The 115,343-nt window shown below is 64.5% G+C and carries 94 protein-coding genes and 1 pseudogene (1 of these 95 running past the window's edge); 53 read left to right on the top strand and 42 right to left on the bottom strand.

The window, feature by feature from the left end:
- On the top strand, window positions 1–1,982 hold the 3' portion of the coding sequence (locus FHS48_RS20400) for a pseudouridine synthase (RefSeq protein ID WP_184262211.1). It extends 79 nt beyond the left edge of the window; the window shows 1,982 of its 2,061 coding nt (coding positions 80–2,061); its start codon lies off the left edge, out of view; the stop codon is at window positions 1,980–1,982.
- Between the two features lie 12 nt (window positions 1,983–1,994).
- The gene (gene rsmD / locus FHS48_RS05540) at window positions 1,995–2,579 is read left to right on the top strand and encodes a 16S rRNA (guanine(966)-N(2))-methyltransferase RsmD (protein ID WP_184262209.1); all 585 of its coding nucleotides are present in this window, start codon (window positions 1,995–1,997) and stop codon (window positions 2,577–2,579) included.
- 19 nt (window positions 2,580–2,598) lie between these two features.
- On the opposite strand, the gene FHS48_RS05535 is transcribed toward rsmD, so the two are convergent.
- Entirely contained in the window at window positions 2,599–3,270 is a 672-nt protein-coding gene (locus FHS48_RS05535) for a response regulator transcription factor (protein ID WP_311769088.1), read from the bottom strand.
- Window positions 3,271–3,359: 89 nt separating this feature from the next.
- Window positions 3,360–6,158 (bottom strand): hybrid sensor histidine kinase/response regulator, encoded by a 2,799-nt coding sequence (locus FHS48_RS05530; RefSeq protein WP_184262207.1) that lies wholly within the window; start codon window positions 6,156–6,158, stop codon window positions 3,360–3,362.
- Window positions 6,159–6,527: 369 nt separating this feature from the next.
- Between FHS48_RS05530 and FHS48_RS05525 the strand changes: the two genes are divergently transcribed.
- The 10 genes and pseudogenes from FHS48_RS05525 (at window position 6,528) to FHS48_RS05480 (ending at window position 16,853) form a co-directional block, all read left to right on the top strand.
- Complete coding sequence (locus tag FHS48_RS05525) at window positions 6,528–7,364, top strand: hypothetical protein (RefSeq protein WP_184262205.1); 837 nt, start codon at window positions 6,528–6,530, stop codon at window positions 7,362–7,364.
- A 165-nt stretch (window positions 7,365–7,529) separates the two neighbouring features.
- A complete protein-coding gene (locus FHS48_RS05520; protein ID WP_311769087.1) occupies window positions 7,530–8,522 on the top strand; it encodes a LysM peptidoglycan-binding domain-containing protein in 993 nt (330 codons plus the stop codon).
- Window positions 8,523–8,873: 351 nt separating this feature from the next.
- Window positions 8,874–10,586: a hypothetical protein gene (locus FHS48_RS05515; RefSeq protein WP_184262203.1), complete on the top strand. Its 1,713-nt coding sequence runs from the start codon at window positions 8,874–8,876 to the stop codon at window positions 10,584–10,586.
- Window positions 10,532–10,732, top strand: a pseudogene (locus FHS48_RS20395) (putative 2OG-Fe(II) oxygenase); the annotation flags it as partial. The gene FHS48_RS05515 and the pseudogene FHS48_RS20395, both read left to right, overlap by 55 nt.
- Before the next feature lie 60 nt (window positions 10,733–10,792).
- Entirely contained in the window at window positions 10,793–10,957 is a 165-nt protein-coding gene (locus FHS48_RS20390) for a hypothetical protein (protein WP_184262642.1), read from the top strand.
- A gap of 93 nt (window positions 10,958–11,050) precedes the next feature.
- Window positions 11,051–12,898 (top strand): ABC transporter ATP-binding protein, encoded by a 1,848-nt coding sequence (locus tag FHS48_RS05500; protein ID WP_184262201.1) that lies wholly within the window; start codon window positions 11,051–11,053, stop codon window positions 12,896–12,898.
- 28 nt (window positions 12,899–12,926) lie between these two features.
- Window positions 12,927–13,655: a lysophospholipid acyltransferase family protein gene (locus tag FHS48_RS05495; protein ID WP_184262199.1), complete on the top strand. Its 729-nt coding sequence runs from the start codon at window positions 12,927–12,929 to the stop codon at window positions 13,653–13,655.
- The gene (locus FHS48_RS05490; protein WP_184262197.1) at window positions 13,652–14,944 is read left to right on the top strand and encodes a 3-deoxy-D-manno-octulosonic acid transferase; all 1,293 of its coding nucleotides are present in this window, start codon (window positions 13,652–13,654) and stop codon (window positions 14,942–14,944) included. The genes FHS48_RS05495 and FHS48_RS05490 overlap by 4 nt, the downstream gene beginning before the upstream one ends.
- Entirely contained in the window at window positions 14,941–15,915 is a 975-nt protein-coding gene (lpxK, locus tag FHS48_RS05485) for a tetraacyldisaccharide 4'-kinase (RefSeq protein ID WP_184262195.1), read from the top strand. Before FHS48_RS05490 ends, lpxK begins: the two co-directional genes overlap by 4 nt.
- Window positions 15,916–15,968: 53 nt before the next feature.
- Complete coding sequence (locus tag FHS48_RS05480) at window positions 15,969–16,853, top strand: LpxL/LpxP family acyltransferase (protein WP_184262193.1); 885 nt, start codon at window positions 15,969–15,971, stop codon at window positions 16,851–16,853.
- 72 nt (window positions 16,854–16,925) lie between these two features.
- Here FHS48_RS05480 and FHS48_RS05475 read toward each other — a convergent pair whose 3' ends face one another.
- Window positions 16,926–17,360, bottom strand: coding sequence for a MaoC family dehydratase (locus tag FHS48_RS05475; protein WP_184262191.1), 435 nt, complete (start codon window positions 17,358–17,360; stop codon window positions 16,926–16,928).
- 205 nt (window positions 17,361–17,565) lie between these two features.
- Between FHS48_RS05475 and FHS48_RS05470 the strand changes: the two genes are divergently transcribed.
- Window positions 17,566–17,862, top strand: a complete 297-nt coding sequence (locus tag FHS48_RS05470) for a hypothetical protein (protein WP_184262189.1) — start codon at window positions 17,566–17,568, stop codon at window positions 17,860–17,862.
- A gap of 41 nt (window positions 17,863–17,903) precedes the next feature.
- Here the strand turns inward: FHS48_RS05470 and FHS48_RS05465 are convergent, their stop codons facing one another.
- Window positions 17,904–19,928 (bottom strand): methylmalonyl-CoA mutase family protein, encoded by a 2,025-nt coding sequence (locus FHS48_RS05465; RefSeq protein ID WP_416046504.1) that lies wholly within the window; start codon window positions 19,926–19,928, stop codon window positions 17,904–17,906.
- Between the two features lie 291 nt (window positions 19,929–20,219).
- Here FHS48_RS05465 and ccrA point away from each other — a divergent pair, with 291 nt between their 5' ends.
- The 4 genes from ccrA to FHS48_RS05445 all read left to right on the top strand — a co-directional run bounded on the left by ccrA (window position 20,220) and on the right by FHS48_RS05445 (window position 25,655).
- Window positions 20,220–21,500, top strand: a complete 1,281-nt coding sequence (gene ccrA / locus FHS48_RS05460) for a crotonyl-CoA carboxylase/reductase (RefSeq protein ID WP_184262185.1) — start codon at window positions 20,220–20,222, stop codon at window positions 21,498–21,500.
- Between the two features lie 94 nt (window positions 21,501–21,594).
- Window positions 21,595–23,256 (top strand): acyl-CoA dehydrogenase family protein, encoded by a 1,662-nt coding sequence (locus tag FHS48_RS05455; RefSeq protein WP_184262183.1) that lies wholly within the window; start codon window positions 21,595–21,597, stop codon window positions 23,254–23,256.
- Window positions 23,257–23,505: 249 nt separating this feature from the next.
- Window positions 23,506–24,657, top strand: a complete 1,152-nt coding sequence (nhaA, locus tag FHS48_RS05450) for a Na+/H+ antiporter NhaA (protein WP_184262181.1) — start codon at window positions 23,506–23,508, stop codon at window positions 24,655–24,657.
- 41 nt (window positions 24,658–24,698) lie between these two features.
- Window positions 24,699–25,655, top strand: a complete 957-nt coding sequence (locus FHS48_RS05445) for a calcium/sodium antiporter (RefSeq protein WP_260402357.1) — start codon at window positions 24,699–24,701, stop codon at window positions 25,653–25,655.
- A gap of 14 nt (window positions 25,656–25,669) precedes the next feature.
- Here FHS48_RS05445 and ybaK read toward each other — a convergent pair whose 3' ends face one another.
- From ybaK to cobT, 3 genes are read right to left on the bottom strand one after another with little or no spacing between them, the layout of a single operon-like run.
- Window positions 25,670–26,149: a Cys-tRNA(Pro) deacylase gene (ybaK, locus tag FHS48_RS05440; protein ID WP_184262179.1), complete on the bottom strand. Its 480-nt coding sequence runs from the start codon at window positions 26,147–26,149 to the stop codon at window positions 25,670–25,672.
- 14 nt (window positions 26,150–26,163) lie between these two features.
- Window positions 26,164–26,589: an alternative ribosome rescue aminoacyl-tRNA hydrolase ArfB gene (gene arfB, locus FHS48_RS05435; RefSeq protein ID WP_184262177.1), complete on the bottom strand. Its 426-nt coding sequence runs from the start codon at window positions 26,587–26,589 to the stop codon at window positions 26,164–26,166.
- On the bottom strand, window positions 26,589–27,641 hold the full coding sequence (gene cobT / locus FHS48_RS05430; RefSeq protein WP_184262175.1) for a nicotinate-nucleotide--dimethylbenzimidazole phosphoribosyltransferase: 1,053 nt from the start codon (window positions 27,639–27,641) through the stop codon (window positions 26,589–26,591). The genes arfB and cobT overlap by 1 nt, the downstream gene beginning before the upstream one ends.
- Window positions 27,642–27,761: 120 nt before the next feature.
- Here cobT and cobS point away from each other — a divergent pair, with 120 nt between their 5' ends.
- The 8 genes from cobS (at window position 27,762) to FHS48_RS05390 (ending at window position 37,833) form a co-directional block, all read left to right on the top strand.
- Entirely contained in the window at window positions 27,762–28,511 is a 750-nt protein-coding gene (cobS, locus tag FHS48_RS05425) for an adenosylcobinamide-GDP ribazoletransferase (protein WP_184262173.1), read from the top strand.
- A gap of 40 nt (window positions 28,512–28,551) precedes the next feature.
- Complete coding sequence (locus FHS48_RS05420; protein ID WP_184262171.1) at window positions 28,552–29,154, top strand: histidine phosphatase family protein; 603 nt, start codon at window positions 28,552–28,554, stop codon at window positions 29,152–29,154.
- 8 nt (window positions 29,155–29,162) lie between these two features.
- Complete coding sequence (gene cobU, locus FHS48_RS05415) at window positions 29,163–29,711, top strand: bifunctional adenosylcobinamide kinase/adenosylcobinamide-phosphate guanylyltransferase (RefSeq protein WP_184262169.1); 549 nt, start codon at window positions 29,163–29,165, stop codon at window positions 29,709–29,711.
- A 63-nt stretch (window positions 29,712–29,774) separates the two neighbouring features.
- Entirely contained in the window at window positions 29,775–30,818 is a 1,044-nt protein-coding gene (gene cobW / locus FHS48_RS05410; RefSeq protein ID WP_184262167.1) for a cobalamin biosynthesis protein CobW, read from the top strand.
- Entirely contained in the window at window positions 30,818–34,552 is a 3,735-nt protein-coding gene (gene cobN, locus FHS48_RS05405; RefSeq protein WP_184262165.1) for a cobaltochelatase subunit CobN, read from the top strand. The genes cobW and cobN overlap by 1 nt, the downstream gene beginning before the upstream one ends.
- On the top strand, window positions 34,549–35,205 hold the full coding sequence (gene cobO / locus FHS48_RS05400) for a cob(I)yrinic acid a,c-diamide adenosyltransferase (RefSeq protein WP_184262163.1): 657 nt from the start codon (window positions 34,549–34,551) through the stop codon (window positions 35,203–35,205). The genes cobN and cobO overlap by 4 nt, the downstream gene beginning before the upstream one ends.
- A 95-nt stretch (window positions 35,206–35,300) precedes the next feature.
- A complete protein-coding gene (locus FHS48_RS05395; protein WP_184262161.1) occupies window positions 35,301–36,287 on the top strand; it encodes a lipid-binding SYLF domain-containing protein in 987 nt (328 codons plus the stop codon).
- A gap of 7 nt (window positions 36,288–36,294) precedes the next feature.
- The gene (locus FHS48_RS05390; protein WP_184262599.1) at window positions 36,295–37,833 is read left to right on the top strand and encodes a cobyric acid synthase; all 1,539 of its coding nucleotides are present in this window, start codon (window positions 36,295–36,297) and stop codon (window positions 37,831–37,833) included.
- Here FHS48_RS05390 and FHS48_RS05385 read toward each other — a convergent pair.
- The 9 genes from FHS48_RS05385 to FHS48_RS05345 form a co-directional block, all read right to left on the bottom strand.
- Entirely contained in the window at window positions 37,822–38,457 is a 636-nt protein-coding gene (locus FHS48_RS05385) for a bacteriohemerythrin (protein ID WP_184262159.1), read from the bottom strand. The genes FHS48_RS05390 and FHS48_RS05385 overlap by 12 nt on opposite strands.
- Window positions 38,458–38,708: 251 nt before the next feature.
- On the bottom strand, window positions 38,709–39,803 hold the full coding sequence (locus FHS48_RS05380) for a sn-glycerol-3-phosphate import ATP-binding protein UgpC (RefSeq protein ID WP_184262157.1): 1,095 nt from the start codon (window positions 39,801–39,803) through the stop codon (window positions 38,709–38,711).
- Window positions 39,804–39,873: 70 nt separating this feature from the next.
- On the bottom strand, window positions 39,874–40,722 hold the full coding sequence (gene ugpE, locus FHS48_RS05375) for a sn-glycerol-3-phosphate ABC transporter permease UgpE (RefSeq protein ID WP_184262155.1): 849 nt from the start codon (window positions 40,720–40,722) through the stop codon (window positions 39,874–39,876).
- A complete protein-coding gene (ugpA, locus tag FHS48_RS05370; protein ID WP_184262153.1) occupies window positions 40,722–41,603 on the bottom strand; it encodes a sn-glycerol-3-phosphate ABC transporter permease UgpA in 882 nt (293 codons plus the stop codon). The genes ugpE and ugpA overlap by 1 nt, the downstream gene beginning before the upstream one ends.
- A 190-nt stretch (window positions 41,604–41,793) precedes the next feature.
- A complete protein-coding gene (gene ugpB, locus FHS48_RS05365) occupies window positions 41,794–43,116 on the bottom strand; it encodes a sn-glycerol-3-phosphate ABC transporter substrate-binding protein UgpB (RefSeq protein ID WP_184262151.1) in 1,323 nt (440 codons plus the stop codon).
- Window positions 43,117–43,371: 255 nt separating this feature from the next.
- The gene (rlmN, locus tag FHS48_RS05360; protein WP_184262149.1) at window positions 43,372–44,586 is read right to left on the bottom strand and encodes a dual-specificity RNA methyltransferase RlmN; all 1,215 of its coding nucleotides are present in this window, start codon (window positions 44,584–44,586) and stop codon (window positions 43,372–43,374) included.
- Between the two features lie 129 nt (window positions 44,587–44,715).
- Window positions 44,716–45,267, bottom strand: a complete 552-nt coding sequence (locus FHS48_RS05355) for an invasion associated locus B family protein (RefSeq protein ID WP_184262147.1) — start codon at window positions 45,265–45,267, stop codon at window positions 44,716–44,718.
- Window positions 45,268–45,275: 8 nt separating this feature from the next.
- On the bottom strand, window positions 45,276–46,328 hold the full coding sequence (cbiB, locus tag FHS48_RS05350; protein WP_184262145.1) for an adenosylcobinamide-phosphate synthase CbiB: 1,053 nt from the start codon (window positions 46,326–46,328) through the stop codon (window positions 45,276–45,278).
- On the bottom strand, window positions 46,309–47,121 hold the full coding sequence (locus FHS48_RS05345) for an undecaprenyl-diphosphate phosphatase (protein WP_184262143.1): 813 nt from the start codon (window positions 47,119–47,121) through the stop codon (window positions 46,309–46,311). Before FHS48_RS05345 ends, cbiB begins: the two co-directional genes overlap by 20 nt.
- A gap of 393 nt (window positions 47,122–47,514) precedes the next feature.
- On the opposite strand from FHS48_RS05345, the gene FHS48_RS05340 reads away from it, so the two are divergent.
- Both FHS48_RS05340 and gltB read left to right on the top strand, forming a co-directional pair.
- A complete protein-coding gene (locus FHS48_RS05340; protein WP_184262141.1) occupies window positions 47,515–48,966 on the top strand; it encodes an NAD(P)-dependent oxidoreductase in 1,452 nt (483 codons plus the stop codon).
- Window positions 48,967–49,040: 74 nt separating this feature from the next.
- Window positions 49,041–53,576 (top strand): glutamate synthase large subunit, encoded by a 4,536-nt coding sequence (gene gltB / locus FHS48_RS05335; protein WP_184262597.1) that lies wholly within the window; start codon window positions 49,041–49,043, stop codon window positions 53,574–53,576.
- 125 nt (window positions 53,577–53,701) lie between these two features.
- Here gltB and FHS48_RS05330 read toward each other — a convergent pair whose 3' ends face one another.
- Together FHS48_RS05330 and FHS48_RS05325 are read right to left on the bottom strand one after the other, a co-directional pair.
- Window positions 53,702–54,007, bottom strand: a complete 306-nt coding sequence (locus tag FHS48_RS05330; RefSeq protein ID WP_184262139.1) for a cupin domain-containing protein — start codon at window positions 54,005–54,007, stop codon at window positions 53,702–53,704.
- Between the two features lie 122 nt (window positions 54,008–54,129).
- The gene (locus tag FHS48_RS05325) at window positions 54,130–55,074 is read right to left on the bottom strand and encodes a DMT family transporter (RefSeq protein ID WP_221443384.1); all 945 of its coding nucleotides are present in this window, start codon (window positions 55,072–55,074) and stop codon (window positions 54,130–54,132) included.
- Between the two features lie 184 nt (window positions 55,075–55,258).
- On the opposite strand from FHS48_RS05325, the gene FHS48_RS05320 reads away from it, so the two are divergent.
- Both FHS48_RS05320 and FHS48_RS05315 read left to right on the top strand, forming a co-directional pair.
- Complete coding sequence (locus FHS48_RS05320; RefSeq protein WP_184262136.1) at window positions 55,259–56,089, top strand: ferritin-like domain-containing protein; 831 nt, start codon at window positions 55,259–55,261, stop codon at window positions 56,087–56,089.
- 1 nt (window position 56,090) lies between these two features.
- A complete protein-coding gene (locus FHS48_RS05315; protein WP_184262134.1) occupies window positions 56,091–56,639 on the top strand; it encodes a hypothetical protein in 549 nt (182 codons plus the stop codon).
- A gap of 93 nt (window positions 56,640–56,732) precedes the next feature.
- Here FHS48_RS05315 and prfB read toward each other — a convergent pair.
- From prfB to FHS48_RS05300, 3 genes are all read right to left on the bottom strand, one after another.
- Window positions 56,733–57,858 (bottom strand): peptide chain release factor 2 gene (gene prfB, locus FHS48_RS05310; RefSeq protein WP_184262132.1). Its coding sequence is split into 2 segments (ribosomal slippage): window positions 56,733–57,788 and window positions 57,790–57,858, totalling 1,125 coding nucleotides; the frame shifts between segments, so codons are not numbered across the junction.
- A gap of 111 nt (window positions 57,859–57,969) precedes the next feature.
- Window positions 57,970–60,516, bottom strand: coding sequence for a penicillin-binding protein 1A (locus tag FHS48_RS05305; RefSeq protein ID WP_184262130.1), 2,547 nt, complete (start codon window positions 60,514–60,516; stop codon window positions 57,970–57,972).
- 123 nt (window positions 60,517–60,639) lie between these two features.
- Window positions 60,640–62,121, bottom strand: coding sequence for an N-acetylmuramoyl-L-alanine amidase (locus FHS48_RS05300; RefSeq protein WP_260402356.1), 1,482 nt, complete (start codon window positions 62,119–62,121; stop codon window positions 60,640–60,642).
- A gap of 759 nt (window positions 62,122–62,880) precedes the next feature.
- On the opposite strand from FHS48_RS05300, the gene FHS48_RS05295 reads away from it, so the two are divergent.
- Window positions 62,881–65,523 (top strand): Rne/Rng family ribonuclease, encoded by a 2,643-nt coding sequence (locus FHS48_RS05295; RefSeq protein WP_184262128.1) that lies wholly within the window; start codon window positions 62,881–62,883, stop codon window positions 65,521–65,523.
- A 75-nt stretch (window positions 65,524–65,598) separates the two neighbouring features.
- Here FHS48_RS05295 and FHS48_RS05290 read toward each other — a convergent pair whose 3' ends face one another.
- Window positions 65,599–66,336 carry a GntR family transcriptional regulator gene (locus FHS48_RS05290; protein WP_184262126.1) on the bottom strand — a complete coding sequence of 246 codons (738 nt, stop codon included), beginning with the start codon at window positions 66,334–66,336 and terminating at the stop codon, window positions 65,599–65,601.
- A 141-nt stretch (window positions 66,337–66,477) separates the two neighbouring features.
- On the opposite strand from FHS48_RS05290, the gene FHS48_RS05285 reads away from it, so the two are divergent.
- Window positions 66,478–67,695, top strand: a complete 1,218-nt coding sequence (locus FHS48_RS05285) for a benzoate/H(+) symporter BenE family transporter (RefSeq protein ID WP_221443383.1) — start codon at window positions 66,478–66,480, stop codon at window positions 67,693–67,695.
- Window positions 67,696–68,112: 417 nt separating this feature from the next.
- Here the strand turns inward: FHS48_RS05285 and FHS48_RS05280 are convergent, their stop codons facing one another.
- The 4 genes from FHS48_RS05280 to FHS48_RS05265 all read right to left on the bottom strand — a co-directional run bounded on the left by FHS48_RS05280 (window position 68,113) and on the right by FHS48_RS05265 (window position 72,186).
- A complete protein-coding gene (locus tag FHS48_RS05280; protein ID WP_184262124.1) occupies window positions 68,113–69,309 on the bottom strand; it encodes an O-antigen ligase family protein in 1,197 nt (398 codons plus the stop codon).
- 87 nt (window positions 69,310–69,396) lie between these two features.
- Window positions 69,397–69,726, bottom strand: coding sequence for a heat shock protein HspQ (gene hspQ, locus FHS48_RS05275; protein ID WP_184262122.1), 330 nt, complete (start codon window positions 69,724–69,726; stop codon window positions 69,397–69,399).
- A gap of 186 nt (window positions 69,727–69,912) precedes the next feature.
- Complete coding sequence (locus FHS48_RS05270; RefSeq protein WP_260402355.1) at window positions 69,913–70,674, bottom strand: DsbA family protein; 762 nt, start codon at window positions 70,672–70,674, stop codon at window positions 69,913–69,915.
- A 123-nt stretch (window positions 70,675–70,797) separates the two neighbouring features.
- On the bottom strand, window positions 70,798–72,186 hold the full coding sequence (locus tag FHS48_RS05265; RefSeq protein ID WP_221443382.1) for a M48 family metalloprotease: 1,389 nt from the start codon (window positions 72,184–72,186) through the stop codon (window positions 70,798–70,800).
- A 31-nt stretch (window positions 72,187–72,217) separates the two neighbouring features.
- On the opposite strand from FHS48_RS05265, the gene FHS48_RS05260 reads away from it, so the two are divergent.
- Together FHS48_RS05260 and FHS48_RS05255 are read left to right on the top strand one after the other, a co-directional pair.
- Window positions 72,218–73,576, top strand: coding sequence for a gamma-glutamyltransferase (locus tag FHS48_RS05260; protein WP_184262120.1), 1,359 nt, complete (start codon window positions 72,218–72,220; stop codon window positions 73,574–73,576).
- A 51-nt stretch (window positions 73,577–73,627) separates the two neighbouring features.
- Window positions 73,628–74,770, top strand: coding sequence for a pyridoxal phosphate-dependent aminotransferase (locus FHS48_RS05255; RefSeq protein ID WP_184262118.1), 1,143 nt, complete (start codon window positions 73,628–73,630; stop codon window positions 74,768–74,770).
- Window positions 74,771–74,850: 80 nt separating this feature from the next.
- Here FHS48_RS05255 and FHS48_RS05250 read toward each other — a convergent pair whose 3' ends face one another.
- Window positions 74,851–75,396 (bottom strand): hypothetical protein, encoded by a 546-nt coding sequence (locus FHS48_RS05250; protein ID WP_184262116.1) that lies wholly within the window; start codon window positions 75,394–75,396, stop codon window positions 74,851–74,853.
- Between the two features lie 188 nt (window positions 75,397–75,584).
- Between FHS48_RS05250 and FHS48_RS05245 the strand changes: the two genes are divergently transcribed.
- A complete protein-coding gene (locus FHS48_RS05245) occupies window positions 75,585–75,929 on the top strand; it encodes a hypothetical protein (protein WP_184262114.1) in 345 nt (114 codons plus the stop codon).
- A 143-nt stretch (window positions 75,930–76,072) separates the two neighbouring features.
- Here the strand turns inward: FHS48_RS05245 and typA are convergent, their stop codons facing one another.
- Window positions 76,073–77,893: a translational GTPase TypA gene (gene typA, locus FHS48_RS05240; protein ID WP_184262112.1), complete on the bottom strand. Its 1,821-nt coding sequence runs from the start codon at window positions 77,891–77,893 to the stop codon at window positions 76,073–76,075.
- 121 nt (window positions 77,894–78,014) lie between these two features.
- Window positions 78,015–79,007 (bottom strand): adenosine kinase, encoded by a 993-nt coding sequence (locus FHS48_RS05235; RefSeq protein WP_184262111.1) that lies wholly within the window; start codon window positions 79,005–79,007, stop codon window positions 78,015–78,017.
- A gap of 388 nt (window positions 79,008–79,395) precedes the next feature.
- Between FHS48_RS05235 and FHS48_RS05230 the strand changes: the two genes are divergently transcribed.
- The 4 genes from FHS48_RS05230 (at window position 79,396) to groL (ending at window position 82,721) form a co-directional block, all read left to right on the top strand.
- Entirely contained in the window at window positions 79,396–80,049 is a 654-nt protein-coding gene (locus FHS48_RS05230; RefSeq protein ID WP_184262585.1) for an EI24 domain-containing protein, read from the top strand.
- Between the two features lie 51 nt (window positions 80,050–80,100).
- Window positions 80,101–80,553 carry a hypothetical protein gene (locus FHS48_RS05225; protein WP_184262109.1) on the top strand — a complete coding sequence of 151 codons (453 nt, stop codon included), beginning with the start codon at window positions 80,101–80,103 and terminating at the stop codon, window positions 80,551–80,553.
- Window positions 80,554–80,727: 174 nt separating this feature from the next.
- On the top strand, window positions 80,728–81,018 hold the full coding sequence (gene groES, locus FHS48_RS05220; protein ID WP_019646755.1) for a co-chaperone GroES: 291 nt from the start codon (window positions 80,728–80,730) through the stop codon (window positions 81,016–81,018).
- Between the two features lie 56 nt (window positions 81,019–81,074).
- Window positions 81,075–82,721, top strand: coding sequence for a chaperonin GroEL (groL, locus tag FHS48_RS05215; protein WP_184262107.1), 1,647 nt, complete (start codon window positions 81,075–81,077; stop codon window positions 82,719–82,721).
- Window positions 82,722–82,847: 126 nt separating this feature from the next.
- Here groL and FHS48_RS05210 read toward each other — a convergent pair whose 3' ends face one another.
- On the bottom strand, window positions 82,848–83,678 hold the full coding sequence (locus tag FHS48_RS05210; RefSeq protein WP_184262105.1) for a substrate-binding periplasmic protein: 831 nt from the start codon (window positions 83,676–83,678) through the stop codon (window positions 82,848–82,850).
- A 125-nt stretch (window positions 83,679–83,803) separates the two neighbouring features.
- The gene (locus tag FHS48_RS05205; RefSeq protein ID WP_184262103.1) at window positions 83,804–84,613 is read right to left on the bottom strand and encodes an AraC family transcriptional regulator; all 810 of its coding nucleotides are present in this window, start codon (window positions 84,611–84,613) and stop codon (window positions 83,804–83,806) included.
- A 145-nt stretch (window positions 84,614–84,758) separates the two neighbouring features.
- On the opposite strand from FHS48_RS05205, the gene FHS48_RS05200 reads away from it, so the two are divergent.
- Window positions 84,759–85,994, top strand: coding sequence for an MFS transporter (locus tag FHS48_RS05200; protein ID WP_184262101.1), 1,236 nt, complete (start codon window positions 84,759–84,761; stop codon window positions 85,992–85,994).
- On the opposite strand, the gene FHS48_RS05195 is transcribed toward FHS48_RS05200, so the two are convergent.
- Window positions 85,995–86,762 (bottom strand): hypothetical protein, encoded by a 768-nt coding sequence (locus tag FHS48_RS05195; RefSeq protein WP_184262099.1) that lies wholly within the window; start codon window positions 86,760–86,762, stop codon window positions 85,995–85,997. It abuts the gene before it with no gap.
- 162 nt (window positions 86,763–86,924) lie between these two features.
- Here FHS48_RS05195 and FHS48_RS05190 point away from each other — a divergent pair, with 162 nt between their 5' ends.
- The 4 genes from FHS48_RS05190 (at window position 86,925) to FHS48_RS05175 (ending at window position 91,576) form a co-directional block, all read left to right on the top strand.
- Entirely contained in the window at window positions 86,925–88,133 is a 1,209-nt protein-coding gene (locus FHS48_RS05190; RefSeq protein WP_184262097.1) for a YbfB/YjiJ family MFS transporter, read from the top strand.
- A gap of 62 nt (window positions 88,134–88,195) precedes the next feature.
- Entirely contained in the window at window positions 88,196–88,786 is a 591-nt protein-coding gene (locus tag FHS48_RS05185) for a glutathione S-transferase N-terminal domain-containing protein (protein WP_184262096.1), read from the top strand.
- A gap of 77 nt (window positions 88,787–88,863) precedes the next feature.
- The gene (locus FHS48_RS05180) at window positions 88,864–89,466 is read left to right on the top strand and encodes a TetR/AcrR family transcriptional regulator (protein WP_184262094.1); all 603 of its coding nucleotides are present in this window, start codon (window positions 88,864–88,866) and stop codon (window positions 89,464–89,466) included.
- 157 nt (window positions 89,467–89,623) lie between these two features.
- The gene (locus FHS48_RS05175) at window positions 89,624–91,576 is read left to right on the top strand and encodes an acetoacetate--CoA ligase (protein WP_184262092.1); all 1,953 of its coding nucleotides are present in this window, start codon (window positions 89,624–89,626) and stop codon (window positions 91,574–91,576) included.
- 151 nt (window positions 91,577–91,727) lie between these two features.
- Here FHS48_RS05175 and FHS48_RS05170 read toward each other — a convergent pair whose 3' ends face one another.
- The 3 genes from FHS48_RS05170 to FHS48_RS05160 form a co-directional block, all read right to left on the bottom strand.
- The gene (locus FHS48_RS05170; protein ID WP_184262090.1) at window positions 91,728–94,037 is read right to left on the bottom strand and encodes a methyl-accepting chemotaxis protein; all 2,310 of its coding nucleotides are present in this window, start codon (window positions 94,035–94,037) and stop codon (window positions 91,728–91,730) included.
- A 167-nt stretch (window positions 94,038–94,204) separates the two neighbouring features.
- The gene (locus FHS48_RS05165; protein ID WP_184262088.1) at window positions 94,205–96,409 is read right to left on the bottom strand and encodes a SulP family inorganic anion transporter; all 2,205 of its coding nucleotides are present in this window, start codon (window positions 96,407–96,409) and stop codon (window positions 94,205–94,207) included.
- A gap of 160 nt (window positions 96,410–96,569) precedes the next feature.
- Window positions 96,570–97,409: a ferritin-like domain-containing protein gene (locus FHS48_RS05160; RefSeq protein ID WP_184262086.1), complete on the bottom strand. Its 840-nt coding sequence runs from the start codon at window positions 97,407–97,409 to the stop codon at window positions 96,570–96,572.
- 190 nt (window positions 97,410–97,599) lie between these two features.
- On the opposite strand from FHS48_RS05160, the gene FHS48_RS05155 reads away from it, so the two are divergent.
- The 4 genes from FHS48_RS05155 (at window position 97,600) to folE (ending at window position 100,197) form a co-directional block, all read left to right on the top strand.
- On the top strand, window positions 97,600–98,112 hold the full coding sequence (locus FHS48_RS05155) for a hypothetical protein (protein ID WP_184262084.1): 513 nt from the start codon (window positions 97,600–97,602) through the stop codon (window positions 98,110–98,112).
- A gap of 99 nt (window positions 98,113–98,211) precedes the next feature.
- A complete protein-coding gene (gene proC, locus FHS48_RS05150; protein ID WP_184262083.1) occupies window positions 98,212–99,033 on the top strand; it encodes a pyrroline-5-carboxylate reductase in 822 nt (273 codons plus the stop codon).
- Between the two features lie 22 nt (window positions 99,034–99,055).
- Window positions 99,056–99,448, top strand: a complete 393-nt coding sequence (gene apaG / locus FHS48_RS05145; protein ID WP_184262081.1) for a Co2+/Mg2+ efflux protein ApaG — start codon at window positions 99,056–99,058, stop codon at window positions 99,446–99,448.
- Window positions 99,449–99,585: 137 nt separating this feature from the next.
- Window positions 99,586–100,197, top strand: a complete 612-nt coding sequence (gene folE / locus FHS48_RS05140) for a GTP cyclohydrolase I FolE (protein ID WP_184262079.1) — start codon at window positions 99,586–99,588, stop codon at window positions 100,195–100,197.
- 168 nt (window positions 100,198–100,365) lie between these two features.
- Here folE and FHS48_RS05135 read toward each other — a convergent pair whose 3' ends face one another.
- The 4 genes from FHS48_RS05135 to FHS48_RS05120 all read right to left on the bottom strand — a co-directional run bounded on the left by FHS48_RS05135 (window position 100,366) and on the right by FHS48_RS05120 (window position 103,797).
- The gene (locus tag FHS48_RS05135; protein WP_184262077.1) at window positions 100,366–101,235 is read right to left on the bottom strand and encodes a 3-hydroxybutyryl-CoA dehydrogenase; all 870 of its coding nucleotides are present in this window, start codon (window positions 101,233–101,235) and stop codon (window positions 100,366–100,368) included.
- A gap of 113 nt (window positions 101,236–101,348) precedes the next feature.
- Complete coding sequence (locus FHS48_RS05130) at window positions 101,349–102,278, bottom strand: electron transfer flavoprotein subunit alpha/FixB family protein (protein ID WP_184262075.1); 930 nt, start codon at window positions 102,276–102,278, stop codon at window positions 101,349–101,351.
- A gap of 2 nt (window positions 102,279–102,280) precedes the next feature.
- The gene (locus tag FHS48_RS05125; RefSeq protein ID WP_184262073.1) at window positions 102,281–103,030 is read right to left on the bottom strand and encodes an electron transfer flavoprotein subunit beta/FixA family protein; all 750 of its coding nucleotides are present in this window, start codon (window positions 103,028–103,030) and stop codon (window positions 102,281–102,283) included.
- 191 nt (window positions 103,031–103,221) lie between these two features.
- On the bottom strand, window positions 103,222–103,797 hold the full coding sequence (locus FHS48_RS05120; RefSeq protein WP_184262071.1) for a cob(I)yrinic acid a,c-diamide adenosyltransferase: 576 nt from the start codon (window positions 103,795–103,797) through the stop codon (window positions 103,222–103,224).
- 189 nt (window positions 103,798–103,986) lie between these two features.
- Between FHS48_RS05120 and lptG the strand changes: the two genes are divergently transcribed.
- From lptG to FHS48_RS05105, 3 genes are read left to right on the top strand one after another with little or no spacing between them, the layout of a single operon-like run.
- Window positions 103,987–105,096 (top strand): LPS export ABC transporter permease LptG, encoded by a 1,110-nt coding sequence (lptG, locus tag FHS48_RS05115; RefSeq protein WP_184262069.1) that lies wholly within the window; start codon window positions 103,987–103,989, stop codon window positions 105,094–105,096.
- A gap of 10 nt (window positions 105,097–105,106) precedes the next feature.
- On the top strand, window positions 105,107–106,642 hold the full coding sequence (locus FHS48_RS05110; RefSeq protein WP_184262067.1) for an ArnT family glycosyltransferase: 1,536 nt from the start codon (window positions 105,107–105,109) through the stop codon (window positions 106,640–106,642).
- Window positions 106,639–107,340, top strand: a complete 702-nt coding sequence (locus FHS48_RS05105; RefSeq protein WP_184262065.1) for a phosphatase PAP2 family protein — start codon at window positions 106,639–106,641, stop codon at window positions 107,338–107,340. The genes FHS48_RS05110 and FHS48_RS05105 overlap by 4 nt, the downstream gene beginning before the upstream one ends.
- 35 nt (window positions 107,341–107,375) lie before the next feature.
- Here FHS48_RS05105 and FHS48_RS05100 read toward each other — a convergent pair whose 3' ends face one another.
- Together FHS48_RS05100 and FHS48_RS05095 are read right to left on the bottom strand one after the other, a co-directional pair.
- A complete protein-coding gene (locus FHS48_RS05100) occupies window positions 107,376–107,831 on the bottom strand; it encodes an acyl-CoA thioesterase (RefSeq protein WP_184262063.1) in 456 nt (151 codons plus the stop codon).
- On the bottom strand, window positions 107,812–108,876 hold the full coding sequence (locus FHS48_RS05095; RefSeq protein ID WP_184262061.1) for a glycosyltransferase family 4 protein: 1,065 nt from the start codon (window positions 108,874–108,876) through the stop codon (window positions 107,812–107,814). Before FHS48_RS05095 ends, FHS48_RS05100 begins: the two co-directional genes overlap by 20 nt.
- A 176-nt stretch (window positions 108,877–109,052) precedes the next feature.
- On the opposite strand from FHS48_RS05095, the gene arsC reads away from it, so the two are divergent.
- Window positions 109,053–109,397 carry an arsenate reductase (glutaredoxin) gene (arsC, locus tag FHS48_RS05090; protein ID WP_184262059.1) on the top strand — a complete coding sequence of 115 codons (345 nt, stop codon included), beginning with the start codon at window positions 109,053–109,055 and terminating at the stop codon, window positions 109,395–109,397.
- A gap of 81 nt (window positions 109,398–109,478) precedes the next feature.
- Here the strand turns inward: arsC and FHS48_RS05085 are convergent, their stop codons facing one another.
- The gene (locus FHS48_RS05085) at window positions 109,479–111,923 is read right to left on the bottom strand and encodes a hybrid sensor histidine kinase/response regulator (protein WP_184262057.1); all 2,445 of its coding nucleotides are present in this window, start codon (window positions 111,921–111,923) and stop codon (window positions 109,479–109,481) included.
- A 460-nt stretch (window positions 111,924–112,383) separates the two neighbouring features.
- Between FHS48_RS05085 and FHS48_RS05080 the strand changes: the two genes are divergently transcribed.
- Together FHS48_RS05080 and recQ are read left to right on the top strand one after the other, a co-directional pair.
- The gene (locus tag FHS48_RS05080; protein ID WP_184262055.1) at window positions 112,384–113,178 is read left to right on the top strand and encodes a substrate-binding periplasmic protein; all 795 of its coding nucleotides are present in this window, start codon (window positions 112,384–112,386) and stop codon (window positions 113,176–113,178) included.
- Window positions 113,179–113,230: 52 nt separating this feature from the next.
- Window positions 113,231–115,039: a DNA helicase RecQ gene (gene recQ, locus FHS48_RS05075; protein WP_184262053.1), complete on the top strand. Its 1,809-nt coding sequence runs from the start codon at window positions 113,231–113,233 to the stop codon at window positions 115,037–115,039.
- Window positions 115,040–115,343 lie beyond the last annotated feature (304 nt).

Here is a 115,343-nt window from a genome sequence, read left to right as displayed (position 1 = left end):
CCGAAGCCGAGGCGGCGTCGGGGCCGGATGAGGATGGCGAGCGGATTGCCAAGGCGTTGGCCCGGGCCGGTGTCTGCTCCCGCCGTGATGCTGAAAAGCTGATCGCCGAGCGGCGGGTGAAGGTTAATGGTCAGGTGGTGGAAACCCCGGCAACGCTGGTGACGGTGCAGGATGTCCTGACCGTTGACGGCAAGCCGGTGGCCAAACCGCAGACCACCCGCGTCTGGCGCTATCACAAGCCGCCGGGTCTGGTCACCACCCATCACGACCCGCAGGGCCGCCCGACGGTGTTTGATGCCATGCCGTCCACCATGCCACGGGTGATTTCGGTCGGTCGCCTTGACCTGAATTCGGAAGGTCTGCTGCTGCTGACCAACGATGGCGCTCTGGCCCGTCAGTTTGAGCATCCGTCGAACGGTTGGACCCGGCGCTACCGGGTCCGGGTGTTTGGGGCGGTTGATCCGGCCCGGTTGGCGCTGCTGACCAAAGGGGTGACGGTTGATGGTGTGACCTACGGGTCGATTCAGGCCATTCTGGAGCGTCAGTCCGGGGCCAACAGCTGGCTGACCGTCACCCTGACCGAAGGCAAGAACCGGGAAATCCGTCGGGTGATGGATTATCTGGGTTACCGCGTCAACCGTCTGGTCCGGGTCTCCTACGGTCCGTTCTATATCGGGCGGCTGGAGCGCGGTGAGCTGGAAGAGATTCCGCCGAAGATGCTGGCCGAGCTGCTCGACAATGTCGCCAAGGCCGGGTCGGCTGAGGACGTGAAGCCGGTGCGGCTGGACCGGACCGGTTGGGCCCGGGCCAAGCCGAAGCCGGTGCGTCCGGGGTCCCGGCGGCTTGACTTTGCCGCGAAGGCAGAGGATCGCCGCACAGAAGACGGACCCCGGCGCGATCGCCCGCAAGGGGATCGGTCCCGTGAAGACCGTCCCCGGTCTGACCGCCCGTATGGTAACCGCCCGCAGGGAGACCGTCCGTTCGGCGATCGTCCGCCGCGCGACCGCGCTGAGGGGGATAAGCCCTATGGCAGCCGTCCGCAGGGGGATCGGTCCCGTGAGGACCGTCCCCGTGAGGATCGTCCCCGGTCTGACCGCCCGTATGGTAACCGCCCGCAGGGAGACCGTCCGTTCGGCGACCGTCCGCCGCGTGACCGCGCTGAGGGGGATAAGCCCTATGGTGGCCGTCCGCAGGGGGACCGTCCCCGTGAGGACCGTCCCCGGTCTGACCGCCCGTATGGTAACCGCCCGCAGGGAGACCGTCCGTTCGGCGACCGTCCGCCGCGCGACCGCGCCGAGGGGGATAAGCCCTATGGTGGCCGTCCGCAGGGGGATCGTCCCCGTGAGGATCGTCCGTACGGCAATCGTCCGCAGGAAGATCGTCCGTACGGTGACCGTCCGCCGCGTGACCGCGCTGAGGGGGATAAGCCCTATGGCAGCCGTCCGCAAGGGGATCGTCCCCGGTCTGACCGCCCGTACGGCAATCGTCCGCAGGGAGACCGTCCGTTCGGCGACCGTCCGCCGCGTGACCGCGCTGAGGGGGATAAGCCCTATGGTGGCCGTCCGCAGGGGGATCGGTCCCGTGAGGACCGTCCCCGCTCTGACCGCCCGTACGGCAATCGCCCGCAGGGAGACCGTCCGTTCGGCGACCGTCCGCCGCGTGACCGTGCTGAAGGGGATAAGCCCTATGGTGGCCGTCCGCAGGGGGATCGGTCCCGTGAGGACCGTCCCCGGTCTGACCGTCCGCACGGCAACCGCCCGCAGGGAGACCGCCCGTTCGGTGACCGTCCGCCGCGCGACCGCGCTGAGGGGGATAAGCCCCATGGTGGGCGTCCGCAGGGGGATCGGTCCCGTGAGGATCGTCCCCGGTCTGACCGTCCGCACGGCAACCGCCCGCAAGGGGACCGGCCGGGCGCAGACCGTGGCAAAGGTCGTCCCGGTGGGGGTCGTCCCGGTGGGCCGCGTCCGCGGTCCGGCCGTTAAAGGGGGCCGGGGATGCGGATTGTCGGCGGCCGCTTTCGCGGCAAGCTGCTGACCGCGCCGGAGGGGCGGGACGAAGTTCGTCCCACCTCCGACCGGGCGCGGGAGGCGGTTTTTAACGTCCTGCTCCATCGGTTTCAGGGGCGGAACGGTTTTATGCTGTCGGAAAGCCGGGTTTTGGATGTGTTTGCCGGAACCGGCGCGCTGGGGCTGGAAGCCCTGTCGCGCGGGGCACGGCATGTCACCTTTCTGGAGCGGGGACCGCAGGCCTTACAGGCCCTTAAGGCGAATATCCGCTCCATGCGGGCTGATGCGGAGTGCGCGGTGATTGCCGGGGATGCCCTGAAGCCGCCGCAGGCCAGGCAGCCAGTGTCTCTGGTGTTTCTTGATCCGCCCTATGCTCAGCCCCTGTGCAGTCCGGTTCTGACGGCTTTGGCTGAAAAGGGCTGGTTGGCACCCGGGGCTGTCGCGGTCGCGGAGACGGCCCGGGATGCGGAGGCGGTTGTTCCGCCCGGTTTTACGGTGGTGGATACCCGCGACTATGGGAAGGCGCGGGTGACGTTTCTGGTGTGGCAGGGCAGCGGTATCAGCCCGGCCTGATGGCGGCGCGGCTGGCGGATCAGGTCTGCCAGCCGTTCTCCATGGCAATCCGCACCGCCTGACTGCGGTTGGCGGCCCCCAGTTTGCGGTAAATATTCCGGGTCTGCACCTTAATGGTCACTTCCTGAAGATCCAGCGCGCGGGCAATTTCCTTGTTGGTTGCCCCGTCCACGACCATTCCCAGAATGACCCGTTCACGGGCTTCCAGCCGTTCCAGCAGCGGGCTGGGGGTGGAAGGGGCTGTGCTCTCCCGTTCCATCTCGGCAGCAGACCGGGCCGGAGCCCCCATGGCGAAAGACGGAAAATACTTTTCTCCGGACAGAACCAGCCGCAGGGCATTCAGCATGGCGGTGGAACTGAGGGTCTTGGGCAGATAGCCATTGGCCCCGGCTTCGGCACAGGCAACCACGTCGCCGGCATCAATCGATCCCGACAGAATCACCACCGGCACACCGGGCTGCTGTTCAATCATCCGGGAAATGCCGGTGGTGCCGCGCATGCCGGGCATTCTCAGGTCCAGCAGGATCAGGGACAGCGGGGTGCCGGAGGTTTTTTCCGCTGCGGCTTTGGCGAGGGCCTCATCAAAATCAGAGGCTTCCAGCACCTCGACAGCCGTATCGAGCGTGGCCAGAAACGGCAGAAGCCCTTGCCGCACCAATGTATGATCGTCTGCCAGAATCAGTCGCAGCACCCTGAGCCTCCCTAACGCCCCTCATCCGGCCCTCACTTCAACAACTTTGACGCAAAATGTCAAAACATCCCCAAGCCGTGTGCCTGTGATCAGGATGTGGGCAAGGGGGGGCTCAGGTCTTCTGGCAGATGCGCCCTGACCAGCGTGGTCAGATCCGTCAGTCGGATCGGCTTGCGCAGGACGGCTGCGGCTTCAGCTTCGATATCTTCCGGGCTGAGGTCGGATTGCCCCATGTGTCCGGTCATCAGGATGACGGGAAGATCGGGGATGTGGTGATGCAGGCGGGCCATCAGCTCCAGTCCGCCAACCCGTGGCATCCGCAGGTCGGTGATCAGCAGATCGGGTGGATCTTCCAGAAACAGATCATAGGCCTTGGCGCCATCATGGGCCATGGTGACGCGGTAGCCCATGGCCCGCAGATGGTCCCGGATCAGGGTGGCGGCGTTCGGTTCATCATCCACCACCAGAATATGGCCGATCAGGGCGGACGGTTCGTCTTCCTCGCCGTCTGCCTCAACCGGGTCCATCAGCACCTGTGGTGCCGTCAGCGCTGAGCGCGGACGGTCTGCGGAGGGGGGAGACAGCGGCAGCGCTCTTTCGTCTGCCGGGGCCAGCGGTAGTGTGATGGTGAAGACGGCCCCACCGGTTTCACAGTTCCGGGCGGTGATGCTGCCGCCCATGGCGGAAATCAGCCCGAAGCTGACGGACAGGCCGAGTCCGGTGCCGCTGCCGACTTCTTTGGTGGTGTAAAAAGGCTCAAAAATCCGGTCCAGCGCATCGGCGGGGATGCCGGTGCCGTTGTCGGCGACCTCAATCCCCAACATTTCTCCGGTGGGGTCGATGCTGGTGCGGATGTCGATATGGGCGTTCCAACCGGTTTCCGGGCCGTTTTCCCGGTTGCGGCTGCGCAGGCTGTCACGGGCATTGGTCAGCAGATTCAGCAGCACCTGCTCCAGATGGACCGGTTGCCCCAGCACACGGGTTTTCTGGTTGGGATAGCGGACAGCCATGGTGATGGTCTCGGCGTAAAACTGGGCCTCGACCATATTGATGGCTTCCCGCAGGCAGCGCTGGGGGTCAAACAGGTCGGCGCTGGGGGCCTGTTTGCGGCTGAAGACCCGCATATGGTCGATAATGTCGCCCATCCGTCCGGCCTGCCCGGCGATCACGTCCAGCCCTTTACGGATCCGTTCCGGCAGGGTGGCACCATCGGTCAGCAGGGCTCCCTCCGCCGCCATCCGGATGATGTTCATCGGCTGGCTCAGTTCGTGGGCCATCCCGGCGGCCATTTCGCCCAATGTGGCCAGTTTGGCGGTCTGGATCAGCTGGGTCTGTACCGTTTTGCGGGTGGTGATGTCCCGCAGCAGGGTGAGGATGGCCGGGGAACCGTCATGGGTGATCGGGGCAGATCCCACTTCGGCCTCAAATGGCGTTCCGTCGAGTCGCTTCAGGCGGATTTCCCGCCGCTCCGACATCATCTGGCTGCTCAGGATCTGGTCAAACTGTTCCTGTAGCTGCTCAAGGCTGCTGTCGGGAACGAAATCAATGACCGGTCGGCCGATCAGATCCTGATCACTGCCTGCGCGGGTGATGGTGACGGCGCGGTGATTGACGAAGACGATCCGTCCGTCCAGATGCACGATCAGGGCATCAAGGGACAGATCGGCGACGGACCGGTAGCGGTCCTCGCTTTCCACCAGCGCTTTCATGGCGCGGTACTGGTCGGTGATGTCCGTTCCGCTGCCCCGGTATCCCGAGAACGTTCCGTTGCCGTCAAAGACCGGGGTTCCGGAAATGGAATGAATCCGCTCCTGCCCGGCGGTGTCGAGAATCCGGTAGGTAAAGTTCCGGAACGGGCGGCGGGCCCGCAGGGTGGCCAGATAGGTCTCCCAGCGTTTGGTCTCATCATAGGGGATGGCCTGAAGCTCGCTGCGGGTTTTTCCGATGATCTGATCGGGGTCCATTCCCAGCAGGCGGCGGATGCCGTCAGAGACATAGGTGAAGCGGTTCTGGGTATCGGTCTCCCACAGCCAGTCGCTGGAAGACATGGCAAAATCGCGGAACCGTCCCTCACTGTCCCGCAGGCGCCGGGTCCGCTGGGCAATGGTCTGTTCCATCATGTCCTGCAGGCGGCGGCGGGCCTGATCCGTTTCGGCATGGGCGCTCAGTCTGGCATCGAGACGGTCCCGCATGATTCTGGCCCGGCGGGCGAGAATGGCCAGTGCGGTTACGGTCAACCCCAGAAAGACCATGCTGCCTCCGGCCCCGATCAGTGCATGGGGCAGACTGGTGGCAGGGGAGGACAGCCGGAACGTCATCACGATGATCAGCGGCGAGGCCCGGCCAGAGCCGAGGGTCAGGATCTGCTGACTGATATTCTGCCCGGAAAACACCTGCTCAAACAGGCGGAAGGACTGCCGGACGGTCGGCAGGGGCTGCGGGTCAGGGGTCAGCGGGCGGGTCAGGGCCTTCAGATCGGTCAGAAGAGGGGATGGATCCGCCTGCAAGGCGGGATTGGTGGAAAACAGCGGAGTTTCCGCTGCGTCCAGCACGGATAGCTCCAGAAGGCCGGACCACAGGGCGATTTCCTGTAACTGTTTGCTCAGGCGGGTGGACAGCGGATCCCGGCGGCTTTCTGAGGGCGGCTCATCGGGGGGGGAGGGCGAGAAGACAGACAGATAGGGCCGGATGGACCCGGCAACCCGGCTGGCGGCCTGTCGGCTTTCCTCAGCCTGTTGCTGATCCGAAATGGCTTTGTGGAGATAAAAGGACAGCCCGGCAAGGCAGAGGCCCGCCGCAATCAACAGGCTGGCCCACAGCCGGAACGGCGGGGCAGGACAGTCTGGCTCCGGCGGAGGCGGGGCAACGGCTGAAACGACATCACGCATGGGCAGACCCGGACCCTCTTTTAGAGCATTTTCCGATTCAGTGGACTCCGGCTCATCGAAGCAGACGCTGTGTTCTTAACGTGCCAGAGCGGTCACGATCGGCAAGCCGGTGTCCACGTTTGCTGAAAACGCTCGGGATTTCCAAAGTGTACCTTTAAAAGGCCCTGTGCGACAATCGCGCTGCGGCAGAGCCGGTGCCTGCTTCCGGTCCGTTTCTGATCCGGTTTAATATTGTGCCGGGTCTGTCAGGCGGCAGGTCTGGTCAGGCTCAGGTCGGGTCAGGGAAGACTCAGGAAAGGAGACGCAGGTGTCAGACAGGGGCCAACGCTCTCGGGTGTGGGGAAACGGTCTGAAGACGGGGCAGGCAGGATGACCGGGCCGGATGATATTCTGGCTTTGGTGCTCGCGTTTGGGGTTGCCGTGCTGTCGACAGCGGTCCTGCGCCTGACCGGTGGCCCGGCAACCGGAGCCCGCATCGCCGGAGTCGGTCTGCCGATCGGTTTTCTGGCGGCGTGGAGCTGGTTTGCCGGATTCAGTTTCCCCCCGGAAGGCACCTTTGGCCTGACATCTTACATCGCTCTGGCCGGATTGCTGCTCGGGACCCTGCTGGACGCCATGGAGGCGCGGCGGTGGTCCCGGCTGATTGCCACGCTGGGGTTTGTCGGTCTGTGTGTCTGGCTGGCGCTTGGCAGTCCGGACCGGATGCCGGTGGCACCGGTGGCCCGGATTGAGCTGGTTCTGGCCGCCGTGATCCTGACCGTGATGTGGGTGGGGCTGTTGACCCGCCTGAAGGCGGACCGGGTGCCGGGCCGTGGCGCGGACGGTGTGATGATGATCTTTCTGTTGGGGGTCGGGCTGGGACTGGTGGCCCTACAGGCGGAGGCACAGGCGGTGGCCGGGCCCTGTCTGGCGCTGGCGATGGCGGCGGTGGGGACCCTGCTGGTGGTGTGGCCGATGCGCCTGCCGCTGCCGCTGTCAGCGGTTTATGGTGGTGGCGGGGCGGTGCTGGGGCTGGCCCAGTCTCTGGCCGGGTCGCGTCCGGGGACGGTGGTGCCGGTGCTGGTGCTGTCATTGATTCTGTTTGTCGGCCCGACGGCGCGGCGTCTGCCCCGGGCCGCCGGGCTGTCCCCGCTGTGGTTCCTGCTGCTGGGGGCGATCCCGGTCGGGCTGGCAACACTGCTGGCCTATGCCGCCCGCAGCGTCTGATTGGGGGTCTGCGGACGCAAGCGGGTTTTCAGGCTGGGGGAAATCAACTAGGCTGACGGCTTCCTGATCCCGCCGGACAGCGGGTCAGGCGCAGTCTGGATCAGGCGGTGTGACAGCGCGGTACAGCAAGGAGGTCTTCCTTTGGCGGATCAAGAGAAGTCAGACGTGAAACGACCGGTGGTGGCGGTGGTCCTTGGGATCGCGGTCTTGGCGGCGGCTGGTGTGGCGGCTCTTCTGACGCTTGAAGGGGATAAACCCCCGCAGGACCCGCCTGCCCCTGCTTCAGCCCCGTCGGCGGCCTCTGCCCCTGCAAAGCCTGCGGCCCCTCCGGCCCAGAAAGAACCGGCCAAGCCCAAGGCTGCGGCTGTCGGGCCGGGGTTTGATGTGGTCCGGATTGATCCGGATGGGAACACGGTGATTGCCGGGCGTGCCGTGCCGGGCACCGATGTGGTGATTCTGGATGCCGGAAAAGAAATCGGTCATGCCAAGGCTGACGAGCGGGGGGAATGGGTGTTCCTGCCCGACCGGGCCCTGCCGCCGGGCAGCCGGGAACTGAGCCTGCGCGGCGTGGATGAGAAGGGCGGCCCGGTCGACTCCCGCGATGTGGTTGTTCTGGTGGTGCCGGAGCAGAAGGGGGGCAAGACGCTGGCGGTGCGGACGGACCGGGAGACCGGGACCAGCACCATCCTGCAAGGCACCTCGCCGATTCCGGCAGGCAGCGTGATTGTTCTCGACAGTGTTGATTATGATGAAACCGGGGCGCTGTCCCTGCGGGGCCGGACCACGGTGCCGGGGACGGTGCAGGTCTATCTCGATAACGCGCCGGTCGGATCGGTGAAGACGGCTGACGGCAATACATGGTCCCTGAAGCCGGAACCCAAGGCGGCGAAAGGCGACCATACCCTGCGGGCGGACCTGCTGGACGAAAAAGGCAAGGTTGTCGGCCGGATTGAGTTGCCGTTCTCCCGGATTGAGATTGCCGGAATGCCCAACGGTTTGCGGGTGGTGGTGCAGGAAGGCAACAGCCTGTGGCGGATGGCCCGGCGGGCTTATGGCGACGGTCTGGCCTATACCGTTATTTATGATGCCAATAAGGGGCAGATCCGCGACCCTAACCTGATTTATCCGGGGCAGGTTTTTGTTGTGCCCCGCCAGTAACGGGCTGGTGCAGGATCGGAACAGACTCAGAAAGCAGGGGCTTGCCCCGCTCAGAGATGGTGACAGGCCCCGTTGTTTTGCGACGGGGCTTGTTTTTTGAGTCATGCTGAGGTGAGGGGGCTGTTCTGAAGAAAAGGGACAGGGCCTTTGAGGCCGGACTTCAGGAAGTAGAAATGACCCTTATGAGGATCGGTTGATCTGACGGACAACGGAAAGGGCCACCAAGGCCGGAAACATCCGCTGCCAATGTGCGGGCGCAGGGGCATTGCGGCGGACCTAGCCCGGAGATAGTCACTCAGGCAGTTATCGATTATAGAGACTGTCTTACAGAGCGTTTGATTTGAGGGTGGGATGAGACGTCACGAGAATAAGATTTTTCTTATCAAACCCGAATGGATGGCAGCATTTTTCTGCTTTATCGTCGTTCTCTCCAAGCTTGTTTTTGATAATATACCCATTCTGACGCAAGAATTAATACCGGTTGGCGATGCATCTGCGGATATTATTGCAACGCATCGCGTCTATAGCGATTATTTGCTGATCGGTCATTACAACACCAAGGGCGTCAATCACTTCGGGCCCTTCTTTCTTTATGTCCGGTGGCTGACGGAGCTGCTGGTTGGCCCATGGCTTGGGTCGGTGTTTGGCGCGCATCTCCTGGCGACGATGCTGACCAATGCGGCTTCCTTTGCACTGTTGGCGGCGCTGCTGACCCGTCTGGCGGGCGGGGGGGCCCGTGGGGCGGTTGCCGGGCTGACGGCGACCTTCATCGTGCTGCTGCAATTCGCCGGACGCGAATGGTCGGCGTCAACATTCATGTCTTACGTGATCATTGCCCCTTTCTGGGCGTTTCTGGCGGCGGCCGTGCTGCTGCTTTCCGGCTCGGTGTTTGGGTTGGTCACCGCGGCCTTCATCGGGCTCACCCTGATCCACGCTTATATTCCCTTGGCTTTCATCACCTTGTTTCTTTTTCTTTTTTGCTTTGTCTGCGGACGCCGGGAAAGAATGCGCACAACCGGCCGGGATTTCCCTGCTGCGGCCTATCTAACGATTGGCACACTCGCACTCCTCTTCGCCGCGCCAATCATTCTTGATGTCCTCATCAATCCGCCGGGAAACATCGTCAAGGTCTTCATGCTTGCGACCGACCCGGCGCAACCGCGTGAGACATCCTTCAAGATGTTTACCGTCTTTCTCATCCGCACATTCCTGCTGGTTCCGGTCCCCCTGCTGCTATTCGTTGTCCTTGGCGCGATAATCGCGATCCGGACCGGACGGCATGGTGTTCTGATCCGTCGCCTGGCTGTCGTGAGTGCTCTCGTTCTGGCCGCCGCCATCGTGATTTATGCGCCGGTTCCCGGATATCCCCGTGAATATCAGGGCGTTTTTCTGAATGGGCCTTTGATTCTCGCTGTTGCCATCGGCTGCATGTCCGGCGTTCTGGCGCTGTGGCGGATCAACCCGAAGCTTGCCGTCACCGCCATGGTCGGCAGCCTGCTGTTTCCCGTCCTGCTGCTGTCGTTCTCATCCCCGAACACACGGTGGCTGGAGCCTGAACTGAAACAGATCGCCCGGTTCATTGCCGCAGAAAATCCGCGGGATGCCGGGCCGGAGATGGTGTCAATCCGCGGCGGAAAAAGAATCGTCTCCGGCCTTTTGGTGGAACTGGAAAAAGACCATCTGAAAGTCTGTTATCCTGATAAAAAGGCTGAGTATTATTTTACTCCCAGCCATATCTGTCCGCCGGACTCAAAGGGCAATATTCCTTCTTATAAGGTTATCCCTGCGCCTCCCTGCATCAACCGCACGAGGACGAAGCCGGATCTGCGCAGCAAACTTTCGCCACTCGGGCAGGCTGTGTTGGATGTGATTGATCAGCCCTTCTTTCGGCCGATCGGCCTGAAGGCCATGGCGTTTCTTCGATCCCCTGTTCCGGAAAAGCTGACAAATAACCCGGCAGACGACTGTCAGGAGATCGAGCCGCCGCCCGGTAACACCCTGATCACGGTATGCGGATTTTCCCGGGGGTGTCATGCCCTGTTGCGGGAGACGGAAATTCCGTAGGGTCGCGGTTTCTTGGGGACCGCTGGCCGGCGGCAGGGGATGCGGCGGCGTGCTGGATCCAGCCCGAGCCGGGCAAGATCGTTCTGATGCCCAGCTATTTCCATCATCGCACGGTGCCGCTGGGGGTGGAGCAACGCCGTATCTGTGTCGCTTTTGAGATCTATCCCGAGGATTCTCCGGTCCTGAAAAATTCAGAATCTGGGATCGTGTCTGATCGTGAAAGCGTCTCTCAACGCCTTGCCGGCGACGTTACCGGCCCCGGGGACTGTCTGTTCGGACTGGCCGGAATGTCGCACCGCTTTGTTGATATTGGCCCGGACTTTGTGACGTGGGTGGTGTTCCGGGGGCCGAAAGGCGGCGAGGCGGCCTGATCCCGCCGTCCCTCCGGGTGGGCGGACTTGGCCTTTTGGCGGGGGGCATGGTAGGGTGCGGCCAGTCTTTACTCTGCGGATATGACGACGCCTGTGACTGACGTTTCTTCCCCGGCCCCCGCTTCTGCCCCTGCTGTTCCCGGCGAGCCTGCCGCTGCGGCGCAGCCGCCGGGCAAGCGGTCCACCGCCACCCTGACCCGCCGCCTGTATGATGAAGCAATGCGCCCCTATCTGGGGCGGATCATTCTGGCACTGATCCTGATGGGGATCACGGCGGCGGCACAGGGGGCGACGGCGTGGTTGATGGAGCCGGTGGTGGACTGGGTGTTCGCCCAGAAATCCTCCGCCCTGCTGTGGCCGGTGGCGCTGGCGGTGCTGTCGACCTTCGCCGTGAAAGGCACGGCGGAATACTTCCAGTCCTCGGTGATGTCCGATGTGGGCCTGCGGATCATTGCGGATCTGCAACAGCGTCTGTTCGCCCATCTGCTGACGCTGGATGCCGCCTTCTTCGGGCGGATCAGCTCGGGCAATCTGGTGTCGCGCTTTCTGGTCGATATCAACCAGATGCGCAACGGGGTTTCCAATGCCATCACCGGCATGGGGAAGGATACCCTGACGGTGGTGGCGCTGGTCGGGGTGATGTTCTATCAGGACTGGCTGCTGGCCCTGCTGGCGTTTTTCGTGTTCCCGGTGGCGATTTATCCGATTGTCCGGCTGGGGCGGCGGATGCGCAAGGTGACCGTCAACACGCAGGAACAGATGGGGGCTCTTAATACGGTTCTGGAACAATCCTTTCAGGGGATCCGGATGGTGAAATCCTATGGGTTGCAGGCCCATGAGGAAGCCAAGGTCCAGACCCTGTCGGAAGAGATTTACCGCCTGACCCTGAAGGGATCCAACACCCGCGCCCTGTCCAGCCCGATCATGGAAACGCTGGGCGGCGCGGCGGTGACGGTGGTGATCATTTACGGCGGATACCGGGTGATTGCCGATACCACCACCACCGGGGCCTTTTTCAGCTTTATCACCGCGCTGCTGATGGCCTATCAGCCGATGAAGAATCTGGCCCGCCTGAACACCAACCTTCAGGAAGGTCTGGCCGGGGCGCAGCGCCTGTTTGACCTGCTGGATACCCGCACCCGGATTGTTGAAGCCCCGGAGGCCCGGCCGCTGGCGGTATCCGGCGGTGCGGTGCGGTTCCGCGATGTCCGCTTTTCTTACGATGACGGCACCGAGGCCCTGTCCGGGGTGACTCTGGATATCAAGGCCGGACAGACGGTGGCGCTGGTCGGCCCGTCCGGGGCCGGTAAGACAACCATCCTGAACATGATCCCCCGCTTTCATGATGTGTCTGCCGGGGAGATCACCATTGACGGTCAGGATATCCGGACGGTGACGCTGAAGTCCCTGCGGGCGGCGACGGCGCTGGTCAGTCAGGAAGTGGTGCTGTTTGACGATACGGTCCGCGCCAACATCGGCTTCGGCAACCCGGGGGCCGGGCAGGACGAAATTGAGACGGCGGCCCGGATGGCGGCGGCGCATGAATTCATCATGGCTCTGCCGCAGGGCTATGACACCGTGGTCGGTCAGCGTGGCATGAAGCTGTCCGGCGGCCAGCGGCAACGTCTGGCCATTGCCCGGGCCCTGTTAAAGAATGCGCCGATCCTGCTGCTGGACGAAGCGACCAGTGCGCTGGATACCGAGAGTGAACGGCAGGTGCAGGCGGCGCTGGAAACCCTGATGACCGGGCGGACCACGCTGGTGATCGCGCACCGCCTCTCGACGGTGGTGCATGCCGATGTGATTCATGTCATCGACGGTGGCCGGGTGATTGAAAGCGGATCCCACGATCAGCTTCTGGCGCTGGATGGGGCTTATGCCCATCTCTATGCCCTACAGTTTGCTGCTGAAAAGGCGGCGGTGCAGGACGGACAGGGATAACCGGAAGCCAGAGGACCGGGACGGGGCAATGATCAAACGGCTGCTGAGAAGTGATGGACTGCGCGCTTTCGCCTGCTGGCTGGGGGCCCAGTATGTGCGTCTGGTGTGGCACACCGGGCGGTGGACGGTGGAAAACGATGCCCTGCCGCGCCGGATGTGGGCGGAGGGCAAGCCGTTCATCCTGTCGTTCTGGCATGGGCATCTGTTGATGATGCCCTATTGCTGGGACCGTTCGAAGAAAATGCACATGCTGATTTCCCAGCATCGTGACGGGCAGATCATTGCCCGGCTGATCAGCCATTTGGGTCTGGGGGCGGCGGCGGGAAGCTCCAGCCGGGGCGGTTCGGGGGCCCTGCGGCAGATGCTGAAAGCCCTGAAATCCGGGGAGTATGTCGGGATTACTCCGGACGGGCCGCGCGGCCCCCGGATGCGGGCCAGCGACGGGGTGATTGCCATGGCCCGGCTGGCCGGGGTGCCGATCATTCCCTGTGCCTATTCCTGCCGGGGCCGCAGACAACTCCGGTCGTGGGACCGCTTTCAGGTCGCGTTGCCTTTCACCGAGGGTCTGATCCTGTGGGGGGACCCGATTACGGTGGAGGCCGGTCTGGATGCTGCCGGTCTGGAGGCCAGACGGCTGGAGATTGAAACCGCGATGACGGCGCTGGCCCGTCAGGCGGAGGTCCGGATGGGGCATACCCCGACGGAGCCGGAGCCGCCGGGGCCGCCGCGCACCAAAAGCAAAAAGGCCGCGCCATGATCGGTGCCGCCTATCGCGGGCTGGTTCTGGCCGGAACGCCGCTGCTGGATCTATGGTTGCGGCGGCGGCAGGCGCGGGGGAAAGAAGATCATCTGCGCTGGCGGGAGCGGCGGGGGCTGGCGGGGCTGCCCCGCCCGGCGGGCCGGGTGCTGTGGGTGCACGGGGCCAGCGTCGGCGAGTCCCTGTCCGTCCTGCCGCTCCTGACGCGCCTCGGGCAGGCGTGCCCCGGCTGGTCGGTGCTGCTGACCACCGGAACGGTGACCTCCGCCGCCCTGCTGGCGGACCGGCTGACGGCGGATCCGGCCCTGTCCCATGTCTGCCATCAGTATGTGCCGGTGGATCATCCGCTGTGGGTGCGGCGGTTTCTTGATCATTGGAAACCCGATGCCGCCCTGTGGCTGGAAAGCGAACTGTGGCCGACCCTGATCCACGCCCTTGGCCGCCGCCGGGTGCCCTTGGTGCTGATCAACGGCCGGATGTCGGAGCGGTCGTTCCGGCGTTGGCAGAACCTGCCCGGCTTTGCCCGCTCCCTGCTGGCCCCGTTCACCCTGTGTCTGGGCCAGACGGAGGGGGATGCCGACCGCCTGCGGGCACTGGGGGCCCGGCAAAGCCGCTGTGTCGGTAACATCAAGATGGCGACTCCGCCGCTGCCGGTGGATCCGGCGACGCAGGCGGTCTTGCGGGCCGCGGTCGGGGATCGTCCCTGCTGGCTGGCGGCCTCGACCCATGCCGGGGAAGAGGCGGTGGCGGCAGCGGTCCACCGGGCTCTGGCGGCAGAAATACCCGGGCTGCTGACCCTGATCGCCCCGCGCCATCCGCTGCGGGCGGAGGAGATTATGGCAGGCCTGCCGGGGATGCGGCTGACCCGTCGTCAGCAGGCGGGGGCAGGGGCGGTGTTGCCGGATGCGGAGACAGAGATCTATCTGGCCGATACCATGGGGGAAATGGGGCTGCTGTACCGTCAGGCCCCGGTGTCCTTCATCGGTAAATCCCTGATCGGGCAGGGCGGGCAGAATCCGGTGGAGGCGGCCCGGCTGGGGACGGCGGTGGTCTTCGGGCCGCATATGCAGAATTTCCCGGAGCTGGCGCCGCGCCTGCTGGCCTGTGGCGGGGCGGTGGCGGTGTCGGATGGGGAGTCTCTGGCCGCCACCGTGCGGATTCTGCTGACCGATCCGGCCCGACGGGCTGCCGTTGCCGGGGCCGGGCAGGGCTTTGCCACGGCGGAAGCCGATGTTCTGGACCGGGTGGTGGCTGAGCTGATGCCAATCCTGCGGGGAGGGGAGTCATGAAGACACCGTTCTGGTGGGGCAGTGATGGGCCGATTCCCCGCCTTCTGGATCCGCTGGGGATGATCTACGGGGCCGCCACCGGCTGGCGGCTGGCCCGGGGGACCCCGTGGAAGGCTCCGGTGCCGGTCCTCTGTGTTGGCAATGTCACGGCAGGTGGGGCCGGAAAGACCCCGGTCTGTCTGGATCTGTTGCGGCGTCTGCCGGGGGTGCAGGGCCTGCTGCGGGGGTACGGCGGTGACGAGCCGGGGCCGCTGCGGGTGGATCCGTCCGTGCATGGCTATCAGCAGGTCGGGGATGAATCCCTGCTGCTGGCGCAGGTGGCCCCGACATGGATTGCCCGCGACCGCGCTGCCGGGGCCAAAGCCATGGCCGCGGCGGGGGCGCAGGGCATTATCATGGACGATGGTCTCCAGAACCCGTCCCTGCATAAGGACCTGTCCCTGCTGGTGGTCGATGGTGGTTTCGGGTTCGGCAACCGGCGGGTCATTCCGGCCGGACCGCTGCGGGAGCCGTTGCGGCAGGTGTGGGACCGGGTCTCTGCCGTGGTGATCGTCGGCGAGGACACCGCCGGGGTGGCCCGCCGGATTCCGTCGGCGATACCGGTTCTGCGGGCGCGGGTGGTTCCGTCAGCGTCGGCGCTGGCTTTGCGGGGGCAGACGGTGGTGGCCTTTGCCGGGATCGGCCGTCCGGAAAAATTCTTTGCCACCCTGCGCCATCTGGGGGCCAAGGTGGTGGCACTTCATCCCTTTGCCGATCACTATCCCTATGCGCAGGCCGATGTGCAGCCGATTCTGGATGAGGCCTATCAACTGGGGGCGATTCCGGTGACGACCGCCAAGGATGCGGTGCGCCTGCCGCCGGATCAGCGCGGACAGGTCAATGTCCTGTCGATTGATCTGGTGTGGGAAGATGAGGTGGCGCTGAGGGCCGTTCTGTCCGGTGCCTTTGCATCGGCCTTGCCGTCGTGTTAGACGCTGCTGATCTATCCTCTGTCTCTTTGTGCTGACAACCAGTCCGGAGTCCCATGACCGATACCCCGACCCTGCCGTTCCGCTATCGTCTTGAGGCGTTTTTCGTCAATGGCCTGTGGCGTCTGTTTGCAGCGCTGCCGGTGGATACCGCGTCCAACATCGGGGCCGCGTTGATAACCCGGATCGGCCCGATGCTGAAACAGCACCGGCTGGCCCGGCGCAATCTGGAAAAAGCCTTTCCGGAGAAGACCCCGGAGCAGATCGGGGCGATTCTGCATGACATGTGGGATAACCTGGGCCGGTCAGCGGCAGAAATGCCAAGCATGGACCGGATCCTTGACCCGGCCAGTGGTCGGGTCACCGTGACCGGGCAGGAACATCTGGACATGCTGCGGGATGATGGTCTGCCGGGAATCATGGTTTCCGGCCATCTCGCCAACTGGGAAATCTCCCCGCTGGCGGTGGCCCGGCAGGGGGTGCCGCTGCACCTGTTTTTCCGGGCCCCCAACAATCCGCTGATTGCCCCGCTGTATGACAAGATCCGGGCCCTCGCCAAGGGCGAGCTGTTGCCGAAGGGCCGTGACGGAGCCCGCCGGGCCCTGAAACTGCTGAAAGATGGCGGCCATCTCGGCATGCTGGTCGATCAGAAGATGAACGACGGGATTCCGGTGCCGTTTTTCGGTCGCCCGGCGATGACCGCCCCCGCCGCCGCTGCGCTGGCGCTGCGGTTCAAATGCCCGATTGTGCCGACTCAGGTGGTGCGGACCGGTCCGGGCCGGTTCGCGGTGACCGTTCATGCCCCGCTGAAGCCGGATGATCTGCTGGGCAGCCATGACTCCCAGCTGGAGATCATGACCCGCATCAATACTCTGCTGGAAGACTGGATCCGCCAGAATCCGGCACAGTGGCTGTGGGTGCACCGCCGCTGGCCGGATTAAGAGGGGGCCGGTCCGGCTGTTTCCCGTGAAACATTTTTGGGGAACAGTTTCGGGAAAACAGCCGTATTGGACTCAGCCGCGCGACGGCACCATCACGGTGGCTTCGCCGTCGATCACCACCTTGCCCTTGACCAGACACTGGGTGCGGAACAGGCAGAACTTCTTTTCCGGGACCGTGCCGATGCATTCCACCCGGGCGGTGACGGTATCGCCGATCCGCACCGGGGCCTTGAATTTCAGGCTCTGGCTGACGTAGATGCAGCCCGGCCCCGGCAGCTTGGTGCCAAACACGGTGGAAATGAACCCGGCTGACAGCATGCCGTGGGCAATACGGCTCTTGAACAGGGTGGTTTCGGCGAACTCTTCGTTCAGGTGCACCGGGTTGGTGTCGCCCGACACGCCGGAGAACAGGATGATGTCCGTCTCGGTGACAGTTTTGGCGTAGGTGGCGCTCATCCCTTCGGCGATGTCTTCGAAATAAAACAGGATCGGGCTGTCGGTGGTCATCGGAGGGTCTCCGCTGGAGTTAGGGCCGTATGTGCCGGGGCATCGTCAGAAAAAAGACACCGGTTCTGCGGTTAAAAACCGGATGCAGATCAGGAGTATAGAAACCTGTGATGCATCGCGGTAGGGAAGAAAGCGTGACCACAGGCCGGGACCGCCGTATGGTTTGCCGTCACGACAGCCTGTTTGTCAGAAAGGGTCTCAACGGATGCGTAAATCGGGGTCTGCTGTGCTGGCCGGGGCCATTGTCGGCGTGCTTCTGATGTCTGGCTGCGCTGCCAGGCCGGACTGGAGCAAGCCGGGGGTGCCGACCAAAAAAGTGACGGAAGACTGGAATTACTGCCGGGCCGATGCCAACGAAGACGCCGGTGTCCGCATTTACGATGGGGATGGCGGCGGGGCGCTCCAGATGGGCACCATCGAGGCGAAGCAGCGCAAGGAGGCCTATAGCCGGTCTCTGGAAGCCTGTATGACCAATCTGGGCTACCGCCGGACCCCGCGCTGAAGGGCGGGGGCGGAGCGGGGGAGACCCCCGCTCCGGTCCGGTCAGGCGGCGACCTTCTGCTCATCCAGCAGGGTGACGATATCGGCCATGATGCCGGTCAGGTCATAGTCTTTCGGAGTGTAGACCCGGGCGACTCCGGCTTCCAGCAGCAGGCGTTCATCTTCCGGCGGGATGATGCCGCCGACAATCACCGGAATATCCTCCAGCCCATTGGCCTTCATCCGCTCCAGCACTTCCGTCACCAGCGGCACATGCGATCCGGACAGAATCGACAGGCCGACGACGTGGACGCTTTCTTCCAGCGCGGCGTTGACGATCTGCGCCGGGGTCAGGCGGATGCCTTCGTACACCACTTCCATCCCGGCATCGCGGGCGCGGACCGCGACCTGTTCCGCCCCGTTGGAATGGCCGTCAAGGCCCGGCTTGCCGACCAGCATCTTGATCCGGCGGCCCAGACGGGCCGACACCGCATCAACATGGGTGCGGACATCGGCGAGCCGTCCGGTCTTTTCTTCGTTGGCGGCGCGGCCGACTCCGGTCGGGGCGCGGTATTCGCCGAACACCTGACGCAGCACGTCTGACCATTCGCCGGTGGTGACCCCGGCATGGGCACAGGCGATGGACGGTTCCATCACATTGCGGCCTTCCTGGAGGGCGGAGCGCAGACCGGCCAGCGCCGAGTCGACCGCCTTGGAGTCGCGGCTGGCCCGCCACGCCTTCAGGGCTTCGATCTGTTCACTCTCCACCTTCGGATCGACGGTCATGATCGCGCCGTCCCCGGCGGTCAGCGGGCTGGGGGCGCCTTCGGTGAACTTGTTGACGCCGACCACGATCTGCTCGCCCGATTCGATCGCCTTCAGGCGGCGGGTGTTCGATTCGACCAGCTTCTGCTTCATGTAGCTGGAGTCGATGGCGGCCACCGCGCCGCCCATGGCATCAATCCGCGCCAGCTCTTCGCGGGCCTGCGCCTTCAGGGCCTCCACCTTGTCGGTGATGGCGTGCGAGCCGTCGAAGATATCGGCGTATTCCAGCAGATCGGTCTCATAGGCGACGATCTGTTGCAGGCGCAGGGACCACTGCTGATCCCACGGGCGCGGCAGGCCAAGCGCCTCGTTCCAGGCCGGAAGCTGCACGGCGCGGGCGCGGGCATTTTTCGACAGGGTGACGGCCAGCATTTCCAGCAGGATGCGGTAGACGTTGTTTTCCGGCTGCGGCTCGGTCAGGCCAAGGCTGTTGACCTGCACCCCATAGCGGAAGCGGCGGAATTTTTCGTCGGCGACGCCGTAGCGGTCGCGGGTGATCTCATCCCACAGCTCGGTGAACGCCCGCATCTTGCACAGCTCGGTAACAAAGCGGATGCCGGCGTTGACGAAGAAGCTGATGCGGCCGACCACCTGCCCGAAGTCAGCGTCCGGCACCTGCCCGCCAGCCTTGACGGTATCCAGCACGGCGATCGAGGTGGCCAGCGCGAAGGCCAGTTCCTGTTCCGGCGTCGCTCCGGCTTCCTGAAGGTGATAGGAACAGACGTTCATCGGGTTCCACTTGGGAACTTCCTTGTAGGTGAAGGCGATGACGTCGTTGATCAGCCGCAGGCTCGGCTGCGGCGGGAAGATGTAGGTCCCGCGCGACAGGTATTCCTTGATGATGTCGTTCTGGGTGGTGCCGGACAGGGTATCCCGCGCCGCGCCCTGCCGTTCCGCCGCCGCGATGTACAGCGACAGCAGCCACGCCGCCGGGGCGTTGATGGTCATCGAGGTGTTCATCTTGTCGAGGGGGATCCCCTCGAACAGGGCCATCATGTCCCCCAGATGTCCGACCGGCACCCCGACCTTGCCGACCTCGCCCCGGGCGAGGACATGGTCGGAGTCATACCCGGTCTGGGTCGGCAGGTCGAAGGCCACCGACAGGCCGGTCTGGCCCCGCGAAAGATTCGTTCGGAAGAGATGGTTGGTCTCCCGGGCCGAGGAATGCCCCGAATAAGTGCGGAAAAGCCAGGGTTTGTCCCGGTTTTGCGCTGCGGAAGAGGCGGCGGAAACGGGCTTCTCGGACATCGGTTTCTCCATCATCACGCGTTTTTCAGACGGGGAACAGCCTCTGAGTGGCGGAAAACGCGAACGTTTATTACTTTTGGGAACATCCCTAAGAAAGAAACTATCATTTTGTGCATTGCGAAGGAAGCCACAAAACGGTAGAAGCGAAGAAAGGGCGCACCAAAAACCCCCCGGAACCGACCGCTCCAACCGGCCGTGTCTCCGGGTCCTGAACGCAGACGCCAGACCGAATCGAAACCGTTTCCGCCCGCCGTGCGGCGCCATCAGCGCCCGGCCGCGACTCGAGAGAAAAGGGAGTTCCACGTCATGACCGAAGCCGCTCAGGTGATCGAGCTGTTCCCCGGCCAGCAGAAGAAAGATCTGTACGAACTGGGCGAGCTGCCGCCCCTCGGCCATGTGCCGAAAACCATGTACGCCTGGGCGATCCGCCGCGAACGCCACGGCGACCCGGAGCAGTCCTTCCTGGTGGAAGTGGTTGAAACCCCGCCGCTGGATTCGCACGAAGTGCTGATCATGGTGATGGCGGCGGGCGTCAATTACAACGGCGTCTGGGCCGGTCTCGGCAAGCCGATCAGCCCGTTTGACGTCCACAAGGCCGATTACCACATTGCCGGGTCCGATGCCTCGGGCATCGTCTGGGCGGTCGGCTCCAAGGTGAAGCGCTGGAAGGTCGGCGACGAAGTGGTGGTTCACTGCAACCAGACCGACGGCGAAGACGACGAATGTAACGGCGGCGACCCGATGTTCTCGCCCAGCCAGCGGATCTGGGGCTACGAGACCCCCGATGGCTCCTTTGCGCAGTTCACCCGCGTGCAGGCGCAGCAGGTGATGCCGAAGCCGAAGCACCTGACCTGGGAAGAGGCGGCCTGCTACACCCTGACGCTGGCCACCGCCTACCGCATGCTGTTCGGCCACCGTCCGCACATCATCCGCCCCGGCCACAATGTGCTGGTGTGGGGGGCGTCCGGCGGTCTGGGGTCGATGGCGGTGCAGCTGTGCGCCACCGTCGGGGCCAATGCCATCGGCATCATCTCCGACGAGACCAAGCGTGACTTCGTCATGAGCCTTGGGGCCAAGGCGGTGCTGAACCGCAATGACTTCAAGTGCTGGGGTCAGCTGCCGAAGGTCAACGGGGAAGGCTTCTCTGAATACATGGGCGAAGTCCGCAAGTTCGGGAAAGCGATCTGGGACATCACCGGCAAGGGCAAAGACGTCGATATCGTCTTTGAACATCCGGGCGAACAGACCTTCCCGGTGTCATGCAACGTGGTGAAGCGCGGCGGCATGGTGGTGTTCTGCGCCGGGACCACCGGCTTCAACCTGACCTTCGATGCCCGCTTCGTGTGGATGCGCCAGAAGCGCATTCAGGGCAGCCACTTCGCCCATGCCAAGGAAGCCAATCAGGCCAACCAGCTGGTGATCGAACGCCGGATTGACCCCTGCATGTCGGAAGTCTTCTCGTGGGATGATATTCCGAAGGCCCACACCAAGATGCTGCGCAACCAGCACAAGCCGGGCAACATGGCGGTGATGGTGCAGGCTGTGAAGCCGGGCCGCCGCACCCTTGAGGACAGCCTCGACGCCTGAGGTCCCCCCTAAATCCCTGCGGGCCGGGGGAAATTCCTCCGGCCCGCAGGGTCCGTCTCCTGCTTATTCCAGTGTCTCCGGGGAGTTGCCGATCATGTCCGCCATGGGCAAGCCGCTGATTATTTCCGACCTTCTGTACACCTGCGAACGGGCCTGTGAACTGGCCCGCGACGTCCGCAAGACCCTGCATGACGCCGTGCTGAAACTGGTGGCCCCGGAAGGAAAAATTGACAGCCTGCTGTTTGAGCAGAACCAGCATGCCGCCCACGGCTATGCCTGGTACACCACCTATGTGGCGGCGCTGGAACAGATGCTGGCGTGGGGCCGCCGTCTGGAGGCTTCCGGCCGCTTCGGCGAGCTGGAACAGCTGATCCTTCAGGCCGCGTTCTCGGAATATCTCCAGCAGATTTACGGCGGTCTGCCGATGAGTCAGGGCGAGTTCGTCCGGCTGGCGGATTTTGGGATCGAGGTGCGCCAGCGCCAGCTGATGCAGTCGCCCTATACCACCCTGCTGCGCGAACACGGCTTCACCGCTGCCTGTAAGAAGCGCATTGCCGAACTGGTGCGCGATGGTCACTTCGGTGATCCGGCGCTGGATGACGAAACCCTGCAGGTGATCCGTGATCAGTTCCGCCGCTTTGTCGAAGAGCAGGTGGTGCCGCATTGCCATGACTGGCATCTGAAGGACGAGCTGATCCCGCTGGAGATCGTCGAGCAGATGGCCGAGATGGGCGTCTTTGGCCTGACCATCCCCGAAGAGTTCGGCGGGCTGGGCATGGGCAAGATGGCGATGTGTCTGGTGACGGAAGAACTGTCGCGCGGCTACATCGGCGTCGGTTCCCTCGGCACCCGGTCGGAAATCGCCGGGGAGCTGATCCGTCTGGGCGGCACCGAAGCCCAGAAGCAGAAGTATCTGCCGAAGATCGCCAGTGGCGAGATCCTGCCGACGGCGGTGTTCACCGAACCCAACACCGGGTCTGACCTTGCCAGCCTGCGCACCCGCGCCGTCCGGCAGGGCGATGACTATGTGGTCACCGGCAACAAGACGTGGATCACCCATGCCAGCCGGTCAGACCTGATGACCCTGCTGACCCGGACCAATCCGGACGAAAGCGGTTACAAGGGTCTGTCGATGCTGCTGGCCGAAAAGCCGCGTGGCACGGAAGACACTCCGTTCCCGGCCGAGGGCATGACCGGCGGCGAGATCAAGGTTCTCGGCTACAGGGGCATGAAGGAATACGAACTGTCTTTCGACGGCTTCACCGTTCCGGCCGAAAACCTGCTGGGCGGCGTCGAGGGTCAGGGCTTCAAGCAGCTGATGGAAACCTTCGAGTCGGCCCGCATTCAGACGGCGGCCCGCGCCGTCGGGGTGGCCCAGAATGCGTTGGAAATCGGCCTGCGCTATGCACAGGACCGTGTCCAGTTCGGTAAGCCGCTGTTTGACTTCCCCCGGGTGCATCAGAAGATCGCCTGGGCGGTGGTGGAAACCATGGTGGCCCGTCAGCTGACGTGGTTCGCCGGGCGCGAGAAGGACGCCGATATCCGCTGCGATATCGAAGCCGGGATGGCCAAGCTGCTGGCGGCCCGTGTCGCGTGGTCCAACGCCGATAACGCCCTGCAGATTCACGGCGGCAATGGCTATGCCGAGGAATACCAGATCAGCCGGGTGCTGTGTGATTCCCGCATCCTCAACATCTTTGAAGGGGCGGCGGAAATTCAGGCTCAGGTGGTGGCGCGTGGTCTGCTGACCCGCTGATCCACCGGACCGGGACTGTTCCCGGTGGCGTTCTGCCCGGGGGGGTGACTCTGGGGCAGGGCGCGACGCACCACCGGGAACATTGGGGGCACCGCTGATTGGCCGCAGCGGTGCCCCTTGTTTTTTGACGGGGGTCCGTATTCGCGAAAACTTTTCTTGATCCGGGCCGGGACAGACCCCACCTTGAGGGGAAGGGGATTGCCGCCACCCCGGGACCGGCGGCACAGACCGTAAGGAAACTGCCTGCCAATGCGTCGTTCCGTCCTGACCTTCCTGAAGACCGAAGCCGGGGGTGGGGCCCTGCTGGCCCTTGCCGCCATGGCGGCCCTGATCGTCGCCAATTCGGCCGCCGGGCCTTTGTATGCCGCGATCCTGAAAACGCCGCTGACGCTGGACCTTGGTGTCTGGACGGTGGAGTCGACGGTCAAGGACTGGGTGAAGGACGGCCTGATGGCGGTGTTCTTCTACGTGGTCGGTCTGGAACTGAAGCGGGAACTGACGCTGGGGGAACTGTCTGACCCGAAGACGGTCCTGCTGCCGGTGGCGGCGGCCTTCGGTGGGGTGGTGATGCCGGTGGTGGTTTACAGCCTGCTGGCGGGATCGGTGGATCCGCGCGGCTGGCCGGTGCCGGTGGCGACGGACATCGCCTTTGCTCTGGCGGCGCTGGCGGTGCTGGCCCCGGGGATTGATACCCGGGTCCGGCTGTTTCTGCTGACGCTGGCGGTGGTGGATGACCTGATGGCGATTGTGCTGATCGGGGTGCTGTTCACCCATGGGCTGGCGGTGTTGCCGTTGCTGATTGCTGTGGCGTTGCTGGCGGTCACTTTCATCCTCAGCCGCCGGACTCCGCTGCCGGTGTGGGTCTATCCGCTGGTCGGCGTAGTGACGTGGGGGCTGGCGAAAGAGGCCGGGGTTCATACCTCGGTGATGGCGGTGGCGGCGGCGATGGTGGTGCCGTCCACGGCGGTCGGGCGCTCAACCCGGCTGGAGCAGCTGGAACATGCCCTGCATCCGCTGTCAGCCTATGCTGTTTTGCCGGTGTTTGCCTTCTGCGCCGCCGGGGTGTCCTTCGCCGGGCTTGATCCGGCGCAGATGTTGGGCGGGGTTTCCGCCGGGGTCGCGCTCGGGCTGGCGCTGGGCAAGCCGGTCGGGGTCGGGCTGACCACCCTGCTGGTGGCCCGTCTGGCCCGCACACCGCTGCCATTTTCGGTCGGCCATCTGGTCAGCGTCGGTTGCCTGTGCGGAATCGGCTTTACCATGAGCCTGTTTATCGGCGGGCTGGCCTTTTCCGGGGATGAGGCCGCCGAGTCGGCGGCCCGTCTGGGGGTGCTGGGCGGCTCGGTGCTGTCGCTGCTGCTGGCGGCGGTGGCCTTCCGGATCGGGCGGCGGTCCGTGCGATAGTCGTCCCAGTTCCGGCCCCGGTCATTTAATGGGGATCATTGATGATGGAAGCGGTGTTGTTCTGTGCAGTCGGGCTTGCCCTTCTGGCCGTCGGCGGGGAAGGGCTGGTGCGTGGGGCGGTGGGGATTGCCCGCTGGGCCGGGCTGTCAGAGCTGATGATCGGCCTGACATTGGTCGGTTTCGGGACCTCGATGCCGGAACTGGTGACCAGTCTCAACGCCGCTGCCGCCGGGGCACCCGGTATTGCACTGGGCAATGTTCTTGGCTCCAACATCGGCAATATCCTGCTGGTGTTTGCGCTGGTGGTGCTGATCCGTCCGGTGGCGGTTGACCGGGCCGCCACCGGGCGCGATGGCATTCTGATGGTTGCGGTTTCGGCGATCCTGACCGTTCTGTGTCTGATAACCGGGGAAATCAGCCGCCTGTCCGGTGCCCTGCTGGTGGCCGGGCTGCTGGGATATCTGGTGATGGTCTGGCGTCAGGAACGGGCGGGCGGGCCCGCCGCCGATCTTCATAAGGAAGAGGCCCATACCCATGACCCAGTGCCGCAGGCGCTGTGGATTTCCCTGCTGTTTTCCGCCGGGGGACTGGCGATGCTGGTTCTTGGGGCTGATCTGCTGGTGCAGGGGGCGGTAAGCATTGCCCGCACTGCCGGAGTGTCGGAGACGGTGATCGGCCTGACGATTGTGGCGATCGGCACGTCGCTGCCGGAACTGGTGGCAACACTGGTGGCTGCCCTGAAGGGCCGGGCTGATGTGGCCTTTGGCAGTATCGTCGGATCCAATCTCTATAATATTCTCGGTATCCTTGGGATCACCGCGCTTTTCCAGCCGATCCCCATTCCGGCTGATCTGGCGATGACCGACTGGCTGGCCTTGGTCGGCAGTGCCGTGCTGCTGGCGGTGTTCGCCTGGACGGGATCCCGGCTCAGCCGTCGTGAGGCGGCGGTGATGCTGGCCCTTTATGGTTGCTATCTGTGGACGCTGTTCGGCGTCTGAGGACGGGCCTCTGTTCAGGCTCCGGCGGCCAACCCGGCGGGGACGGCGCCGGTGGCTTCCAGCAGATCCTGCGGCGTGGCCTTGATCTGAAGGCCGCGCTGCCCGCCGTTGACGACGATGAACGGGAAGGTCAGGGCGGAGGCGTCCAGAAAGGTCCGCAGCCGCTTCTTCTGCCCCAGCGGGGAGATGCCGCCGATCTTATAGCCGGACAGCCGTTCTGCCTCCGGTCCCTTCATCATGCTGACCGCCTTCTTGCCTGCGGCCTGCGCCAGCGCTTTCAGGTTCAGTTCGCGGTCGGACGGCACCACGGCAATCAGGGCTTCGTCCCCCGCCGTGGTCATCAGGGTCTTGAACACCTGCGACGGCGGCAGGCCCATGCACTCCGCCGCGTGCAACCCGATGGAGGCGGCATCGGGATCGTAGGCGTATTCCAGCAGCTCATACGGCTTTTTGGCCCGGTCCATGGCCATGGTGGCAGGGGTTTTCTTCGCCATCGTCCGCTCTCTTCTCAGTCCCAGCCGGATTTGTTCTGGCGCAGGGATTTGACTGCCCCGCGTTTGCCCTTGGAGGTCAGCCGCCGTTCCTGCGATCCCTTGGTCGGTTTGGTCGGGCGGCGTTTCGGCGGTGGCGGTTTGGCGGCCTCGCGGATCAGCTCCAGCAGTTTTTCCAGTGCGGCGGCACGGTTGCGTTCCTGACTGCGGAATTCCTGCGCGGTGATGATCAGCACCCCGTCCAGCGTCATCCGCCGTCCGGCCAACTGTATCAGCCGGGCCCGCACCGGCTCCGGCAGGTTGGGGGAGGCCAGCACGTTGAACCGCAGCTGGACGGCGGTTTCCACCTTGTTGACGTTCTGCCCGCCGGGGCCGGAGGAGCGGGCAAAGGTCTCCTCCAGCTCATCCTCGTGCAGGCTGATGGTGCGGGTGACGGGGATCATCAGGCGTCGCTGACCCCGGCTTCGGCGAAGGTCGCCATGCCGGCATGGCAGGCGGCGGCGGCACGCAGGATCGGCACGGCGGTGACAGCACCGGAGGCCTCGCCCAGCCGCAGGTCCAGATCCAGCAGCGCCTGCTGCCCAAGCGTGTCCAGCACCCGGCGGTGCCCCGGCTCCTGCGAGGCATGGCCGACCACGCAGTGGTCCAGCGCGCCGGGCACAAGGGCATGCAGGGCGGCGGCGGCGGCGGTGCAGATGAACCCATCCAGCACCACCGGCACCCGGTTCAGGCGGGCCCCCACAACCGCCCCGGCGATGGCGGCCAGTTCCCGTCCGCCCAAACGGCGCAGCAGATCCAGTGCATCGCTGGCCTCGGGCACATGGCGGGCGGCCCCGGCGGCCACCACCTCGGCCTTGCGGCTGAGGGCGGCCCCATGGACTCCGGTGCCCGGGCCGGTCCAGTCTTCTGCCGTCCCACCGAACAGCGCCAGCGCCAGCGCGGCGGCGGAGGTGGTGTTGGCAATCCCCATTTCCCCCAGACACAGCAGGTCAGCCGGGCGCAGGCCCTGTTCGACCCCGGCCCGGAAGGCGGCGAGGAACTCGGCTTCCTCCAGTGCCGGGGCCTGCGTGAAATCGGCGGTCGGGGTGTCGAGATCCAGCGCCACCACCTCCAGCGCCACGCCATTGGCACGACAGAGCTGGTTGATGGCGGCCCCGCCGCGCTCAAAGTTCAGCACCATCTGCACGGTGACGGCCGCCGGAAAGGCCGAAACCCCCAGTGCCGCCACCCCGTGGTTCCCGGCAAACACCACGCAGCGCGGCGTTTCCACCTGCGGCGGATGCCGCCCCTGCCAGCCTGCCAGCCACAGGGCCAGCGACTCCAGACGGCCCAGCGCGCCGGGCGGCTTGGTCAGGGTCGGTTCGCGGGCGGCGGCGGCGGCCTGCGCCGCCTGATCCGGGCCGGGCAGGGTCCGCAGCAGGGTGCGGATGGCATCCAGAGAGGTCAGGCCGGACAGAACGGCGGCGGAGGAAACGGGCGCGGTCAGCGTCGTCATGCTTGCACCTGCGGCAGGGACGGGAAAGGATATGCCCGCCTGTTTACACCCCCGGCGCGGCGGGCGCCATTGCCGCCGGGGAAAAAACACCGGAAACCGTCGGTGAGGGGAACCCTGTCCATGAAATCCTTTGTCCGGTCGGTGGCAGACACCCTGCATCTGGCCTTTGTCTTCCTGACCCGCCTGCCGCTGCCGCGCCTGCGGGAGCCGGTGGCCCCGGTGGGCCGGGCGCTGTGGGCCGCTCCGGTGGTCGGTCTGGCGGTCGGGGCGGGGATGGCAGTGGTCTGGGCCGGGGCGCAGGCGCTGGGGCTGGCGGCTCCGGTGGTGGCGGGACTGGCGATCGGGACCGGGCTTCTGCTGACCGGGGGATTGCATGAAGACGGTCTGGCCGATGTGGCCGATGGGTTCTGGGGCAGCCACCGGCGGGAGCGGCGGCTGGAGATTCTGCGGGATTCCCGGCTGGGCACCTATGGGGCGCTGGCGCTGGTGATGGTGCTGGGGCTGCGCTGGGCGGCGCTGTCCGGGGCGTCTCTTCCGGTCGGGGGGCTGGCGCTGCTGGTTGCCCCGGCGCTGGGGCGGGCGACCCTGCCGCTGACTCTGGCGTTGCTGCCCCCGGCCCGGTCGGATGGTCTGGGGGCGGGGGCCGGCCGGATGCCCGGCTGGGGCGTGATCGTGGCGTGGATGCTGGCCGGGGGGCTGGCGGCGGCCATCGCCGGGGCCGCCGGAGTGCAGGCGGCGACGCTGGCAGCCCTGCTGGTGCTGGGCTGGTGCTGGCTGGCATGGCGCAAGATCGGCGGGCAGACCGGGGATGTGCTGGGGGCCGGGGCGGCGCTGGCGGAAACCCTGTGCCTGATCTGGCTGACGGCCTGAGATTTGATGCCTGAGATTTTTTATAAAGGAACTGCGCCTGATGAGTTCAGATGCTTTTGTGGGAACCCGGTTCTGGTGGATCCGTCATGCGCCGGTGCCGGTGCCGCGTGGAACGCTGGTCGGGCGGGCGGACCGCCCCTGCACCCTGACCGATACCGACCGTCTGGCAGCCCTGCGCAGGCGGGTGCCGGAGGGGGTGGTCCTGATCGCCAGCCCGCTGCTGCGGGCCCGCTCGACGGCGGAAGCGATCTGGGGGCGGGTACCGGACCGGCTGGTTGACGGCCTGATGGAACAGGATTTCGGCGACTGGGACGGCAAACGCTGGGACGAAATCACCGAGCAGGCCGATACGCTGGGGTTCTGGCGGGATGCCGCCGCCACGGCACCGCCGGGCGGGGAAAGCTTTGTCGATCAGTGCCGCCGGGTACGGCAGGCGATTGCGATGCTGTGTCAGGTGTATCCTGATACCGATCTGGCGGTGGTGGCCCATGCCGGAACCATCCGCGCCGCGCTGGCGCTGGCGCTGGGCGTCGGCGATGCCCCCGGCCCGGCCTTCAGCTTCGGCATGGATAATCTGACCCTGACCCGGATTGATGTCGGCCCCGGCGGCAGCCGGATTGTCTGCGCCAACAGCCTGCCCTGAGAGAGACCATGTCTGCACTTCCCCCCCTGACCCTGATTCTCGGCGGTGCCCGGTCCGGCAAGTCCCGCCGGGCCGAAACCCTGATTGCGGCGGTGGCCTCCGGTGCGGCGGTGCCCCCGGTTTATATCGCCACCAGCCAGTGCTTTGATGCCGAGATGGCGGAGCGGATCGCCCTGCATCAGCAGCAGCGCGGGGCCGGGTGGGAGACGGTCGAGGAGCCGCTGGATCTGGCCGGGGTGCTGGGCCGTGATTTCGGCGGCCGCCCGGTTCTGGTGGACTGCCTGACCCTGTGGCTGACCAATCACCTGCTGGCAGACCATGATCTGGAGGCCGAATCGACGGCGCTGATTGCGGCGTTGCAGCGGTGCGGCGGGCCGGTGATCTGCGTCAGTAACGAGGTCGGGCTGGGGATTGTGCCGGATAATGCGCTGGCCCGCCGCTTCCGCGATGCGGCCGGGCGGCTGAATCAGGCCGTGGCAGCGGTGTCACAGCGGGTGGAATTTGTCGCTGCCGGGTTGCCAATGGTTCTTAAATCACCCACTTTGGTGTCGCTCTGAGGTGCCTGCTGCACCGCAGCACCTGATGGCCGCTGTTCTCCCCGTGAAGGAAGTCCCCCTCCGATGAAGTCGCTGCACAAGATTCCCGCCACCGTCATCACCGGTTTTCTCGGGGCCGGCAAAACCACGCTGGTCCGCCACCTGATGGAAAACGCCGGGGGCAAACGGATCGCGCTGGTGATCAACGAGTTCGGTGATCTGGGGATCGACCGCGATATTCTGGCCGCCTGCGGCGTGCCGGGCTGCGAGGAAGACAATATCATCGAGCTGCCGAACGGCTGCATCTGCTGCACCGTCGCCGATGAATTCCTGCCGACCATGCAGGCCCTGCTCAACCGGGCCGATCCGCCGGATCATATCGTGATCGAAACGTCGGGTCTGGCTCTGCCGAAGCCGCTGGTCAAGGCCTTCCATTGGCCGGAAATCCGCTCCCGCGTCACCGTTGATGGCGTGGTGGCGGTTCTCGATGTCCCGGCGGTGGCGGAAGGCCGCTTCGCCGATGATCCCGATGCGGTGCAGGCCCAGCGCGAATCCGATGACTCGCTGGATCATGAAAATCCGCTGGAAGAGGTCTACACCGACCAGATTCTGTGTGCCGACATGGTGCTGCTGAACAAGGCCGACCTGATCGACGAGCCGGGCCTTGAGGCGGTGCTGAAGACGGTGGGCGGACAGGTCCGCGCCGGGGTGAAGGTGGTGCCGACCCATCGCGGGCAGATGGATCCGCTTGTGCTGCTGGGTATGGGCGCGGCGGCGGAGGACGATCTGGACAACCGGCCGTCGCATCACGAGACCGAAGAAGACCACGATCACGACGACTTCGAGTCGTTCCATGTCGATCTGGGCAGCGTCGGCGATCTGGATGGGCTGGAAGCCCGGCTGCACACGGCGATTGCCGAACACAACATCCTGCGGATCAAGGGCTTCATCGATGTGCCGGGCAAGCCGATGCGCCATCTGGTGCAGGCGGTCGGTCCGCGCCTTGACCGGTACTATGACCGGGCGTGGAAGGCCGGGGAAGACCGCTCCAGCCGTCTGGTGGTGATCGGCCTGCACGGCCTTGACCGTGCGGCCATCACCGCCCGGATCCTCGGCACCGCCGCCTGATGCATCTGCTTGCTGCCACCCCCGGTGCCATCACCGACGGCACCGACGCCATCGATCTGGGGCAGACCCCCGGCGATGTGATCGTGCTGTCGGCGGCGGACAGTGACCTTGCCTGTCTGGCGCAGGCGCAGGCCCGCCGTCTGGGGGAAGACCCCGGCGCGCCGGTGCTGCGCCTCGCCAGCCTGCTGGCGCTGGGCCACAACCTGTCGGTGGATCTGTATGTCGATCAGATCATCCGTCAGGCCCGGCTGGTGGTGGTGCGGGTGATCGGCGGGCGCGGGTACTGGTCCTATGGGGTGGAGCAGGTCAGTCAGGAATGCCGCCGCCGGGGGATTCCGGTGGCGTTCGTTCCGGGCGATGATCAGCCGGATGCCGATCTGGCCGCCGCCGGATCGTTGCCGCCCGCCGTGACGCACCGGCTGTGGCAATATCTGGTACAGGGCGGGGTGGAGAATGCCCACCGCTTCCTGTGTTATGCCGCCAGTCTGATCGGGCAGGCCGTGGAGTGGACCGAACCGGCCCCGTTGCCCCCGGCCGGGGTGTTTCCCGATGACATCCGGGGCCGCTGGACCGCCGGGGCCCCGGTGGTGCCGCTGGTGTTTTACCGGGCGCTGGTCCATGCCGGGAACACCGCGCCGGTTCTGGCCCTGGCCGGGGCCCTGCTGGAGCGGGGCCTGAACCCGCTGCCGGTCTTTGTCACCAGCCTGAAGGATTCGCTGGCGGCGGGGGTGTTGGAAAGCCTGCTGGCGGAGGATCCGCCGTCGGTGATTCTCAACGGCACCGCCTTTGCCGTTGCCGCCCCGGGCGAGGCACGGGACACGCCGTTTTCGGCGGCCGACTGTCCGGTGCTTCAGGTGATCTTTTCCGGCGGCAGCGAAGCGGTGTGGCGCGGCAACAGCAATGGCCTGATTGCCCGCGATATCGCCATGAACGTCGCCCTGCCGGAGGTCGATGGCCGGATTCTCAGCCGCGCGGTGTCGTTCAAGGCGGCTTCCCGCCGGGATGAGGCAACGCAGTGTGATCTGCTGACCTATGCCCCGGTGGCGGACCGGATCGCCTTTGTTGCCGACCTGACCGCCAACTGGGCGCGACTCCGTCACACGGCCCCGGCCAGCCGCCGGGTGGCGCTGGTGCTGGCCAATTATCCCAACCGCGACGGGCGGATCGGCAACGGCGTCGGGCTGGATACCCCGGCAGCGGTGGCGGGGATTCTGGCGGCCCTGCTGCGGGAGGGTTACTGCCTGCGCGATGTGCCCCCGACCGGGGCGGAGCTGCTCGACCGCCTGCTGGCCGGGCCGACCAACGGCCAGCGTCAGGCCGGAGGGGGCGTCGAGCTGGCGTTGCCGGACTATATGATGGCCTTTTCCGCCCTGCCGGAGGCCACCCGGCAGGCGATGCTGGACCGCTGGGGGCCGCCGGAACGGGATCCGTGGTTCCGTCCCGGGGCGGTGTCCTGCGGGTCTTTTACCCTGCCGCTGCTGGATCTGGGCGGGGTGATGGTCGGGATCCAGCCGTCGCGCGGGGCGGATGTGGATCCGGTTGCCAGCTATCATGATCCGGCCCTGCCGCCGCCGCATGGCTATCTGGCCTTTTATGTGTTCCTGCGGGAGCAGTTCCGGGCGCAGGCGCTGGTGCATGTCGGCAAGCATGGCACGCTGGAATGGTTGCCGGGCAAGGCGGTGGCGCTGTCATCCGGCTGTTTCCCTGAAGCGGTTCTGGGGCCGCTGCCGCATCTGTACCCGTTCATTGTCAACGATCCCGGCGAAGGCACGCAGGCCAAGCGCCGCAGCAGTGCCGTGATCATTGACCATCTGACGCCGCCGTTGACCCGGGCGGAAAGCTACGGCCCGCTGAAGGATCTGGAAGCGCTGGTTGATGAATATTACGAGGCTGCCGGGGTGGATCCCCGCCGTCTCGCCATTCTGCGGGAAGAGATCCTCAGCCTGTCGCGGGTGCTGGGACTCGACCGTGACCTTGGTTTTGACGGGGTGGAGGACGAGACCGAGGCGCTGGCCCGACTCGACAATCATCTCTGTGACCTGAAGGAATTGCAGATCCGCGACGGGCTGCACATTTTCGGCCAGTCGCCGCAGGGCGAGGCCCTGACCGATCTGCTGGTGGCCTTGGCACGGGTTCCCGGCCAGAGCCCGGTGGGAGAAGCCCACCGTCCGGGCCAGCAAAGCCTGCTGCGGGCACTGGCCGCCGATCTTCAGCTGGAGTTCGATCCGCTGGCGGCACCGCTGGCGGACCCGTGGACCGGGCCGCGCCTGACGGCACTTCAGGCGGTCAGCGACGATCTGTGGCGCAGTGCCGGGGATACGGTGGAGCGGCTGGAACTGCTGGCGCGGCTGGTGGTTTCCGGCGCGCAGACGGCCCCCGGCCCGCAGTCGGCGGTGGCGGTGGACTGGATCAACCGGACCCTGCGCCCGATGGTGGCCGGGTGCGGTCCGGCGGAAATGGCCGGGCTGCTGCGGGGGCTGGACGGGCGCTTTGTGCCGCCGGGGCCGTCCGGGGCCCCGACCCGGGGCCGCCCGGATGTGCTGCCGACCGGCCGCAATTTCTTTTCCGTCGATACCCGCACGGTGCCGACCCCGGCGGCGTGGACGCTGGGCTGGAAGTCGGCGACCCTGCTGCTGGAACGCCATGCGCAGGATCACGGCGAATGGCCGCAGGTGCTGGCGGTGACGGCCTGGGGCACCGCCAACATGCGGTCCGGCGGTGATGATCTGGCGCAGGCGCTGGCGCTGCTGGGGGTCAAGCCGACGTGGGAGGCCGCCAGCCGCCGGGTCACCGGGTTCGAGATCCTGCCGGTCAGCATTCTCGACCGCCCCCGGGTTGATGTGACGCTGCGGGTGTCCGGCTTTTTCCGCGATGCTTTCCCGGCGCTGATCGACCTGTTCGACAGTGCGGTGCGGGCGGTGGCAGCACTGGACGAACCGGCGGAGGATAATCCGCTGGCCGCCCGCTACCGGGCGGATCTGGCCCGGTTGCAGGCGGATGGGATGCCGGAGGATCAGGCCGCCCGGCAGGCGGGGTTCCGGGTGTTCGGGGCCGCGCCGGGGGCCTATGGCGCCGGATTGCAGACGCTGGTTGATGAAAGCCTGTGGGAAGACAGCGCCGATCTGGGCCGGGCCTATGTGCAGTGGGGCGGCTATGCCTATGGCAACGGCAGCCGGGGCGAGGCGGCGCATGGCCTGTTCCGCGACCGTCTGCGGCAGGTGCAGGCGGTGGTCCACAATCAGGATAACCGCGAGCATGATCTGCTCGACTCCGATGAGTACTATCAGTTTGAAGGCGGTCTGGCGGCGGCGGTGGAAGAGCTGAGCGGTCAGATGCCGGAAATATATCATCCGGATCACTCCCGCCCCGATACGCCCCGGATCGGCACCCTGCGCGAGGAAATCGCCCGGATCGTCCGGGGCCGGGCCGCCAATCCCAAGTGGATTGCCGGGGCGATGCGCCATGGCTACAAGGGCGCGGCGGAAATGGCGGCGACGGTGGATTACCTGTTTGGCTTCGCCGCCACCGCCCGCTGTGTCGGCAACCACCATTTTGATGCCATTTTTGACGCTTATCTCGGGGATGAGGCCGTCCGGGCCTTTCTGGCCGATGCCAATCCCCATGCCCTGCGGGAGATGGCGGCGCGGTTTGACGAGGCGATCCGCCGGTCGCTGTGGACGCCGCGCCGCAACAGCACGCTCTCCGTACTCGACAGCCTGAGGACCGCCGCATGACCGATCTGGATGTGACCGCCGCCCCCGTCTCCGCTCCTGTCCCTGAGGCGGATGAGTCCGACGATGACCGCCACAAGCGCAAGATGGCCAAGAAGAAGGCGGTGCGCGACCGGATCATGACCGAAAAGCAGGTCGAAAAGGGCCTGATCATCGTCAACACCGGGGCCGGGAAGGGGAAATCCTCCGCAGCCTTCGGCATGGCGCTGCGCTGCGTCGGCCATGGGTTCCGGGTTGGGGTGGTGCAGTTCATCAAAGGGGCGATGCACACCGCAGAGCGCGATGTGCTGGCCCGGTTTGAGGATCTGGTGGACTTCCGGACCATGGGCGAAGGCTTTACGTGGGAAACGCAGGACCGCGCCCGCGATATCGCCACCGCTGAACGGGCCTGGGCCGAGGCCGAGGCAATGCTGACCAATCCTGATTTCCGGATGGTCATTCTTGACGAAATCAATATTGTCCTGCGCTACGAATACCTGACGCTGGAGCGTGTGATGACCGCGCTTGCCAACCGTCCGCCGATGCAGCATGTGGTGCTGACCGGGCGCAATGCCCTGCCGCCGCTGATCGAGGCGGCCGATCTGGTGACGGAAATGACGCTGGTGAAGCATCCGTTCCGCAGTGGCGTCAAAGCCCAGCCGGGCGTCGAGTTCTGATCCGGGCGGGATGATCCCCGCCAGTCCTGTCTCTGCCGGGTTCCACCCCCCTGTGGGATCCGGGTGAAAAAGCCCATGAAGGAGGGTGTATGCCGATGTTTGGTCTTGCCGGGCACCACAAGAAAACCCTGTTGCAGGGGCTTCGGACACAAGGCACCCGCCTGTTTGCCGCCGTACTGCTGACGGTGGCGGCCAGCCTGACACCGGCCCTGACCGGCCCGGCCCGCGCCGATGACCTCTCTGATGCCCGGGCGGAAATCGCCAACGCGGTGGCGGTGGTCGAATCCGTGCGCAATGACGCCAACTTCACCAAGGATCTGGAGCCGTACCTTCAGCGCGCCCGGGGGGTGATGGTGATCCCGTCCTATTACAAGGGCGGTTTCATCATCGGGGGCTCCTACGGTGTTGGTCTGCTGATGGTCCGCGATGATCAGGGCAAACTGACTCCTCCGGCCTTCTATTCTGTCGTCGGCGGCAGCGTCGGTTTGCAGATCGGCGGTCAGCGGGTGCAGATGATCCTGATGATCATGACCGAAAACGGCCTGAACTCCGTGCTGTCCGATAACTTCAAGATGGGGGCCTCCGCCGGGGTGTCCTTCGCCACCGTCGGTGCCAATATCGAGGCGGCGACCACCGCCAACCTTGATGCCGATATCATCGCCTTTGCCCATTCGCAGGGGGCCTATGGCGGCGGTGTGTTTGAAGGGGCGGGGCTGGTGTTCCGCGACTCGTGGAACCGGGCGGTTTACGGCCCCAATGCCAGCGCCAAGGCCATTCTGTTTGACCGGCGCTGGGTGCTGCCGGATGCCGATAACCTGCACCGGTCTCTGGGGGTGAAATACAGCCCGCCGCAGCGCAGCAACGCGCTGAACCCGGATGCGCCGCCGGTACAGGAAGAAGCGCCCGGATCCTCGACCCGCCCGTCGTCGTCGTCCTCTTCTTCTTCGTGGTCTTCGGGGTCGTCCGGTTCCTCGGGCTCTTCCGGGGCTTCCAGCTCCTCCGGGTCTTCGGCTCCGGCGGCGTCGTCCCGGCCCTCGGCACCGGTCAAGCTGACGCCGGTGCAGAAGCAGGATCTGAACTGACCTGATGATGACCGGACCGGCTTCCCTGCGGTTTCCATCGTCGCGTCCGGCCCGGGCCCTGATGTTTCAGGGCACCGGGTCGGATGTCGGCAAAAGTCTGCTGGTTGCCGGTCTGTGCCGTGCCTTTGCCCGTCAGGGGCTGACGGTGCGGCCGTTCAAACCACAGAACATGTCCAACAACGCGGCGGTGGCGGCGTTGCGGGACGGGGCCGGAACCGGGGAAATCGGCCGGGCACAGGCGCTTCAGGCCCGGGCCTGCGGGGTTGCCCCCAGCGTCGATATGAATCCGGTGCTGCTGAAGCCGACCACCGATATCGGCAGTCAGGTGGTGGTGCAGGGGCGGGTGCTGACCAATGCCAGTGCCCGCGACTATATGCGGCTGAAACCGTCCCTGCTGCCGCAGGTCCTCGACAGCTTTTCCCACCTCTGCGCCGGGGCCGATCTGGTGCTGATCGAGGGGGCTGGCAGTGCGGCGGAAGTGAACCTGCGGGCCGCCGATATTGCCAATATGGGTTTTGCCGAAGCGGCGGATGTGCCGGTTCTGCTGATCGGGGATATCGACCGGGGCGGGGTTCTGGCCTCGGTGGTCGGCACCCACGCCCTGATCAGCGGCAGCGAGCGGGCGCGGACCAAGGGGTATCTGATCAACAAGTTCCGGGGCGACCCCCGGCTGTTTGATCCGGCGCTGGAGATCATCGCCGCCCATACCGGCGGTCTGCCCTGTCTGGGGGTGGTGCCGTGGTTTATGCAAGCCGGGGCCTTGCCCGCCGAGGATGCGGTGGCCCTCGACCGGCAGGGAACCGTGCAGGGGGACGGCCTGCACATTGTGGTTCCACGTCTGCCACGGATTTCCAATTTTGATGATCTTGATCCGCTGCGGGCGGAACCGGGGGTCCGGGTCAGCCTGATTACGGCCGGGCATCCGCTGCCTGCCGATGCCGATGTGGTGTTGCTGCCCGGATCCAAGGCCACCTGTGCCGATCTGGCGGCGCTGCGGCAGGCAGGCTGGGATATTGACCTGCTGGCCCATGTCCGCCGGGGCGGGCGGGTGATTGGCCTGTGCGCCGGATTCCAGATGCTGGGCCGCTGGGTCCATGACCCGGAGGGCCGGGAGGGGACCCCCGGATCAACGCCCGGTCTTGGTCTGCTGGATGTGGAGACCACCATCACCGCCGATAAGGCGCTGGTGGAGATTGCCGCCCGGGATCACCGCAGCGGCTGCGATCTGCGGGGTTATGAAATGCACATGGGGCGGACGCAGGGGCCTGACCTTGACCGCCCGTGGTTTCTGCTGGATGGCCGCCCGGAAGGGGCGGTCAGTGCTGATGGTCTGGTCCGGGGGTCTTATCTGCACGGGGTGTTTGCCGCCGATGGGGTCCGTCAGGCCCTGCTGCGCGATCTTGGGGTCCGGCTGTCCGGGCAGGTTGCCTATGAGCGGCAGGTTGAGGAAACCCTGGAGGCTCTGGCCGATCATCTGGAAAGCCATCTGGATCTCCAGGCCCTGTGGCGGCTGGCCGCTGTTCCGGGGTGCCTGTCAGCAGGATAGCGGCGTCTGTTCCACCCAATAAGGCAGGAAATCAGCGGCAACCTGTTCCGGTTTCAGTCCTCCGCCTGCCATTTCACGCGTCAGCCGGGTCAGGGCGTGGGTGGCCTGCGGGGTCAGGGCCGGGGCGTCGGCGGCATGCAGGACGGGCTGAGGGGCTGTTTTCAGCTGGGTCGCTTCCTCAACCAGCGGGGACAGCCGCTGTCGGATCACGTCCTCGGGGACGTCCGGCAGCACGGTAAGAGCCGGAATATAGGAACTGTCTTCCACCAGCTCGTGGGCATAGAGCAGATCGGATAGCCGGGATGCAATGTCAAAACCATGCAGCGGGCGGCCGTCTTCCGGGTGATTTCCCTCGGCCAGAGCTTTCCGGAAGGTCGCAACTTCACCGAGAAAGGCCCGGTGCTGGCCCTTGTGATGGGCAAGGCCGGGATAGCCGCAGCCACCGAGGATGGCTTCCTCAATCGCAAAATGGGCGCACAGCGCATCCTCAAACCGGATCAGGCCAGCCAGCAGGGCCCGCAGGCCGCAGCGGTTGATCCACAGGGCATGCAGATCCTCCAGCAGGCAGGACAACTCTGCATGATCGTGGTCAAGGATACTGTTGCCGACCCGGACAGGAATCATGGTGGACAGTCCGCCTGTTACCGGGGCCATTGGGCCCCGCCGCTTCCCGGTATTGTGCGGCGGCTTTGACGGGACTGCAATCATATGATGCAGAAATTCAACCGGGGGTATTATGGCACCGCAGGATATGCGGGAGAAATCCGGGGGCAGACACAGAAACGGCGGACCGGGGGAGGAGACCGGTCCGCCGTCTGCGGAGACAACCGTGAAAGCACCGTCCGCCTGAGCGGAAAGTGCCTTCTGCGGAACAATCAGTCTTCGAGCCGCAGCCCGGTTGCCTCGTCAAACAGGTGCAGGTGGGCCGGATCGAAGCCCACGGTCAGCACATCGGTATCGCCCGACGGATGGGTGCCGGGCAGGCGGACGGTCAGGGACTGACCGCAGCCGGGCAGGGTGGTGTACTTGATGGTATCGGCCCCGAGCGGTTCGGTCAGCACCGAGCGGACTTCGATGGTTTCCCCCTGCTGCGGGTTGATCAGCAGGTGTTCCGGGCGGATGCCCAGCACCACCGGGCGGCCGGTTTCGCCGGGGCGGGCCACCGGCAGCGCAATGCTGCGGCCCATCGCCCCGTTCTTGCCCAGCACCACGGCGGACCCGTCGGCGGAGATGACGCCTTCCAGCAGGTTCATGCCCGGGCTGCCGATGAAGGCGGCGACATAGGTGGTGCGCGGCTTGGCGTAAACATCCAGCGGACGGCCGATCTGCTGGGCCACACCGTCGCGCATCACCACCAGACGGTCGGCCATGGTCATGGCCTCGACCTGATCATGGGTGACGTAGATGGCGGTGGTGTTCAGTTCCCGCTGGAGGCGGCGGATTTCCACACGCATCTGCACGCGCAGCTTGGCATCAAGGTTGGACAGCGGCTCGTCAAACAGGAAGGCCTTGGGTTCGCGCACGATGGCCCGGCCCATGGCCACGCGCTGGCGCTGGCCGCCGGACAGCTGCTTCGGCTTGCGGTCGAGCATCCCTTCCAGCCCCAGAACCTTGGCGGCCTCGGCGACGCGCTTTTCGATCACGTCCATCGGGGTTTTGCGGTTGCGCAGGCCATAGGCCATATTTTCCCGCACGCTCATGTGCGGATACAGCGCGTAGTTCTGGAACACCATGGCGATGTCGCGGTCCGCCGGTTCCAGCCGGTTGATGACCTTGCCGTCAATGCGGATCTCACCGCCGGTGACGGTTTCCAGACCGGCCAGCATCCGCAGCAGGGTGGACTTGCCGCAGCCCGACGGGCCGACCAGCACCACAAATTCCCCGTCCGCGATATTCAGATCAATGCCATGGATGGCCTTGTGGCCATTGGGATAGGTCTTTTCGACCCCGATAAAGTCTACGGTCGCCATGGGGCGGCTCTCCAGAAACAAAGGTTGACGGTCCGGCGGCAGGGGGGGGCCGGAGCCGGGCGTCATCAGGTTATTTCTCGGTCTCGACCAGACCGCGCACGAACAGCTTCTGCATCACCACCACCACCAGAATCGGCGGCAGCATGGCCAGCATCGACATCGCCATCAGCAGATGCCACTGCGGTTCGGAGTCGGGGACCCGGACCAGTGCGTTGATGCCGGTCATGATGGTGGTCAGCGACGGGTCAGTGGTGACCACCAGTGGCCACAGGTACTGGTTCCAGCCATAGATGAACAGAATCACGAACAGGGCGGCGATGTTGGTGCGCGACAGCGGCAGCAGGATATCGCGGAAGAAACGGATCGGACCGGCACCGTCCAGACGGGCCGCCTCCACCAGTTCCACCGGGATGGTCAGGAAGAACTGGCGGAACAGGAAGGTGGCGGTGGCGCTGGCGATCAGCGGAATGATCAGGCCGCCGTAGGTGTTCAGCAGGCCGATGCTGGCGGTGATCTCAAAGGTCGGCATGATGCGCACTTCCACCGGCAGCATCAGCGTCATGAAGATCATCCAGAAGAAGGTCTGGCGCAGCGGAAAGCGGAAATAGACGATGGCGTAGGCGGCGATGATCGAGATGGCGATCTTGCCGACGGCAATCCCCAGCGCCACGATCAGCGAGTTGGCCAGCATCAGCAGAACCGGCTGCCCGCCGGCGGCCTTGGCACCGCTGAACAGGATGGTGCCGTAGTTTTCCAGCAGATTGCGGCCCGGCCACAGGGGCATCGGGAACTGGGTCAGGGCGGTGCCTTCGTGGGTGGAGGCGACAAAGGTCAGCCAGACCGGAAAGGCGGTGACGAGCAGGCCGAGCAGCAGCACCACATGGGCGATGACGGTCAGCCAGGGACGATTTTCGACCATCAGTACTGTACCTTCCGTTCAATGAAGCGGAACTGAATCACCGTCAGCCCCATCACCATCACCATCAGCACCACCGACTGGGCGGAGGAGCCGCCGAGATCAAGGCCGACGAAGCCGTCCATGAACACTTTCAGCACCAGCGTTTCGGTCGATCCGGCCGGACCGCCCGAGGTGGTGGCATGGATCAGGGCGAAGGTGTCGAAGAAGGCATAGATGATGTTGACGACCAGCAGGAAGAAGGTGGTCGGCGACAGCAGCGGGAAAATCACGGTCCAGAAACGGCGGAACGGGCTGGCACCGTCAAGGGCGGCGGCTTCGATCAGCGACCGCGGAATGGCCTGTAGACCGGCAAGGAAGAACAGGAAATTGTAGCTGATCTGCTTCCAGGCGGCGGCGAAGATCACCAGCATCATCGCATCCTTGGCCTTGATCAGGTGGTTCCAGTCATAGCCGAGAATGTTGATGTAATAGGCCACCACCCCGATGGAGGGATTGAACGCCAGCCACCAGATCACCCCGGCGACGGCGGGGGCGACGGCATAGGGCCAGATCAGCAGGGTTTTATAGACCATCGCACCGCGCACGACCCGGTCCGCCATCACCGCCAGCAGCAGGGCCAGCGCCAGCGAAACCACGGTCACACCGGTGCTGAACACGGCGGTGTTGACGAGGGCGCGGGTGTAGGTGGCGTCATGGAAAATGGCGATGTAATGCTCCAGCCCGACAAACTCGCTGCTGAGGCCGAAGGCGTCCTCCCGCCGGGTGGACAGCCAGACCGCATTCAGGGCAGGCCAGATGAAGAAGGCCAGCGTGACTGCGATCTGTGGCAGAACCAACAGATAGGGCAGCAGCCGGTGATTGAAGGGGGAGCTCTGGTGCATTGCGCCAACCCGAAGACGTTATGCGTTGCAGGACAGGGCCGGTCCGGTCGGACGCTGGCCCGGTGAAGCAAAGATGCAGATGAGGAGGGTGAGACGGGGCGACGCCCCGGATGGCAGACCCGGTGGGTCCTGCCGAAAACGGAAAGGCGGGGATGCGTTGCCGCACCCCCGCACAGTCCTGAAACCGGTTTTAGCCGTTGGTCTTCTCAAACTTGCGCAGCAGGTCGTTGCCGCGGCTCACGATGCCGTCAAGGGCTTCCTTCGGGGACTTCTGGCCCGACCACACGCCTTCCAGTTCCTCGTCGATCACGTCGCGGATCTGGGCATAGTTGCCGAAGCGCAGGCCCTTGGAATTCTCGGTCGGCGGGTTCAGGTTGATCTGGCGGACCGACATGTCGGTGCCCGGGTTCTTGTCATAGAAGCCCTGAGACTTGCTGAGTTCGTAGGCAGCGGTGGTGATCGGCAGATAGCCGGTCACCTGATGCCAGTCAGCCTGAATTTCCGGCTTGGAGATGAAGTTGAAGAACTGGCCGACGCCCTTATAGTCTTCAGCCTTGTGGCCCTTCAGAACCCACAGTGCGGCCCCGCCGATGATGGAGTTCTGCGGCGCGCCCTTCACGTCATCGTAGTACGGCAGCATGCCGACGCCGAATTCGAAGGTCTTGGCATTGGCCTTCACCCCGGCGTAACCGCCCGAGCTGTTCATGTACATGGTGCATTCTTCGTTATAGAACGACGGTGCCCCGTCCGACCGGCGGCCGGTGTACTTGAAGATGCCTTTCTTGGCCCATTCCGCCATGTTGGTGATGTGGCGCAGTTCCAGCGGGCTGTTGACGGTCAGCTCGGTATTCAGGCCGCCGAAGCCGTTGGCCTTGGTGCCGATCGGCTGGTTGTGCAGGGCCAGCAGGTTTTCCATCTGCACCCACGGCATCCAGCCGGTGGAGAAGCCGCACTTATACCCGGCGGCCAGCAGCTTTTCGCTGTAGGTCTCAACGTCCTTCCAGGTCTTCGGCGGGGTATTCGGATCAAGCCCGGCCTTGGCGAAGGCGGTCTTGTTGTAATACAGCACCGGGGTCGAGCTGTTGAACGGCATCGACAGCATATTGCCCTTGGTGTCGGTGTAATAACCGGTCACCGCCTGCAAATAGGCCTTCGGATCAAACGGCAGCTTGGCATCGGCCATCAGCTGGTACACCGGGTACACCGCGCCCTGCGCCGCCATCATGGTGGCGGTGCCAACTTCGAACACCTGCACGATATGCGGCTGCTGCTTGGCCCGGAACGCCGTGATCGCACCGGTCATGGTCTCGGTGTAGGTGCCCTTGAAAACCGGGACAACCTTGTAGTCCGACTGGCTGGCGTTGAACTTGTCGGCGATTTCCTGGACCTTGGCGCCCAGTTCGCCGCCCATGGCATGCCAGAACTGGATCTCGGTAGCGGCATTGGCACCGGTGCCCATCGCCAGCGTGGCGGCCACTGAGACGGTGGCCAGAGACAGAGAGCGGAATTTCATTGCGGCGTTTCCTCGCGGTTGGTCCGACGGCGGACCCGTTGCAAACGTATGCCTTCGGGGGCCCCGGTTTTATAGACCGCGAACGTTACAGAAAAATTTCAGTTTTGTGAACTTTCAAATGCAATCAAACGCACATGCGAACTGTGCAAAAGCGAAATAAACGACGATGGAGTCAACAGGACCGAACATTCCTGAAAACGAAAAACCCCTGTCCGGTCAAAGACAGGGGTTTTCAGGAGTAAAGAAAACAGGGGCTTACTGCGCTGCGGCATCCCCGTGACCATCATCCTCGATCCCGGCGGCGCGGCGGGCTTTCAGCTGACTGAGGCGTTCGCGCTGGCTCTCGCTTTTCAGCTGTCCGCAGGCGGCAAGGATATCGCGGCCACGCGGCTTGCGCACCGGGGCGGAATAGCCCTGCTCGGCCAGAATGTCGGAGAACCGTTCAATCCGCGACCAGTCAGAACATTCAAAGTCTGACCCCGGCCACTTGTTGAACGGGATCAGGTTGAACTTGCAGGGGATCCCCTTCACCAGACGGGCCAGCTGGCGGGCGTCGGCGTCGGAATCGTTGATCCCCTTCAGCATGATGTATTCGAAGGTGATGCGGCGGGCGTTGCTGGCGCTGGGATAATCCCGGCAGGCCTGCATCAGCTCCTTCAGCGGCCACTTCTTGTTGATCGGCATGATCACATCGCGCACGTCATCGGTGGCGGCATGCAGGCTGACCGCCAGATTGACGCCGACGTCGTTGCCCAGATCATACATGCGCGGCACCACGCCGGAGGTCGACAGGGTGATGCGCCGCTTCGACAGGGCCAGCCCTTCCGGGTCGGACAGAATGCGCAGGGCCGTCACCGTGGCGTCGTAGTTGAACAGGGGTTCCCCCATGCCCATCACCACCACGTTGGACAGCAGCCGCCCGGTCTCGTTCGGGGTCGGCCATTCGCCATAGGAATCGCGGGCAACCATGAACTGGCCGACGATTTCCCCGGCCGACAGGTTGCGCACCAGCATCTGGGTGCCGGTATGGCAGAAGCGGCAGGTCAGGGTACAGCCGACCTGCGTCGAGACGCAGACCGCGCCCCGGTCATCATCGGGGATGTAGACTGTTTCCGCTTCCTGCCCGTCGCGGTATTTCAGCAGCCATTTGCGGGTGGAGTCGGCAGACGTCAGCTCCCGGCTCACCTGCGGGCGGCTGATATGGAACCGCTCCCGCATTTTGGCGCGGGTTTCCTTCGAGATGTTGCTCATCCCGTCGATATCGCGGATGCCGCGGTTATACAGCCACGCCCACACCTGCCCTGCCCGGAAAGACTTCTCGCCCATGGCGGTCAGGCGTCCGGCAAGCTGTTCGCGCGACAACCCGATGAGATCCTCGCGGCCCTCTGCATCGGGATTGTTCAGCGCCGCAGCGTCACCCGGAGCCGGATCCGGCGTGACGGCGGTTTTCATGATGGTGGTGTCAGTCATGGCCGGGGTTATAGGCGCATTCAGCACCCGGCGAAAGACCTTTTATTCGTGGTGATTTGCCGGTTTTTACCGGTGTGGAATAAAAGGTCTGCCTGTGCTTGCCGGAGGCAGAATAACCCCCGGCAGGTGTTACGATCCGCCGGGTTTAACGCCGCAGGCGGAATCAATGGCTTCCAGTGCCTTTGCCGCGCCGGTCAGGGCGTAGGTGTCGGTGGTCTCGGCATTGCGGACCGATTTGCCACGCACCACCATCTCGGCCCCGCCTTTACGGATCGCCTCGGTCAGGGCCAGATCGGTCTTGTCGTCATGGGTCCACGCCCGTTCCCCCTGGGTGAACAGCTTGAAATTCCGTTTACCGATGGAGACCTGCACCTGCTCCTCGCTGTCGGTGGAATAGGCGTATCCGGCAACGATGGAAAAGACATTGAAGGATTTCTGGCCGGGCCGGTGGGTGATCAGGGCATAGATATCCCCCCGGCTGGCGAAGTTGCCTTCAGCCTTCACCGGGCGGGCGGCCATATAGCAGACCTGTTTGCCGTTTTCGGTGAAGGAATAGGCGCTCCACGGACCAAACGACCCGAGCGTCTTGGTGTCAGCCGCCCGACCCGGGGAGGGGATGGTGGTGGCCATCAGGGTGGACAGGGCGGTAAAACACAGCAGCAGACGGAACTTGCGGGGCATGCGGAACCTCAGGTCGGGGGCGCGCCCCAGAATAGGGCCGTCATCCGGTGGACGGCAAGCGTCAGGATGATGGCGGCGATGCCATTCAGCAGGCAGGAGAGAACCATCAGCCGCAGGGCGCGGCGGATGTCGGCGGCGGAGGCTGCGGCGGTGCCGTCGCCGATGAAGGGATCATCGACCCGGTATCCCGGATACAGCCGGGGCCCGGCCAGTTTCAGGCCGAGGGCACCGGCCATGGCGGATTCGGGCCATCCGGCATTGGGGCTGCGGTGTTTTCCGGCATCTCGCAGCATCACGCGCAGGGCCGTTCCGGCCCGGGCCCCGGGGATCAGGGCGGCGGACAGGCACAGCAGCAGACCCGAGAACCGGGCCGGAATCAGGTTAACCAGATCATCAAAGCGGGCGGAGGCCCAGCCAAACTCCCGGTAGCGCTCTGACCGGTGCCCGACCATCGAATCCAGCGTGTTGACGGCTTTATAGGCGAGAAGGCCGGGCAGACCGGCCACCGCCAGCCAGAACACCGGGGCGGTGACGCCGTCGGAAAAATTCTCGGCAGCGCTTTCGATGGCGGCGCGGCTGACGCCGGCGGTGTCGAGCTGGGTGACATCGCGCCCGACAATCATCGACACCGCCGTCCGCCCGGCGTTGAGGCCCCCGTGATCCAGCGCATCGGCAACGGCGACGACGTGCTGGTACAGGCTCTTCTGGGCAATCAGGGTCATGGCGATCAGGGCGTTGACGGCATGCAGGGCGGGCCAGTGTCCGGCGGCCCATGTCAGGGCCAGCCCAAGGCCCGCGCTGATCGTCAGCAGGATCAGCAGCAGCAGGATGCCAAGCCCCCGCCGCCGGATGGAGCTGAGTGTGCTCCGGTTCAGGCGGGCCTCAAGGGCGGAAATCAGGTGGCCGTAAAGAACCACGGGGTGGGGGACCCGGCGGTACAGGGCCGGGGGATCGCCGATCAGGGCATCAAGGATCAGCGCGGCTGCCACCCCTGCGCCTGCGAGCAGCGCCGGTTCGGTCATCGACAGCAGGGAGGCTGTCTCAGAACTGGAAAATGCCATAGCCGAAGCCAAGCAGGATCAGACCGAGAATCATCCGGTACAGCACAAAGGGGCCGAAGGAATGGCGGCGCAGCCAGCTCATCAGGAAGGCGATGGTCAGGAAGCTGACGGCGAAGGCCAGCCCCATGGCGATCAGCGAGCTGTTGCCGAAGTGAAACCCCTGATGCAGCCACAGGTCATAGCCGACCAGCATGGTGGTGCCGATGATGGTGGGAACCGACAGCAGCATGGCGAGGCGGGCGGAATCCCGGCGTTCATAGCCGTACATGCGGGCGGTGGTCAGCGCCAGCCCGACGCGGGAGGCCCCGGGCAGGAAGGCAATGGCCTGCGCCACACCGATGACCAGAGAGTCCAGGAAGGTCAGGTGTTCCAGCCGTTTGATCGTCAGGCACAGGCGGTCCACCACCCACAGCAGGACCCCGAAGCCCAGGGTACACCAGCCGACCACGGTCAGGCTGCGCAGGGTCTCCAGCGGCAGCCACAGCTTCAGGGCGGCCCCGGCGGCGATCACCGGCACGGTGGCGGTGACCAGCTGCCAGAACAGCCGGGCCCGCCGGTCGCGCTTGCCCTTCAGGACCCGGAACAGCCCGGCGGTCATGCCGCCGATGTCCCGCCACAGGTACAGGCAGACCGCAGCCAGCGTGCCGATCCGGACCGCGATATCCAGCTCAAGGTCGGTCGGCGGCCACTGGGTGACCAGCGGAATCAGCATCAGATGGGCTGTCGCGCTCACCGGCAGGAATTCGGTGAGACCATGAATGAGCGCAAACACCAGAATTTGTAGAAGCGTCACCGCCCGCTCCCATCATGTGGATCGTGGCGAATTTTTATCATCTTGTTGAAAAAGCACAAAGGGGCGATATGGTTCGCAAATGTTTACTAATTTTTGGCGGCGCGCGGGCCGTTCGGGCGGTGCGTTGCGGTGCGTTCGCAAGTATGGCGTCTTAATGGTAATCAAATGTGAACTATCTCGGTTTTTTCCCTTGATCGGGGCTTTCGATGGGGGTATACGAAACATGCACCGCAGACCCTGCGATTTTAATCCGGGTTTGCGACTTAAGATTACGCTTCTGACTGTCCTAGGGAATTTTTATTTCCTGCCGGGGTGTGTGCCCCATCGGGCGCAGTCCGGGCTAAAATCCCTGCCTCGAAGCAGGGCAGCCCCCCAGAGAGAGGATGCCGATCGATGTCGCCGAAGATGATGCAGTTCACCCGTCTGGATCAGCAGATGCCGGAGAAGCGGTCAGCGACCGATCGCAAACAGGATTTCAATGAAATCTACACCGGCTTCCAGCCCGACCGGGCCGGGGAGCAGGCCTCGCGCTGTGAGCAGTGCGGCATTCCGTTCTGTCAGATCCACTGTCCGCTGGGGAACAATATTCCCGACTGGCTGATGCTGACCACGGCAGGCCGCCTGAAGGAAGCCTACGAGCTGTCGTCGGCCACCAACTCGATGCCGGAAATCTGTGGCCGCATCTGTCCGCAGGACCGTCTCTGTGAAGGGTCGTGCGTGCTGGAGCAGTCGACCCACCGGGCGGTGACCATCGGGGCGGTGGAAAAGTACATCACCGACACCGCCTGGGCCGAAGGCTGGGTGGAACCGATTGTACCGCAGGCCGAGCGCGGGGAGTCCGTGGGAATCATCGGCTCCGGCCCGGCCGGTCTGGCGGCGGCGGAAGAACTGCGCAAGCAGGGCTTTTCCGTGCATGTCTATGACCGCTACGACCGCATGGGCGGCCTGCTGATGTATGGCATCCCCGGCTTCAAGCTGGAAAAGGATGTGGTGCAGCGCCGGGTTGACCGGCTGGAGCAGGCCGGTGTGGTGTTCCACCCCAACACCACTGTCGGCAAGACCGTTTCCTTCGCCACCCTGCGGGCCCGCCATGATGCCCTGCTGATCGCCACCGGCGTTTATAAGGCGCGGGGTCTGGCCATTCCGGGCTCCGGCCTGAAGGGTGTCGCCAAGGCGCTGGATTACCTGACCGCCTCCAACAAGGTCAGCCTTGGTGACAGTGTCGCCGCCTTCACCTCCGGCGAGCTGAATGCCGCCGGGAAGGATGTGGTGGTGATCGGCGGCGGTGACACCGCCATGGACTGTGTGCGCACCGCCATCCGTCAGGGCGCGAAGAGCGTTAAGTGCGTCTACCGCCGTGACCGCGAGAATATGCCCGGCTCCCAGCGTGAAGTGGCCAATGCCGAGGAAGAAGGTGTCGAGTTTGTCTGGCTGGCAGCGCCGGAAGCGCTGCTGAACGAAGGCACCAGCGATACCGTTTCCGGCGTCCGCGCCGTGCGGATGCATCTGGGGGTCGCCGACGCCTCGGGCCGCCAGTCGCCGCAGCCGCTGGAAGGCTCTCAGTTCATCATGCCTGCCGATCTGGTGATCGAGGCGCTGGGGTTCGAGCCGGAAGACCTGCCGCAGATGTTCGCGCAGGAAGAACTGACCGTCACCAGGTGGGGCACCCTGAAGGTCAATCCGCGCAGCACCATGACCACGCTGGACGGTGTGTTCGCCGCCGGGGATATCGTGCGCGGGGCTTCGCTGGTGGTGTGGGCCATCCGGGATGGCCGGGACTCCGCCGCCGCCATTTCCGCCTATCTGAACCAGAAGTCGCTCAGCGACCGCGCTGCCGCCGAGTAAGAGGGATACCGACCATGACCAAGATCGACTCCATTCTGCCGCAGGCGGTGTCCGCCCATGCCCTTCAGCACGGAATGACCGACGGGGAACGCTTTGTTGCCGACTGGCAGGCCAATGCCGCAAAGCTGGAGGCCGCCCATCTGTATTCCCCGGCGCAGGAACTGGACTCCTGCGGCGTCGGCCTGATCGCTGCCATTGATGGCAAGCCGCGCCGTCAGGTGGTGGAAGCCGGGATCAACGCCCTGAAGGTGCTGTTCCACCGCGGTGCCATTGATGCCGACGGCAAGACCGGCGACGGGGCCGGCATCCATGTGGAAGTGCCGCAGGAATTCTTCAAGGAACACATCCGCCGTGGCGGCAGCGAGCCGGGCCAGCGCCGTCTGGCCGTTGGCATGGTGTTCCTGCCGAAGAACGATATGGAAGCGCAGGAACGCTGCCGCATCATCGTCGAGTCCGAAATCCTGCACTACGGCTACAGCATCCTTGGCTGGCGTCAGGTGCCGGTGGATATCTCGGTGATCGGGGAAAAGGCCAACGCCACCCGCCCCGAGATCGAGCAGATCATGATCGCCAACACCCGCGGGGTGTCGGATGAGCAGTTTGAAACCGATCTCTATGTCCTGCGCCGCCGCATGGAAAAGCAGGCGCAGAGCGAGAACCTGACCGAGTTCTATATCTGCTCCCTGTCGTCGCGCTCGATCATTTACAAGGGCATGTTCCTCGCCGAGCATGTCGATGTGTTCTATCCCGACCTTCAGGATGAGCGCTTCGTCTCGGCCTTCGTGATCTATCACCAGCGTTATTCCACCAACACCTTCCCGACCTGGCGTCTGGCCCAGCCGTTCCGCATGCTGGCGCATAACGGGGAAATCAACACCCTGTCCGGCAATGCCAACTGGATGAAGGCGCACGAAACCCGCCTGTCCAGCCCGGTGTTCGGCGAACGGATTGAAGATCTGAAGCCGATCATCCAGCCGGGCGGGTCGGATTCCGCCGCCCTCGATAACGTGTTCGAGCTGCTGGTCCGCGCCGGTCGTCCGGCCCCGGTGGTCAAGGCAATGCTGGTGCCGGAAAGCATCATCCAGAACGCGGTGATGTCGGAAAAGCACCGCGCCTTCTTCTCCTACTGCAACTGCGTGATGGAGCCGTGGGATGGCCCGGCCGCCCTGTGTGCCACCGATGGCCGCTGGGTGGTGGCCGGTCTGGACCGCAATGGTCTGCGCCCGCTGCGCTACACCATCACCGGCGACGGCCTGCTGATCGTCGGGTCGGAAACCGGCATGGTCCGCGTTGACGAAACCGCCGTGGTCGAAAAGGGCCGGGTCGGCCCCGGTCAGGTGCTGGGCATTGATCTGCTGGAAGGCAAGTTCTTCCGCGACAACGACCTGAAGGACGAACTGGGCAGCCGCGCCAGCTTCGGGGACTGGACCAACCGCATCACCCATCTCGACAGCCTGATCAAGGGCTCCGGCGTTGCCGATGCCCGTCTGGATGGCGATACCCTGCGTCGCCGCCAGCTCGGCCATGGCATGACGCTGGAAGACATGGAACTGATCCTGACCCCGATGGTGGAAGAGGGGAAGGAAGCGGTCGGCTCCATGGGCGATGACACCGCGCTGGCGGTGCTGTCGGAAAACTACCGGGGTCTGCACTGCTTCTTCCGCCAGAACTTCTCGCAGGTCACCAACCCGCCGATTGACCCGCTGCGCGAAACCCGGGTGATGAGCCTGAACACCCGCCTCGGCAACCTCGGCAACATTCTCGATGAAGATCCCAGCCAGTGCGACCTGTTGCAGCTGGAAAGTCCGGTGCTGACCACGGCGGAATTCTTCGCCATGCGGGACTACATGGGCGAAACCGCTGCGGTGGTGGACTGTACCTTTGATGTCAACGGCGGCGAAAATGCCCTGCGTGACGCCATCACCTACATCCAGCGCGAGGCGGAAGACGCCGTGCGCGGCGGCTGTACCCACGTCATCCTGACCGACGAGAAGGCCAGCGCCATCCGGGCGCCGCTGCCGATGATCCTCGCCGCCGGGGCGGTGCATACCCACCTGATCCGCCAGCAGCTGCGCACCTTCACCAGCCTGAACGTGCGCTCCGGTGAATGTCTGGACACCCATTACTTCGCGGTTCTGATCGGCGTCGGCGCCACCACCGTCAATGCCTATGTTGCCGAAGAGGCGATCAAGGACCGGCATCGCCGGGGCCTGTTTGTTGACCTGCCGGTTGACAAGGCGCTGAAGAACTTCAAGAAGGCCATCGACGACGGTCTGCGCAAGATCATGTCAAAGATGGGGATCTCGGTGATCTCCTCCTACCGTGGCGGCCTGAACTTCGAAGCCATCGGTCTGTCGCGCTCTCTGGTGGCGGAATTCTTCCCGGGCATGCCGTCGCGCATTTCCGGGATCGGGATGGCCGGGATCCAGAAGAAGGTGCTGGAACAGCACAACAAGGCGTTCGGCACTTCGGCGGCGGTGCTGCCGGTCGGCGGGTTCTACCGCTACCGTCGCAACGCCGGGGAAGCCCATGCCTTTGAAGGCACGCTGATCCACACCCTCCAGTCGGCGGTCTCCACCGACAGCTTCATGCTGTATAAGAAGTATTCGGAAGGCCTGCGCAGGCTGCCGCCGATCAGCGTCCGCGATCTGCTGGATTTCCGTCCGGCCACCCATGCGGTGTCGATTGACGAAGTCGAGTCGGTGACCCAGCTGCGCAAGCGCTTCATCACTCCGGCGATGTCGCTGGGCGCGCTGTCGGCGGAAGCGCACGGCACCCTGAACATTGCCATGAACCGCATCGGTGCCAAGTCCGACAGCGGGGAAGGCGGCGAAGACCCGAGCCGGTACCGGCCGCGCCCGAATGGCGACAACGCCAATTCGGCGATCAAGCAGGTGGCTTCCGGCCGTTTCGGGGTGACGGCGGAATACCTGAACCAGTGCCGTGAAATCGAGATCAAGGTGGCGCAGGGGGCCAAGCCCGGCGAAGGCGGGCAGCTGCCCGGCTTCAAGGTGACGGTGGAAATTGCCAAGCTGCGGCATTCCACCCCCGGCGTGATGCTGATTTCGCCGCCGCCGCACCATGACATCTATTCGATCGAAGATCTGGCCCAGCTGATCTATGACCTGAAGCAGATCAACCCCTCGGCCCGCGTGGTGGTCAAGCTGGTGTCCCGCTCCGGCATCGGCACCATCGCCGCCGGGGTGGCCAAGGCCAAGGCGGACGTGATCCACATCTCCGGTCACGTCGGCGGCACCGGGGCCAGCCCGCAGACCTCGATCAAGTATGCCGGTCTGCCGTGGGAAATGGGCCTGTCGGAAGCGCATCAGGTGCTGACGCTGAACCGCCTGCGCCACAAGGTGCAGCTGCGGACCGACGGCGGCATCAAGACCGGCCGCGATGTGGTGATTGCGGCGATGCTGGGGGCGGAAGAATTCGCCGTCGGCACCACCAGCCTGATCGCCATGGGCTGCATCATGGTCCGGCAGTGCCATTCCAACACCTGCCCGGTCGGGGTCTGTACTCAGGACACGGCGCTGCGGGCCAAGTTCACCGGCACCCCGGAGAAGGTGGTGAACCTGTTCACCTTCATCGCCGAGGAAGTCCGCCAGATTCTGGCCGAACTGGGCTTCAAGCATCTGAATGAGGTGGTTGGCCGCACCGACCTGCTCTATCAGGTCTCCCGTGGGGCGTCGCACCTTGACGACCTCGACCTGAACTCGCTGCTGGTGCAGGCCGACTCCGGCGGGCTGCCGACCGTCAACACCGTTGAAGGCCGCAACGAAGTCGCCGAAACGCTGGACGCCCAGATCATCGAGGATGCCCGCCCGGCCCTTGAGGACGGCGAAAAGATGCAGCTGGCCTACAACGTGCGCAATACCGACCGTGCCGTCGGCACCAAGCTGTCGCACAAGATCGTCAAGAAGTACGGCATGACCGGCCTTCAGCCGGGCCATATCACCGTGCGTCTGCGCGGGTCTGCCGGTCAGTCTCTGGGGGCCTTCGCCGTACAGGGCCTGAAGCTGGAAGTGTTCGGCGACTCCAACGACTATGTCGGCAAGGGGCTGTCGGGGGGCACCATCGTGGTCCGTCCGCCGGTGTCGAGCCCGTTGCAGTCAAATCACAACACCATCATCGGCAACACTGTGCTGTACGGGGCAACGTCTGGTAAACTGTTTGCCGCCGGTCAGGCCGGGGAGCGCTTTGCGGTGCGCAATTCCGGGGCCCTGACGGTGATCGAAGGCTGCGGCTCCAACGGCTGCGAATACATGACCAACGGAACGGTGGTCGTGCTGGGCGATGTCGGTGCCAACTTCGGTGCCGGGATGACCGGGGGCATGGCTTTCGTGTACGATGACTCCAACCTGTTTGACATCCGGGTCAACCCCGACTCGGTCGAATGGGTCCGGATGGAGGTTCCGCATTACCAGTCCATGCTCAAGTCGCTGATCGAAGAGCATGTGCGTGAAACCAATTCCCGCTTCGCCGAGCGTCTGCTGGTGAACTGGGAGCGTGAGATCGGCAAGTTCTGGCATGTCGTGCCTAAAGAAATGGTCGACAAGCTGGAGGTGCCGGTGTCGGCCCAATCCACCGCGCAAGCCCGTGCCTGACATCAGGTGGACCGGATACTGGCCACCCTTGTCCGGTCCGGTGAGCAAGACGGATTGAGTCTCTGAGCAAAACTTGAGGCCCATCGGGTTTTCCCGATGGGCCCTTTTTTTGTCTGCCGGAGAGATCAGGCCGGTTCGTTGTCGAGGATCATCAGCACCCCCCGGCTGCCCGCCAGAACGCTGTGCGGGGTTGAGGGGGGAATGTGCCGCATGTCTCCGGCGCGCAGGGTTTCCGTCTCGCCGTTGACCACCAGATGCATTTCGCCTTCAAGGACGATGAAAATCTCGGTGTAATCGGGGTGGCATTCCTCGGGCAGGGCGGTGCCCTCCATGCGGAACAGCTTCAGGGCGGTTCCTTCAAGGCTGCCTGCCCGGTGGCCCTGCCATTCTTTGGGCAGGGTATGGGCAAGGCTGATCAGGTTGATGGCCATGGGGGAGTCTTCCTTTCTGGGGGGCTGGGGTGTCCGGAGGGGCAGAATAGGGCAGGGGAACGCGCCTCCTCCAGCCGGATCATGTCCGGTAGGACGCAATTGTTCCTCTCCTCTGACCGGGCTCAGCCGTTGGTCGCCGGGGTCGGTTTCAGCCAGCGCAGCGGGCGGCCATCAAGGGCGGCAAGGCCGGATCCGATCAGGGCCATCCCGACCAGATGGCGGGTTTCCAGAGTTTCCCCCAGAACCAGTGCGCCCAGCAGGATGGCGCTGACCGGGATCAGGAAGGTGACCAGCGACAGGTTGGAGGCTCCGGCCCGGCCAAGAAGCCGGTAGAACAGGGCATAGGCCAGCGCGGTGGACAGCAGGGCCAGACCCAGCACCGCCCCCCAGACATCCAGCCCCGCCGGGGGCAGGGCCCACGGTGCTTCAAAGGCCAGTGACAGCGGTACCAGCAGCAGGCTGGCCCCCATCAGAGCTCCGGCGGCGGTGGTCAGCGGCGGCAGCTGGTACTGCACGAAGCGCCGCCCATAAACCCCGGCCAGACCATAGGAGAAGGTGGCAATCAGGATTGCTCCCTGTGCCAGCAGGTTGGTGCCGAGTCCGGCCATGGCATCCGGCCCCATCATCGCCACCACACCGGCAAACCCGATGCCGACCCCGGCCAGCTTGGCCGGAGTCAGGCGTTCATCGCGGGTGAAGGCGTGGGCGATCAGCACCGTAAACAGCGGAGTGGTGGCATTGAGGATGGAGGCCGCGCCACTGGCAATATGGGTCTGGCTCCAGACGATCAGGGTCTGGGGGATCGCATTGTTCAGCAGGCCCATGGTCAGGAACAGCCCGAGGGTCCGCCGTTCGAACGGCAGGGGCATCCCCCGCGCCCACAGCACCAGACACAGCGTGGCGGAGGCGATCACCACCCGCAGGGCGACAATGGTGAACGGCGGCAGGCCTTTGACCGCCACACCGACAAAAAAGAAGGACCCTCCCCACAGGACCGACAGAAACAGCAGAATACCCCAGTCCCGACCATCCATGGTCAGGGGGGATGCGGCAGGGGACGGTCCCATGATGGCCTCGCAGGGAAAGGGGGGAACAATTGGGAAACATAATCTCTTCACCGGGGTCTGGCAGCCCGGAACTTGCTAAGGCTGATCCTTAGAAAAAATTATGAATGGGGTAAAACAGGAACGCGGATTGACGGGGTGGGGCGCTTCAGGGTACGGCCATGTCGAGACTGACAGGAGATCCGCGATGACTGACCTGACGCCCCTGCCCGGAACCCTTGCCGCTGCTGCCGTTCTGGTGCTGACCACGGCGGACCCGGCGGAAAAAGGCCATCTCACCCGCCGGATCGCCGCCGCCTGGACGACCGGGGAGATTGCGGAGATTGGCACCGCTTTGCCGCCGGACCGACCGGCCCGGCCGGAGGCTCCGCTGCTTCTGCCGCCGCGCGAAATGCCCAAGCGTTCGACCGGTCCCGGCAAGGGACGGGCCGGTCTGCTGCACGCGCTGGCGCATATCGAGCTGAATGCCGTTGATCTGGCGTGGGACATCATCGCCCGGTTTACCGATCAGGCTCTGCCCCGGGCCTTTTATGACGACTGGGTGCAGGTGGCGGTGGAGGAGGCCGAGCATTTCGACCTGCTGGAGGCCACCCTGCGCCGCTATGACAGTTTTTACGGTGCCATGCCAGCCCATGACGGGCTGTGGCAGGCGGCGGAAAAGACCGCCCATGATCTCGCCGCCCGTCTGGCCGTGGTGCCGATGACGCTGGAGGCCCGGGGGCTGGACACCACGCCGTCGACGGTTGAGCGCCTGCGGGCGCAGGGCGAAGAGGTGGTTGTGGCGGCGCTGGAGGTGATCTATGCCGATGAAATCAAGCATGTCGCCGCCGGGGTCCGCTGGATGCGCCATGTGGCGGCGGAGCGGGGGACCGATCCGGCGGCGCTGTATGCGGCGATGCTGACCGCCCATTTCCCCGGCGGTCTGAAGGCCCCGTTCAATGAACCGGCGCGGGATCAGGCGGGATTTCCGGCGGCGTGGTACACTCCGCTGGTGAAAACCGTACAGGAGAGCGCGTGAGATGGCGGGACCGGGATTTCTGAAGCGTCTGGTACAGGCGGCGCTGGCCGTGGCGGTGACCGGGGTTGCGGCCTGTGATGATCTGCCGCAGACGGTGGTGACCTTCATGCGTCCGGGCGGGACCTGGGCCTTTTTTGATTATGCCTCCAGCCGCGGGCCGGTGCTGGTGCAGGTGCTGACCGCCCCGTCCGGGTTCACCCCGGCCACGGTGTCGGCGCAGGCCGGGGCGGCGGTGTCGCGGGCGATCCAGCGGAAGGTGATCACCACCACCGCCGATCCGGCGCAGGCGGCGGCACCGGAGTACCGGCTGGTGTTTGCCTTTGATCTGCCGACCTCCACCGCGCCGGAGCGGCTGTGTGACGGCACCCGCCTTGAACCGCAGGGCGACCCGGCGACCATCCGGTTGATCGGGGCGTTCTGTCATAAGACGGAGGTTCACGCCTCCGCCACCGGCACCCTGCCGCGCCGGGGCGGGGACGATGGGGCGGCGCTGGGCGAGATCCTCGCCCAGATGACCCGGGGCCTGATCGTTGAGGATAATTCCCGGTAATCACCGGGCCTGCTGACGGGGCGCTCTGCCGCACACAGAAAAACGCCCCGGAACCGGTCCGGGGCGTTTTTACATCAGGCAGGATGCAGGGTGTCAGGGGTTGTCGAGGGTATCGGCATAACCCTGAATTTTCTGCGCCAGTGAGGCGGCCATAAACGGGTCGAGATCGCCGTCCAGAACGCCCTGACTGTCGGAGGTTTCCACCCCGGTGCGCAGATCCTTCACCATCTGGTAAGGTTGCAGCACGTAGGACCGGATCTGGTGACCCCAGCCGATATCGGTCTTGGCTTCCTGTTCGGCCTGCGAGGCGGCTTCGCGCTTTTGCAGTTCCAGCTCGTACAGGCGGGCCCGCAGCATCTTCCAGCAGGAGTCGCGGTTCTGATGCTGCGACCGCTGGGTCTGACAGGCCACCACCACCCCGGTCGGGAGATGGGTGATACGCACCGCCGACTCGGTCCGGTTAACGTGCTGACCACCGGCCCCGGAGGCGCGGTAGGTGTCGATGCGGCAGTCGCTTTCGTTGATCTCGATCTCGATGTTGTCATCGACCACCGGATAGACCCACACCGAGGAGAACGAGGTGTGGCGGCGGGCGGCGCTGTCAAACGGCGAGATCCGGACCAGACGGTGCACGCCGCTTTCGGTCTTCAGCCAGCCATAGGCGTTCAGGCCGGTCACCTGAAGGGTGACAGATTTGATCCCGGCTTCTTCACCATCGGACTCTTCCAGCACTTCCACCTTGTAGTTGTGCTGTTCGCACCAGCGGGTGTACATGCGCAGCAGGATGCTGGCCCAGTCCTGAGCCTCGGTCCCGCCGGCCCCGGCGTTGATTTCGATATAGCAGTCGTTGCCGTCGGCTTCGCCGGACAGCAGGCTTTCCAGCTGTCGCTTGGCAGTGTCGGCCTGTAGGATCCGCAGGGCGGCCAGCCCTTCCTCGACGGTCGGCTCATCGCCTTCCATCTCGCCCAGCTCGACCAGCGTCACCGCGTCGTCAAGGTCCTTTTCCAGCTTACGGAAGCCGGTGATGGCGTTTTCCAGCTGGGTGCGTTCCCGCATCACTTTCTGGGCATTGGCGGCGTTGTTCCAGAGATTGGGATCTTCGGCCAGCGCGTTTACTTCGTCGAGACGGAGGAGGGCGTTATCCCAGTCAAAGATGCCTCCTCAGCAGGGCCATCGCCTGCTTGATCTCATCGACCAACTGTTGAGCTTCAGCGCGCATCAGGTCCTCTTGGCGTGCAGGGGCAAAAAACGAACCCCGGTTTTAGGCCGGATCCCTGCCGCTGGCAACAGCCAAGGGCAGGGACCGCGTCCGGTCAGCGGGGCAGGATAATCAGTACAGGCCCCCGGCCTGCGGCGTCGCGGACGGGGTGGCCGCCGGTGGCTGTGACAGCCCGGTGGCGAACGGGTTGGGGGCCGGGGCCGCGGTGTTGCCCGCCGGATCACGGTAGACATCTGCCGGGCCGAGGCCGTCTTCTTCGGTCATGATGTCACCGCTGCCGTCGGTGCCGAGAGCGCCATCAATCGGGGCGGAACCGTCAATCACCGGCGACGGGGTAAACCCGGCGGTGTTGCCAACCTTGAAGGCCTCGTAGACCACATCACTGTCCCCGGCCTGCGCGATCCGCCCGGTGCGGTGGTCCACCCGGATGAATTGGATGCCGCGCGGCACCGCGAACGGACGCACCGGCTTGCCTTTCAGGGCATCGGTCATGAAGGCCTGAAACACCGGCAGCGCCGTGGAGGTACCGGTTTCCTTGCGGCCGAGGGAGCGCGGTTCGTCAAAGCCGACGAACACGCCGACCACCAGATCAGGGGTAAAGCCCATGAACCAGGTGTCAACGCTGTCATTGGTGGTCCCGGTTTTCCCGGCCATCGGCACGTTCAGGACTTTCAGGCGGGTGGCTGTCCCGTACTGCACCACCCCTTCCATGATATGGACGATCTGGTAGATGCTGCGCGGATCAAGGATCTGTTCGCGGCTGTCCGGGATTTCCGGCATCCCCTGCCCGGTCCAGAAGGTGTTGTTGCAGGCTTCGCACTGGCGGGCGTCATGCTTGTAGACGGTCTTGCCGGTGCGGTCCTGAATGCGGTCGATCAGGGTCGGGGTGATGCGGCGGCCGCCGTTTGCCAGCATGGAATAGGCGGTGCTCATCCGCATGACGGTGGTTTCCCCGGCCCCCAGCGAGGCGGCGAGGAAGCGCGGGAAGTTCTTGTCGATGCCAAACAGTTCCGCCATCTGCGCCACCCGGTTCATGCCGATGGCCTGTGCCAGACGGGCGGTCATCAGGTTACGGGACTTTTCGATCCCGACCCGCAGGGTGGTCGGGCCAAGGTAGTCCCCGGAATAGTTCTTCGGCTTCCATGGCGGCAGGCCGGGACCCTGATCGTAGACAAACGGGGCGTCCATCACCAGCGTTGACGGGGTGAACCCGGAGTCCAGCGCGGCCAGATAGACGAACGGCTTGAACGACGAGCCGGGCTGACGCAGGGCCTGTGTGGCACGGTTGAATTCCGACCGTTCCGCCGAGAAGCCACCGGCCATGGCCAGAACGCGGCCGGTGTGCGGATCCATCGCCACCATTGCCCCGTCAACGTCGGGCATCTGTTCCAGCGCGTACTGGCCCGGCTTGCCGGTGTCGGAGACCAGCACCACATCCCCGGCCTTCAGGACATCGGCGGCGGATTTCGGTTCTGCCCCGGTCCGCTGGTCCGGCAGATGCGGGCGGGCCCATTTCAGGTGTTCATAGGGGATGGTGGCGGTGCTGCCATTGACGAAACCGATCGAGGCATCCTTGCCGGTCTTCAGGACCACGGCAAGGCCCCAGCGCTCCGGGGTGCCTTTGGGGGCGGCGATGGAGCCCAGCATGGCCTTCCACGAGGACAGATCCCCCATGGTCGCCACCGGGCCGCGCCAGCCGTGGCGGCGGTCGTATTCGATCAGGCCCTTTTGCAGGGCTTTTTCGGCATAGCCCTGATAGGTCGGGTCAAGGGTGGTGCGGACGGTCAGGCCGCCCTTGTACAGCGATGCCTCGCCGTATCCGGCGACCACCTGACGGCGGACTTCTTCCGAGAAGAATTCTCCGCCGTGGACGTATTCGGTCTCATCCCGCTCGCGGACCTGCAACGGCTCGTTGCGGGCCGCATCGGCATCGGCGACGGAGATGTAGCCGTTTTCCAGCATCCGGTCGACGACCCAGTTGCGGCGTTCCACCGCGGCGTCATGCTTGCGCACCGGGTGGTAGTTGTTCGGCGCTTTGGGGACGGCGGCCAGATAGGCGGCCTCGGCGACGGTCAGCTGATCGAGCGATTTGTTGAAATAGTTCAGGGCGGCGGAGGCAACGCCGTAGGACCCGAAGCCGAGGTAGATTTCGTTCAGATACAGCTCAAGGATATGGTCCTTGCTGAAGGACTGCTCAATCCGCAGGGCGAGGATCGCTTCCTTGATCTTGCGCTCGATCGACACTTCGTTGGTCAGCAGGAAGTTCTTGGCGACCTGCTGGGTGATGGTCGATGCCCCGACCGGGCGGCGGTCAGAGCCCATGTTGCGGGCATTGACGGCGATGGCGCGGATCAGGCCGGTCGGATCCAGCCCCTGATGCTGATAGAAGTTTTTGTCTTCTGCTGACAGGAAGGCGTCAAGGATCCGGCGCGGAATGGCATCAATCGGCACAAAGACGCGCTTTTCCACGGCGTATTCGGTCATCAGGCGGCCGTCGCCCGCATACAGGCGGGTGGTGACCGGGGGCTGATAATCTGCCAGCTGCCGGTAATCGGGCAGGCTGCGGCCATAATGCCAGAACACGCCGCCGATGACGGCGACGGCGGCAACGATGCCCAGAAACAGCAGGCTGAGCAGAACGGCGAAACCCCTGAGCATCCGAGTATCCTTACCCTCAGGCTGTGACCAAAGCAGAGAAGGCCACCGCATCCGCCCGGCAGGGGTGATGAACGGGCAGCCGGTCATGAAGACGAAAGAACACGCCGCGTCAGCGGCGGGGCATCAGGTCCGACTGGCCTTTTGCCCGTTTGTAAAGTGCCGGTCAATGGCCCGCAGCAGCGACCGCCCGAGTTTGGCGCGGTAGGCGGCGGTCTGAAGCAGCTTTTCCTCTTCCGGATTGGACAGATAGCCCATTTCGACCAGAACCGAGGGCACATCCGGCGCCTTCAGCACCGCAAATCCGGCAAAACGGTGGGAGCGCGGCAGCAGGGTCACTTCCCGGCGCAGTTCGTCGATGATCGTATCGGCGATCCGTGACGAGATGTTCATGGTTTCCCGCTGCGCCAGCTCGATCAGAATGTTGGTGACCTCAGCACTTTCGTGACTGAGGTCGATCCCGGCGATGATGTCAGCCTTGTTTTCCTTGTCGGCGAGGGCGGCGGCCTCGGCGTCGGAAGACTTTTCAGACAGGGTGTAGATTGACAGACCCTTCACGTTGGGGCGGGCCCCGGTGTCGGCATGGATCGACACGAACAGCGAGGCCCCATACTTCCGGCCAATCGCCATCCGTTCCCGCAGCTGAAGGAAGGTGTCGGTGTCGCGGGTCAGGCGGACGTCATAGCGCCCGGAAGCGGCGATGATATCGCGGAATTCCTTGGCGGCGGCCAGCGTGATGTTCTTTTCAAACACGCCGGAGACGCCGATGGCACCGGGGTCGATCCCGCCATGGCCGGGGTCCAGCACGATCACCGGCTTGGCGCCGGGGCGCGGCTTGCCTTTCGGCGGGGTCTTGTCGGCGGCGGCGGCATCGGCGCGGGGATCAGGGGACCGCAGAGAGGCTTCCTGCTGCGGGGTGTCCTTGCCCTTGGCCGGGGGTTTGCCGCTGTGTCCGTCCGGTTGAGAGACCGGGGTCGGTTCCGTCACGGTCTGGGCGGCCGGGCGGAAGCTGCCGATCCGGTGTTCCGGTCCGGCGGTGGTGGCAAACAGTTCCGGCGTCGTGGCCTGGAGGTCGATCACCAGCCGCCAGCCGCCGCCTTCGTTGGGGGGCAACATGAAGGCCTGCTTGATCTGGGCCGGGCTGGCGAGATCCAGAACCATGCGGGAATTTCCGCTCTGGAACAGCCCGTAGCGCATGGCGCGGACAATCCCGCTGCCGCCGAACACGCCGTCACGGCTCAGTTTCCAGTCCACTTCCGGCAGGTCGACGATGATGCGGTTGGGGTCGGCCAGAGTATACAGGCTGAACCGCATGTCCTCTGACACATCGACCACCACGCGGGTGACATCCGGGGTCGGCTTGCCCAGACGGACATCCATCGCCTGCGGCACGGCAAAGCCGGTCCGGGGCAAGGCTATCAGGCTGCCCAGTCCGGCCAGCCCGGCCAGAACCGCCCGGCGTGACACGCCGGTCAGCGCCGCCAGCCGGGGGCGTACCGGGGGCTCCGTCGGGCAGGATGGCATATCCGGTCCGGTCCGCAGGGCGGACGGAAGGCGACGCAGCATCCGGCGGCGGGTCCGGGTGTCGGGAAAGCGGTGATCAGCCATGGGCAAGCGGGTTCTTCAGGACAAGGTCTGCCGGTGTGTCTTCAAGGTGTGTCTTCAATCTGTCGGACGGAGGCCCGTCGGGCTGTCGGACGGCGGTCCGTCGGGGGACGGGAATGGCCGGTGCCCCGCAACGGGGCCGGCATCCGGACCGGATCATCCCAACAGCCCGGCCAACATCCCGGTGGCAGACCAGAGGTCCGGTGCCGGGGCTGACTGCCGCCAAATCAGGGCCAATCTGGACCAAAGCGTCCGCCGTTTCAACCGCGAAGGGGGGCGGAGCGGGGTGAAAAGACTCAGCTTTTGACGGCAATGCAAAAAAAGACGGCGATTAAGGCCATGCGGTCGATTTGCGGGCAACAAACTGTTGTGCCGATGGCCCCCGACCGTTATGGTTATAAAGCGAATTCCCGTCGCCACCCACCGTTGGTGTCTCCCTGTACAGTCTGTCCGGAAACCCTTTGTTTCTGAATGACTCTTTTTCGGAGATCCGGCGGTTCTCCCTGTCTCGGCCCCTGTGTGCCCGGTGGGGGAGATCGGTTGGAGACCTATTCGGCAACCCTGTGAAATTTGAGGCCCACGTGCAGCCGCTGTCCCTTTCTGTCGCGCCGAAGACCGGACCTGAAGTCGCATTTTGCGGCGTGTCCGGCGCTTTCCGGCGGCCGACGGGCGGGAAGCCTGGCGCCATGGGCCTTTCTGTCATGACCTGCCCCCGGCGCCGAGGCCTGTCCCGGCCGGGGATGCAATGGAGTCTCAAGGCTTATGGCCAAGCGCATGCTTATGGATGCTACCCACCCGGAAGAAACCCGGGTCGTGGTGGTCAATGGAACCCGTCTCGAACAGTTTGATGTTGAAACCTCGACCAAGAAACAGCTGAAGGGCAATGTCTACCTCGCCAAGGTTGTCCGGGTCGAGCCGTCGCTTCAGGCGGCCTTTGTAGAGTATGGCGGCAACCGCCACGGGTTCCTCGCGTTCAGCGAAATTCACCCCGATTATTACCAGATCCCGATGGCTGACCGTCAGGCCCTGCTACAGGCGGAAGCGGACAGTCATGCCGATGACGGCGATGACGACGGCGACGACGTCGAGACCCTGGGCGGTGATGATCCCGAGGAAATGGCCCCGCGGTCCCGCGGGAAGTCCTATATCTCCCGCAATTACAAGATTCAGGAAGTCATCAAGCGCCGCCAGATCATGCTGGTGCAGGTGGTGAAGGAAGAGCGTGGCAACAAGGGCGCGGCTCTGACCACCTATCTGTCCCTCGCCGGGCGCTATTGCGTGCTGATGCCCAACACCGCCAAGGGCGGCGGGGTGTCGCGCAAGATCACCAATGCCGCCGACCGCAAGCGCCTGAAGCAGGTGATGCACGAACTGGATGTGCCGTCGCAGATGGCGGTCATCCTGCGCACTGCCGGTCAGGAACGGTCCAAGGCCGAGATCAAGCGTGACTATGAATACCTGATCCGCACCTGGACCCAGATCCGGGAAACCACGATGGAGTCGCGGGCCCCGGCCCTGATCCACGAGGAAGGCAACCTGATCAAGCGGGCGATCCGCGACATCTACACCTCTGATATTGAAGAGGTGCTGGTGGATGGGGATGAGGGCTACCGGACCGCCAAGGATTTCATGAAGATCCTGACGCCGAGCCACGCCAAGAAGGTGCAGCCGTACCGCGATCCGACCATGCCGCTGTACCACCGCTATCAGGTGGACAATCAGCTGGATGCGATGCACAGCCCGACGGTGCAGCTGAAGTCCGGCGGCTATATCGTCATCAACCAGACCGAAGCGCTGGTGGCGATTGACGTCAATTCCGGCCGGTCCACCAAAGAACGCCACATCGAGGAAACCGCCCTCAAGACCAATCTTGAGGCGGCCGAGGAAATCGCCCGCCAGCTGCGCCTGCGCGATCTGGCCGGGCTGATTGTCATCGACTTCATCGATATGGAAGAGTCGAAGAACAATGCGGCGGTGGAACGGCGTCTGAAGGATGCCCTGAAGCAGGACCGGGCCCGGATCCAGCTGGGCCGGATCAGCCACTTCGGCCTGCTGGAACTGTCGCGTCAGCGCCTGCGTCCGTCGCTGATGGAAACCAGCTTCCACACCTGCCCGCACTGCGCCGGGACCGGCATGGTCCGCTCGGTGGAAAGCGCGGCGGTGCAGATCCTGCGTGTGATCGAGGAAGAAGGCGTGCGGCGCCGCTCCTCGGAAATCACCGTGCATGTCGCCACCCCGGTGGCGCTGTATGTGCTGAACAACAAGCGCAAGACGCTGGATGAGATTGAGGCCCGCTATGGCCTTCAGGCCTTCCTGCGTGGCGATGACAGCCTGATTGCCCCGGATTACCGGATGGACCGCGTCAAGGCGGACAATCCGCTGCCGGTGCCGGAAATGCCGGCTCCGCTGCCGTATGATCCCGATGATGACTTTGTCGAAGAGGATCCGGTTGACGAGGTTGAAGTCCTTGAAGCCGTTGAGGTGGAAGAGACCTCGGAGGCCCGTTCCGATAACGAAAACGGCAGCCGTGACGGGGACGGCAAGCGCCGCCGCAAGCGCCGTAAGCGTCGGCGTCGGGGTGAGAACGACGAGGCTGGCAGCGATGGCATCCGCGCTGACGGGGAAGAAGGCGATGAGGCCGACGACTCCGAAGGGGCTGAGCTGGCCGATGGAGAAGGCGATGACAGCGATGCTGTCGAGGCCTCTGAGGGTGGGTCTGAGGACTTTGCCTCTGAGGATGGCCGTGAGGGTGGCCGCCGTCGCCGGTCCCGCCGCGGTGGCCGCCGTCGCCGCCGTAACGGAAACGGTGAAGCCGGTTTCGCCGGGGATGAGGCTGCCGGTGACGACGTTGCCGCTGCGACCGAAGACGCTGAGGAGCAGCCGTCGGATGTTGGGGCCGCTGACCGCGATGTGACGGTGGAAACGGAGGAGCCCGGGGTGGCTTCGAAGCTTTCTGACCGTCCGGCCCGTCGCCGGGTGCGGCGTGTGCGTGCGGCGGATGCTGCAACTGAAGCGGCTGTTTCTGAGGCCGTTCTGGCTGAGGAGGACGGTGCTCCGCAGCAGAGTGCAGACGCTGAAGACACGGTTCCGGTTGCGGAAAAGGCTCCGGCCAAGCGTCGCCCCAGCCGGAAGAAGGCGGAGGCCGAGGCCGATGAGGCTGAGAAGCCCGTCCGCAGGAGCCGCAGCCGTCGCAAGGCCGATGAGCCTGCCGGGGAGACCGGTGCTGTGGTTGACGGTGATGCAGACGCCGCTGCGGTTCCGGCCCCGATCGCCGATGACGTGGTCATTGAGACGGCCGGGGAGCCTGAGCCGGTTGCCGAAACCGCTCCGACCGCGACTCCGGTGCCGGTGACGGAACCGGAAGATCCGGATGCCCCGCCCCGTCGTGGCTGGTGGCGCCGGTAAGCAAATCTGGACAAAAAGAAAGGGGCTCCCGCGACAGGGGGCCCCTTTTTTGTGTCTGCCTGCCCTGAGATCCGTTCAGGGGATCTGCCCGTCCCGCTTGGCGAAAAATGTCCGCAGCGCCTGATCCGCATAGCGGAGATGGTCGGTCAGGATCGTTTCGGCGCGGGGGATGTCCTTATCGTGGCAGGCGTCCAGCAGGGCGCGGTGGTCATCCTGCTTCAGATGATCCCAGCCAAGGGCAGCCAGTTCAAACCGCAGATAGCGGTCAAACACGGCCATATGCTGTTCCACCAGCGCCAGAAGGCGGGGGCTGTTGGCCCGGAAGTACAGGGTCATATGGAACTGGCGGTTCAGATCGCCCATCCGGTTCAGATCCCGTTCCCCATCCATATCCGCGATGCTGTCGGCTGCCCGCAGCAGGTCTTCCGGGGTCAGATGTGGCAGCGACAGGCGCAGGGCTGCCGGTTCCAGCGCCAGACGGACCGCAAACAGATCGGCGGCATCGGCGGCGGAAATGGTTGTGACCACGGCCCCCTTATGTGGGGCGAAATCAATCAGCGCCTGGGCTTCCAGCTGGCGCAGGGCTTCCCGCACCGGCATACGGCTGACGCCGAACTGGTGGGCCAGATCTTCCTGCCGCAGCGGTGTCCCCCCGGGAATCTGTCCCGATAGGATGCCATCCCGCAGGGTGGCTTCCACGAATTCGGTTGCGGTCCGGTATCGCGGTTTGCCTTTGGCAATCAGTGTTTCCAGCGCAGGCGCTGCGGTTCCCGCCGTCATGGCGGCCGGGGAGTCCGGTAAAAGGGTTGCCATGATGCTCCAAAAGTGTTCAATTGGATCCAATTGAACAATAACAGATCCCGCTGTTCTGGCAAGACGGACGTCTGGGGAGTGCCTTTTTGCAAAAGGGCACCCGTCGCCGGAGCGGGGCTGTTTCACCGATGGATTATCCGGATGACCCCCGCTGCCCATACGCCTTCTGCGCTGTCTCTCCGTCAGGCCCTGTCGTTTCAGGGGATCACCACCGGTCTGATTGCCGGTCTGGTCGGGTTCGGCAGTTCTTTCGCAGTGGTGGTGCAGGGGCTTCTGGCGGTCGGGGCAACTCCGGCTCAGGCGGCCTCCGGGCTGACCGCCACCTGCCTGATGATGGGGGTGGCCGGGGTCTACTTCAGCCTGCGGCTGCGTCAGCCGATCAGTGTGGCGTGGACCACGCCGGGGGCGGCCCTGCTGGCGGCAACCGGGGTGGCGGAGGGTGGTTTCGCGGCGGCTGTCGGGGCCTTTCTGCTGGTTGGGGCCCTGATCATTCTGTGCGGTCTGTGGCGTCCGCTGGGCACGCTGATCCAGCGGATTCCGGGTTCCATCGCCAATGCGATGCTGGCGGGAATTCTGTTGCCGCTGTGTCTGGCCCCTTTTACCGCCCTGAAGGCCATTCCACTGCTGGCGGTGCCGGTGGTGGTGACATGGGCAATGATCAGTGTGTTTTCCCGCCTGTATGCGGTCCCGGCGGCGGTGCTGGTGGCGTTGCTTCTGATGCTGTTTCCGGAACTGACCGGCGGCGTGGCGGCGGCGACGCCATCCCTCAGCCCGGCGCTGTCGTTTGTGACCCCGACCCTGACCGGCAGCGCGGTGATCGGTATCGCCCTGCCGCTGTTTCTGGTGACGATGGCGTCGCAGAATGTGCCGGGGCTGGCGATTTTGGCGGCCAACGGATATCGCCCGGAGGCCCGCCCGCTGTTTATCGGCACCGGGGCCGGGTCCATGCTGTCCGCCCTTGGGGGCGGTCTGTCGATTAACCTTGCTGCAATCACCGCTGCGCTGTGCGCCGGGCCGGAGGCCTCCTCTTCGCCGGACCGTCGTTATATCGCCGCGCTGATGGCCGGTCTGACGTATATCGGGCTGGCCGTGCTTTCGGCAGCGGCGGCGGCTTTGGTCTCCCAGTCGCCGCCCCTGCTGATTCAGGCTGTGGCCGGTCTGGCGCTGATGAATGCCTTCGCCGGGGCGGCGGTGGCAGGGTTTCAGGAGATGGAGGACCGGCTTCCGGCGGTCCTGACGTTCCTGATCACCGCTTCCGGCCTGTCTTTGTGGGGAATTGGACCGGCCTTCTGGGGGCTGATCTGTGGTCTGCTGTTCCGGGCGCTGCTGCGGGCCGTGGCCGGAAAAAAGGCGGGCTGAACAGCCCGGCCTGATGAGACGCGGGACGGGAAATTCCCGCAGGATTGACAATTCGCAATGCCCTGAATTCCGCTATGGGATTAACTGCTCCTTAGAACAACCGGCCGCGCCACGGGGCGCGGTCTGGCCGGATCCGGCGGCGGGGGCCGCAGCTCCGGCGGCTTAAGGGGAGTACAGGCGATGACCTTCGAAGAAATGTTCTTCTACGGGATGTCGGGGATTGGCCTGATCATTCTGGTGACGCTCGGCCTTGGCGCTTTCGTGATCTGGAAAGCGACTCATCCGCGCGGCTGATTGCAGGACACCGTCCGGTTCCTGCCTCTCGGGGACGGATGGCGGCGCATGGGGACGGCAGCCCCATGCGCCTTTTTTCTTATGTGCTGTCAGGAACTGTCCGCTATCAGGGACTGTCCGGTATCAGGGAGTGGCCTGAAACCGTCGCCCGGTCAGGCTGGCGGCCAGCCACAGCGTCGCCAGAAGCCAGCTCTGCCAGAAACCGTACCCCATCGAGATCACCACAAAGCCGGGGATCAGGCAGGCAGTTAACAGGGCAGAGGCCCCCCGGTTGCCCCGGGTCCGCTCAATGATCGACGACAGAGCCCAGCCGAGGGTGGCGGCCGCCAGCGCGGCACCCAGCAGGCCAAAATTAATCCAGATCTGCAACGGGCCGTTATGGGGATGCAGGGGCAGGGACTCGCCGACGCTCCACACCTGTCCGGTGTGGCAACTGGCCAGAGTCACCGGGGTATGCCCGCCCGGCATGATGCGGTCAGCATCCAGCCCCCAGCCCAGCAGCGGTTTCTCCAGCACGCGTTCCGCGCCAAAGGTCCAGATCTGCATCCGGTGCATCAGGCTGGGGATGGTGTCGACCATGCAATAGACCGTGCTGTTGGCTTTGGGAGCCATCCACGGCATGGCGAGAAAGCCAAAGGCCAGAACCACCGGCAGCAGCGGCAGCAGCCGGGGCAGGGCAAACACCACACCGGCGGCGAGGAGTCCGAGCAGAATGCCGCCCATCGACGTTTCACTGGTGTGCAGAAAAACGGTGATCAGCGCGACGGCAGCCAGACCCACGATTGCCCCCCGCATCCGTGCGGGAGCAACCCGGAGCAGCAGCCCGGCCAGTGGAGCAAGAAGGATGGTCTGGAAGGCGATGCCCCGGCTGTACGGAACGCCGTTGCTGACGCTGTTGCCATGGCGGGCCCAGCCACTGAGCAGCCCGTCGGTCTTGATGTCGATCAGGGTCAGGACGGCCATGCCGACCGTTGCGGCTAACAGGGTCAGGGCGGGGCGATACAGTTCGTCATCCGATGCGGTGCGCAGCCTGAGGAAGACGGACAGACCGGCCAGCACCTCAAGACACAGAACAAGCCCCCGCTGAAACGAAGCCATCGGATCCAGCGCCCACAGTGCGCTGGACACCGCCAGCAGCAGAAACACCGGCAGCACCGGGTTGGTGCGCAGGATCCATGGAAACACCCGGCCCCGCAGCAAAATCAGGGACCATAGGCCGGCAATCGCCACCGGAATCCACACCCCTTGCGGAGCCAGCCAGGCCAGCGGGGCACACAGGGGCAGCAGCCATTCCGGGCGCAGCACGTTTTTAACAGTCATTCGGGGGCCACCCAGTAAGCAGTCAGGGCGGCAGAATGCCCGTTCACGGTGCTGCCGTCATCCGGGAAAAGGGGCGGAGGTGCCGGATCAGTTCAGGGCCTGTGGGCGGGGGTGATACCCCCCCTCTGCATCGACGACGAAATGCTTGTCAATGTCGGGATGGTCAACGGGGGAGCCGGAATCATCCAGCAGCAGGTTCTGCTCCGACACATAGGCGATGTAGGGGCCCTGCTCGTTCTCCGCCAGCAGGTGGTAGAAGGGCTGGTCCTTGCGCGGGCGGATCGCCTCCGGGATCGCCTGCCACCAGTCTTCGCTGTTGGCGAACTCGGGGTCGACGTCAAACACCACGCCCCGGAACGCGAAGACCCGGTGCCTGACCACCTGACCAATCTCGAACAGGGCTTTTCTCACCTGCATGACGACTCCGCTTGATAGGGCATGGTTTGAAGGAATGATCTTTCTGTTACATGGGCCGGAATGGTTCCTGCGCAAGGGGATACTGTCCCTCTGGCCCGGGTTTTCCCGGGTGGTCCCTGCGCTCCGGCTGGTGCTCCGGCTGGTGCTCCGGGGGGTAAGAACCGCTCCCGGAGCATCCTGACCGGTTTATCCCTTGCGGGCCTCGTCAATCGCCTTCTTCAGCACCGGGGCTTCGACCGCGCCGGGGATCAGGGTGTCACCGATCACAAAGGCCGGAGTCCCGGAAATGCCGAGGGCGGAGGCCAGTTCCATATTGGCCCGGAGCTGCTGTTCGATTTCCGGGCGCTTGGCGTCAGTCGCCAGTCTGGTGGTATCAAGCCCGGCGGTGCGGGCGGCGCTCATGATGCTGTCTTCGGTCACCGGGCCGCGGGCCGCCATCAGGGTGTTGTGGAAGGCATCATATTTGGCCTGCCCCTGCATCTTGGCGGCAAGGGCATGACGGGCGGCAACGATGGAGGCCGGGCCGAGCACCGGCAGTTCCTTCATCACCACGCGGACCTTCCCGTCCGCCTTGATGGTGTCCATCAGGCTCGGGAACACCCGCTTGCAGTAGCCGCACTGGTAATCAAAAAATTCGACAACCGTCACGTCGCCCTTGGGGTTGCCCATCACCGGATCATCGGGGTTGGACAGCAGGGCGCGGCGGTTATCCTTCAGGGCGGCCTGCTGCTGGGCCTTCTCTTCCTTTTCCTGCCGGGCCTGTAGTTCCTGCATGGCCTGCAAAACCACTTCCGGGTGTTTGATCAGGTAGTCGCGGACCACCGTCTCGATTTCCGTCTTCTGGGCATCGGAGAAGCTCTCCGCCGCCGAGGCGGTGGCGGGCAGGGCGGCACCGGCAATCAGAAAGGCGGCCGCCAGCGGGCGGAAGGAGCGGAGCATCGGGATCATCAGGCGGGGTTCTCCAGAGTGTTCCCGGAGATCCGGAAACGGGACAGGGTGAGCGGGGCATAGGATACCGCGTCCGGGGGGACGGGTCTGTTCACGGTCACGCGAACGCGGTGGCGGAAGGGGTTATTGCTTGGCGTCGTCCGGCTTGGCCTGCGTCTTGATGTCCTGTAGGCGCAGCCACAGCGGGTCACTCTGCTTCAGGCCCTTCTCGGCCTTGGCGGCCTGAAACCGGGCCTGACTGCGGTCACCGGTCAGCAGGGCATATTCGGCCATGGCATAGGCGGCCTTGGCTTCATCCCCGGCCTTGCCATAGGCGGTGCCCAGCATCCGCCAGCCAAAGGCATGGTCGGGTTCCTGCGCCAGCGCATTGCGCAGAATCGACTGGGCTTCCGTCCAGTCCGCCGGACTGTCGCTTTCCACCAGCGCATGGCCGTAGCTGATGCCGATCAGCGGCGCATTGGGGGCCAGACTGACCGCCTTGCGGTAGGATGGCAGGCCTTCGGCAATGCGGGTACTTTCGACCAGAATCTGGCCGCGCAGTTCGTAGAAATAGGGGTCCTTCGGGTATTCGCGGATCAGGCTGTCGATTTCCGGCAGGGCCTTATCCAGCTCTCCCCGCCGGTAATAGGCGATGCTGCGGGCATAACGGGCGGCGACCCCCTGATCCGACGGCGGATACTTCTGGAGGGTCCGGGCCTGAGAGTTGAGGAAGGCAAACAGTTTGGCCACCATCCGGTCATGCAGCGCCTGCTGCTGCGACGGGATGCGGATCGGGATATTTTTTTCCTCGACGTGATGTTCGATGGCGATAATGCGGTCTTCGGTCAGCGGGTGGGTGCGCACATAGGGGTCCTGCCGGGCGGCCACCAGCAGTTCCTGCCCGCGCAGGGTCTCGAAGAATTCCAGCAGGCCCTGCGCCGACAGGTTGGTGGAATCCAGCACCTTCATCGCAAAGGCATCCGCCGAGGATTCCTGAGTGCGGGAAAAGGCAAAGAAGGTCCGTTCGGCGACGCTGCCGCCCAGCGACATGGCGGCCAGACCGGCATCGGCCCGCCCGGCGGCAACCCCGGCAACCACCCCCAGTGCGGTGGCCAGCAGCGAGGTCATCATCGCCTTTTCCAGTTCCGGCCCCATGCGGGCGATATGCCCCCCGGCGATATGGCCGGTTTCGTGGGCAATGACGCCGATCAGCTGGAGCGGGGTTTCCGTCTTAATCAGCAGACCGGAATGGATGAACATCCGGTTGCCGGTGGTGACAAAGGCGTTCAGCGATGGATCATCCAGAATCCGGATCCGCACCGACTCCGGTGGAATGCCGGATGCTCGGAACAGTGGATCGGCGTAAGAGCGGATGATAGTTTCGATTTCCGCGTCGCGCAGGACCGAGGCCCCGGCAGCCTGAGCCACGCCCGGCGCGAGGATCAGGGATACCCCTGTCAGCACCGTTACCGCCAACCGCAGGACGTTGAACCGGAAGATGCGAAACGTTGAACTGAAAGTGCGCACAGCCATGACCCTCAAGGTTTCCTCTGAAAGTAGGGGCATGTTCCGTCACCGTCAACGGATGGCCCTGTCGATGGCCGGTCTGGTGATGGCGGCGATGACCCTGACCGCCTGCGGCGATCCGGCGCGGGACCTTCAGGTTGGCACCGTCGGCACCGTCAAAGGGTTCGCCGGGGGCATCGCCGCCGAGGAGCCGCGGGCGGCGCTGGTCGGCCGCAACGTGCTGTCCGCCGGGGGCAGTGCGGCGGATGCGGCGGTGGCGATGGGCTTCACGCTGGCGGTGACCCTGCCGTCCTCGGCGGGGCTTGGCGGTGGCGGGGTCTGCGTGGTGCATGACCGGACCGCCAAGGTGACGGAAGTTCTGGATTTCATGCCGCCGCCGCTGTCGGCCTCGGTGGTTGGGCTTCCGGCCGGGGCGCAGGGTACACCGGTGGCCCTTCCGGCCCTGCCGCGTGGCCTGTTTGCCCTGCACGCCAAATATGGCCGGATGCGGTGGGAAGAGGTGGTGACCCCATCGGAAACCATCGCCCGGTTTGGCGAGCCGATGTCGCGGGCTCTGGCGATGGAACTTCAGGAAGCCGGACGGGCAATTTCCCGCGATCCGCTGGCGGCCCGGGTGTTCGGAACGCCGCAGGGGGCGCTGCTGAAGGAAGGCGATAAGGTTGTTCAGACCGATCTGGCGGCGGTCCTCGGGCGGCTGCGTCAGGGCGGGCCGGGCGATCTCTACGGCGGCGTGCTGGGGCGGAATTATGTCGAAGCGGTCCGCGCTGTCGGCGGGCTGATCACGCTCCAGGCCCTGCGGGACTGGACCCCGTCGTGGGTGAAGCCGCAGACCCGTGAGATCGGCAACGAAACGCTCTATACCCCACCGGGGCCTGCTGAGAACGGTAACTTTGCGGCGCTGTGGGATGCCGCCGCCTCCGGTTCGGTTCCGGCGGCCAAGGGGCCGATTCCGACCAAGGCCGGCAGCACCGGTTTTGTGGTGGCGGACCGGAGCGGCAGTTCGGTGGCCTGCGCCCTGACCATGGTGGCCCCTTTCGGGGCCGGGCGGACCGTGCCGGGCTTCGGCATGTTCCTGACCCTGCCGGCGGATGGGGATATGATGACCCCGCTGGCCGCCGGGCTGCTGATCAACGATAAGGTCAATGAATTCCGCTATGGGCTGGCCGGGGGTGGCCTCGGGGCGCCGGAACAGGCGGCCCGGGTTGCCGTCACGCTGGAAGGGCGTGAGGCCTCCATCGAGGCGGCGCTGCCGCCGGTGGTCAATGCGCCCTCCGGTCCGGGGCGGATTGTCGGCCTGACCTGTCCGCTCGGCCTGCCGCCCTATCCGGCCTCCTGCCGGGTGGCGGTGGATTCCCGGGGGGCCGGGTACGGCCTGCTGATCGGAAAAGAAAAGTAATCCCCTCCGCCGGTGGCGGAAGGGCATAAATAACCTGTGAGGAACGTTGAGATGTCGGGGATGTCCCGCCGCGGCACGGTGCCGCCGTTTATTGTGATGGATGTTGTACGTGCCGCCACCGACCGCGAGGCGCAGGGCCTGCCGGTGTGGCATATGGAAGTCGGCCAGCCGTCTCTGGGGGTCCCTAAGGGGGTGACGGAGTCCCTGAAAGGGGTGCTGGACAGTGACGCGCTGGGCTACACCGTGGCGCTGGGCCTGCCGGAACTGCGCCGCCGCATTGCGGCCCATTACCAGCGTACGCAGGGGGTGGAGATCGACCCGCAGCGGGTGGTGGTGACCACCGGTTCCTCCACCGGCTTTATCCTTGCCTTTGCTGCCTGTTTCGAGGTCGGGGCCCGGGTCGGTCTGGCCCAGCCGGGATATCCGGCCTATCCCAGCATCCTGCGTTCTCTGGGGATTGAACCGGTCTCGATTCCGGTCGGCCCGGACAGCCGCTATCAGCCGACGGTGGAGGTGCTGGAGCGCTTCGGCCAGAAACTGGACGGCCTGATTGTCGCCAGTCCGTCGAACCCGACCGGCACCATCATGGCGCCGGAGGAATTACAGCGGCTGACCGCTTATTGCGATGCGAACGGCATCCGTCTGATTTCCGACGAGATCTATCACGGCATTGCTTTCGGCCAGCAGGCAGCGACGGCGGCCCGCTTCACCGATCAGGCGGTGCTGATCAACAGCTTCTCCAAGTATTTCTGCATGACCGGCTGGCGTCTGGGCTGGCTGGTGGTGCCGGAGCCGATGGTGCGCGGCGTTGAATGTCTGGCCCAGAACCTGTTCATCTCGGCCCCGGCCCTGTCGCAGCATGCCGGGATCCATGTCTTCGATCATATCGACGAGCTGGAGGAGCGGGTGGCGGCCTATGGCCGCAGCCGGGCCATGCTGCTGGAAGAACTGCCGAAGGCCGGGTTCAGCCGGTTCGCGCCGCCCGACGGGGCTTTCTATCTGTATGCCGATGTGGCGGACCGCACCAATGACAGCCTTGAGTTCTGTCGGCGGATGCTGGCGGAAACCGGCGTGGCTGCGACGCCGGGGGTCGATTTCGACCCGCTGGGCGGCAGTCATTTTGTGCGGTTTTCGTTCGCCCGGGACGAGGCCTCGTTGCGCGAGGCGGTGGAACAGCTGAAAGGCTGGTCCTGAGACAGGCAAACCCGAAACAGACAAAGGGGGATCCCATCGGGGTCCCCCTTTTTGGTCTGACAGAGTGCCGGAGGACGGGCTTAGCCCTGACCGGCGCGGTCCCGCAGGTCTTCCAGCCAGGTCAGGCGGTGCTCGGCGCGGGCGATTTCCTCGTCCAGCCAGTCCCCCATGTAGCCCGGTTCCCCGGTGACAGCCTTGCGCAGGTCGGCCAGACGGTTCAGGCCGGTTTCCTGGGTGTCGATCAGCAGGTCAATCTGTTCGGCCTGAATGGCCGGAGGCAGCAGATGCAGGAAGCGGAACTTCAGGGCGGTGATCAGCTTCGACAGATCGCTGGCCGGGCGCAGCGGCGCGGTCATCAGATCATGGAAGGCCTCTTCCCCGGCCGGGCTGATGCGCAGCAGGGCGTCATCTTCCATGCCTTCGCCTTCCACCGGCTCAACCAGCCCTTCATAGCGCAGCAGCTCAATCGAGCTGCCCAGAAGGTCCAGCGACGGGCCGGACAGCCGGGTGATGAACAGACGGACCGACGAGGCCAGCTGCGAATAGTGCAGGGGACCGGCGGCGATAGTCCCGAGAGTGCACAGACGCACCGCTTCACGCGGGGTCAGGGTGTTGTCGGCGAACATGGGGATCGTTTCCGTCGAAGGGGAGCTTGATCCTAATATAGGATGGATTCGCAGGACTGTCCACAGAAGATAATAAGAAGCATTATCATTTATGGTCGGATTGAACCGCCCGGGATGGGATGCCGCTTTGCCAGCCGGGACGGGTGCAGTATACCTGCCGCTACAAAAAGCCCTACAGGAGGCCGCAGGTGACCGCCGCAGAGATGTATCGCCAAATCGGACGTCGGATCGCAGGCCGGGGAACCCGGCGTCTGCCTATCATCGTTGCCACCCTGTCGCTGGCCGGAATCCTTGCCGGATGTGCTGATCCGTGGGTTGACCGCCGCCGCGAGGCCGGAAAGCCCAATACCTTTGTCGGGACGTCCACCGACAACCGCGCCATGATCTGTCATGCCGGGGCCGTGACCCCAGAAGTGCAGCGGCTGGCGGCGCAGGAATGTGCCCGGACCAAGCGGTCCCCGGTTTTCCTTGGGACCATGGCCTATCAGTGCAGTCTGACCGCGCCGAACCTGTCGGCTTTTGACTGCCGCTGACGGCGGCCCGCTGCCCGGCGATCTCTGAAACACTCAGGACTTAAAACCAGACGGGCGGCCCCGGCAGGGACCGCCCGTCTGTTCTGTCGGATGCTCTGTCATCAGGGATCCTGCCCCCGGAAGCCGGGGGCAGGGCCGTCTGATTACTCGAACTCGCCCTTCTTGGCGGCGCGCTTGCGCTCGTTCGGGTCGAGGTAACGCTTGCGCAGGCGGATCGACTTCGGGGTCACTTCCACCAGCTCATCGTCCTGAATGTAGGACAGCGCTTCTTCCAGCGACATCTTCTTCGGCGGCGGCAGCTTAACGGCCTCGTCCTTGCCGGAGGCACGGATGTTGGTCAGCTGCTTGCCCTTCAGGACGTTCACTTCCAGATCGTTGGACCGGGTGTGTTCGCCGACGATCATGCCTTCGTATACCCGGTCGTTATGGACCACGAACTGCGGGCCACGGTCGAGCAGGTTGAACAGGGCATAGGCGACGGCGTCACCCTGAGCGTTGGAGATCAGAACCCCGGTCCGGCGCCCTTCAATCGCACCCTTATAGGGGGCGTAGCTGTGGAACAGGCGGTTCATCAGGCCGGTGCCACGGGTATCGGTCAGGAATTCCGAATGGTAGCCGATCAGGCCACGCGACGGGGCGAGGAAGGTGATGCGGGTCTTGCCGCCGCCCGACGGACGCATGTCGGTCATTTCAGCCTTACGCAGGCTCATCTTCTCGACCACGGTGCCGGAGAATTCTTCATCGACGTCGACGACGACTTCTTCGATCGGCTCCATGCGGACGCCGTTTTCTTCCCGGAACAGCACGCGCGGGCGGGAGATCGACAGCTCGAACCCTTCGCGGCGCATGGTTTCGATCAGCACGCCCAGCTGGAGTTCGCCACGGCCCGCCACTTCGAAGCTGTCCTTGTCGGCGCTTTCGGTGATGCGGATGGCGACGTTGCCTTCGGCTTCGCGTTCCAGACGGCCCTTGATGACGCGGCTGGTCAGCTTGTCGCCTTCGGTCCCGGCCAGCGGGCTGTCGTTGACGGTGAAGGTCATCGCCAGGGTCGGCGGATCGATCGGCTGGGCTTCCAGCGCTTCGGTCACATCCGGGGCGCAGATGGTGTCCGACACGTTGGCCTTGGTCAGACCGGCGATGGAGATGATGTCCCCGGCTTCGGCTTCGTCCAGCGGCACGCGCTGAAGGCCACGGAAGGCGAGGATCTTGGAGGCGCGGCCCTGTTCGATCAGGCTGCCGTCACGGCCAAGGGCCTTGATCGCCATGTTGACCTTGGCACGCCCGGTGGCGATGCGGCCGGTCAGGATGCGGCCCAGATACGGGTCGGCTTCCAGGGTGGTGGCCAGCATGGAGAACGGCGCTTCCAGATCCCGCTTCGGCGGCGGCACATGGCGCAGCACCAGATTGAACAGCGGGGTCAGGTCCGTACGCTCGTCGGTGTCGAGATTCTCCACCGCCCAGCCTTCGCGGCCGACCGCGAACAGGGTCGGGAAGTCCAGCTGCTCATCGCTGGCGTCGAGGCTGGCGAACAGGTCGAAGATTTCGTCATGCACTTCGTGCGGACGGGCGTCCTGACGGTCAACCTTGTTGATCAGCACGATCGGGCGCAGGCCGAGCTTCAGGGCCTTGCCCAGCACGAACTTGGTCTGCGGCAGCGGACCTTCGGCGGAGTCGCACAGCAGAACCACGCCATCAACCATCGACAGGATGCGTTCCACTTCGCCGCCGAAGTCGGCGTGGCCCGGGGTGTCGACGATGTTGATGCGGTGCCCGTTCCAGTCAACGGAGGTGCACTTGGCCAGAATGGTAATGCCGCGCTCACGCTCCAGATCGTTGGAGTCCATGGCGCGCTCGGCCACTTTCTGGTTTTCGCGGAAGGTTCCGCTCTGCTTCAGCATGGCGTCAACGAGGGTGGTCTTCCCGTGGTCGACGTGGGCAATGATCGCGATATTGCGAAGGTCCATGAGGGTTCCAATTGGTTAAATGCGGGCCGCTGATGCGGCCCCGGGGACGCGGGCGGGCCGGTTCGGCCCGGAGAAGAGGTATCCTGAACGGCTGAACAGGCCGGAAGGGGATCCGGACAGATCAGCCAAGATGCCGTTTAACGAGGTCCGCCAGCGACACCTGCGGACGGGGACCGACGTGACTGATGCATTCGGCGGCACAGAGGCCGCCCAGACGGGCGCAGTCGGTCAGCGGTCGCCCGGTGGTCAGGCCGTGAAGGAAACCGGCGGCATACAGATCGCCGGCCCCGGTGGTATCCACCACCGCATCCGGAACATGGGCGACAACCTCGACCGTCTGGTCTGCCGTCACCACCACCGAACCGGCGGCCCCGCGGGTCAACGCCGCAAGCCCCACCTGACCGCGCACCTTTTCCACTGCTTCGTCGAAAGATGCAACCCCATAAAGATGACAAATCTCCTGTTCGTTGGCGAACAGGATGTCAACGCTGGTGGCGATCAGGTCGAGAAACTCGGCCCGGTGACGGTCCACACAAAAGGCATCAGACAGGGACAGCGCCACCTTGCGTCCGGCGGCGCGGGCGGCTTTGGCGGCTTTCAGGATCGCCTGCTTGGCGTCCGGCTGGTCCCACAGATAGCCCTCCACATAGGTGACGGCGGCATCAGCGATGACGGTTTCGTCAATATCGTCCGGGGTCATCCGGGTGCAGGCGCCCAGATAGGTGTTCATGGTCCGCTCGGCATCGGGGGTGATCAGCACCATGCAGCGGGCGGTGGCCGGGCCGTCGGTCAGGGCCGGGGTGTCAAAATGCACGCCGATGGCGCGGATATCGTGGGTGAACACCTTGCCCAGCAGGTCACCGTTGACCTTGCCGACATAGGCCACCGCCCCGCCGAGGGAGGCAATGCCCGCCGCCGTGTTGGCGGCGGATCCGCCCGAGGCCTCGATCGCCGGGCCCATGGCCTCGTACAGCGAGTCGGCGGTGGGCCCGTCAATCAGCATCATGCCGCCCTTGGCCATGCCGCGGCCGGCGAGGAAGGCGTCATCGGCATGGGCCAGAATATCGACAATGGCGTTCCCGATGGCGGCAACGGCAAAACGGGGCGTGGTCATGGCGGCGGGGTCCTGTTCATTCAAGTCTCTGAACCGCCCCACCCGGGGCCTGTGCCGGTGACGGTTCTGTCGGTCATCTGCGGGACAGGATGGCGGTGCATCGCGTGGGGCGGGACCGCTCTCTCTTCCGTCCGGCATCTTGCGGATGGCGGGGTCGCAATGCCAAATGAAGGCAGCCGGTGCAGAAGACCTGTTCAGCGGCGGCGGAGTATACAGACGGTCTAAGGTTGAACAAGGCCTGAAACAGAGACAGCAAGACCTTTTGGTCTGCTTTTTGGTTGTTTTTTTGATCTTCACCGCCAATGTGGCCGCACCGGGCGGCGCCGGGGTGATCCTGAGGCCACAAAAGACGGGCCTGAGACAAGAGGAGTGCGACAGCGTGATTGCGATGTTCTGGAAGGCTCTGTCCGACCTTGGGGATCCGGCGATCCGCAAGATGCTGGCCCTGTCGGTGGTGGCGGCGATTGTCATCTTTGCCGCCCTGTTCGGGGTGACGGTCTGGGCGCTGTCAACGGCGGCGCTGACGGCAATGCCGTGGGTGGATATGACGATTGATGTGCTGGGTGGTCTGGCGGCGGTGATGGTGGCGTGGCTGCTGTTTCCGGGGACGGTCTCGGCGTTTCTCAGTCTGTTTCTGGATACGGTGGCGACAGCGGTGGAGCGGCGGGATTACCCCGGCCTGCCTCCGGCCCGGCAGACCCCGGTCCTGACCGCCGTTTTGGACGGCCTGCGCCTGTTGGGGCTGACTGTCGGGCTTAACCTGCTGGTGCTGCCGCTGTATCTGGTGCCGGTGGTCAATCTGGCGGTCTTTGCCGTCCTCAACGGCTATCTGCTCAGCCGGGAATATTTTGAACTGGCGGCGCTGCGGCGGATGGCGAAGACCGAGGTGGCGGCCCTGCGCCGCACCCACCGGCTGCGGATCTGGGGCACCGGGATGGTGCTGGCCGGTCTGCTGGTGATCCCCGGGGTGAATCTGCTGGCTCCGATCATCGGGGTTGCGGTGATGGTGCATATGGTGCAGCGTCTGCGCCCGGCGGCCTGACCGCCTGGCCCCGTGCCTTATCAGACCCGCCCCATGTCCGGAGAGTCCGCCATGTCCCTCGCCCTGATGCCGTTTCCGCTGCTGTCCCGGCCCGAGTCGCTGCGTCCGGTTCTCCGCCGGGCGGCTGTTCTGGCGCTGTGTCTGCTGCCGGTGGCCTGTGGCGGCCCGCAGACGGCGCAGGGGCCGGATCAGCAGAATGCCTACATCATGCCGGGGGTGCCGCACCGGGCCCCGATCAAGGTGGTGCCGAAGGAAGAAGAGCTGAAAAGCCGTCCGCCTGCCACCATCAGTTCCCTGCTGGGGGAGCCGACCTATATCCGGCGGGAACAGCCTGCCGAGGTCTGGCAGTTCGTGACCGGGCGCTGTGTGCTGGATATCACCTTCTATCCTGACCGCACCGCCCCGGAAAACCGGCTGTCGAGCTGGATTGAGAGCCGTGATATGAGCGGGCGGCGGATGGCGGTGCCGGACTGTCTGAAAAGCTTTGCCGCCTCGGCGATCTGAGGCCTGTGCAGAAAAGCGGAGAGAGGGGCGGCCTGACTGTGGGCTGCCCCTCTTGACTTCGGGCAGCGGGCAGACTACCTCTTTGGCACTCGACTGTGGGGAGTGCTAAGCTGTTTAGGCTCTCCGTCGGAGTCATACTTTCAAACTGGGCAACGCTCAATTGGAGGACCCATTATGAAGTTTCGTCCGCTGCACGATCGCGTGCTGGTGAAGCGCGTTGAATCTGAAGAAAAGACCGCTGGCGGGATCATTATCCCGGACACCGCCAAGGAAAAGCCGATGCAGGGCACCGTGGTGGCTGTCGGCGCCGGCGCTCGCGGCGAAGATGGCAAGCTGATTGCTCTGGACGTCAAGGCCGGTGACACCGTGCTGTTCGGCAAGTGGTCCGGCACCGAAGTGAAGATCGACGGCGCGGATCTCCTGATCATGAAGGAATCCGACATCATGGGGATTCTGGAAGCCTAAGGCTTCCGGTCGCCTGATCGCCTCTCAACACATCGTTTTTTCAGAGGAATACTCACATGGCTGCCAAGGACGTTAAGTTCTCCACCGACGCCCGCGACCGTCTGCTGCGCGGCGTCGATCTGCTCGCCAACGCCGTTAAGGTGACCCTGGGCCCGAAGGGCCGCAACGTCGTGATCGACAAGTCCTTCGGTGCCCCGCGCATCACCAAGGACGGTGTCTCCGTCGCCAAGGAAATCGAACTGAAGGACAAGTTCGAGAACATGGGCGCCCAGATGGTCAAGGAAGTCGCTTCCAAGACCGCCGATCTGGCCGGTGATGGCACCACCACCGCCACCGTGCTGGCGCAGGCCATTGTCCGCGAAGGCGTCAAGGCCGTCGCCGCCGGGATGAACCCGATGGACCTGAAGCGCGGCATCGACATGGCGGTTGCCGCCGTCGTCGAAGACGTGAAGTCCCGCACCAACAAGATCAAGACCTCGGGCGAAGTCGCTCAGGTCGGCACCATTTCCGCCAACGGCGAAAAAGAAATCGGTGACATGATCGCTCAGGCGATGGAACGCGTCGGCAACGAAGGCGTGATCACCGTCGAAGAAGCCAAGGGCCTGACCACCGAACTCGACGTCGTCGAAGGCATGCAGTTCGACCGTGGCTACCTGTCCCCGTACTTCGTCACCAACGCCGACAAGATGATCGCGGATCTGGAATCCCCGTTCATCCTGCTGAACGAAAAGAAGCTGTCCACCCTGCAGCCGCTGCTGCCGGTGCTGGAAGCGGTCGTGCAGTCCGGCAAGCCGCTGCTGATCATCGCTGAAGACGTCGAAGGCGAAGCGCTGGCCACCCTGGTGGTCAACAAGCTGCGTGGCGGCCTGAAGGTTGCTGCCGTGAAGGCCCCGGGCTTCGGTGACCGCCGCAAGGCGATGCTGGAAGACATGGCCATCCTGACCGGTGGGACCGTGATCTCCGAAGATCTGGGCATTAAGCTGGAAAGCGTCACCATCGACATGCTTGGCACTGCCAAGAAGGTGACCATCTCCAAGGAAGAAACCACCGTCGTTGACGGTGCCGGTTCCAAGGCTGACATCGAAGCCCGCTGCAACCAGATCCGCGCTCAGATCGAAGAAACCTCTTCGGACTACGACCGTGAAAAGCTTCAGGAACGTCTGGCCAAGCTGGCCGGTGGCGTTGCGGTGATCAAGGTCGGCGGTGCTTCGGAAGTCGAAGTGAAGGAACGCAAGGACCGCGTTGACGACGCCCTGCACGCCACCCGCGCTGCGGTGGAAGAAGGCATCGTCGCCGGTGGTGGCGTCGCCCTGCTGTACTCCGTCCGCGCCCTGACCAACCTGAAGGGTGCCAACAACGATCAGGACGTCGGTATCGAAATCGTCCGTCGTGCTCTTCAGGCTCCGGTCCGTCAGATCGCTGAAAACGCCGGTACCGATGGTGCCGTCGTCGCTGGCAAGCTGCTGGAACAGAGCGACGTCAACTTCGGCTTCAACGCCCAGTCCGGTCAGTATGTCGATATGATCGCCTCCGGCATCATCGACCCGACCAAGGTCGTGCGTACTGCCCTGCAGGACGCCGCTTCGGTCGCCGGTCTGCTGATCACCACCGAAGCCATGATCTCCGAACTGCCGGAGAAGAAGGATGCTCCGATGCCGGGCGGCATGGGCGGCATGGGTGGTATGGGCGACATGGGCTTCTAATCGGCTGCGGGCTCCGGCATCAGCCGGGGCCCACCCCGATCAGGGCCGTGACGCATTCCGCGTTACCCCAAAGTACAGAGAAGGGTCATCCCGATGGGATGGCCCTTTTTTGTGTCCGGGCCGGGCCTATCGGGTTGGCTGAGAGAACGGAGACATGTGCAGGGTCTTCAGGCCGGCATTGAAGCGGTCGCGCAACCGCTCGCCTTCCGCCGTCGGGCGGAAACAGACGTGCAGTGTCTTCATCTCCAGACTCTGCGGGGATGCCACCAGAAGATCCGCCGAGGGACGGAGATCGGCCTCGGACTGGATCAGGAAGTGAAAGACCGCCAGATCAATAACGGCGGCATCAATGCGGCGGCCGAGCACCTTGCGCAGGTTGGTGGCATCATCCATGGCGGTTTCCGCCTGCAACTCCCCGAGGCGCAGCAGGGCGTCCAGCGCATCCGTATTGATGTAATCCTGCACCACCCCCAGCCGGACCCCTTTCAGGTCGTGCAGGGTTGACCAGCGGACCGGGGTGTCCACCCGGTGGACCAATCCCAGCGGTCCCTGACCGATCGGGTCACTCAGCAGGCACAGGCCGTTCATCTGGGGGGAGGCATATTCCGGGAAGTAGCCATGGAAGCCCGGATCTTTCAGGCCGACCCGGATCGCCCGCCGCCACGGCAGGACGGTGGAGGACAGGGTGATGCCGCTGGCCGACAGGGCGGACCGGACCACCGTCTGCAGGCTGCCCGGCTGCGGGCGGGCGCTGGTGTAGGGCGGCCAGTCCAGTGTTGCCAGCCGGATGCTCTCCGGTGCTTCCGGCGTGTCCGGTGCCGGGAGAGGCCCGGCCGCAACCGCAGGAGTGCCGCCCAGCAGGCCCGTCAGTGACAGGGCCAGCAACGCCCGGCGGATCCGGCGACGGTGGCCGGACCGTGAGACGGGAAGAGAAGCCGCAGATGGCGCCGCAGCCATGGTGATGCCCCCTGCTGTGGCCCGACCGTGAAGGATGCTGGACCTTTTCTGACAGTGTCAGAGTAAACCATTTCTCCGTCCACCGGGTTTATAAGCGTGTGACGATGTGCGGGCCGGACCGTCCGTCAGGGGGAATGCGCAGGGGGATCATCCGAAGAGATCTGACGGTAGAAATCAGACGGAGACAGGCCGAAGTGGCGGCGGAACATCGCCGAAAAGGCGCTTTGGCTGGAATATCCACAGTTCAGGGCAATCTCGATGCCTTTTTTACCGGCGGCGATATCCCGCAGGGCCGACAGCAGCCGGGCCTGCTCCCGCCATTGGGCGAAGGTCATGCCGGTTTCCTGCGAAAACAGCCGGTGCAGGGTCCGTTCGGCCACCCCGATCCGTGCCGACCATTCCTGCGCACCGGACCGGTCAGAGGGGTGATCGATCAGGGATTGGCAGAGCCGCTGCAGATGCGGGTGCCCCGGCATGGGCAGGTGCAGGCCAACGGTGCCGGAGGCCCGCAGCTCATCGACGATCAGCCAGACCAGCCGCTGGTTTCTGGCGGTCGGGGGCTGATTGCGGGGCACCCGCACCGCTTCCACCAGAAGCTCCCGCAGCAGGGGGGAAACGTTGATGACGCAGGGGTGCCCCGGCAGGTCTGGGAAGATCTGCGTGTCAATATAGGCGGTCCGCATATCCACGGCCCCGGACATTTTCACGGTATGGCGCAGTCCGGCCGCCATCCACAGGGCGCGGTTGGACGGCACGACCCATGTCCCGGCCTCTGCCTGAATGACCATCACCCCCCGGATCGCATACAGCAGCTGCCCCCACGAGTGAGAATGCCAGCCGGTGGACGATCCGCCGGGCCAGGCACTTTCGATGGCCACCAGAGGCAGGGGCTGATCCTGAAAAATCTCGTGCGGGTCTGTGGGGGCTGTCGACATGGCAGAAACTCTACAACAGTTGGCAGAAGGGAGCGAGACGGCCATTTCTGCCTTTTCTATACTGCTGCCCATTAGAGTGGTTCCAGTCACGGCGGAGTCTCCCGGTTCTGACTGGTTCCCGTTCCTTGTCGTCCGGACGTATCCCATGACAGCGAAAGCAGCGGTTCTCGAGTCCACGGATGTCCTGTCGGTTCCGGCGCAGGCCGGGCCGGAGAAGGGCACCTTCTATGTGCGTATTGTCGGCGCGGCGGCGGTGGCGCATCTGCTGAATGACATGATTCAGGCGATGCTGCCGTCGATCTTCCCGATGCTGAAAATGCAGTTTGCCCTCAGCTTCAGCGAGATCGGCCTGATTGCCCTGACCTATCAGATTACGGCCTCGCTGCTCCAGCCGTGGGTCGGGCTGTATACCGACAAACATCCGATGCCGTATCTGCTGCCGTCGGGCATGCTGATGACCCTGCTGGGGATCGTGCTGCTGGCGACGGCGGACAGTTATACCATGCTGCTGGTAGCCTCAGCGGTGGTGGGTGTCGGCTCAGCGACCTTCCATCCGGAGGCTTCGCGGGTTGCCCGGATGGCGTCCGGCGGGCGGTTCGGGACCGCGCAGTCGACCTTTCAGGTCGGCGGGAATACCGGGTCGGCGATTGGTCCGCTGTTGACGGCCATCATCGTGATTCCATACGGGCAGCATGCGGTGGCGTGGTTCTCCGTCGCCGCCGTGGCAGCGATCTGGGTGCTGTTCCGCCTGACCGGCTGGACGCTGACCCACGGTCAGGCCCAGCTGAAGGGACTGGCCGGGAAGAAAGGGGAAGGATTGGGCCGCCGTCAGGTCATTCAGGCGATTGTGGTGATCTGCGCGCTGGTCTTCGCCAAGTTTGTCTATATCGCGTCGCTGACCAACTACTTCACCTTCTACCTGATTCAGCGCTTTGGCCTGAGCACACAGGAAAGTCAGATCCTGCTGTTTGTCTTTCTGGCGTCTGTGGCGGTCGGCACCTTTGTCGGCGGACCGGTGGGGGACCGGATCGGGCGCCGGGCGGTGATCTGGATTTCGTTCCTCGGCGTTGCTCCGTTCGCGCTGGCGCTGCCCTATGCCAATCTGTTCTGGACAGCGGTGCTGGCCAGTACGGTGGGGCTGATCATGTCATCGGCTTTTGCGGCGCTGGTGGTCTATGCGCAGGAAGCGGTGCCGGGCCGGGTCGGGTTGGTGTCCGGGCTGATGTTTGGCCTGATGTTCGGCATCGGCGGCCTTGGGGCGGCCGGGCTGGGGCAACTGGCCGATCAGTACGGCATTGTCTGGGTCTATACGCTGACCTCGTTCCTGCCGCTGCTGGGGCTGGTGACGGTGTTCCTGCCCAAAACCGGGGCAGGGCGCTGATCATGCCGGAACAGTCAGGCCAAACAGGTCGTTGACGCCGGGACCGGACAGAAAGCGGATGCCTGCCTGTCGGGCGGCATCCGCCAGCTCTGCGCTACCGATGCCATGGCAGTAGGCTTTCAGGCGGTGCTGTTCGCTGCGGCTGACCAGATCCTCGAAGTAGCCGCCGACCGCTTTCATCGGCCACGGCTTGCCTTTCAGGTCCAGCGCAATGCCACTGTAATTGCAGGAGGCGTAAAGCCGCAGGTCCTGCGTCTTCGGGGCGATCCGGGCGGAATAGGTCAGGCAGAACGGATAGAGCAGAAGGGCGATTTCATCGAGGTGACTCATGGCCTGATCCCCGGTGATGTTCACCACTTCAAAAATCAGGGCTGAGGTCAGATGCCGGGCGTGAGACCGGCAGAAGGTGGTGAACAGCGAGGCGGTCTCCCGGTGATGCAGCAGGGCGGCATTGACCGGGATGATGCACTTCACGTCCGGGGCCAGCTTGAGAAAACCGGGAATCTTCTCGACGGCGGTTTCCAGTGTCAGCAGCATGGTCCGGGCAATCGGATCCCGGCCGCTGAGGTCATAGGTCCCGACCGCCAGAAGCTCCTCGTCCTCGACCGGTCGGACGGTGCGGTCAACGCCGGTCGGGCGGAAGTAGAGGGTGTTCACCACATCATGGCGGGTGTCGAAAACCGGGATCGGCTTCAGGTCAAATCCTTTGCGGGCCGCATCGTCATACAGAGTGCCGATCTGCTGGGCGAGGGTCTCTAACTCGGGCATCCGCTGCGTTCCGGTCTTGGGATGGTTTCTTTACTTCTTTCTCATATCCCGAGTTGCTGATCAGACCAAGATCATATCTGTTCCGGTGATACGGAAGCGCTGGACATTGGCGGGCGGGGCCGTCATGCTGCCACTATACCAACTGGTAGGTATGGTGACAGCATGACTCAGTCGCTCCCCCGGCATTCCGGCGCCCTTGTCCTGTGGCTGACCGCTTTGCCCCGTGCTTTGCCGGGGTTTGCCGCCACCTTTGTCGGGATCGGGATGGGGCGGTTCTCCCTGACGCCTCTTGCCCCCCTTCTGGTGGCGGAACAGTGGCTGGGGCCACAGGACGCCGCCCATGCTGCGGCCCTGATGCTGGCCGGATATGCGGTGGGGGCCCTGACTGCCGCTCCGCTGGCCCGTCTGTTTGGCACGGACCGCTGTCTGTGGACCGGTCTGATGGTGACCGTTCTGGCCCTGATGGCGACGGCTCTCAGCCCGGATGCCACCGGACAGGCGCTTGGCCGGGGCATCACCGGCATCACCGGGGGCCTGCTGATGGTGCTGGGGCCGAGTTCCATCCTGCGCGCCACAGCGGCGGCGGAACGGCCAGCCGTCAGCGCCATCATCTATGCCGGAATCGGTCTGGGCATTGCCCTGTCGGGTATGGTGATCCCGACGGTTGCCGATGCGGTGACAGCCAGCTGGCTGATTGCCGCAGCCGCCCTGATCGGGGCCTTGCCGGGCTTCCGGCGGGGGCTGCCGCAGCCCGCTCCGGTGACCGCAACGGCGGTGGAGCCCGGCGGGCGCTGGTCCGGCCTGCGCATGCCGCTGCCGGTCCTGCTGCTGACGCTGGCCTATGGCCTCGATGCCATCGGCTATATCCCCCACACTGTCTACTGGAGCAGCTATATCGCCCGGGAGCTGGGGCTGGGGGTCAGCAGTGGCGGCGGGCAATGGGTTCTGTTCGGCACCGGGGCGGTGCTGGGGGCACCGGTGGCGGGGCTGGTGGCGGGCCGGATCGGGTTTCAGCGTGCGGTGCCGCTGGCCTTGCTGCTGAAGGCTGCCGTGGTGGCCCTGCCGCTGGTCAGTGATGCCGGTCTGGCGCTGGCCGTGTCCAGTGTGCTGGTCGGCCTGCTGGTTCCGGGGGTGGTGGCGCTGATGTCCGGTCGGTTGGCCGGGGTGACCGAACCGCACCGCCTGACCGGGCAGTGGGCGTTGATGACCGGCATTTTCGCTCTGTTTCAGGCCGGAGGCGGGGCCCTGCACGCGCATCTGTTCACGCTGACCGGCAGCTACCGTCCGATGTTTCTGGTGGCGGCGCTGGCGCTGGCGGCGGGGGCTGTCGTTGCCGCCCTGCCGGTGGGGCGGCGTTTGGGCGGGCACTGACCGGTCCTGCTGTCCTGTTTGTTTTGCTATTCTTTTTTCTCTCTTATCCCGGAGTCTAAGCCGTGATTCTGTATGCAAGCCCCCTGTCCCCCTTTGCCCGCAAGGTGTCCATCGCTGCCGCCGAACTGGGTGTGGCCCTGACGGCGGTTGATGCCATGCCACTGGACAACCCGCCGGAGCTTCTGGCCGCCAACCCGCTGGGGAAAGTTCCGGCCCTGCTGACCGGGGATGGGATGGCCCTGTTTGACAGCGCCGTGATCGTGCAGGCGGTCAATGAGATGGGTGGCGGCGGCCTGCTTCCTGCCTCGGGTCCGGCCCGCTGGGCCGCCCTGCGCGATGAAGCGCTGGCCGATGGCATCTGCGAGGCCGGGGTTGCCCTGAACGGGGAAAAGCGCCGCCCGGCGGAACAGCAGTCTCCGCTGTGGATGGACCGTTACCGTAATGCGATCCTGCGGGCGCTGGATGTGGCGGAAGCGGCGGTTCCGGCCACCGGGGCGCCCCTGCCGTTGCCGGCCATCGCGCTGGTCTGCGCCCTTGATTACATTGATTTCCGCCATCCGGAACTGGCCTGGCGGACCGGGCGTCCGGCCCTGACCGCCTGGTGGGAGGGCCTGAAGGATCATCCGGTGGTCAAGGCGACCAAACCGGCCTGAGGACCGCAGCGGCGGCATGCCCCCTCCGGTCCGGTGCCGGAGGGGTTTTTCTGGAGTCTGAGGAAGAAGGTGGGGCCGTGAAGCCTGAAACCGGTACACAGCATGGATCCTCCCGGCGCCGCCTGCTCAACGCGGCCAAGGATCTGCTGTGGCGGCAGGGATATGAGAAAACCAGCCCGCAGGATGTGCTGACCCTCAGCGGGGTCGGGAAGGGCAGTCTCTATCATCATTTTCCCGGGAAGCTTGATCTGGCACGGGCTGCCTTGGAGGAGGTCAGCGCTGAGCTGACCGAAAAGTCCCTGAGCCTGCTGAGCGGGGATGATCCGCCGCTGGAACGCCTGCGTCGCTGGTTGATGACCCCCCGGGATGGCCTGATGGGCTGCCGGATCGGGCGTCTGGCCAACGAGAGCGCGGTGTTCGAGGCCGCCCTTCATGATCCCATCGCGGATTATTTCCGGGCGTTGGAACAGCGGGTCACGGCGGTGATTGCCGAGGCAGTGGAAACCGGGCATCTGCCGGACAGTCTGCCTCCGGTGGAAACGGCACGGGCACTGATGTCGGTCGTTCAGGGGGGCTATATCCTCAGCCGGGTCCATCAGGACCCGACGCTCTGCACCAATGCCTGTCGTGGGGCGATGGCGATGCTGGAGGCTCTGGCGGGATCCCGGTCCGCTCCCTGACCGGTATCCGTTTCAGATGAAACCTTTATTGGTCTGACCGATAAGAGATGTACAAAGGCAGTGGCTTCACTACACTCGACGGACCGGTCCGCCGGGGGGAGGCCCGCCGGATCATCAAAGTCAGGCCCAAGGCCCGTTCATTCAGGGAGGATTTTCAGTGTCGAACCTGCTGTGGCAACCGTCGCCGGAGCGCATCAGCGCCGCCAACATCACCGCCTTCATGCAGACCATCAATGCGGCGCATGGCACTGCGTTGTCCGACTATGAAAGTCTCCGGCAGTGGTCGGTGGAGAATATCCCGGCCTTCTGGAATACCGTTTGGGATTTCTGCGGCCTGATCGGCGACCGTGGGGCGGTTGTGGTTGATGACGTGACCCGCCTGCCCGGGGCGAAGTGGTACCCGGATGGGGCGGTCAATTACGCTGAAAACCTGATGAAGCCGCGCGATCCGGCAGCGGAGGCCTTTGTGTTCTGGGGTGAAACCAAGGTCAAGCGCCGCCTGACCTTCGGGGAAACCACGCAGACCGTTGCGCGGATTCAGGATGCCCTGAAGGCGCTGGGGATCGGCAAGGGCGACCGCGTCGCCGCCTATATGCCCAATATGCCGGAAACCATGCTGTACATGCTGGCTGCCACCGGTCTGGGGGCCATCTGGTCCTCGGCCTCCCCGGACTTTGGCGTGCAGGGGGTTCTGGACCGGTTCGGCCAGATTGAACCGAAGCTGCTGCTGACCGTTGACGGTTATTTCTACAACGGCAAATCCCATGACATCCGCGATAAGGTCCGGGATATCGCCGCAGAGATCCCCAGCCTTCAGGCGGTGGTGGTGGTGCCTTATGTGCAGGAGGCCGCCGACCTGTCGGCGATTGCCAAGGCGGTCTCGCATGATCAGTTCGTGGCGGCCTCGGCCTCCGATGTGCCGCAGTTCCTGCGCCTGCCGTTTGATCACCCGCTGTTCATCATGTTCTCCTCCGGCACCACCGGGGTGCCGAAGTGCATTGTCCACAGCCATGGTGGCACCCTGCTCCAGCAGGTGAAGGAACATGTGCTGCACTGTGATGAGAAGCCGGGCGACCGGGTTTTCTACTTCACCACCTGCGGCTGGATGATGTGGAACTGGCTGGCGGCCTCGCTGGCGGCGGGGACCACCCTGATGCTGTACGACGGCTCCCCGTTCTATCCGTCCGGGGACATCCTGTTCGACTACTGTCAGGAAGAACGGTTTACCCTGCTCGGCACCTCCGCCAAGTGGATTGATGCGGTGAAAAAGGCCGGGATGGTGCCGAAGGACAGTCACGATCTGTCCAGCGTCCGGGTGATCACCTCCACCGGGTCGCCGCTGGTGCCGGAAAGCTTCGATTATATCTATGAGGCGGTGAAGCAGGACGTACAGCTGGCCTCGATTTCCGGCGGCACCGATATTCTGTCCTGCTTCATGCTCGGCAATCCGGTCTCGCCGGTCTACCGGGGGGAAATCCAGTGCCGGGGCCTTGGAATGGCGGTGGAGGTCTTCAACGACGACGGGCAGCCGGTGGCCGGGGAAAAAGGCGAACTGGTCTGCACCAAAGCGTTCCCCTCGGTGCCGGTCGGCTTCTGGAACGATCCGGGCGATGTGAAGTTCCGGGCCGCTTATTTCGATCAGTGCCCGGGGGTATGGACCCATGGTGACTGGATTGAGCTGACCCCGACTGGCGGGATCATTGTCTATGGCCGGTCTGACGCCACGCTCAATCCGGGCGGGGTGCGGATCGGGACCGCTGAAATCTACCGTCAGGTGGAAAAGCTGGATGAAGTGGTGGAGTCGCTGGTGGTCGGGCAGGACTGGGACAATGATGTCCGGGTGGTTCTGTTCGTCCGCCTGCGCGACGGCCTGACCCTTGATGCCGCCCTGACTGACAGAATCAGGAAGGTGATCAAGGATAACTGCACCCCGCGCCATGTTCCGGCCAAGGTGGTGCAGGTGACCGATATTCCGCGGACCAAATCCGGAAAGATCGTGGAACTGGCGGTGCGCGAGGTGGTGCATGGCCGTCCGGTGAAAAACAAGGAAGCGCTGGCCAACCCGGAAGCGCTGGAGCTGTTTGCCAACCGGCCGGAACTTCAGTCCTGAGGACGACTGTTCCGGGAGCGGTTTTGGTTTTTTGGGAATAACAGGTGGGGCGGCCTCTTCGGGGGCCGCCCTTTTGTCTGGGGAACAGACGAAAAAAAGGGGGAGAAGGATTGCCCTTCTCCCCCTGTGGGGCAGACCCGCTGTGTATCGCTCAGCCCGATACGAAGCGGGACCATTCCTGCCCCAGATTCTCAGACCGGGATTGCAGTCTGCTGGAGATGGACAGCAGGGCGTTGGCCTCAGTCTCTGTTTCTTCCGCAGAGGAGGACACCTGCCGCAGATCTCCGGCGGCGGTGTTGGCCTGCCCGGCGGTCTGGTTGATTTTGCGGGCAATATCACCGGTGGCGGCAGTCTGTTCCTCCACTGCGGCACTGAGGGTGGCGACAATGCCGTTGACGGTGGAAATCGAGTCGGTGACGCGGCTGATCGAGGTCACCACCGACTGGCTGACGGCCCGCAGGGACTCGATACGCTGGCGGATCGTTTCTGTTGCCCGGGCGGTTTCCCCGGCCAGTGTTTTGACCTCGGTGGCGACGACGGCGAAGCCTTTTCCGGCGTCTCCGGCCCGGGCCGCCTCGATGGTGGCGTTCAGCGACAGCAGGTTGGTCTGGTTGGCGATATCAGTGATCAGGCCGACCACGCCGCCGATTTCCTCGGCGACCCGGGCCAGACCGTCAACCGCACTGATGCTTTCATTGGCCAGACTGACCCCGGACAGGGTCTGCTGATTGGCATCCTGTAAGCGGTGAGAGATTTCCCGGATCGACCGCGACAGCTCTTCTGAGGTATTGGCCAGATCCCCGATCAGGCTGGAGATTTCTTCCACAGCCTGATCGGCGGTGCGGATACCCTCCCCGGACTTCCGGGCAATATCCTGCAACTGTTCCGCTGCCGATTGCACGGCACCGGCATCGTCGATCACCCCTTCCATGCTTTCCATGAACAGGTTGGCCATCTGCTTCTGCCGGGTGACCACTTCCCACGACAGCATGGTGCGGACATAGCGTCCGGCGGCGTTATACACCGGAGAAATCTCCAGATGCATATGCTCCTGCCCGATCATGATGTCGCTGCTGAACGGAAGCCGTGACGGATCCGAGATGATCTTCTGGATGTGGTCGGCGTTGTGGGGATGGAACAGGCGGAGAGGCTGACCTTCCAGCTGGCTGACCGGACAGGGCAGGGCAGACTCCACCAGTTTCATGGTTTTGCGGCACGAGGCATTGAGATAGGTGATGGCGAAGGTCTGGGGGTCGCAGGTCATCAGGCTGATCGGCATGCCTTCGACCATCCCCTGTAGGGTGAAGGCCCGGCCCACGGCATCGCGCAGCGAGGCGGCGGCGCGCATGATGTCCCCGACTTCGTCCCGGCGGGATGATGGCGGGATGTGAACGTCTTCATCGCCCTTGGCCAGACGTTCGAAGCAGTCGCGCAGCTCTCCCAGCGGTCTGGACAGCTGCCGGGAGGCATGCCGCAGAACCACCCATGTCGTCAGGGCGAACAGCCCGACGGTCAGGCCGATGCTGCCGCTGGCGGTCAGATAGGATTGCCGCAGCCGGAGCGTGATTTCGGTAACGAACGCGGAATAGGTATTGCTGAAGACTGTTTCGATACCGTCCAGTGCACCCAGCGCGACACTGCGCTGGGTGGCAATCTGGGGTTTGCGCAGTTTGATCCGGGTCGGATCCTTGTTCATCGCCATCATCATCGCCACGTCCGGCAACTGGGCCATCTGGTCGGTGGTGGTCAGCAGGGCTTTGACGCTGTCCTGTAGCTGTTGGTTCAGGGGCTTCAGGCTGTCGGAAACCTCGGACTGACGGGCGTGCGTTGCAGCAGTCTCCAGAGAGGAACTGATGGTGGCAAGGTCGTTATCAGCCAGCGCCGCTGTGCGCCGCAGATCCAGCTGATCTTCATAGACCAGTGCACCGCTGTCTCCGCTTTCCCGGAATTTCCGGCCCATGGTTCCGGCGTTGTCCACCAGTGTGGTCAGACGCACCACCATGGTATCCATCAGGTAATAGCTGGCCAGTTCCGGATCGAGGATCAGGCCGGAGGCATCTCCCGCCATCCGCAGGGAGGAATCAATGGTGGCCATGGCTGCATCGCCTTTGGCGATATCCGGGGCCGCGATGAAATCTGCCCATGCCTTCGTCATTGCGGCATGTTGCTCTGACAGGCCGAGATCGGCCGCCTGCGAGGCCGCCGAGCCAATCATGGCGGCTGCTTTGGTGAAGCCCTCTTTCAGGTCCTGGGACGGGTCAACGAAGTATCGGTTCAGGATCAGATCGGCTGCGAAAATGTTCCGGATGTAATCGGCGCCGACTAATTCGCGGTCTGCATTGCGGATTGCGACGCCTTCGCTGTGCAGAATCATACCGAGCGCAAACAGCGCCGGGACAACAAAGGCCAGTGCCATCAGCTGAAGCTGTCGCCGCAGGCGCAGATTGGTCAGGAAATCCATGGCAGGGCATCCTCTCTTCTGAGACGGCGGCACTCTCGGGTGCCTTACCGTGGGTGGTTGCTGCGACGCAACCAGCGTGCCAGAAAAGAGGGGTCCCGTATGGTGCAAAACACCTATGCCGTGCCGGGGTAACGCGCAGGTCTATCCCTTGGTGGGGTGTCGGCCTGTCATGCCTGCTGAAGGGACTGGATCTGCCGGTTGGCCAGAACCAGCTTTTCGGCCAGTGTCACCGCCAGCAGCCGGTGGAACAGCAGGGCCAGCCCGCTGTCTGCCTCCTCCAGATGCATCAGATGCTGACGGGACAGGCAGTAGAGGGTGACCGGTGTTTCCACGATCACATCCGCGGTCCGCCGTCCGCCCAGATAATGGGCAATCTCACCGACAATCGCTCCGGCGGTCATGGTTCGCAGCCGTAACGATCGTCCGTCCGGCAGGGCGATCTGCACTTTTACCTGTCCGGCCGCCAGTACATACAGTTCATCGGCGGTTTCTCCGGCCCGGATCAGGGTCTCACCGGGGGTGAGCACCCGGCGGGTCATGGCGGTGACCATGTCCGGCAGCCGGGGATGGTTGCCGATCAGGTCCCGCAGATGCTGCACCATCGGGGCCGGGGTCTGGCTGAGATCACCGTGTTGCCCCAGCAGGATGTTTTCGCTGTATTCCAGAGCGTGGTCCAGATCCGCCATCATCAGGGCCTGTGGCAGGGGCTGTTGCGCAGCCGCGTCCGGGGTGGCGAGCGACAGGCCGGACCGGCGCAGGCTGGCCTGTACGGGCAGGGACAGGTGACTGAAAACCACAAGGAGGCCCAGCCCCCGGGCAAGTCCGCAGATCCGTGAAAAACCGGAGACAGCCGCCGAATCGAGGCCGCTGACATGCCGGAAATCCAGAATCAGGACAGTGCGGGAAGGGCTGTCAGGCGCGGTCAGGTGGGCTTTGACCTCGGTGACGACCTGTTCCACGGTCCCGAAGAACAGGTATCCTTGCAGGCGCAGCACCAGAAGCCGGGTGCCGAGGCTGTTCAGGGCATGGCTGGCGGCGGGGGCCCGGTCAACGCTGCTGCGCAGGGTCCGGCCATCGGCCGTCAGCCGGATCACCGGCTGGCGGGAGTATGTATAGACGAACAGAATCACCGAGATTGCCAGCCCCACCGCCAGCCCGGTCAGAAAGCCGGTGAAGATGGTGGCGGCGAGAATCGCCGGGATGATCATCCAGTCCCGGCGGGGCAGGGTGCGGCGGGAGGCGACCAGCCATTCCAGCAGCAGTTCCAGCCCCAGAAACAGCATCAGCCCGCCAGACAGGAAGGTGGGCATGGCGGCAGCAAGGGAGGAGGCCCAGGCGACACCGGCGAGAATCACGATGGCGGTGGCCACACCGGCACTGCGCCCTGTGGCGCCGATCCGGTCGGCCAGCAGGGTGACACTCAGCCCGACATAGCCGGATGCCCCGCCCAGCCCCCCGGCCAGAAGGTTGGCGATGCCGCTGGTCCGTAGCTCGGCGTTGGTATCGATTTCCTTGCCCTGCGCCAGTTCCAGTCCGCTGAGATTCAGCAGCAGGCCGAGCATGTTCAGGAGCGCTGCGGAGATCATTGCCGGGATCACACTGGCAACCGCTGACCAGTCTGCCCCGCTGATCAGGGTGGTGGGAAGGGGCAGGGAAACCTGCCCGTCGCCGGGGACGGTGGGCAGCCAGGTCCAGTTCCGGGCCTGTTCGGGGGGAATGCCCCACAGCGACAGCAGCCCGTAGAAGGCAACCGCCCCGCCGATCATCAGGCCGGAGGCTGCCAGCGGGTGGCTGGACCGCCGCAGGACAACCACCATCAGCCCCGCGAACAGGGCCGCCGGAATCAGTTTGGCCTGAACCAGTGGATCCCCCAGATGCCGGGCGCTGGCCAGCAGGCCGTGTTCCCCGGTGATCATCATCAGGCCGCCTTCCACCAGCAGCCATCCGGATCCGGCGAGGAAACCGGCAATCACCGGATAGGGGAGAAAGCGGACCAGTGCCCCAAGGCGCAGGCGTCCGAACAGCCAGAACAGCAGTCCGGTCATGGCGGTGGATACCCCCAGAATGGCCAGCACCGTATTGGTGCGGGCTTCGGGGGGCAGGGCTGTCAGGGCAGGCAGCAGCCCGGCGATGGCGGAGGCCAGAATGGCGATGCTGGTTTCCTGCACCAGCGGAATGCCATTGGGGCAGGTGCTGCGCCAGGCCAGAATCAGGGACAGAACCGCAGCGCTGACCAGAATGATGCCGACACCGGTCCCCAGACCGGCGGCAAGGACCCCGGGAAACAGCAGGGTGGCAAAGGCGATCCCGCTGCCGAGGGTATCAACCCCGGCAAACAGCCCAAGCATGGCGGGGGCAAGATAGCGCTTCAATCCATCTCCTTCAGTCACCGGAGGTGCCACATCGGGGGTGCCACATGGCACGGGCAGGCCCGTCAGGCGGGCCTGCGGGCGTACCGGGAACTGTATGGATCGAATTTTATGGATCAACCGGTGGCGATGGTCCCTCGCTGCCGGTTGATGGTCGGTGTCCTCAGGCGGCGCGGGCGACCGGCCGGGGCATGGTTTCCGCCAGCGGAACACGGGCCCGGCTGGCGATGTACCGCCACATCAGGCGGGAAGCGACTGACCCGAGAAGGCCCTGCGGATTCAGGCCGCAGGCTTTCAGGACCATATGGGTGGCCCGGGTGACGTGCATCGGCTGATACAGCCGGTAGGCCCGGGTGCCATAGGCGGCGGTCGATGAAGCCCGGTCATACACCGCCTGCGCCGGGGCGTTGGCGGCAAACCAGGCATAGGCCAGCTCGTCATCCTCGCTTTCGCGGATCCGGCCGAGGGCAACAAAAAGCCGTTTCCACGCCGGAATGTTCTCCCGCTTCAGATAGGCCTGCATTGTTGTGTAGAACAGCTTGAAGTGCCGGAACTCATCCCCGGCGATCCGGTGGCAGATATCGCGCAGCACCGGCTCGGTGGTGGCATCCCGCAGGGCGGAATAGAAGGAACTGGTCCCGGTTTCAACGATACAGCGGGCGATCAGCTCGCCGGTCAGGGAGCCGCGGAGGCTGCCGTCGCCGGTCTGGGGGATCTTGTAGCCGTCGGTGAAGCGGCGGCAGGCGGCCTGATAATCGAAGCTGGCATCGGCCAGTTCGGCCCAGTGGCCGAGAACATCACCGTGCTGCTCCTCTTCGACCTGCCAGCGGTCGGTCTCGGCCTGAAACTGCGGATCATCATGGAAGACCGCGCGCAGATGGCGGGTGTAATCGGCGGCGTTGCGTTCAACCATTGCCGCCGCTTTGACCACAGCCAGAATATCGGGATCGACCCGGCTCGGATCAAACTGATCCCAGGCGATGTCCTCCAGCGTCCATCCCATTCCCGGTGCCCCCTTCATGACTGGCGCAAATGACAGGCCATATGTAAAAGGCTCAATGAAAAAGGCAAGCGGTTGATGCTGTTACCGGCGGGCGTGAAACGAAAAATTGTCTTAGGACCGCTGTCGGCATTGCGCCCGGCGCGGGCCTCGGGGATAATCGGAGCCGCGATTGTGAGGAACCGCGTATCAGATGAATGACACTGTGGACGGCCTTGCCCCTGACGAACAGGCTGCCTTCAGCGAATGGCAGCAGAAAGTGGCGGGCGCCAACATCAGCCAGAGCACGCTGCTGGCAACGGATTATCTGAACCATTTCAACGAGATCGTCATGCTCCTTGAACTGGTGGCGGATATGCCTGACATGCTGGAGGAGTGTAAGGCCTGGGCGCCGAAGTCCTATCAGGATCACTTCCGCGACAGCACATTCCGCGACAAGGATCTGGCCGTGGAGGCCTATAATCACGTACCGGTCCGGTTCCGCCGTCCGTTTGAGGACACCGTGGAGCAAATGAACGGGCTGGTATTTCAGGCGTTGGAACGTCTGGAGGATGCGGTGTCGCTGGACGATCCCGAGATGGTCAGGATCCGGGCGCATGCGGCGTCCCGTGGGATCCAGCGGCTGATTGATGTCGCCAGCTCGATCATTCATGGCTCTGATAAGGCGATGGATCAGGCACAGATTGACGAAATCCTGAGCCTGTGACCGACCGGCCCGGCGGCTGACTCCCTGAAACGCCGAAGGCTTTCTATCCGGGTCCCTGACTGATGGGACATCCCCCCTTACTGATGACGGATTGCAGAGATGACGACCCCCCACGACCACTCCCACTACCATATTGTTCTGGTCGGCTGCGGCAAGATGGGACAGGCGATGCTGAACGGCTGGCTGGCACAGGGGGTGGATCCTGCCCGGGTGCTGGTGGTTGATCCCTTTGCCAAGGGGCTTCCGGCTGGCGTGCAGACCCTGACCGAAGCCTCCGCGATTCCGGCGGGGGCGACGGCGGATGTGGTGGTGGTGGCCGTCAAGCCGCAGGTTCTGGCTGATGCCATCGCCCCCTACCGTCAGTTCGCCGCCTCGGGGGCGGTGTTCCTGTCGGTGGCGGCCGGGAAAACCATCGCCGGGTTCCATGCCCTGCTGGGGGCGGAGGCCAAGATTGTCCGGGCGATGCCGAACACTCCGGCGGCGGTCGGGCGGGGGATGACCGTCCTGTGTGCCGGGGCCGGGGTCAGCGAAGCGGAAAAGACCCGTTGCCAGACGCTGGCGCAGGCGGTCGGGATGGCCGCCTGGCTGGAGGATGAAACGCTGATGGATGCGGTGACGGCGATTTCCGGATCCGGTCCCGCCTATATTTTCCACCTGACCGAAGCGCTGGAGCAGGCGGCGCGGGCGCTGGGCCTGCCGGAAGAGCTGTCGGCGGTTCTGGCCCGCCAGACCGTGGCCGGTGCCGGGGAGCTGCTGGCGCAGGCCAGCGAAAGCCCGGAGCAGCTGCGCAAAAATGTCACCAGTCCGGGTGGAACCACCGCTGCCGCGCTGGAGGTGCTGATGAATCCGGAGACCGGACTGCCGTCGCTGATGGTTCGGGCGACCGCTGCGGCCGAACGGCGCGGACGGGAACTGGCCTGAGGCCGGGGGCAGGAGAACGGGCATGTATTCCAAAACCACGCACGACATCACCGTGACGGTGGAGCCGCACTATCTTGATCAGCAGTCCCGGCCGGATGAGAACCATTACGTCTGGGCCTACAGCATCGAGATCATCAACGGCGGGGCGCAGGAGGTTCAGCTTCTGAACCGCCACTGGACCATCACCGATGGCCGTGGGCAGGTGCAGGAGGTGCAGGGGCCGGGGGTGGTCGGTGAGCAGCCGGTGTTGACCCCGGGAGACAGCTTTACCTACACGTCCGGTTGCCCGTTGCCGACGCCGTCCGGCATTATGGTTGGCCGGTATGAGATGCAGGGGCCCGACGGACAGCGGTTCTGGATTGATGTTCCGGCCTTTTCCCTCGATAGCCCGTATCAGGGTGTGGTCCTGAACTGATCTTTGTGGCAGGCCGCATTCTTGCTCTGGTAATCCGGGGCGTGGCGGCCTAAATACCCTATGGTTTTACTCGGCCTCCTCTCAGGTCCGGACGATGGTCCGGCGGGATCGGGCCGGATTGGTGTAAGGAGAGTTCCGTGGAAGCCCCTGTTCCCGGCAGCCTGCCGACTGACGAAACCCGTCCCAGCCGTGCCGAAGCCGAGGCGGCGGTGCGGACCCTGCTGCGCTGGGCAGGGGATGATCCGACCCGCGAAGGCCTGCTCGATACCCCGGCCCGGGTGGCGCGGGCGTTCGAGGAATGGTTTGTCGGATATGGCAATGATCCGGAAGCGATGCTCCGCCGCACCTTTGAAGAGGTCGAGGGCTATGACGAGATGGTGGTCCTGAAGGACATCCATTTCGAGAGCTATTGCGAACACCATATGGCCCCGATCATCGGCAAGGCGCATGTCGCCTATCTGCCGAATCACCGGGTGGTCGGGATTTCCAAACTGGCCCGCGTGGTGGATCTCTACGCCAAGCGTTTGCAGATTCAGGAAAAGATGACCTCCCAGATCGCCAACGCGATTCAGGGTGTTCTGGAGCCAAAGGGCGTCGCCGTGGTGATCGAGGCGGTTCATCAGTGCATGACCACCCGGGGCGTTCATAAGACCGGCGTCAGCATGGTGACCAGCCGGATGCTGGGGGCCTTCCGCGACGATCCGATCACCCGGCGGGAATTTCTGTCGATTATCGGCAATCCCCGCTGAAGCGGTGTTTTCCGGACGCGGTGTTTTCCGAACGGTTGAAAGGCCAGTCCATCCGGGCTGGCCTTTTTTGTTGCTTCCGGCAGCCCTCACAAACGAACACCCCCGCCGGAGGGGGCGGGGGTGTTGTCGTGCGATCCGGGAGGACCGTGATCCTGACCGGCGGATGCTTTACCGGGTCGGGATCGGCTTTTCGCCGGAGTAGTCATAGAAGCCGCGGCCGGTCTTGCGGCCCAGCCAGCCAGCTTCTACGTACTTCACCAGCAGCGGGCAGGGGCGGTACTTGGTGTCGGCCAGACCGTCGTGCAGCACGTGCATAATCGCCAGACAGGTGTCCAGACCGATAAAGTCGGCCAGTTCCAGCGGGCCCATCGGATGGTTGGCACCCAGACGCATGGCGGTGTCGATGGAATCGACCGAACCGACGCCTTCATACAGCGTGTAAACGGCTTCGTTGATCATCGGCAGCAGGATGCGGTTGACGATGAAGGCCGGGAAATCTTCCGCCGAGGTCGGGGTCTTCCCCAGACGTTCGGTCATTTCGCGGATCTGGCGGAAGGTATCCTCATCGGTTGCAATGCCACGGATCAGCTCCACCAGCTGCATCACCGGCACCGGGTTCATGAAGTGCATGCCCATGAACCGGCCCGGACGGTCGGTGGCAGCCCCCAGACGGGTGATGGAGATGGAGGAGGTGTTGGAACAGAGAATCGCTTCCGGCTTCAGCGACGGGCAGATCTTGGCGAAAATCTGCTTCTTGACCGCTTCGTCTTCGGTGGCGGCTTCGATCACCACGTCGGCATCGGCAAAGTTCAGGTCGGTGGCGGTGGTGATCCGGCCGAGGGTGGCGGCGATCTCCGCCTCCGGGATCATGCCCTTTTTGGCCTGACGCTCCAGATTCTTGCGGATCAGCCCCAACGCCTTATCAAGCTGGGCCTGGCTGATATCGGACAGACGCACGTTGTATCCGGCCAGCGCCGCGACATGTGCGATGCCGTTCCCCATCTGGCCAGCGCCGACAACGCCGATATTCTGGATCATTGGGTGTTCCCCCGTCAGAGTCTGCCAGCCGGTGATTGTTCTGGCCGCACCGGATGGCATGGATAAAAGATCAACGGCGCCGGAGCGTTGCTCCGGCGCCGCGGCACCTGTATTTACAGGGCCTTTTCGAGATCAGGCAGGGCCTGGAAGAGGTCGGCGACCAGACCGTAATCGGCGACCTGGAAGATCGGGGCCTCTTCATCCTTGTTGATGGCGACGATGACCTTGGAGTCCTTCATCCCCGCCAGATGCTGGATCGCCCCGGAGATCCCGACGGCGACGTACAGTTCCGGCGCCACGATCTTCCCGGTCTGGCCGACCTGATAGTCGTTCGGCACGAACCCGGCGTCCACCGCCGCGCGCGAGGCACCGACCGCCGCGCCCAGCTTGTCCGCCACCGCTTCGATCAGCGCGAAGTTCTCGCCCGAGCCCATGCCACGGCCGCCGGAGACGATCACCCGCGCCGCCGTCAGTTCCGGACGTTCGGACTTCGACAGCTCTTCGCCGAGGAACACGCTCTGCCCGGCATCCGCCGCGCCCGACACCGCTTCCACCGCCGCAGATCCGCCTTCAGCGGCAACGGCATCAAAACCGGTGGTGCGCACGGTGACAACCTTCAGGGCATCGGCGCTCTGCACCGTCGCCAGCGCATTCCCGGCATAGATCGGGCGCACGAAAGTATCGGCCGACACCACGCCGCAGATGTCCGACAGCATCGCCACGTCCTTCAGGGCGGCGACGCGCGGCAGGAAGTTCTTCCCCGAGGTGGTCGCCGGGGCCAGAATGTGGCTGTAGCCGCCGGCCAGCGACACCACCAGATCGGCCAGCGGCTCCGCCAGCGCGTGCTGATAGGCCGGGGCATCCGCCACCAGAACCTTCGCCACACCGGCCACCCTGGCAGCGGCTTCCGCCACCGCGCCGCAGCCCGCACCGGCGACGAGAACGTGGATGTCCCCGCCAATGGCGGCAGCCGCCGCCACGGTGTTCAGCGTCGCGCCCTTCAGATGGGCGTTGTCATGTTCGGCAATGACCAGAATGCTCATCGTCAGATCACCTTCGCTTCGGTCTTCAGCTTGTTCACCAGTTCGGCCACGTCGGCCACCTTCACGCCGGCCTGACGCTTCGCCGGTTCGCTGACCTTCAGGGTCTTCAGGCGCGGGGCGATATCAACCCCCAGATCCGCCGGGCTCAGCGCCTCGATCGGCTTCTTCTTCGCCTTCATGATGTTGGGCAGCGACGCATAGCGCGGGGTGTTCAGGCGCAGGTCAACCGAAACAACGGTCGGCAGCGACACTTCGATGGTCTGAAGACCGCCGTCGATTTCGCGCATCACCTTGGCCTTGCCGCCGCCCAGCTCCACCTTCGACGCGAAGGTCGCCTGCGACCAGCCCATCAGCGCCGACAGCATCTGGCCGGTCTGGTTGCTGTCGTCATCAATCGCCTGCTTGCCGACCAGAACCAGATCCGGCTTTTCGCGGTCCACCAGCGCCTTCAGCGCCTTCGCAACGCCCAGCGGCTGCACCTCTTCATCCGTCTGGACGTGGATGCCACGGTCGGCCCCCATCGCCAGTGCCGTGCGGATCGTTTCCTGCGCACCCGCAGCCCCAAGGGAAACCACGACAATCTCCGTCGCCGTCCCGGCTTCCTTCAGGCGAACCGCTTCTTCAACCGCGATTTCGTCGAACGGATTCATCGACATCTTGACGTTCGCCGTCTCGACACCGCTCTCGTCGGCCTTCACGCGGATCTTCACGTTGTAGTCAACGACCCGCTTCACTGCTACCAGGACTTTCATCGGTATTTCCTAGTTCCGTTTCCCAGTTTACCCCGTCCGCCCGGCCCCGGTCTGACCCGGATCAGGAGGACACTTTGCAGGCATCGCAGACGGATGCTTATTGCATCGCAAAATAGACCGTCCGGGGAGGCAAGTCAAACCGGAACCCGGCGGGGGTTGGTATAATGAAAAATTATATCACTGGAGTCTGTTCAGCTCCGGTTGGCCCCGGGAACCCACAGCACATCCCCGGCACCGTTGCCGTTGGTGACCCGGGCCAGCACAAACAGATGGTCCGACAGCCGGTTGGCATAGATCAGGGTCTGCGGGTTGATGGTCTCGTGATCGGCAAGGTCGGAGATCAGCCGCTCGGCCCGGCGGACCACAGTGCGGGCATGGTGCAGGTGGGCTGACAGGGCGCTGCCACCGGGCAGGATGAAGGATTTCAGCGGATCCAGTCCGGCGTTCATGGCATCAATTTCGGCCTCAAGCCGCTCCACCTGTGCGGCGGTGACGCGCAGGGCCCATTCCGGGGCTCCTTCCTCGGGGACGCAGAGATCGCCGCCCAGATCGAACAGGTCGTTCTGAATCCGCGACAGCATGGCATCAACGTCAGGAGTCTGGCCGTTCTGGCTGTGCAGGCGGGCGATGCCGATCACGGAGTTGGCTTCATCAACGGTGCCGTAAGCTTCAACGCGGCGGTCGGTCTTGGCAACGCGGGTACCGTTCCCGAGAGAGGTTTTGCCCTTGTCGCCGCCACGGGTGTAGATGCGGGTCAGCTGAACCATAGAAACATCCGTTCGGAAGTGGGTGAAAAAAGACTCGAAGGAGCCTACCGTAATGGCATCGGATCACCTATAACCTTCGCACTCTCCGTGCAGGGAGTCGGGCTGTGTCCGTGCCCGGGGCCGCAGGCGTGATCGGCCCGCCCTGATTTCCGCCAGCCCCTGATTCCCGCCAGACCGAGGACGCATCCGGTGCCACGTCTGTACATCACCCTCTCAGCCTATCTCGTCCGGCATTTCCTGCTGGCCCTGCTGGGGACATTGCTGGTGATTACGGCGCTGATCGTGCTGATGGATTTCATCGAGCTGTTGCGCCGGTCGGCGGGGAAGGAAGGGGTCGAGGCCCTGTTCCTGCTGAAACTGTCGCTGATGAAACTGCCGACGCTGATCCAGCAGGTGATGCCCTTTGCCGTTCTGATCGGCGCAATGATCGCCATGTGGCGCCTGACCCGCAGCCACGAGCTGGTGGTGATCCGGGCCGCCGGGGTGTCGGTGTGGCAGTTCCTTGCCCCGGCCCTTGTGCTGGTGGCGGTGCTGGGGGTGGTGAATGTCACCGTGGTCAACCCGCTGGCAGCGCTGCTGTACAAGCGGTATGAGCAGGTCGAGGACGGTATGACGCTGGCCCGGCAGGGCACCTTCAACCTGTCTGAAGGGGGGCTGTGGCTGCGGGAACCCCGCGCCGACGGCGGGCAGACCGTGGTACACGCCGCCAATGTCCGGCAGGATGGCCTTGATCTCTATCTGCGCGATCTTACCTTCATCTACGTTGATGGCCGGGAACGCTTCCTGAAGCGGATTGATGCCCGGCTGGGGCGGCTGGAAGGGTCGCAGTTTGACCTGACCGATGCCTGGGTGATGGAGCCCGGACAGGTTGGGGTTCATCATGACGCGCTGGTGTTGCCGACAACGCTGACGCTGGGGCGGGTGCAGGAAAACTTTGCCAGCCCGGAGACGCTGTCGTTCTGGCAGTTGCCGGGATTTATCGCGTTTTTTGAGTCGGCCGGATTCTCGGCGCAGCGGCACAGCCTGTATTTCCACAGCCTGATCGCCTCGCCGGTTCTGCTGTGTGCGATGGTGATTGTTGCCGCCGTTTTCTCTGTCCGTCCCAACCAGCGGTCTGGCGGCGGGTTTGGCCGGGTTCTCGGGGCGGTCGGCAGTGGCTTCCTGCTGTATTTCTTTTCCAAACTGTCCCTGGCGCTGGGGCAGTCCTCCACCGTCCCGGTCTGGCTGTCGGCATGGACGCCGACGCTGGTGACCCTGTTGCTGGGAACGGCGACCCTGCTGCATCTGGAAGATGGCTGAGCACAACAACATGACTTCCCCCATCCGCAACGCACCGGAGTCCGCCGGTGTTCCGGTGCCTGCCCCGTTCCGGCAGGCGCTTCTGTTTGTGGCGGCCGTGACGGCCTGGCGGCTGGTGCTGCTGTTTACCGATGGCATCAATCTGTCGTTTGACGAAGCCCAGTACTGGCACTGGGCTCAGACCCCGGCCCTTGGGTATTTCTCCAAGCCGCCGCTGATTGCGTGGATGATCTGGCTGACCACCGCCATCGGCGGCAATGGGGAAGGATGGGTCCGTCTGGGGGCGACGCTGTCGCATGCGGCGACGGCACTGGTGCTGTTTGCACTGGCAAAGGCCCTGTTCCGGACCCGTGACGATGCTGACCGCATCGGCCTGTGGTCGGCGCTGATCTGGATCACCCTGCCGGCGGTATCGGTGTCGGCGATGATCATTTCCACCGATGCGCCGCTACTGCTGTGCTGGGCGGTGGCGCTTCTGGCGCTGGTCCGGGCGCTGGAGCCGGAGGGGACGGCCTGGCGCTGGTGGGGGCTGTTGGGTGTCGCCATCGGCATTGGCCTGCTGGCCAAGTATGCCATGGTCTTTTTTGTGGTGTCCCTGCTGCTGTTCCTGCTGGTGTCTCCGGCGGACCGGGGGCGGTTGCGCCAGCCCGGCCTGTGGCTGGCGCTGGCGGTCGGGGGGCTGGTGTACAGCCCCAATCTGCTGTGGAACCTGCTCAACGGGATGGCCAGCTATCGCCATACCGGCGAAAACGCCAACCTGAAATCGCATCTGTTCAACCCGGCGGAGCTGGGGGAGTTTCTGCTTAGCCAGTTCGGGGTGTTCGGTCCGCTGCTGTTTGTGGTGCTGGCGCTGCTGCTGACAGTGGCCCTGCGGCGGACATGGCTGGTCCGGCGCTATCGGCTGCTGATCTGCTTTGTCGCCCCGGTTCTGCTGGCGATCACGGTGCAGTCGTTTCTGTCCCGGGCCAATGCCAACTGGGCGGCCACCGCCTTTGTGGCGGCGGTGCCCTTGGTCACAGCGTGGCTGATGGAGCGCAACCGCTGGCGCTGGGTGTTGCCGGTGTCGGCCAGTCTGCATCTGCTGGCGGCGGTGGCGCTGTATAATCCGGCCCCGCTGCTGTCCCTCGCCGGGATGCCGATGACCGCCAAGCTGGATCTCCAGAAACGCCTGCGCGGCTGGAATATCGCCGGAGACTGGGCCCGCGAGCTGGCGGTGAAAAACCCGGATCTGGTGCCGTTGTTTGATGACCGGAAGACAATGGCCACCCTGCTGTATTATGGCCGCCCGCTGATGATGCCGGGCCGGATGTGGAATCCGGAAGGCAAGCGCCAGAACCATTATGAACTCTCGGCCTCTCTGCCCGCCGATCCCGGCGGCAACTACCTGCTGCTGACCCGGGGGGAAGCCGGATGGGCGGCCCCGTATTTTGAGCGGGTGGAAACGGTCGGAATCCTGCGTCTGCCGATCTATTCCGATTATACGCTGGAGCTGCACGCCTACCGGCTGACCGGCTTCAAAGGCTATGCCGCCGGGGGTGCCCGATGACCCTGCTGCGCTGGCTCGACACGGTGATCGCAGGGGCCGGAGCCCACCTGCGGCGGCACTGGACGGTGTGGCTGCTGGCGACCCTCCTGCTGTTCCTGACGCTGCCGGGATTGGACCTGACCATCAGCGGCTGGTTCTTCTTGCCGGATCAGGGATGGTACCTTGGCAAGGCCCCGTTTGCGGAGTTCATCCGCAAGGGGATGCCGACCGTCCTGTTCGGCATCGTGCTGTTCATCGTGGTGCTGTGGGGGGCCGGGCGGATCTATAAACAGGTCTACTTCGGGGTTACCGGCCGGATCGTCAGCTATCTTCTGGCCTCTCTCGCCGTCGGGCCGGGGCTGCTGGCCAATGTGCTGTTCAAGGAAAACTGGGGCCGGGCCCGGCCCAGCCAGATCACCCAGTTCGGTGGGGATGCTTTTTATACCCCGCCTTTTCTGGTGACCAACCAGTGTGACAGCAACTGTTCCTTCGTCTCCGGGCACGGTGCTCTCGGCTTCTGGGTGACCGCCTTTGCCTTTCTGCTGCCGGTGGCATGGCGCTCCGCCGGGCTGGTGGCGGCCCTGTGCTTCGGGGTGACGGTCGGGGTTGTCCGCATCGTGCAGGGCGGGCACTTCTTTTCAGATGTGCTGTATTCCGGTGTGCTGGTGGTCACGGTCAACTGGATCTTCGCCCGCTGGATGCTGCAACGGCAGGATTGACCTGCCGTCGGGTCCCACAGGGCGGTCCGTCTCCCTTACAGATACCGGCCCATCGCCGTCCGCAGGTCATCCGGCAGTGGCAGGCTGCGCCCGGCGGCGACATCCGTCCACACCATCACGGAGTCGGCGGTGGCAAAACAGACATCGTCCATGAACAGGCCCTGTCCGATCCGGCAGGAGCTGGTCCCCAGCTTCAGCACCCGGGTGCCGATCATCACCTCGCCGGGGTAATGGGCCTGCGCCCGGAAGTCGATCAGCAGGCGGACGATGGTCCAGCCGATGCCGGTTCCGGCGGTTGACCCGGGGCTGGTGGCCTCGGCAAAGTCCACCCGCCCGGTTTCGCAATACACCGCAAAGGCGACGTTGTTGACGTGGCCGAGGCGGTCAAGATCCTGAAAGCGGACGTGATCGCGGGTCCAGTAGGAATAGGCGCTGCGGTCGGTCAGGGAAAGGGTCAGGCTGTCGGTCGGCTCAGGGGCAGGATGGGACATGCGGGGACTCCGTCGCGGGTTCTCCGACGGTGTACCGGATCGGGGCAAGGGCTTCAAGGAACTGCCGGGCCACTTCGTCCCAGCCGAAGCGCAGGGCGTGGGCACGGCAGTCCGCCGGGTCCAGGGTCAGGGCGGTCAGGGCCGCCTGTTTCAGGTCGGTGTCGAGGATCCCGGCGGTTCCGGCGGCATCGAGCAGCACATCCTGCGGCCCGGTCACCGGGAAGGCTGCCACCGGCACGCCACAGGCCAGCGCCTCCAGCATCACCAGCCCAAAGGTGTCGGTCCGGGATGGAAAGACGAAGACATCCCCGGCATTGAAGCACAGGCGCAGTTCCTCATCCCCCTCGGCGATATGGAACAGCGCCTGCGGATAGGCCTTCTTCAGGGCCTCCCGCTGCGGGCCGGAGCCGACCACCACCTTGCTGCCGGGCAGGTCCAGATCAAGGAAGGCGGTCAGGTTCTTATCGACGGTGACCCGCCCGACATACAGGAAAATCGGGCGGGGCAGATCGAAGAGGTTTTTCCGGTCCGGGCGGAAAACCGTGGTGTCGACGCCATGGGCCCAATGCCGGACCCGCTCAAATCCCCGGGCGGTCAGCTCGTGGAAGACATTCTGCGACGGGGCAAGGACCACCTGCGACGGGGCATGGAACCGCCGGACCGCCGCATACAGCCAGTCCAGCGGCAGGCCGGTCCGGGCCTGCACGTATTCAGGAAACTTGGAGTGATAGGCGGTGGTGAACGGGATCTGCCGCTTCAGGCACCACGCCCGGGCCGCCCAACCGAGAGGCCCTTCCGTCGCGATATGGATGGCATCCGGGCGGAGGGAAGACAGCAGGTGCGCCACCCGCCGACCGGGGAAAACCGCCAGACGGATTTCGCTGTAGGTCGGCAGCGGAACGGTGTGGAACTGGCCCGGCTCGATCACGGTGATCCGGTGGCCCACTGCCTCCAGTTCCCGCTTCAGGCTGCTGAGAACCCGGACCACGCCGTTGGGCTGCGGGAACCATGCATCGGTGACCAGAACAATGTGACGGGCGGACATGGCAGGCTCCCGGAAGGGCAGAGGCTGCCTCTGTCTATCGGGGCTCCCCGGGGGGAAATCCAGTGAACCTCCTGTGACGTCCGTCCGGCCCGGGTTGCTCTTTCCGCATTCCGTTTGCCGGGGAAACCCCGTATGACACCGGTCAGTGTCTGTATGCCTGTCCGGGAGAAACCCCCATGTCCACCGTCACGATCTATCACAATCCCCGCTGTTCCAAGTCGCGGGAAACGCTGGCTCTGCTGGAAAGCCGGGGCGTGACCCCGGTGGTGGTGGAGTATTTGCAGACCCCGCCGACGGTGTCCGAGCTGACCCGGATCGTCGCCCTGTTGGGCGGAGAGGCCCGCGTGCTGGTTCGCCCTAAGGAGGCGAAGGAGGAGGGGATTCTGCTGGAAGCGCTGGACGAGGCCGGGTTGATTGCGGCGCTGGCGGCGCATCCGCGGGCGATTGAACGGCCGATTGTGGTGACGGAGACTGCGGCCCGGCTGGGGCGGCCGCCGGAAGCGGTGCTGGAGATCCTCTAACCGGTCTCATCATGATCTGAAACAAAAAACAGGGGCTACCTACGGTGCCCCTGTTTTTGTTTCGTACGGCCCCGCGAAGGCTTACAGCCCCGGTGCGCCCAGTGTGTTCCCGGTGCCATTCTCCCGCAGGGTTCCCGGGCTATAGCTGCCGGTGGCGACGGTATCGAGAAGGGTCAGCATTTCCGAGACATCAAACGGCTTGCAGATGTAATCATCGATTCCGGCACTGCGGGCCCGTTCAATGTCCCGGGCCATCGCCCCGGCGCTGACGGCAACGATCGGGGTGTCCCGCATCTGAAGATCCGTCCGCAGCTGCCGGGCGATTTTCAGGCCGTCGATGTCCGGCAGGTTCATATCCAGCAGGATCAGGTCCGGGTTCTCGCTCAGGGCCATCGACAGACCGGTTTTCCCGTTTTCGGCCATCACCAGCGTCACGTTCGGGCGCAGGTCCATCACATCCCGCATCAGGTCGCGGTTGGCCGGATTATCTTCCACATACAGCACCCGCAGCGGCGGATGCGACAGGGTGCCGTCCTGCGGCTGGGACCGCTGGCTGTCCAGATCCTTCGGCTTGGGCAGCGGGCTGCTGACCGGAAGATCAAACCAGAAGGTGCTGCCTTCCCCGACCGTGCTTTCGACCCCGATCGCCCCGTTCATGTGTTCCACCAGCTGGCGGGTCACGGTCAGCCCGATGCCGGTGCCTTCAATGGCGGTCCGGTCCGCCCCGATCCGGTTGAAGGGTTCAAACACCTTGCGCAGCATATCCTGCGGGATCCCGATGCCGGTATCGCAGACCAGAATCCGTTGCAGGCCGGGGGTGGGGGAAACCCCGAAGCCGATCCGGACTGATCCGCCATGACGGTTGTACTTGATGGCGTTGGAGCCGAGATTGAGCAGGATCTGCTTCAGGCGGGACCGGTCCCCCATCACATGCAGGGGGCCGTCATGGTCTTCAATGGTGACGGTGATATCCTGCCCGGCAGCCAGCGGATCGAGCATATCCGAGCATTCCTTGACCAGATCGACGATGTCGACACTCTCGATCGACAGTTCAATCCGTCCGGCTTCGATGCGGGCCAGATCAAGGATCTCATTGATCAGCCGCAGCAGGTGATCCCCGGCATCCAGAATATGCTGGACATAGCTTTTCTGTGTCTGGGTCAGGCCCTGACCGGGGGCGGCCCGCAGCAGCTGGGCGAAGCCGAGAATGGCGTTCATCGGCGTCCGCAGCTCATGACTCATGTTCGCAAGGAAATGAGATTTGGCGGCGTTGGCGCGTTCGGCTTCCGACCGGGCTTCGTCCAGTCTGGCTTCAACAATCTTGCGCTGGGTGACATCGCGGCCGGTGCCGCGGTAGCCGATGAACTGCCCGGTGATGTCAAACACCGGCTTGCCGTCCATCCGGGCAAAAATCATGCGGCCATCGTTGCCGCGCAGGGTCATGTCATAGCGGACCAGCGGGGAGCGCTGTTCCATCATGTGCTGCAACACATCCCAGCCATCGCTGATGTCGGCAATGATGGTACCGGTCAGCAAATCACCCACGGTCCGGCCGATAATCTGGTGGCGGGACAGGCCGCTGACGCCGAAGAAGCGGTCAGACACCAGCGTGAAGCGCCCGTGTTCATCGGTTTCCCAGAACCAGTCCGAAGACACTTCCGCCAGATCGCGGAACCGTTCCTCACTCTGCCGCAGGGCTTCTTCGATGGCACGGCGCTCGGCGATTTCCTGATTAAGGTGAGCGGTGCGCTCCTCCACCCGGATTTCCAGAACGTCATTGGCTTTGCGCAGGTCATCCTCGGCCTGACGGCGGGCCCGCAGCTCGGTTTCCACCGAGCGAAGCAGGCCGTTGAACGCCTTGACCAGAAAGCCGATCTCGTCCTTGTCGTGGCCCCGGGGCACCGGAAGATCTTTGACCAGCGTCCCTTCATCCTCGGCGGCCTGAAGCCGGGATACGATGGTGGTGATCGGGCGGGTGGTGGTGCGCAGATAGATCAGGGCCAGCACCCCGGCCAGCACCACGGTTTCGATCAGCACGCTCAGCAGGTTAAGGGCAACACGCTCCAGAAACGGGCCGGAGGTGCGGACCGCTGAGATCTCCACTTCCAGAAAGCCGATGGTTTCCTGCCGTCCGCCGGGCTGGGTCTTGGTCAGCTCCCGCCGCTGAACAACAGGCTGGCCGAACAGAAAGGCGACCGGAGTCGCCTCGATCTGTTCCCCGACATGAATCCCGGCCAGCCGGTCCCCGAGGTCGCTGATGATCCGGGCGGAAATGATCGGCCCGTCCGCAACCAGCCCGCGCACGACATCCCCGGCGAGATCTGAATCCAGCGTATAGGCGGCCTGTACGGCGGCATAATGAAAGGCATCCAGCATGCGGTTGGCGGAGGCCATGGTGGAATCGACATGCTGGGAATAGTCCCGGGCCACCTGTACGGCCGACAGCAGCAGCCCAAGCCCCAGGGCGATCACCAACGTATAGCGCAGTTGCCGAAGCGTCAGTCGATCAGTCAGCCGGACCCGCATGCGGGAGTTCCCCCAAGACGATAATGAAGCCAGATCCCGTTTTGTCCGCGCCGCCCTGTTGTGTCCCTCTATAGAGACAGCAGGCAGACGCCGGCGGAGCATAAGTGGAAAGGGCTTCAGGGTACAGGCCGATTAGAGTACGCGCTCCATGGATCTAAAAACAGACCCTTTCTTAACGGGTATCCGGTCCTTCCGGTGTGAGGGATCCTGATGATTTGCCTTTGCTGTCACAAATATAACCTCATTGGATTATCGGCGAAGAAAAGGCTGTAAGCTGGCTGTCCGACAGCATACGCTGATCAGGTCCCTGTCGGCAGAGTCAGTGTGCAGGCAGGGCGGGAGGGCCTGAGGCATGAGACACGCCTGTGGCAGAATAAGCGGGGCTGCCCGGACACCGGGGCTGCCCCGATGGCTGCGACCCCTGACAGGCACGCTGTGTCTGTCAATGCGGGGCAGGCGGATGCTGACTGTGGCGGGTGTGCTCGGTGTGCTCGCCGGTGGCTGGCCGGTTCCGGCGCAGGCCGACGAAATCAGCCGGAAACCACTGGTCCTTGGCTCCATCGACTGGCCACCCTATACCCGGGCGTCCCTTCCGGGGGAGGGGCGCTCCTCGGCCATTGTCCGCGAGGCGTTCGATGCGGTCGGGATTGAGGTGGTCTTCGACTACATGCCGTGGGTTCGCATGACGGCCCTGATCCGGGCCCGGCGGATTGATGGCGGCCTGTCTTTCTATGCCTCTGAGGACCGCGAGTCCTGGTGTCACTTCTCTCCCGCCTATGACAGCAGTGATCTGGTGCTGGCGGAACGGGCCAGCACTCCGCTGTCATGGGTGACGCTGGCTGATCTGGCGGCTTACCGGCTGGGAACGGTCCGGGATTACGTCAATACTCCCGACTTTGATGATCTGGTCCACCGGGGCATCCTACAGACCGAAGAGGTTGTCAGCGATATCATCAATCTGCGGAAACTGGTGTCCTCCCGTATCGACGGCGCGCTCATTGATGCGGCCGTTTTTCAGTATCTGATGGAGGTTGAACCGGAACTGAAGGCGCGGTCGGCAGGCCTGCGCCTTAACCCGACACCCCTCGACCGCAAGCCGCTGTACATCTGTTTCCAGAAGACAGAAAAGGGGCAGGCCCTGCGGGACCTGTTTGCTGAAGGCCTGCGTCTGGTCCGCTCCCGCCCGGGGCGGGGGCCGGATGACCCGGTTCCCGGGCGGCCGAACACCGCGCAATCCTCCGATGGACAGCGCTGAGGCGGGGTTTCCCCCTTCCGTGATCTCAGGCGATCCCCTATAAGATGGGGCCATGCAGGCAGATCCTCTCCATATCCTGAAAAGCGTCTTCGGCTACGATTCCTTTCGTGGTCTTCAGGAAGAGGTCATCCACCATGTGGTTGCCGGGGGGGATGCGCTGGTCCTGATGCCGACCGGCGGCGGGAAATCCCTGTGCTATCAGGTTCCGGCCCTGTGCCGCCCCGGTGTGGCGGTGGTGGTCAGCCCGTTGATCGCCCTGATGCAGGATCAGGTGGAGACCCTCCGCCAGCTTGGGGTCAAGGCGGCGGCGCTGAACTCGACCCTTTCTTTCGCCGAGACGATCGAGATCAGCCGTCAGATGCGGGCGGGAGAGCTGGATCTGGTCTATGTGGCGCCGGAGCGGTTGCTGCAACCGGCCTTTCTGGATCAGCTGGCCCGTTGCTCCCTGTCGTTGTTTGCGATTGATGAAGCCCATTGCGTGTCGCAGTGGGGCCATGATTTCCGGCCGGAATATCTCCAGATTGCGGCGGTGGCGGAGCGGTTTCCCGGGGTGCCGCGCATTGCCCTGACCGCGACAGCGGATGGCCCGACCCAGCGCGAGATTGTCGAACGCCTTCACCTGACCGAGGGGCGGGAGTTTGTCGCCGGGTTTGACCGCCCCAATATCCGCTATCGGGTGGGACTGAAGGCGACCCCGAAGCAGCAGCTCCTGCGGTTCATTCAGGAAGAGCACCGGGGCGATGCCGGGGTCATCTACTGCCAGTCGCGGGCCAAGGTTGAGGATACGGCCACCTGGCTGCGCGAGCAGGGGGTGGAGGCTCTGGCCTACCATGCCGGCCTCGACAAGACCGTCCGGGCCGCCAATCAGGATAAGTTCCTGCGCGAAGATGGGCTGGTGATGGTGGCGACCATTGCTTTCGGCATGGGGATTGATAAACCCGATGTCCGGTTTGTCGCCCACCTTGATCTGCCGAAATCGCTGGAAGCCTATTATCAGGAAACCGGGCGTGCCGGGCGCGATGGTCTGCCATCTCAGGCGTGGATGGTCTATGGCGTGCAGGATGTGGCGCGGGTGCGCCAGATGATCGAAGCCTCCGAGGCCTCTGACGACAAGAAGGCGATTGAGCGGCACAAGCTGAATGCCCTGCTGGGCTTCTGTGAAACCGCGCGGTGTCGCCGTCAGGTTCTGCTGGAGTATTTCGGGGACTCCTGCGCCCCCTGCGGCAACTGCGACACCTGTCTGGAGCCGGTTGAAACCTTCGACGGGACGCAGGCGGCGCAGATGGCGCTGTCAGCCATTTACCGGACCGGGCAGAGGTATGGATCGCAGCATGTGATTGATGTCCTGCGCGGGCAGACGACCGAACGGGTGCGGTCGCTGGGGCATCACCGCTTGCCGACCTTCGGGGTTGGCAGTGACTGGTCAGAAGCTGACTGGAAGTCGATGCTCCGGCAGCTGGTGGCTTTGGGGCATGTGCTGGTCGATATTGATGGCCATGGTGGCCTGTTCCTTGGCCCGGATGTCCGCCCGGTTCTGCGGGGGGAAGCCAAGGTCGCGTTCCGGAAAGATCCGTCTGCCAAGGCAAAGCGCAGCCGCGATAGTCAACGACCGACGCTGAATGCAGATGATGATGCGTTGTTTCAGGCCTTGCGTGCCTGCCGGATGGATCTGGCGCGGGCACAGGGTGTGCCGCCCTATGTCATTTTCCACGACACCACTCTGTTGGAACTGGCAGTCCGGCGACCGGATACGCTGGAGGCGATGGCGACAGTGCCCGGCATCGGCCGGGGGAAGCTGGACCGGTACGGTCAGGCCTTTCTGGATGTGGTGCTGTCAGCCGGATCGGTGGCGGCGGAATAATCGGATAAAGCTCAGGGCGCTGCGTTTGCAGCGCCTTTTATCTTTCTGGTCTGACCCTGCGTGGCGTGGGGGGGTGCCGATGCCGAAGAACCGGGGTCCTCAGAAAAGAGTCATTTTCTTGAAAATAGTGTTTGACGGTTCTGTGTTGGGGACCTATAAAGCGCCTCCCGACGACGCGGGCCGCAGCGAGTAGCTGGTGGGGAGCGTCGTTGGAAGTCACCTTGGTGGCGCCGCTGTTAGACAAGTGAAGAGAGGGAAGGGATACGTGGGTATCTGGCCGGACGAATGGCTGGAACCTGAGTAT

This window comes from Novispirillum itersonii, from assembly GCF_014205675.1.
Lineage (GTDB): Bacteria > Pseudomonadota > Alphaproteobacteria > Rhodospirillales > Rhodospirillaceae > Novispirillum > Novispirillum itersonii_A.
The sequence above is the reverse complement of the archived record's forward strand: the minus strand, read 5'-3'. Positions and strand labels throughout refer to the sequence as shown.

Coding starts and splice junctions, on each gene's coding strand:
- FHS48_RS05490 (WP_184262197.1), top strand. CDS start 13,652: ATGATCGGTGCCGCCTATCGCGGGCTGGTTCTGGCCGGAACGCCGCTG.
- gltB (WP_184262597.1), top strand. CDS start 49,041: ATGACCGACGGGGAACGCTTTGTTGCCGACTGGCAGGCCAATGCCGCA.
- FHS48_RS05200 (WP_184262101.1), top strand. CDS start 84,759: ATGACAGCGAAAGCAGCGGTTCTCGAGTCCACGGATGTCCTGTCGGTT.
- FHS48_RS05355 (WP_184262147.1), bottom strand. CDS start 45,267: ATGCCCCGCAAGTTCCGTCTGCTGCTGTGTTTTACCGCCCTGTCCACC.
- FHS48_RS05395 (WP_184262161.1), top strand. CDS start 35,301: ATGTTTGGTCTTGCCGGGCACCACAAGAAAACCCTGTTGCAGGGGCTT.
- FHS48_RS05100 (WP_184262063.1), bottom strand. CDS start 107,831: ATGTCCCATCCTGCCCCTGAGCCGACCGACAGCCTGACCCTTTCCCTG.
- cobN (WP_184262165.1), top strand. CDS start 30,818: ATGCATCTGCTTGCTGCCACCCCCGGTGCCATCACCGACGGCACCGAC.
- apaG (WP_184262081.1), top strand. CDS start 99,056: ATGTATTCCAAAACCACGCACGACATCACCGTGACGGTGGAGCCGCAC.
- cobW (WP_184262167.1), top strand. CDS start 29,775: ATGAAGTCGCTGCACAAGATTCCCGCCACCGTCATCACCGGTTTTCTC.
- FHS48_RS05325 (WP_221443384.1), bottom strand. CDS start 55,074: ATGGGACCGTCCCCTGCCGCATCCCCCCTGACCATGGATGGTCGGGAC.
- FHS48_RS05380 (WP_184262157.1), bottom strand. CDS start 39,803: ATGGCGACCGTAGACTTTATCGGGGTCGAAAAGACCTATCCCAATGGC.
- ugpA (WP_184262153.1), bottom strand. CDS start 41,603: ATGCACCAGAGCTCCCCCTTCAATCACCGGCTGCTGCCCTATCTGTTG.
- FHS48_RS05330 (WP_184262139.1), bottom strand. CDS start 54,007: ATGGCCATCAACCTGATCAGCCTTGCCCATACCCTGCCCAAAGAATGG.
- FHS48_RS05235 (WP_184262111.1), bottom strand. CDS start 79,007: ATGACCACGCCCCGTTTTGCCGTTGCCGCCATCGGGAACGCCATTGTC.
- nhaA (WP_184262181.1), top strand. CDS start 23,506: ATGCGTCGTTCCGTCCTGACCTTCCTGAAGACCGAAGCCGGGGGTGGG.
- FHS48_RS05230 (WP_184262585.1), top strand. CDS start 79,396: ATGTTCTGGAAGGCTCTGTCCGACCTTGGGGATCCGGCGATCCGCAAG.
- FHS48_RS05225 (WP_184262109.1), top strand. CDS start 80,101: ATGTCCCTCGCCCTGATGCCGTTTCCGCTGCTGTCCCGGCCCGAGTCG.
- cobS (WP_184262173.1), top strand. CDS start 27,762: ATGAAATCCTTTGTCCGGTCGGTGGCAGACACCCTGCATCTGGCCTTT.
- FHS48_RS05285 (WP_221443383.1), top strand. CDS start 66,478: ATGACCCCCGCTGCCCATACGCCTTCTGCGCTGTCTCTCCGTCAGGCC.
- FHS48_RS05495 (WP_184262199.1), top strand. CDS start 12,927: ATGATCAAACGGCTGCTGAGAAGTGATGGACTGCGCGCTTTCGCCTGC.
- FHS48_RS05155 (WP_184262084.1), top strand. CDS start 97,600: ATGAATGACACTGTGGACGGCCTTGCCCCTGACGAACAGGCTGCCTTC.
- FHS48_RS05120 (WP_184262071.1), bottom strand. CDS start 103,797: ATGGTTCAGCTGACCCGCATCTACACCCGTGGCGGCGACAAGGGCAAA.
- FHS48_RS05270 (WP_260402355.1), bottom strand. CDS start 70,674: ATGATCCCGATGCTCCGCTCCTTCCGCCCGCTGGCGGCCGCCTTTCTG.
- ccrA (WP_184262185.1), top strand. CDS start 20,220: ATGACCGAAGCCGCTCAGGTGATCGAGCTGTTCCCCGGCCAGCAGAAG.
- FHS48_RS05105 (WP_184262065.1), top strand. CDS start 106,639: ATGACCCTGCTGCGCTGGCTCGACACGGTGATCGCAGGGGCCGGAGCC.
- typA (WP_184262112.1), bottom strand. CDS start 77,893: ATGGACCTTCGCAATATCGCGATCATTGCCCACGTCGACCACGGGAAG.
- FHS48_RS05135 (WP_184262077.1), bottom strand. CDS start 101,235: ATGATCCAGAATATCGGCGTTGTCGGCGCTGGCCAGATGGGGAACGGC.
- rsmD (WP_184262209.1), top strand. CDS start 1,995: ATGCGGATTGTCGGCGGCCGCTTTCGCGGCAAGCTGCTGACCGCGCCG.
- cobO (WP_184262163.1), top strand. CDS start 34,549: ATGACCGATCTGGATGTGACCGCCGCCCCCGTCTCCGCTCCTGTCCCT.
- FHS48_RS05305 (WP_184262130.1), bottom strand. CDS start 60,516: ATGCTCAGGGGTTTCGCCGTTCTGCTCAGCCTGCTGTTTCTGGGCATC.
- FHS48_RS05280 (WP_184262124.1), bottom strand. CDS start 69,309: ATGACTGTTAAAAACGTGCTGCGCCCGGAATGGCTGCTGCCCCTGTGT.
- FHS48_RS05295 (WP_184262128.1), top strand. CDS start 62,881: ATGGCCAAGCGCATGCTTATGGATGCTACCCACCCGGAAGAAACCCGG.
- ugpE (WP_184262155.1), bottom strand. CDS start 40,722: ATGGTCGAAAATCGTCCCTGGCTGACCGTCATCGCCCATGTGGTGCTG.
- FHS48_RS05320 (WP_184262136.1), top strand. CDS start 55,259: ATGACTGACCTGACGCCCCTGCCCGGAACCCTTGCCGCTGCTGCCGTT.
- FHS48_RS05130 (WP_184262075.1), bottom strand. CDS start 102,278: ATGAGCATTCTGGTCATTGCCGAACATGACAACGCCCATCTGAAGGGC.
- FHS48_RS05290 (WP_184262126.1), bottom strand. CDS start 66,336: ATGGCAACCCTTTTACCGGACTCCCCGGCCGCCATGACGGCGGGAACC.
- FHS48_RS05095 (WP_184262061.1), bottom strand. CDS start 108,876: ATGTCCGCCCGTCACATTGTTCTGGTCACCGATGCATGGTTCCCGCAG.
- FHS48_RS05455 (WP_184262183.1), top strand. CDS start 21,595: ATGTCCGCCATGGGCAAGCCGCTGATTATTTCCGACCTTCTGTACACC.
- FHS48_RS05125 (WP_184262073.1), bottom strand. CDS start 103,030: ATGAAAGTCCTGGTAGCAGTGAAGCGGGTCGTTGACTACAACGTGAAG.
- FHS48_RS05080 (WP_184262055.1), top strand. CDS start 112,384: ATGCTGACTGTGGCGGGTGTGCTCGGTGTGCTCGCCGGTGGCTGGCCG.
- FHS48_RS05195 (WP_184262099.1), bottom strand. CDS start 86,762: ATGCCCGAGTTAGAGACCCTCGCCCAGCAGATCGGCACTCTGTATGAC.
- hspQ (WP_184262122.1), bottom strand. CDS start 69,726: ATGCAGGTGAGAAAAGCCCTGTTCGAGATTGGTCAGGTGGTCAGGCAC.
- proC (WP_184262083.1), top strand. CDS start 98,212: ATGACGACCCCCCACGACCACTCCCACTACCATATTGTTCTGGTCGGC.
- FHS48_RS05110 (WP_184262067.1), top strand. CDS start 105,107: ATGACTTCCCCCATCCGCAACGCACCGGAGTCCGCCGGTGTTCCGGTG.
- FHS48_RS05160 (WP_184262086.1), bottom strand. CDS start 97,409: ATGGGATGGACGCTGGAGGACATCGCCTGGGATCAGTTTGATCCGAGC.
- lpxK (WP_184262195.1), top strand. CDS start 14,941: ATGAAGACACCGTTCTGGTGGGGCAGTGATGGGCCGATTCCCCGCCTT.
- FHS48_RS05445 (WP_260402357.1), top strand. CDS start 24,699: ATGATGGAAGCGGTGTTGTTCTGTGCAGTCGGGCTTGCCCTTCTGGCC.
- FHS48_RS05475 (WP_184262191.1), bottom strand. CDS start 17,360: ATGACCACCGACAGCCCGATCCTGTTTTATTTCGAAGACATCGCCGAA.
- FHS48_RS05420 (WP_184262171.1), top strand. CDS start 28,552: ATGAGTTCAGATGCTTTTGTGGGAACCCGGTTCTGGTGGATCCGTCAT.
- FHS48_RS05390 (WP_184262599.1), top strand. CDS start 36,295: ATGACCGGACCGGCTTCCCTGCGGTTTCCATCGTCGCGTCCGGCCCGG.
- FHS48_RS05255 (WP_184262118.1), top strand. CDS start 73,628: ATGTCGGGGATGTCCCGCCGCGGCACGGTGCCGCCGTTTATTGTGATG.
- cbiB (WP_184262145.1), bottom strand. CDS start 46,328: ATGGCATTTTCCAGTTCTGAGACAGCCTCCCTGCTGTCGATGACCGAA.
- FHS48_RS05205 (WP_184262103.1), bottom strand. CDS start 84,613: ATGTCGACAGCCCCCACAGACCCGCACGAGATTTTTCAGGATCAGCCC.
- FHS48_RS05210 (WP_184262105.1), bottom strand. CDS start 83,678: ATGGCTGCGGCGCCATCTGCGGCTTCTCTTCCCGTCTCACGGTCCGGC.
- ybaK (WP_184262179.1), bottom strand. CDS start 26,149: ATGGCGAAGAAAACCCCTGCCACCATGGCCATGGACCGGGCCAAAAAG.
- FHS48_RS05315 (WP_184262134.1), top strand. CDS start 56,091: ATGGCGGGACCGGGATTTCTGAAGCGTCTGGTACAGGCGGCGCTGGCC.
- FHS48_RS05300 (WP_260402356.1), bottom strand. CDS start 62,121: ATGGCTGATCACCGCTTTCCCGACACCCGGACCCGCCGCCGGATGCTG.
- FHS48_RS05250 (WP_184262116.1), bottom strand. CDS start 75,396: ATGTTCGCCGACAACACCCTGACCCCGCGTGAAGCGGTGCGTCTGTGC.
- FHS48_RS05265 (WP_221443382.1), bottom strand. CDS start 72,186: ATGGCTGTGCGCACTTTCAGTTCAACGTTTCGCATCTTCCGGTTCAAC.
- FHS48_RS05525 (WP_184262205.1), top strand. CDS start 6,528: ATGACCGGGCCGGATGATATTCTGGCTTTGGTGCTCGCGTTTGGGGTT.
- FHS48_RS05340 (WP_184262141.1), top strand. CDS start 47,515: ATGTCGCCGAAGATGATGCAGTTCACCCGTCTGGATCAGCAGATGCCG.
- groL (WP_184262107.1), top strand. CDS start 81,075: ATGGCTGCCAAGGACGTTAAGTTCTCCACCGACGCCCGCGACCGTCTG.
- FHS48_RS05260 (WP_184262120.1), top strand. CDS start 72,218: ATGTTCCGTCACCGTCAACGGATGGCCCTGTCGATGGCCGGTCTGGTG.
- ugpB (WP_184262151.1), bottom strand. CDS start 43,116: ATGAAATTCCGCTCTCTGTCTCTGGCCACCGTCTCAGTGGCCGCCACG.
- FHS48_RS05480 (WP_184262193.1), top strand. CDS start 15,969: ATGACCGATACCCCGACCCTGCCGTTCCGCTATCGTCTTGAGGCGTTT.
- cobT (WP_184262175.1), bottom strand. CDS start 27,641: ATGACGACGCTGACCGCGCCCGTTTCCTCCGCCGCCGTTCTGTCCGGC.
- FHS48_RS05085 (WP_184262057.1), bottom strand. CDS start 111,923: ATGCGGGTCCGGCTGACTGATCGACTGACGCTTCGGCAACTGCGCTAT.
- groES (WP_019646755.1), top strand. CDS start 80,728: ATGAAGTTTCGTCCGCTGCACGATCGCGTGCTGGTGAAGCGCGTTGAA.
- rlmN (WP_184262149.1), bottom strand. CDS start 44,586: ATGACTGACACCACCATCATGAAAACCGCCGTCACGCCGGATCCGGCT.
- FHS48_RS05465 (WP_416046504.1), bottom strand. CDS start 19,928: ATGATGGAGAAACCGATGTCCGAGAAGCCCGTTTCCGCCGCCTCTTCC.
- cobU (WP_184262169.1), top strand. CDS start 29,163: ATGTCTGCACTTCCCCCCCTGACCCTGATTCTCGGCGGTGCCCGGTCC.
- FHS48_RS05385 (WP_184262159.1), bottom strand. CDS start 38,457: ATGATTCCTGTCCGGGTCGGCAACAGTATCCTTGACCACGATCATGCA.
- FHS48_RS05190 (WP_184262097.1), top strand. CDS start 86,925: ATGACTCAGTCGCTCCCCCGGCATTCCGGCGCCCTTGTCCTGTGGCTG.
- FHS48_RS05530 (WP_184262207.1), bottom strand. CDS start 6,158: ATGCGTGATGTCGTTTCAGCCGTTGCCCCGCCTCCGCCGGAGCCAGAC.
- FHS48_RS05470 (WP_184262189.1), top strand. CDS start 17,566: ATGCGTAAATCGGGGTCTGCTGTGCTGGCCGGGGCCATTGTCGGCGTG.
- recQ (WP_184262053.1), top strand. CDS start 113,231: ATGCAGGCAGATCCTCTCCATATCCTGAAAAGCGTCTTCGGCTACGAT.
- arfB (WP_184262177.1), bottom strand. CDS start 26,589: ATGATCCCCGTCACCCGCACCATCAGCCTGCACGAGGATGAGCTGGAG.
- arsC (WP_184262059.1), top strand. CDS start 109,053: ATGTCCACCGTCACGATCTATCACAATCCCCGCTGTTCCAAGTCGCGG.
- FHS48_RS05170 (WP_184262090.1), bottom strand. CDS start 94,037: ATGGATTTCCTGACCAATCTGCGCCTGCGGCGACAGCTTCAGCTGATG.
- FHS48_RS05515 (WP_184262203.1), top strand. CDS start 8,874: ATGAGACGTCACGAGAATAAGATTTTTCTTATCAAACCCGAATGGATG.